The sequence below is a fragment of the Kitasatospora sp. NPDC094019 genome (genome assembly GCF_044764505.1).
Lineage (GTDB): Bacteria > Actinomycetota > Actinomycetes > Streptomycetales > Streptomycetaceae > Kitasatospora.
In genome coordinates, this window is record NZ_JBIWIF010000025.1 from 1 (window position 1) to 100040 (window position 100040).

A 100040-nucleotide genomic window follows, 5' to 3' on the forward strand; every position below is an offset into this window, starting at 1 on the left:
CGCTTCCTTCGTCCAACTCGCTGGTGTCTTCTGCGGCTTGACGCCCCGTCCGACGTTTCAAACTCTAGCCGATCCCCGCCCCGAAAAGCGAATCCGGCCGCAATCATCAAAAATGAGCACAACAAAACAAACCATCGCCGCAAAAGCCGAAAGGCATGGCGCGGCAAAGCCGGTTCTGGAAGTGGTGTTTCGAGGATTGGCCGCCCCGGGACCGTCCGCGCTGACGCGTGTCCGGTGCTCCATGTCGAGCGACCAGTGAACACTACGCCTGTTCGCGACCGAAGGCAAACGCCGGGCAAACTCCCGGGACAAGCCGCAGGCCGGCCCGCACGGGTGCGGGCCGGCCTGTCGAGCGGGACGGACTCGGAGCGGACGCGGGCGCGGGGCCCGCCCGGATCAGTCGTTGGTGGGGAAGCCCAGGTTGATGCCGCCGTGCGACGGGTCCAGCCAACGCTGGGTGACCGCCTTGCCGCGGGTGAAGAACTGGACGCCGTCCTGGCCGTAGGCGTGGGCGTCGCCGAACAGCGACGCCTTCCAGCCGCCGAAGGAGTAGTAGGCGACCGGGACCGGGATCGGCACGTTGATACCGACCATGCCGACCTCGACCTCGTACTGGAAGCGCCGGGCCGCGCCGCCGTCGTTGGTGAAGATGGCGGTGCCGTTGCCGTACGGGTTCGCGTTGATGAGGGCCAGGCCCTCCTCGTAGGAGGCGACCCGCACCACGGACAGGACCGGGCCGAAGATCTCGTCGTTGTAGACGGACATGCCGGGCTTGACGTGGTCGAACAGGGTGGGGCCGAGCCAGAAGCCGTCCGCGGTCGGCGAGCCGTTGCGGTCCTCGGCGGTGATCTCGTGCTTGCGACCGTCGACGGCCAGCTCGGCGCCGTCGGCGAGGCCGGACTCCACGTAGGAGGTGACCTTGTCCCGGTGCTGGCCGGTGACCAGCGGGCCCATCTCGGACTCGCCGTTGCAGCCGGGGCCGACGGTGAGGGTGGCGACCCGCTGCTTGATCTTCTCGACCAGCTCGTCGCCGATCGGGTCGACCGCGACCAGGACGGAGACCGCCATGCAGCGCTCGCCGGCCGCGCCGAAACCGGCGTTGACGGCGGCGTCGGCGCTCAGGTCGAGGTCGGCGTCCGGCAGGACCAGCATGTGGTTCTTGGCGCCGCCGAGGGCCTGGACGCGCTTGCCGTAGCGGGTGCCGGTCTCGTAGACGTAGCGGGCGATCGGAGTGGAGCCCACAAAGCTGACCGACTTGATGTCGGGGTGCTCCAGCAGCCGGTCCACGGCGACCTTGTCACCGTGCACGACGTTGAAGACGCCGTCCGGGAGGCCGGCCTCCTTCCACAGCTCGGCCAGGAAGTTGGCGGCGGACGGGTCCTTCTCCGACGGCTTGAGCACCACGGTGTTGCCGGCCGCTACGGCGATCGGGAAGAACCACATCGGCACCATGGCCGGGAAGTTGAACGGCGAGATGATCGCGACCGGGCCGAGCGGCTGGCGGATCGAGTAGACATCGATACCGGTGGACGCCTGCTCGGTGAAGCCACCCTTGAGCAGCTGCGGAATGCCACAGGCGTACTCGACGACCTCCAGGCCGCGGGCGATCTCGCCGAGCGCGTCCGAGTGCACCTTGCCGTGCTCGGCGACGATGATCGACGCCAGCTCGTCCTTGCGGGCGTTGAGCAGCTCGCGGAAGGCGAAGAGCACCGTGGTGCGCTTGGCGATCGAGGCGGTGCGCCACTCGGTGAAGGCCGAGGCGGCGGCGGCCACGGCCTGGTCGACGTCCGCGACGTCCGCGAAGTCGACGTGGCCCGTGACCTGGCCGGTGGCCGGGTCGAAGATGTCACCGCGGCGGGGCGCGGCACCGGCGGTGGCGACCGGGCGGCCGCCGATCCAGTGGGTGATGTGCTTGCTCAAGGTCCGTCTGCCTCCGAAGTCCGGGCGGCCTTGCGCCACCGGTCCCTTGTGTGACGCCGCCCGCACGGGACGGGGCGGCGAGGTCACGGGGCTACCGCGCTCACTCGTCCAGTCTGCTGGGCGGTCGGGGCGGCCTCAACGAACAGGCTGACGGGGATTGGGGATTCAGCCTTACAGGTCGTACCGCCGGCCCGCTCCTCCGGTCCCGTCCCCGTGCTCCCCCGGCTGCTCTCGACCCGCCGGACCGGCGTGATCGGCCAGCTCCTCGTGGGCTTCCACGTCCTCCAGGTACGGATCGTGCAGACCGTCCGCGGCCTCCTGGGTCTCCAGGAGGTCCAGCCTGAGGTCCTGGGCCCAGGCCAGCGCCCACCGCTTCAGCGCGGCGACGTCGCCGACGGGCAGGCCGCGGGCGCGGAACCGCCCGTCGGCGGCCTCGGCCAGGGTCTCCAGCCGGTCGGCGAGCGCGGTGGGCTGGAAGTCGGCGTCCAGCGCGGTGGCGAGCGCGAGCAGTTCGCCCTCCCGGTACCAGGCGGTGAGCGCGTGCACGTCGATCAGGTCCCGGGGCAGGGCCCGGTCGACGAGCAGCGCGGTGGTCAGGGCGGCGGCGTCCTCCAGCGCGACGGTGTCCAGCGGGAACGGGGCGCCGGGAGCGCGGTCGGGGTCGCCGTCGGGGCCGGGATCGGGGCCGCCCAGATCGAGGCGGACCGGACGGTGGCCCAACGGTTCCTTGCGCAGTTCGACCGTGTGCGCGCGCCCGCCCAGGGTGAGCCGGACGGAGAGCTGTTCCAGCCGGGGCGTGCCGGGGCGCTCCGCGGCCACGCCGCCCGCCGTCCGGTACGCCCGTGCCAGCTCGGCCGCGACCCGGGGCAGGTCGGTGGTCCCGGCCGCCACCAGGGTGATCCCGTCCTGCTCGCAGGCCGGGACGCCGTGGGCGCGCAGGGCGTGGCCGCCGGCGAGGGCGAGGCCGTGCCGCTCGCCCACGGGCCGGGCGAGGCCGAGGAGGCGCAGCTGGGCCGGGCCCGGGTGGAGGTCGGGGTCGACGGCGTCCGCGGCTGTGGTCACCTCTCCAGTCTGGCGCGCCGGCCGGTCCGGCGCGCCCGAGGAGGGGAGACCGGGCGGATCCTCGCGGTCACCAGTTGCCGAGCCCGGCCGCCGCCTCGTGCAGGGCGAGCTCCAGCAGCACGGGGTCGTTGAGCCGTCCGGACCCGTCGGGTGGGACGAGCCAGCGCACGCCCCTTCCCCGCCGGTCGGGGTGGGGGACGACGATCCAGGTGCCCTCACCGGCGCAGCGCACGCCGGTGCCGACCCAGCGGGCGGCGGTGCCGACGGGCACCAGGAAGCCGATGTGTTCGTCCCCGAAGTCGGCCAGGACGGGCCCGCAGGTGCCGGTGCCGAGGAGGTCGACGACCGGGCGGCCGAGTCGGCCGGGTACCGAGAGGACGTCCCAGTGCCGCCCGGCCGGGAGGAGGACCAGGCCGAGCCCGGTGCGTTCCCACTGGGCCCGGAAGGCCCGCGGGTCCGGTGCGGCCTGGGCCAGCCAGTCGAGTGCCGTGGTCTCCATGGTGCTGTCCCCGCTTTCGATGGCGCGGCGGGGCATGCGAGACCCGCCGTCACCAACGAGAGGCGGACGGCGGGTCTCTCTTACACGGGTCCGGTCCCGGAGAGCTCCGGAGCACAGGTTCTGCACAAGTCCGGAGCGGGCGGGAGCGGGTCCGGAGTACGCGTCCGAACCACGGGTCCGGCCGGGACCGGCGCGATTCCTTCCCGCGTCCCGGTCAGCTGTCGAAGCCGAGGCCCAGCTTGTCGAGGGTGCGCAGCCACAGGTTGCGTTCCCCGCCGGTGCGGTCGGCGCGCTCCAGCGAGCGGGTGGTGATCCCGATGCCGGCCCAGCGGACGGGCTCGGGCGGGAAGGGCAGCGGCTTGCGCCGCACCATCTCCAGCTCGGTGCGCTCGGTGCGCTCGCCCGCGAGCAGGTCGAGCATGACCTCGGCGCCGAACCGGGTGGCTCCGACGCCGAGGCCGGTGTAGCCGGCGGCGTAGGCGACCCGACCGCGGTAGGCGGTGTCGAAGATGGCGGAGAACCTGCTGCAGGTGTCGATCGCGCCGCCCCAGGCGTTGGTGAAGCGCACGCCCTCCAGCTGGGGGAAGCAGGTGAAGAAGTTCCGGGCCAGGGTGCGGAAGGTCTCCGGCCGCTGGTCGTACTCGTGCCGGACGTGGCCGCCGAAGTGGTAGACGGCGTCGTACCCGCCCCAGAGGATCCGGTTGTCGGCGGAAAGCCGGAAGTAGTGGAACTTGTTGGCGCTGTCGCTGAGGCCCTGGCGGCCCTGCCAGCCGATCGCGGCCAGCTGCTCGGGGCTGAGCGGCTCGGTCATCAGCGCGTAGTCGTACACCGGGACGATGAACGGACGGACGCGCTTGACGAGGGAGGGGAAGGCGTTGGTGCCGAGGGCGACCTTGCCGGCGAAGATCCGGCCGTAGGGGGTGCGGACGGCCATGCCGGCGCCGTGCTCGCGCAGGGCTTGGGCCGGGGTGTGCTCGAAGATCCGCACGCCCAGGCCGAGGCACGCCTGCTTGAGGCCCCAGGCCAGCTTGGCGGGGTGGACCATGGCCACGCCCTCCTTGTCCCAGATCCCGCCGAGGAAGGTCGGCGAGTCGACCTGGGCGCGCAGCTCGTCGCGGTCGAGCACGGTGACGTCGAGGCCGTACTGGGCGACGGCCTCGGCGACCTCGTGCAGTTCGTCGAGCTGGTGCGGCTGGGTGGCGATGTCGATCTCGCCGGTGCGCTCCCACTCGGCGTCGATGCCGTAGCGGGTGAGGGTGGCCTCGATGCCGTCGAGGTTCTCGGCGCCGAGGCGCTCCAGCCGGCCGAGCTCGGCCGGCCAGCGCTGCAGGCCGTTGCCGAAGCCGTGCGTCAGGCTGGCCGCGCAGAATCCGCCGTTGCGCCCGGACGCGGCCCAGCCCACCTCCTGGCCCTCGACCAGGACGACGTCGAGGGAGGGGTCGCGCTCCTTGGCGACGAGGGCGGTCCAGAGGCCGGAGTAGCCGCCGCCGACGACCAGGAGGTCGCAGTGGGTGTCGCCGACCAGGGCGGGCTGCGCCGTCGGCCGGCCCGGGTCCTCCAGCCAGAAGGGGGTGGGCCTGGCGTCACTGAGCGCGCGGGCGGAGTCCATGCATTATCAGCCACTTTCTGCACATTGATGGTGATGACCGGCGGCCGTCCCGACGGTACGCCGGGACGGCCGCCGGGGAGGTCAGGCGGTGGCCTTCCGGCGGTTCCCGAGCCACTGTCCGGTGACCGTGAGGGCGACGGCGGCGATGAACATCGCGGTGCCGATGACGTTCACCTGGACCGGGATGCCGCGCTGCGAGGCGCCCCAGACGAACATCGGGAAGGTGACCGTGGTCGGGCCCGAGTTGAACTGGGTGATGATGAAGTCGTCGAAGGAGAGCGCGAAGCTGAGCAGCGCGCCGGCCGCGATGCCGGGGGCGGCGAGGGGAAGGGTGACCCGCAGGAAGGTCTGGACCGGGGTGGCGTAGAGGTCCTGCGCGGCCTGTTCGAGCCTCGGGTCCATGCTCATCACGCGCGCCTTGACCGCCGTCACCACGAAGCTCAGGCAGAACATGATGTGCGCGATGAGGATGGTGGTGAAGCCGAACGGGATGCGCATGTTGAGGAAGAGCGTGCCGAGCGAGGCGGCCATGACCACCTCGGGCATGGCCATCGGCAGGAAGATCATCGCGGTGGTGGCGGAGCGGCCGCGGAAGCGGTAGCGGGCCAGCGCGAAGGCGACCATGGTGCCGAGCACGGTGGCGCCGATGGTGGCGAGCGTCGCGACCTGGAGGCTCAGCGAGAGCGACTGGCACATGTCGGCGACACCGCAGGGGTCGGTCCAGGCGTCGGTGGAGAACTCGTTCCACTCGTAGTTGAACTTGCCGACCGGCTTGTTGAACGAGAAGGCGAGCACCACCAGGTTGGGCAGGACCAGGTAGGCGAGGGCCAGCAGGCCCGCCAGCACCACCAGATGGGCGCGGATCCAGGTGAAGAATCGGGACATCAGACGAGTTCCTCCGTCCCGGCCTTGCGCATGTAGACCGTCACCATGCCCAGGATCAGGGCCATCAGGATGAAGCTGAGCGCGGCGGCCGTGGGGTAGTCGAGCACGTTCAGGAACTGCTTCTGGATGCCGTTGCCGACCATCTGCTCGCTCGGCGAGCCCAGCAGCTGGGCGTTGATGTAGTCGCCGGAGGCCGGGATGAAGGTGAGCAGGGTGCCCGCGACCACGCCGGGGAGCGAGATCGGGAAGGTGACCTTGCGGAAGGTCGTGAACGGGCGGGCGTAGAGGTCGCCGGCGGCCTCGTGCAGGCGCGGGTCGATCCGCTCCAGCGAGGTGTACAGCGGCAGGATCATGAACGGCAGGAAGTTGTAGGTGAGTCCGCAGACCACGGCGAGCGGGGTGGCCAGCACGCGGTCGCCGGAGGTGAGGCCGATCGCGCTGGTGACGTCCAGGACGTGCAGGGTGTTCAGCAGGCCGACCACCGGGCCGCCGTCCGAGAGGATGGTCTTCCAGGCCAGGGTGCGGATCAGGAAGCTGGTGAAGAACGGCGCGATGACCAGGATCAGCAGCACGCTTCGCCAGCGCTTGCTCGCCTTGAAGGCGATCGTGTAGGCGAGCGGGTAGCCGATGGCGAGGCACAGCAGGGTGGCGGTGGCGGCGTAGCCGAAGGAGCGGACGAAGTGCCACTTGTACTCGACCAGGGCGTCCCAGTACGTGGCGAGGTGCCAGGTGACGCGGAAGCCGTCCTCCAGCGAGCCGGTCTGCAGCGAGGTCGAGCCCTGGTAGAGCATCGGCACCGCGAAGAAGACGACCAGCCAGGCGATGCCGGGCAGCAGCAGCCAGTACGGGGTGAGCCGCCGCCTCGCCTTCGGGGCCGGCCCCGGGAGGGCGCCGCCGTCGGGGGGTACGGCCTGCGGCGGAGCCGCCGCGGTGGTGCTGGTCATGCCGCCGCCTCCCCGGTGCCCGCGTCGATCGCCTGCGCGGCGTCGAGGGCGAAGGAGTGGGCCGGGTTCCAGTGCAGGAGGACCGGGGCGCCGGGGACTATTCGGGCGTCGCGCTCCATGTTCTGCTCGAAGACGGTGACCTCCTGGCCGCCGTCGGTGCGCACCAGGTACTGGGTGGAGACGCCGATGAAGCTGGAGTCGACGACGGTGCCGGCCAGCCGGTTGCGGCCCTCGGCGACCTGGGCGGAGCCGTGCTCGATGGTGATCTTCTCCGGGCGGACGCCGAGGTGGACCCGCTTGGCCTCGGTGGCGCAACGGGCCCGGGGCACGGTGAGCCGGGCACCGGCCGCGGTGAGCAGCAGGTCCTCGCCGGCGCCGCCGGTGACGTCGGCGGGCAGCAGGTTGGACTGGCCGAGGAAGTTGGCCACGAAGGTGGTGGCGGGGTTCTCGTAGAGGTCGGCGGGCGCGCCGAGCTGCTCGACCCGGCCGCCGTTCATCACCGCGATGGTGTCGGCCATGGTCATGGCCTCCTCCTGGTCGTGGGTGACGTGCACGAAGGTGATCCCGACCTCGGTCTGGATCCGCTTGAGCTCCAGCTGCATCTGGCGGCGGAGCTTGAGGTCGAGGGCGCCGAGCGGCTCGTCGAGGAGCAGGACCTGCGGGTGGTTGATGAGCGCGCGGGCGACGGCGACGCGCTGCTGCTGACCGCCGGAGAGCTGGTGCGGCTTGCGCCGGGCGTACTGGCCGAGCTCGACGAGTTCGAGCATGTCCTCGACCTGCTTCTTGACGTCCTTGCGGCCGCGCCGGCGCAGCCCGAAGGCGACGTTCTCGAAGATGTCGAGGTGCGGGAAGAGCGCGTAGCTCTGGAAGACGGTGTTCACCGGCCGCTTGTACGGGGGCAGGACGGTCACGTCCTGGCCGCCGATCAGGACGGTGCCGCTGGTGGGCTCCTCCAGACCGGCGATCATCCGCAGGGTGGTGGTCTTGCCGCAGCCGGAGGCGCCGAGCAGGGCGAAGAAGGAGCCCTGGGGAACGGTCAGGTCCAGTGGGTGGACGGCGGTGAAGGCGCCGTAGGTCTTGCCGATGCCGGTCAGCCGGACGTCGCCGCCGACGGCCGCGGGGCTCTGCTGCTCTGTCATGGATGGTGTCTCTCTGGTTCTCTGCCGTCAGTGGGGGTCAGGCGCCGATGAGCTTGGAGAACTTCTCCTCGAAGTCGCTCTCCTCGGTCTCGGTGAGGGTCCGGAAGACGTGCGCCCTGGCCGCCATCTCGGGAGTGGGGACGACCAGCGGGTTGGCCGCGCTGTCCGGGGCGATGGCGGCCAGTTCCTCCCGCACCCCGGTGACGGCGGAGACGTAGCCGATGCCTGCGGTCAGCTGCGCCGCGATCTTCGGCTGGTAGTAGAAGTCGATCAGCTTCTCGGCGTTCGTCTTGTGCTGCGCCCTGGCGGGGACCAGCAGGTTGTCGGTGCTGGTCACGAAGCCCTTCTCGGGGATGACGAACTCGATGTCCGGGTTGTCGGCCCGCAGCTGGATCAGGTCGCCGCCCCAGGCGACGCAGGCGGCGATGTCCCCCGAGGAGAGCTCCTGGCCGTAGTCGTTGCCGGTGAAGCGGCGGATCTGCTTGTTGTCGACCGCCTTCTGCAGCCGGGCGACCGCGGCGGCGTAGTCGTCGGCGGTGAACTTCGCCGGGTCCTTGCCCATGTCCAGGAGGGTGATGCCGATGCTGTCGCGCATCTCGGAGAGGAAGGTCACCCGGCCCTTGAGGTCGGGATCCTCCAGCAGCTGGGCGACGCTGGTGACCTCCTTCCCCTTGGTGGCCCTGCGGTTGTAGGCGATGACGACCTGGATGCCGGCCCACGGGTAGCTGTACAGCCGGCCCGGGTCCCAGTCGGGGGCCCGGAAGCGGGACTCGATGGTGGTGATGGCGGTGGTGACGTTGGCCGGGTTGAGCTTCTGCGCCCAGCCGAGGCGGATCAGCCGGGCGGCCATCCAGTCGGTGAGCACCATCAGGTCGCGGCCGGTGTCCTGGCCGGCGGCGAGCTGCGGCTTGACCTTGCCGAAGAACTCGACGTTGTCGTTGATGTCCTCGGTGTACTTGACCTTGACCCCGGTGGCGGCGGTGAAGGCTTCCAGGGTGCCGTGCTTCTCCTTGTCGTTCTCGTCGGTGTCGACGTAGAGCGGCCAGTTGGAGAAGTTCACCTCCTTCTCGCTGTCCGAGAGGTCCTTGGCGGCGTTCGCGGTGGAGTCACCCGTCCCGCCGGTGTTCCCGGCCGGCGGGATGCCGCAGGCGGCGAGCGCGCCCGCGCCGGCGGTGAGGGCGGCGGCGCGCAGCACGGTGCGCCGGCCGAGAGCGGCCCGGCCACTGGTCAGACTGCGTTCCCATGCCTTGCGGACGGGTTCCGACAGTCCGTCGGTGAGCTCGTTGAACACCATGGGACGGGCCTCCTGGGGGGCGAGGGGGTGTGGGGGACCACCCCGGTCCGGTTATCTGTCTCCGAAGACGGTGCGGTGCCAGTCCTTGCGGGCGACCGCGGTGGTGTCGAACATGACGTGCTTGACCTGGGTGTACTCGTCCAGCGAGTACTGCGACATGTCCTTGCCGTAGCCGGAGGACTTGTAGCCGCCGTGCGGCATCTCGCTGATGATCGGGATGTGGTCGTTGACCCAGACGCAGCCGGCCGCGAGCTCGCGGGTGGCTCGCAGCGAGCGGTGGACGTTGCCGGTCCACGCGGAGGCGGCCAGGCCGTAGGGGGTGTCGTTGGCCAGCCGCAGGCCCTCGTCGTCGCTGTCGAACGGGAGCACCACCAGCACCGGGCCGAAGATCTCGCCCTGGACGACCTCGCTGTCCTGGGCGGCGCCGGTGATCAGGGTGGGGCGGTAGTAGGCGCCGCGGGTGAGGTCGGTGCCGTCGTGGCCCCGCGCGGGGGCGGCCCCGCCGGTGACCACGGTCGCGTAGCCGCGGGCGCGCTCGACGAAGCCGGCCACCCGGTCGCGGTGGGTGAAGGAGACCAGCGGGCCGAGGTCGGTGCGCGGGTCCAGCGGGTCGCCCAGCCGGATCCCCTCGTACAGCTCGGCCACGCCGGCCACGAAGGCGTCGTAGAGCGGCCGCTGGACGTAGGCGCGGGTGGCCGCGGTGCAGTCCTGGCCGCTGTTGATCAGGGAGGCGGCGACGGCGCCGTGCACCGCGGCGTCGAGGTCGGCGTCGTCGAAGACCACGAACGGGGCCTTGCCGCCGAGCTCCAGATGGGTGCGCTTGACGGTCGCGGTGGCGAGTTCGGCGACCCGCCGGCCGACCGGGGTGGAGCCGGTGAAGGAGACCATCGCGACGTCCGGGTGCGACACCAGGTGCTCGCCCGCGACCCGGCCCGCGCCGGTGACGACGTTGACCACACCGTCCGGGATGCCCGCCAGGGTGCAGGCCCGGGCGAACATCAGCGAGGTCAGCGGGGTCAGCTCGGCCGGCTTGAGGACGATGGTGTTGCCGGCCGCGATGGCCGGGAGGACCTTCCAGGCGGCCATCTGGAGCGGGTAGTTCCACGGCGAGATCGAACCGACCACGCCGATCGCCTCGCGCCGCACGTACGAGGTGTGGTCGCCGGAGTACTCGCCGGCCGCCTTGCCCTCCAGGTTGCGGGCGGCCCCGGCGAAGAAGGAGGCGTTGTCGATGGTGCCGGGGACGTCGAACTCGGTGGAGAGCTTGATCGGCTTGCCGGTCTGCGCGGTCTCCACCCGGGCGAGGTCGGCGGCGGCGTCGGTGAGGACGGCGGCCAGCCGGGTGAGCGCCTCGGAGCGGGCGCCGGGGGTGGCGCCGGCCCACTCGGGCAGCGCGGCCCGGGCGGCGGCCACGGCCTCGTCGACCTGTCCGGTGGAGGCCAGGGAGAACTCCTCGACGACGCTGCCGTCGGCCGGGTTGACGACCTGGAAGGCGTCACCGCTCCCCCGGCTCTGCCGGCCCGCGATGTACTGCGCGCCCGCGCCGAAGTCGGTCAGGTCCATCTGGTTCCTCCAGGTTCCGGTGGTGCGACCGTCCGGACGACGCTCCCGGCCCGTCCCACCGCCGCCGTGGGGGCGGGGCGAGGGGCGGGGCAGGGCGTGGCCGGCCGGCCGGTCGTCGCGCTCGTGGCGACGGGTTCCGGCCACAGGGCCGGATCCGTCGCGGTCGACCCGCTGACCATGCCTGCTGGCGCCGGGGCGTGACAAGGACCACTGCGACAACCTCGACGGAAAGCGCCTTACAAGGTGCAAGGCTTCGGGCAGGGCAACAGGTCGTCGCCGCGATGGATGATTTCCCTGACACTCTGAACCCTGGAGGCCCCGCGATGCTCCCCACCGTCGCCCGCGTGCTCGACCTGGAGGTGATGCGCCGCGGCCTCCCCCAGGTGGTGGCCGGAGCCGACCACCTGGAACGCCCGGTCCGCTGGGTCCACGTCAGCGAGCTGCCCGACGTCGCCGGCATGCTGCAGGGCGGCGAACTGGTGCTGAGCACCGGCATCGCCCTGCCCGAGGACCGCGAGGGCCTGGCGCGGTACGTGCGCGAGCTCGCCGACATCGGCGTGGCCGGACTGGTCATCGAGTACGGCCGGCGCTACTTCGACAGCCTGCCGCGCGCCCTGGTGCACGCCGCCGAGCAGCGCGGACTGCCGCTGATCGCGCTCCGCCGCGAACTGCGCTTCGTCTCCGTCACCGAGGCCGTGCACGCCCTGGTGGTCAACGCCCAGCTGGAGCAGCTGCGCACCTCCGAGGCGATCCACCAGGTCTTCAACGAGCTCGTGGTGGAGGGCGCCGAACCGGCCGAGGTGGTCCGCCAGGTGTCCCGGATAGCGGGAGCCCCGGTCGTCCTGGAGAACCTCGCCCACCAGGTGCTCACCCACGAGTCCGCCGGCCGGTCCGAGGCCGAGCTGCTGGAGGACTGGGAGCGCCGCTCGCGCGGGGTCCGCCCGCCCGGGCGCACCGGGTACGACCCGCGCAGCGGCTGGCTGGTCACCGCCGTGGGCGCCCGAGGGCAGGACTGGGGGCGGCTGGTGCTGATGCAGGAGCCCGGACCGCAGCCGGAGGGCGGCCCGCACCCGTACACGATGCTGCTGGAGCGCGGCGCCTCCGCGCTGGCCCTCAACCGGCTGGTGGTGCGCGACCGGGAGAGCCTGGAACGGCAGACCCACCGCACGCTGCTCTCCGGGATCCTCACCCATGCGCTGACCGTCTCCGAGGTGGCCCTGCGCGCCCAGGCGCTCGGCGTCCCGCTGGAGGGCCGACGGCTGGTCGGCGCGGTGCTGCGGCAGCGGCGCGGCCCGATCCCGGCCGCGCTGGAGGCACAGGCCCGGCTGCGCGACTTCACCGAACTCGCGGCCAGCGCCGTCCGCGCCTGCCGGCTGTCCGCCCTGGTCGGGGCGCTGGACGACGAGGGCGTCGGCGTGCTGATCACGCTCGGCCCGCAGCAGGACGAGCACGCCGCGCTGGACGCCTTCGCCGCGGCGCTGCGCCGGCTGGCCGCCGAGGCGGCCCGGGACGCCGCCGCGCCGGAGCCGGTGGTCGCGGTCGGCTCCTCCGTCGGCTCGGTCCGTGACGCCCGGCGCACCCTGCTGGAGGCCACCCAGGTCGCCGACGCGGCGCTGCACGACGCGCCCGGCGGCCGGGGCGCGTCCTACTACCGGCTGCCCGACGTGCGGCTGCGCGGACTGCTGCACCTGCTCCGGGACGACGCCCGGCTGCAGACCTACGTCGAACGGGAGCTGGGGCCGCTGCTCGCCTTCGACGCCGAGCACAACGGCCAGCTGGTGCAGATGCTGCGGATCTACCTGGAGCAGGGCCGGAACAAGTCCGCCGCGGCGGACGCCGCGCACCTGTCCCGGCCGTCCTTCTACGACCGGCTGCACAAGGTCGAGCGGATCCTCGGGGTCGACCTCGACCAGGTGGAGTCCTGCCTCTCGCTGCACGTCGCCCTGCTCGCGCTGGACGCCGTCCGCCGCTGAGCTCCTCCGTCGTCCCGCCCGCGCGGGCGGCGGGACGGCGGAGGAGCCGGAGGTCAGACGCCGGTGATCCGGGTCCAGACCTTGTGCAGGCCGGGCCGCTCGGCGGAGCCGACGTCGCGCATGGTGTGCAGCCGGGCCCGCATCTCCTCGGTCGGGAAGAGCAGCGGGTGCTCCGCCAGCTCCGCCTTCTCCCGGTCCCCGCTGGCCGCCAGCACCTCACGGGCGGCCGGAACGGGGCAGATGTACTGCACCGCGGCCGCCAGTTCGGCGGCCACCTCCGGCTGGTAGTAGTGGTCGATCAGCAGTTCGGCGTTGCGCTTGTGCCCGGCCCGGTTGGGGATCATCAGGCTCTCGGCCCACAGCTCGCCGCCCTCCTCGGGCACCACGAACGCGATGTCCGGGTTCTCGGCGGTGAGCTGCACGGCGTCGCCGGAGTACGCCTGGCAGGCCAGCGCCGCGCCGGAGGCAAGGTCGCTGGTGTAGTCGTTGCCGGTGAACCGGCGCACGTGCCGGGTGTCGACCATCCGCTGCACCAGGTCCATCGCCTGCCGGGCCTGGTCCTCGGTGAAGGCCGAGATGTCGGCGCCCTGGGCGAGCATCAGCAGGCCGAGCGCCTCGTCCAGCCCGGCGAACAGGGTGACCCGGCCCTTCAGGTCGGGCGCCCAGAGGTCGGCGACGGACTTGATCTCCCGGCCGAGCTCCTTGCGGTTGTAGGCGATGCCGGTGATCCCGGACTGCCAGGGCACGCTGCGGCGGCGCCCGGGGTCGAAGGCCGGGTCGGCGAGCTGCGGGTCCAGCTGCGCCGTGACATTGGGCAGGTTGGCCCGGTCCATCGCCTGCACCCAGCCGAGCGAGACGTACCGGCCGGCCATCCAGTCGCTGACCACCATCAGGTCGCGGCCCGGGTCGGTGCCCTGGGTGAGCACCGGGCCCATCTTGCCGAAGAACTCGTCGTTGTCGTTGATGTCCTCGGTGTAGGTGACCTTGATGCCGGTCCGCTCGGTGAAGGCGTCCAGGGTCGGACGCCCGCCGTCGTCGTCGGTGTCGATGTACTGGGTCCAGTTGGAGAAGCCCAGCCGCTTCTCGCTCTCCGAGCGGTCGGGGGCGGAGCGGCGGTCCTCGTCCACGTAGGCCGACCGGATGCCGCAGCCGGTCAGGGCGGCGGCCCCGAACAGTCCGGCGCCGGTGCCGAGCACCCGGCGGCGGGTCGGACGGCGCCGGGTCGGACTCTGGAGGTCGCTCGGGCGGCGGGTCGGGGTGGTGCTGGGCATGGTGGAGCCTCCGGAGCGGGAGACGGCCCCGGACGCGCGGGCGCCCGGGGCCGTCCTGTCGGTGAGAGTCAGACGGTGTGCGCGTCGGCGAGCGACAGCACCTCGTCGAGGACGGCGAGACCGGCCTTCGCCTCCTCCTCCGTCACCGTGCACGGCGGCACGACGTGGAAGCGGTTCATGTTGACGAACGGCCAGAGCCCCCGCTGCTTGCACGCGGCGGCCAGCTCGGCGATCGGCGCGTTGGCGGCGCCGGCCGCGTTGTACGGCACCAGCGGCTCACGGGTGGCACGGTCCTTCACCAGGTCGAGCGCCCAGAAGACGCCCAGCCCGCGCACCTCGCCGATGGACGGGTGCCGCTCCGCCAGCTCGCGCAGGCCGGGACCGATCACGGTCTCGCCGATGTGCTTGGCGTTCTCGACGATGCCCTCCTCCGCCATGGCGTTGAGGGTGGCGACGGCCGAGGCGCAGGCCAGCGGGTGGCCGGAGTAGGTGAGCCCGCCGGGGAACGGCCGCTCCGCGAAGGTGGCGGCGATCTCGGCGCTGATCGCCACGCCGCCCAGCGGGACGTAGCCCGAGTTGACGCCCTTGGCGAAGGTCAGCAGGTCCGGGGTGACGCCCCAGTGGTCGGCGGCGAACCACTCGCCGGTGCGGCCGAAGCCGGCCATCACCTCGTCGAGGATGAAGACGATGCCGTAGCGGTCGCAGATCTCCCGGACCCCGGCCAGGTAGCCGGGCGGCGGGATCAGGATGCCGGCGGTGCCGACCACGGTCTCCAGGATCACGGCCGCGACGGTGCCGGGGCCCTCGAAGGCGATGACCTGCTCCAGGTGGGCCAGCGCGCGCTCGCACTCCTGCGCCTCGTTCTCGGCGTGGAAGTTGGAGCGGTAGGCGTACGGGCCCCAGAAGTGCACGATGCCGGAGACGCCGGTCTCGTTGGCCCAGCGGCGCGGGTCGCCGGTGAGGGCGATCGCGTTGGCGGTGGCGCCGTGGTAGGAGCGGTAGGTGGAGAGCACCTTCTGCCGGCCGGTGTGCAGCCTGGCCATCCGGATGGCGTTCTCGTTGGCCTCGGCGCCGCCGTTGGTGAAGAAGATCTTGTCCAGGTCGCCGGGGGTGCGCTCGGCGATCAGCCGGGCCGCCTCGCTGCGCGACTCGACCGCGAAACCGGGGGCGATGGTGCAGAGCTTCGCCGCCTGCTCCTGGATGGCCGCGACCACCTTCGGGTGCTGGTGCCCGATGTTGGTGTTGACCAGCTGGGAGGAGAAGTCCAGGTAGCGGTTGCCGTCGTAGTCCCAGAAGTACGAGCCCTCGGCGCCGGCCACCGCGAGGGGGTCGATCAGCGCCTGGGCGGACCACGAGTGGAAGACGTGCGCGCGGTCGGCGGCCTTGACGGCCTGGCCGGCGGCCGCGTCGGCGGTGGGGATGCTCATGCGGCAAGGCTAGGGACTCGCCGTACCGAAGTGGAGAGCCATCCTGTCAGCCGGTCGGCGCAACGGCCGACAGGGTGCAAAGGCACAGGGCCCGGGTCGCGGGGACCCGGGCCCATGGTCGGATCACACGATCGTCGTCCGATCGGACCGTGTTCCGCGGGCGGTGCTCGCTCAGATGGCGGTCATCACGTGCTTGACCCGGGTGTAGTCCTCGAAGCCGTAGGAGGAGAGGTCCTTGCCGTAGCCGGACTTCTTGAAGCCGCCGTGCGGCATCTCCGCGACCAGCGGGATGTGGGTGTTGATCCAGACGCAGCCGAAGTCCAGCCGACGGGACATCCGCATGGCGCGGGCGTGGTCCTTGGTCCACACCGAGGAGGCCAGCGCGAACTCCACGCCGTTGGCGTAGTCGACGGCCTGCTCCTCGTCCGAGAACCGCTGCACGGTGATGACCGGGCCGAAGACCTCGTTCTGGATGATCTCGTCGTCCTGCTTCAGGCCGGAGACGACGGTCGGGGCGTAGAAGTAGCCCTTGTCGCCGACCCGGTGACCGCCGGCCTCGACCTTGGCGTGGGCCGGCAGGCGCTCGATGAAACCGGAGACCTGCTTCAGCTGGTTGGCGTTGTTCAGCGGGCCGTAGAGCACGTCCTCGTCGTCCACACCGCCGGTCCTGGTCTCGGCGGCGGCCTTGGCCAGCGCCTCGACGAAGGCGTCGTGGATCGACTCGTGCACCAGCACCCGGGTGGCGGCGGTGCAGTCCTGGCCGGCGTTGAAGAAGCCCGCCACCGAGATGCCCTCGACGGCCTCGGCGATGTCGGCGTCCTCGAAGACCACGACCGGGGCCTTGCCGCCCAGCTCCAGGTGGACGCGCTTGACGTCCTTGGAGGCCGACTCGGCGACCTGGATCCCGGCGCGCACCGAGCCGGTGATGGAGGCCATCGCCGGGGTGCGGTGCTCGACCATCAGACGGCCGGTCTCCCGGTCGCCGCAGATCACGTTGAAGACACCGGCCGGGAGCTCCAGGTCCTTGAGGATGTCGCCGATGATCCCGGCCAGCAGCACGGTGGAGGCCGGGGTGGTGTCGGAGGGCTTCAGCACCACGGTGTTGCCGGCGGCGATGGCCGGGGCGAACTTCCAGACGGCCATCATCATCGGGTAGTTCCACGGCGCCACCTGGGCGCAGACACCGACCGGCTCGCGGCGGACGATCGAGGTCATGCCGTCCATGTACTCACCGGCGGACTTGCCCTCCAGCAGGCGGGCGGCACCGGCGAAGAAGCGGATCTGGTCCACCATCGGACCGATCTCCTCGGAGAGGGTCAGCCCGCGCGGCTTGCCGGTGTTGCGGACCTCGGCGTCGACGATCTCGTCGGCACGGGCCTCGACCGCGTCCGCGATCTTCAGCAGCAGCTTCTGCCGGGTGCTCGGGGTCGAGTCCCGCCAGGCCGGGAACGCGGCCGCCGCGGCGTCCATGGCGGCGTCCACATCGGAGGCACCGGACAGCGGGGAGGTCGCGTAGACCTCGCCGGTGGTGGGGTCGACGATGTCCAGCGTGCGGCCGTCGGCCGCATCGACGAACTCACCGTTGATGTAGTTGCGCAGCGTGCGAAGGTCGCTCACGGGTGTCTCCTCGGTCTCGGCCTGCGGCATTGCAGAATCCGGCGCCATGGTACGTCGGCCGCGGGGGCCGGCGGAGGGCGCCGAGTGGCCGCGCCGGTCGCGCCGCGGTCCACTGGTTGGCGGAATGCGCACGGCACAGCGGAGCCGCGCGCGTACCGTAGCCAGGGTAGCCGTACCACTGCTGTTATCGACAGGCCGACCGCGCATCAACGATGAAATCCGCATGCGTTTTCCACGATCTCGACGAAATCAGCAGCTGCCGCGCTTGCGAACACGCGGCCGATCGGGCACAGTGGCGGCGTGGCCAACCGCGACCGGAACGCCAGCGTTCCCCTCGACGCCGCCTCCAAGGCGATCATCGAGCAGCTCCAGGAGGACGGGCGCCGCCCGTACGCCGCCATCGGCAAGGCCGTCGGCCTGTCCGAGGCGGCCGTACGACAGCGCGTCCAGAAGCTGCTCGACCAGGGCGTGATGCAGATCGTCGCCGTCACGGACCCGCTCACCGTCGGCTTCACCCGCCAGGCGATGGTCGGAATCCGGGTCGAAGGAGACATCGATCCCGTCGCCGACGCGCTGGCCGCCCTCGACGAGGTCGACTACGTCGTCTGCACCGCCGGCTCGTTCGACCTCCTGGCCGAACTGGTCTGCGAGGACGACGAGCACCTGCTCGAAATGATCAACAAGCGCATCCGCGCGCTTCCCGGCGTGCGGAGCACCGAGAGCTTCGTTTACCTGAAGCTCCGGAAACAGACCTACACCTGGGGCACCCGATGACAGCCGACCCGGCGCAGAAGGACCTTTCCAAGACCGCCTACGACCACCTGTGGATGCACTTCACCCGCATGTCGTCGTACGAGAACTCCCCCGTGCCGACGATCGTCAAGGGCGAGGGCACCTACGTCTGGGACGACAAGGGACGCAAGTACCTCGACGGCCTCGCCGGCCTGTTCGTCGTCCAGGCCGGCCACGGCCGTGAGGAGCTCGCCGAGGCCGCCGCCAAGCAGGCCAAGGAGCTCGCCTTCTTCCCGGTGTGGAGCTACGCCCACCCGAAGGCCGTCGAGCTGGCCGAGCGCCTGGCCAACTACGCCCCGGGCGACCTGAACAAGGTTTTCTTCTCCACCGGTGGCGGCGAGGCCGTCGAGACCGCCTGGAAGCTTGCCAAGCAGTACTTCAAGCTGACCGGCAAGCCGACCAAGTACAAGGTCATCTCGCGGGCCGTCGCCTACCACGGCACCCCGCAGGGCGCCCTGTCCATCACCGGCCTGCCGGGCCTGAAGGCCCCGTTCGAGCCGCTGGTGCCGGGCACCCACAAGGCCCCGAACACCAACATCTACCGCGCCCCGGCCTTCCTGGCCGGCCCCGACGGCACGGTCGACCCCGAGGCGTACGGCCGCTGGTGCGCCGACGAGATCGAGGTCGCGATCCTCAACGAGGGCGCCGAGACCGTCGCCGCCGTCTTCGTCGAGCCGGTGCAGAACGCCGGTGGCTGCTTCCCGCCGCCGCCCGGGTACTTCCAGCGCCTGCGCGAGATCTGCGACCGCCACGACGTGCTGCTGGTCTCGGACGAGGTCATCTGCGCCTTCGGCCGCCTCGGCACCATGTTCGGCGCCGACAAGTTCGGCTACCAGCCCGACATGATCACCTGCGCCAAGGGCATGACCTCGGGCTACTCCCCGATCGGCGCCACGATCATCTCGGACCGCCTCGCGGAGCCGTTCTACAAGGGTGACAACACCTTCCTGCACGGCTACACCTTCGGCGGCCACCCGGTCTCCTCCGCGGTGGCGCTGGCCAACCTCGACATCTTCGAGCGCGAGGGCCTGAACCAGCACGTCCTCGACAACGAGGCCAACTTCCTCGGCACCCTGGACAAGCTGCGCGACCTGCCGATCGTCGGCGACGTCCGCGGCAACGGGTACTTCTACGGCATCGAGCTGGTGAAGGACAAGGTCACCAAGGAGTCGTTCAACGACGACGAGGTCGAGCGCGTGCTCTACGGCTTCCTGTCGAAGGCGCTCTTCGACAACGGCCTGTACTGCCGTGCCGACGACCGTGGGGACCCGGTCATCCAGCTGGCGCCGCCGCTGATCTCGAACCAGTCGACCTTCGACGAGATCGAGCAGATCCTGCGGACCAGCCTCACCGACGCGTGGGCGAAGATCTGACCTCTCGGACTTTCCTTCCCACCCTCCGTCACAGGGCGGTCCCGCTTCGGCGGGGCCGCCCTGCGGCGTTCCCGCGCCGGCTCCCGGCGGCGGGTCCGACGGCGGGTCCGACGGCCGCTCCCGGCGACCGCTCCCGCCATCGGGTCCCGATCCCGGGTCCCGATGGCGCGTCCCGACGGCGGTTCCCGGCCGTTCCGTCATCGACCCCTCGATCAAACACGCCTGATTGCGGGCGATTTGCCCTGGATGGGCCAGTGTGCCGCAACCGCGCCCAGGCCCGATCGTTCTAATCTGACGACTGTCATATCCCTGCGGCCACCCAGGATGGAACCTCATGTCAGCGGCCCCTCCTGACAACGACGTGCTGTGGGCCCGGGGGATCGTCAAGTCCCACCAGGGCACCCCCGCGCTGCGCGGCGTCTCGCTCGGGGTCCGGGAGGGCGAGGTCCTCGCCGTCACCGGCCCGCGCGGCTCCGGCAAGAGCACCCTGCTCGGCTGCCTCTCCGCCCTGCTCCCGGTCGACGAGGGCGAGGTCTGGTTCAACAGCTCCCCCGTGCACACCCTCGGCCGGGCCGGCCGCGAACGGCTGCGCCGCGACCGCTTCGGCTTCGTCGGTTCCGAACCGCACCTGGTCCCCGAACTGACGGCCCGGGAGAACGTCGCCCTGCCCCTGCTGCTGGCCGGCGCCGGCGGCAAGGCCGCCCACACCGCCGCCGACGAGTGGCTGGAGCGCCTGGACATCGGCGACCTCGCCAAGCTCCGGCCGGAACGGCTGGTCCAGGGCCAGCGCCAGCGGATCGCCGTCGCCCGGGCCCTCGCACCGCTCCCGCCGGTCGTCTTCGCCGACGACCCCACCGCCCCGCTGCACCGCGAGACCGCCGAACAGGTCCTGCGGATACTGACCAGCGCGGCCCGCTCCCACCAGCTCACCCTCGTGCTGGCCACCCACGACCCCGAGCTCGTCCGGTACGCGGACCGCGCCGTCGCCCTCCTCGACGGTCGCCTGACCGGCCCCGCCACCCCCGTGCCGCGCGGCCTCACCGCCCCCGGCACGGCCGGGGCCACCGCCGTCCCGGCCGCCGGCCGCTGAAAGAGTCGACGCCGTGTTCTATCTCCGCCTGGCCCGGGGCTACCGGGTCCCCGACCTCGGCCGCTGGCTGCTGACCGCCCTGGCCGGCGCGGTCGTCGCCGCCTTCCTGCTGCGCGCCCTCGGCCGGGCGATGAGCGGCCCCGCCGACGGCCACGACGCGCTCGTCCGGCTGCTCTGGTGCCTTCCCCCGCTGGCCGCCGTCGCCTGGTTCGCGGCCGTCGCCGCCCGCGCCGTACCCGCCCGGCGGGCCGACCGGATCGCCGGACTCACCACCGCCGGTGCCGGGGCAGGCCGGATCCGCGCCCTGATCGCCGGCGAGGTCGCGCTCGCCTGCGGGGCCGGCGCCGGACTCACCCTGCTGGTCTTCCTGGTCCTGCGCAACGACATCGCCGGACCGACCCTCGCCGACGAACTGGGCATGGGCGTCGCCCTCCCGGCCGCCGCACCGGTCACCCTGCTCGCCCTCGTCCCGCTCACCGCCGGACTCGCCGCGGCCGGGGCCGTCCGGCCCGCCGAGACCCTGCCCGGACGCTCCGGCGCCGAACCGACCGGCTTCGGCCCGTGGCGGCTCGCCCTGCCGATCGGCCTCGCCGTCATCGGCCTCGCCCTGGAACTGATCGCGCTCCGCCCCGGCGCCGCCGCCGACGGCCGCCCGATCCACCTGCCGGCCGGACTCGGCAGCACCAGCACCGCCGCGCTGGGCGGGTGGACCGCCTCCGCGGTCGGCCTCGCGCTGCTCACCGGCCCGCTGCTCGGCTGGGCCGGGCGGCTGCTGGCGCTCGGACGGCCCACCCCGCTGCGGCTGCTCGCCGGCCGGGGCCTCACCGCGCAGGCCCGCCGGCTCGGGGCGCCGCTGGCCGTCCTCGCCCTGGCGCTCGCGGTGGTGCTCACCACCGTTCGCTACTGGCTGGGCGAGCCCGGCAGCGCGGACGTCCTGCCCGCGATCGAGGCCGGGCTGGTGCTGGGCTGCGCGGCCGGGGCGGTGGTGGTCCGGCTGGCCGAGCTGCGCACCGCCCGCCGGGGCGTCGCCGAGGCGCTGCTGCGGCTCGGGGCGTCGCCGCGGCTGCTGTTCGGCGCCGTCGTGCTGCGGACCCTGATGACCGGCACCGTCCTGCTGGTCACGGGCGGGGCCACCGCGGCCCTGGCCGCCGCCGGACTGCGCTGAGCCCGAGCGGGTCCCCGGCCCCGGTACCCGACGGCCTCGCAGGCGGACGGCCCGGGCCGTCCGGGACGAGTCACCGGTCGGCCCGGGCCGCGACGGGTCACCGGTCGGGTCGGACGGTCAGCCGGCCGCCGCGAGCTGGCCGCAGGCGCCGTCGATCTCCTGACCGCGGGTGTCGCGGACGGTCGTCGGCACGCCGTGCGCCTGGAGCCGCCGGACGAACTCCCGCTCGTCCTCGGGGCGCGAGGCCGTCCACTTGGAGCCCGGAGTGGGGTTCAGCGGGATCAGGTTGACGTGCACCCGCTGGTTCTTGATCAGCCGGCCGAGCAGGTCCGCCCGCCACGCCTGGTCGTTGATGTCCTTGATCAGCGCGTACTCGATGGAGATCCGACGGCCGGACTTCTCGGCGTAGTTCCACGCCGCGTCCAGCACCTCGGCGACCTTCCAGCGGGTGTTGACCGGCACCAGCTCGTCGCGGAGCTCGTCGTCCGGAGCGTGCAGCGACAGCGCCAGGCGGCAGCTGAGCTCCTCGTCGGCGAACCGGTACATGGCCGGGACCAGGCCGACGGTCGAGACCGTGATACCGCGCTGGGACAGGCCGAAGCCGTCCGGCGCCGGGTCGGTCAGCCGACGGATCGAGGCCAGAACCCGCTTGTAGTTGGCCAGCGGCTCTCCCATGCCCATGAAGACCACGTTGGACAAGCGGGCCTCGCCACCAGGGATCTCCCCGCTGCGCAGCGAGCGCATCCCGGCGGCGATCTGCTCCACGATCTCGGCCGTCGACAGGTTGCGGGTCAGCCCCGCCTGGCCGGTGGCGCAGAAGGGGCAGTTCATGCCGCAGCCCGCCTGCGAGCTGATGCACATGGTCACCCGGTCCGGGTAGCGCATCAGCACCGACTCGACGAGCGTGCCGTCGAACAGCTTCCAGAGCGTCTTGCGGGTGGTGTCGTCGTCGCAGGAGACGTGCCGCAGCACCGACATCAGCTCCGGCAGCAGGCTGTCGGTGAGCTTCTCCCGGCTGGCGGCGGGGATGTCCGTCCAGCTCGCCGGGTCGTTCGACATCCGGCCGAAGTAGTGGTTGGAGAGCTGCTTCGCGCGGAACGGCTGCTCGCCCAGCTCGGCGACGGCCTCCTTGCGCTCGGCGGGGCTCAGGTCGGCGAGGTGTCGCGGGGGCTTGGCGCCGCGCGGCGCGACAAAAGTGAGTTCTCCGGGCTTAGGCATGGTTCATCCAGTGTCGCAGACGCGCGGGGGCCCCGGACGCCGTGCGTCCGGGGCCCGGGGTCGGGCGGGTGGGCCCGGTGGCCCTGGTGGCCTCAGCTGCCGACGAAGGCCGCCAGCAGCAGCCAGACCACCGGGGCGGTCGGCAGCAACGAGTCCAGCCGGTCCATGATGCCGCCGTGGCCGGGCAGCAGGGTGCCCATGTCCTTGATGCCGAGATCGCGCTTGATCATCGACTCGCCCAGGTCGCCCAGGGTCGCGGTGACCGCCGCGCAGCCGCCCAGGACCAGGCCCTGCCACCAACTGCCGCCGTCGATGATCAGCTCCATCAGCAGCGCGCCCGCCAACATCGACAGGCCGATGCCGCCGGCCAGGCCCTCGCGGGTCTTGCCCGGGCTGATCGTCGGCGCCAGCTTGGTCCGGCCGAACTTGTAGCCCACCGCGTAGGCACCGGTGTCGCTGCAGACCGTGACGATGAGGAACAGCACGATCCGCTGCGGACCGTCGTCGGCCGCCAGCATCATCGCCACGAAGGTGGCGAGGAAGGGGACGTAGAAGGCGGTGAAGATGCCCGCCGTTATGTCCCGCAGGTAGTTCTCCGGCGGCTCGGCCATCCGCCGGACCATCACCGCGAGACCGGTGAGCGCGAGCGAGGCCGCCGCCCACTGGATCCCCGACCAGTAGCCGGTGGCGACCATGGCGATGCCGCCCGCGACCAGCGGGACCAGCGGCGCCTTGATCTCCTTGCGCTCGGCCAGCCGACTGGTCAGCTCCCAGACGCCGACCGACACCGCCGCGATCACCACGACCAGGAACAGGGCCTTGACGACGAAGAGCGAGGCGATGATGACCGCGCCGAGGCCGACGCCCACGCCTATCGCGGCCTGGAGGTTGCGGCCACCGCGCTGCTTGCGCTGCGCCGGCTGAGGCTGCGGATCGGGCTGGGCCACGGGTGTCTCCTGCCCTGGGTGGGACGACGGCACGAGGAAGGGCTGCCCCACCGCCGGTCCGCCCGGCACACCGGGGTGACCCGCCGGGGCCGGCGGCGCCTGCGGCACCGACGGCCCCGGGTACGCCACGGCGCCCGGGTACGGCCCGCCGACCGGAGCGGGCCCGGCGTCGTCGGTGATCGCGCGCAGCACGACCGTCTCCGACGCGCCCGGCTCCACCGCCCCGGGCTGCTCGTCGCGGAACAGCGGTCCGCTCAGCCGGCCCGTCTCCCGGGACGGCCCCTCGACGGGGTCGGGCCCGGACGGGGCTGCGGGCCGAGGCCCCGGGTCGGCCGGTACGGGAGGCATGACCTGAGTCTCCTCCGCGTCGGGGTCCCAGTACACCGGAGGCTGCTGGGAGTGACCCGTTCGGTGGCCGGGGTCACCCGGGCCGTACTGACCGGGTCGGTCGTACGGCCCGCCCGGCGGCTGCGCCGGGTACCCGCCGGCGGCGGGTGCGCCGGGCGGGCCGGACATGCCGACGGGCGCGGTGCCGGGGGCACCGGGAGCGACGGGCGGGCCCGGGGCCTGCGCAGGCGCACCGGGGGCCTGCGCAGGCTCGTACGGACGGTACGGCTGGTACTGCTGGTCGGACGTGCCCCAATAGCCAGGGGCGTCAGGGGCGTCGTTCATCAGACCTCGAGCAGCTCGGCTTCCTTGTGCTTCAGCAGCTCGTCGACGGAGGCCACGTACTTGGCCGTGGTGTCGTCGAGCTCCTTCTCGGCGCGACGGCCGTCGTCCTCGCCGATCTCGCCGTCCTTGACCAGCTTGTCGATGGCGTCCTTGGCCTTGCGGCGGACGGCGCGGATCGACACCTTGGCGTCCTCGCCCTTGCCGCGGGCGACCTTGATGAACTCCCGGCGGCGCTCCTCGGTGAGCTCGGGGAGCACGACCCGGATGATGGAGCCGTCGTTCGACGGGTTGACACCCAGGTCGGAGTCGCGGATCGCCTGCTCGATCGCCTTCAGCGCGGTCTTGTCGAACGGCGAGACGACGGCCATCCGGGGCTCCGGCACGGAGAAGGAAGCCAGCTGGTTGATCGGCGTCACGGCGCCGTAGTACTCCGCGACGATCTTGGCGAACATCGCCGGGTGCGCGCGGCCGGTGCGGATGGCGGCGAAGTCGTCCTTGGCGTGGCCGACGGCCTTCTCCATCTTCTCCTCGGCGTCGAGGAGGGTCTCTTCGATCACTGTGATCTCCCTGTCCGGTTCATCTGCTGGTGTCCCGACCGGTGTCGGGCGCCGGAGCCTCTCGGCGGCGGCGCCGTCCGGTGCGGCTGGTTACTGCTCAGGCCCGGACGGAATCCTGGCTGATGAGTGTGCCGATCTTCTCACTCTTCACCGCACGCGCGATATTGCCCTCCGCAAGCAGCTCGAAGACCAGCATCGGAAGGTTGTTGTCCTTGCACAGCGTGATCGCGGTGAGGTCGGCCACCTTGAGGTCGCGCGCGATGACCTCGGAGTACTCCAGCGCGTCGAACTTGACCGCGTCCGGGTTGGTACGGGGGTCGGAGTCGTAGACGCCGTCCACGCCGTTCTTGCCCATCAGCAGCACATCGGCGTGGATCTCCAGCGCCCGCTGGACGGCCGTGGTGTCGGTGGAGAAGTACGGCATGCCCATACCGGCGCCGAAGATCACCACGCGGCCCTTCTCCAGGTGCCGGACGGCGCGCAGCGGCAGGTACGGCTCGGCGACCTGGCCCATCGTGATGGCGGTCTGCACCCGCGTCTCGATGCCCTCCTTGACCAGGAAGTCCTGGAGCGCCAGGCAGTTCATGACCGTGCCGAGCATGCCCATGTAGTCCGAGCGGGCCCGGTCCATTCCGCGGACCTGGAGTTCGGCGCCGCGGAAGAAGTTGCCGCCACCGATCACCACGGCGACCTCGGTGCCCGCGCGGACGACCGTGGCGATCTCACGGGCGATCGCGTGCACGACGTCCGGATCGACGCCGAGCCCGCCGCCGCCGGCGAATGCCTCACCGGACAGCTTCAGCATTACCCGGCGGCGCGTGCCGTCCTGGATCTCCCGCGCGGTCTCCTGCGTCTCCTGCATGGACTTCTCCTTCTGCACCTACTGGTTCACAGGCGCGGGTGTGCGGGTGCCCGGCCTGCGCGTACACGCGAGGAGGCCACTGCCGCGGGAACCGGTTCGGTGTCCTGCACGGCAATGGCCTCCTCTTCGTTCATGCCGCCGACGCGGCTCGCCCATGAACGGATGGCGCTGGGTGAGCCCGTACGGCGCGTTCCCGTCGCCCTGGTCAGCGGGCGGGGACGGTTCCCAGCCTACGGCCGGGGAACCGGTGGAACGTTGCTCAGGCGCCGACGCGGAAGCGGGCGAAGCGCTTGAGGGCGACGCCGTTCTCCTCGAGGACCTTGGCGACGGTCTTCTTGTTGTCCTTCGCGAAAGCCTGCTCCAGGACGGAGTTCTCCTTCACGAAGCCGGTGACGCGACCCTCGACGATCTTCGGCAGGGCGGCCTCCGGCTTGCCCTCCTCGCGAGCGGTGGCCTCGGCGACGCGGCGCTCGTTCTCGATGTCCTCGGCCGGGATGTCCTCGCGGGACAGGTACTTCGGCGCGAAGGCGGCGATGTGCTGCGCGACGTCCTTGGCGACCTCGGCGTTCTCCTTGTCCAGCTCGACCAGGACGCCGACGGCCGGCGGGAGGTCGGGGCTGGTCTTGTGCAGGTAGACCGCGACGAAGCCGTCGCCGTCGAACTGCGCGAAGCGGCGGAAGACGATCTTCTCGCCCAGGGTCGCGTTGGCCTCGTCCACGAACTGCTGGACGGTCTTGCCGGCCTCGATCTCGGAAGCCAGGGCGGCGTCCAGGTCGGCCGGGGCGCTCTTCGCGACGTGGGCGGCGATCGCGTCGGCGACCTTGACGAAGTTGTCACCCTTGGCGACGAAGTCGGTCTCGCAGTTCAGCTCGACCAGGACGCCGGACTTCTTGTCCTCGGCGATCAGCGCGGCGACGGCACCGTTGGAGGCGTCGCGGCCCTCACGCTTGGCAACGCCCTTCTGGCCCTTGATGCGCAGAAGCTCGACGGCCTTCTCGACGTTGCCCTCGGCCTCGTCCAGGGCCTTCTTGCAGTCCATCATGCCGGCGCCGGTGAGCTCACGGAGCTTCTTGACGTCCGCGGCGGTGAAGTTCGCCATGGTGTGAATCTCTTCTCGCGTCTCGCGTGTCTGCGTGGAGTAGTGCCGGGACCGATGATTCGGCCCCGGCACGGGAGAGAGGGGCACCGACCGGTGTCGTACCGGCGAGTGCCCCTCACCCTTGGTACGTCAGGCCTGCTCGGCCGGAGCCTCGGTGGCCTCGGCGACGGGGGCCTCCTCGACGGGCGCCTCGGTGGCCTCGGCAGCGGGGGCCTCGGCGACCGGAGCGGCCTCGACGGCGACGGGGGCCTCGTCAGCCTTCTTCTCGCCCTCCAGGATGTCCTTCTCCCAGTCGGCGAGCGGCTGGTCGGCACCCGGCTCGGCCTTGACGTCGCCCTTGGCGACACCCGCGCGGGACTTGAGGCCCTCGGCGACGGCGTCGGCGATCACGCGGGTCAGCAGGGTGACGGAGCGGATCGCGTCGTCGTTGCCCGGGATCTTGTAGTCGACCTCGTCGGGGTCACAGTTGGTGTCGAGGATGGCGACGACCGGGATGTTGAGCTTCCGGGCCTCGCCGACCGCGATGTGCTCCTTCTTGGTGTCCACGATCCAGACAGCGCTGGGAACGCGCTGCATGTCACGGATACCGCCGAGGGTCTTCTCCAGCTTGTCGTGCTCGCGCTGGAGGACCAGGAGCTCCTTCTTGGTGAGACCGGAACCGGCCACATCCGCGAAGTCCAGCTCGCCCAGCTCCTTGAGACGCTGCAGGCGCTTGTAGACGGTCGAGAAGTTGGTCAGCATGCCGCCGAGCCAGCGCTGGTTCACGTAGGGCATGCCCACGCGGGTGGCCTGCTCGGCGATGGCCTCCTGGGCCTGCTTCTTCGTGCCGACGAAGAGGACGCTGCCGCCGTGGGCAACGGTCTCCCGGATGAACTCGAAGGCGCGGTCGATGTAGTTCAGCGACTGCAGGAGGTCGATGATGTAGATGCCGTTGCGCTCGGTGATGATGAAGCGCTTCATCTTCGGGTTCCAGCGGCGGGTCTGGTGACCGAAGTGGACGCCGCTCTCAAGCAGCTCCCGCATCGTGACGACGGCCATAGCCGTGCTCCTCAGGTGTTACGCCCGGCGCCGACGCAGCGGCGTCGCAGGAGGCGCGGTGGCGCTTCCCGCTCGGCTGGTGCGAACTGCCGGGTCAGGCTCGGTTTTGTCCGTGGCGGCCAGGTGACAGCCACGCCTGACGCCCCGAACGTGCCGAGCCGCTTCCCCCGGCGGTCCTGGGACCGGTCGGGCTCGGCGGACCGAGCGGCACTCGCACCTGGCGGGGGCGGCGGCTGAGCCGCTGTACGACCACCGGTGGCGGGGCGTGCGAAGTCGACCCGGCGGACCGGGTCGCGTGTGAAGTGTACGGGAAGCGCCGAGCGCCGAGCGACTCCGCGGAAGGCGGGCGGGCGGGGACCGGCCAGGTCCGGGGCGCCGGGGCGCCGCGTTGGGGTCCCGTGAACCTGCCGGGGCCCACTCGTTGGAGGGACGGCCATTGTCCACAGGGCCCGGTTGTCCACAGGGATCAGGGCCGGGGTGGCCGGGCCGGGCCGCTTCGGGGAGTCTCGGCGGCATGGCTGTGGGTGGCGCGGGCGCGAGTACGACGGTGAGGGCGGGTGCGGGTGCGGGTGTTGGCGTGGGAGTGGGAGTGGGGCGGCGGGTGTTGTCACCGCTCCTGTCGGTGGCGCTCGTCCTCCTGCTGACCGGTGGCTGGCCCGGGACACTCGGGCACGCCGCCGGGGCGGTCGGAGCGGAACGGGCGGTCGGGGCGGAACGGGCAGTCGGGGCGGCGAGAGCCGCGGTCGGCGGCACGGGGGAGGCCGGTCCCGGGGCCGGCGTTCATGGGGCGGGCGGGGTGCGCGAGGGCGGGGCGGGCGAGGGCGGGGTGCGCGAGGGCGGGCAGTGGTGGCCGGTGGACGGTCCGGACGGGGGACCGGGTGTCGTGATCGGCCGCTTCGAGCCGCCCTCGCGACCGTGGGACGCGGGCCACCGGGGTATCGACCTGGCCGCCACCACCGGTGCGGAGGTCCGCGCGGCGGCGGCGGGAGTGGTGACGTTCGCCGGACCGGTGGCCGGGCGACCGGTCGTCACGGTCACCCACGCGATGACGGGAGCCTCGGCGGCCGCGGCTTCGTCGGTCCCCCCGCCTCGGAGCACCTACCTACCGGTGGAGGGGACCCTCCCGGTCGGCACCGCCGTGGCGGCCGGACAGGTGGTCGGACGGCTCGCTCGCGGGGGCGGCCACTGCGCCGACACCCCCTGCCTGCACTGGGGCCTGCTGCGCGGGAAGCGCTACCTCGACCCGCCGGCCCTGCTCGGGAGCGGACGGGCCCGGCTGCTCCCGCTCGACCGACGGAGGGACCAGGTCACCGCCGCGCCGGTCCCCCCGGCCGGGCCGCGCGCCGTCCTCGGAGCACGGCGGCTCAGCTCGGGCCGAGGCCGTGCAGGGCGAGGGCGACCGCGGCGTCCGCGATCACCTCGGGACTCTCCGCCCGGCCGCCCGCGGCCCGGTGCTCCGCCTGCCGCACCGCCGCTTCGACGATGCCCTGGAGCAGCGCGGCGGCCAGCCGGGGCTGCTCGTGCCCGAGGTCCTCCAGCGCCTGGACCACCAACCCGACCAGCGTCCCGTGCGCGGCCCGGATGCGGTCACGGGCCTCGTCGTCCAGCTCCAGTGCGGAGATCGCCGCGACCGCCCGGTGGCGCGGGTCGGCGGCCAGCACCAGCTGGCTCCGGACATACGCCTCGATCCGCTCGGCGGCGGTGTCCCGGCTCGCCATGGCGGCCTCGATCTCGGCGGCCCACAGCGGGAAGTCCACCTCGCAGAGCGCCTCCACCACCGCCCCGCGGGATCGGAAGTACTCGTACACCGAGGAGCGCGCGAGACCGGTGCGCAGCGCGAGCGCTGGGAAGGTCAAGGCGTCCATGCCTCCCTCGGTGAGGAGACTGCGGGCAGCATCGAGGAGGGCTGCCCGCTGCATCAGGCGATGCTCGGCCACACTGGCTGCTCGGATCTTCGGCACGCCCTCCACTGTACGGAGCCCTACATCCCGCCGGTACGGTGCCGCGTACCGCGATGGATACGGAGGGATGCGTTCCGGGGCGCGGAGTGCGGCCCCGGCGTACGCGGCGCACCGGCCGGTCCGCGTGGACGCCCGACCGGGGGCGTTCGGACGGGGGCCTTCCGGTGGGGGCTTTTCGGCCAGGGAGGTCGGCCAGGGGCTTCGGCCGGGGACTTGGACCAGGGGGGCTTGGGCCGGAGCGAACGGTGAGGTCCGCTACCGGATGTCTGACAGTTTGGCGCGCAGCTGGAGCACCGACTTGGTGTGGATCTGGCTGACCCTGCTCTCGGTCACCCCGAGGACCTGTCCGATCTCGGCGAGCGTCAGCCCCTCGTAGTAGTAGAGCGTCACCACGGTCTTCTCCCGTTCGGGCAGGGTGTTGACCGCCTGCGCCAGCAGCCGGCGCAGCTCCCGGTCCTCGGCCACCTCGACCGGGTCGTCCGCCCCGTGGTCCTCCAGCGTCTCCATCAGGCTCAGCCGGTCGCCACCGTCACCGACGGGGTGGAGCAGCTCGTCGAGCGCCACCACGTTGGCGAGCGAGAGCTGGCTGAAGATGGCGTGCAGGTCCTCGATCGCGATGCCCATCTCGGCCGCGACCTCCGGCTCGGTCGGCGTCCGCCGCAGGCGGGCCTCCAGGGTCGCGTACGTTCGCTCGACCGCCTTCGCCTTCTGCCGCACCGAGCGCGGGATCCAGTCCAGCGCGCGCAGCTCGTCGATGATCGCGCCGCGGATCCGGCTGATGGCGTAGGTCTCGAACTTGATGGCGCGCTCGATGTCGAACTTCTCGATCGCGTCGATCAGCCCGAAGACACCGGAGGAGACGAAGTCGGCCTGCTCGACGTTGGACGGCAGGCCGACCCCGACCCGGCCCGCCACGTACTTGACGAGCGGCGAGTAGTGCAGGATCAACTGCTCCCGCAGCCGCTGATCGGCCGTCTCCTTGTAGGCGCGCCAGAGCTCTTCGAGCGCCGTGCGCTCCCGGCCGCCCGCCTCCCGGCGGGGAGCCGGCGCCTCGACGGACACGGGGGCGGCCGTGTCGGCGGGAGCGCCGGGTGCGTCCTGGCGGTCGTCGTGCGCCCCGGTGAGCGCCGGACGTCCGCCCTGCCGCGCCAGGGCCCCCATCGCACCCGTGGACTTGGACGGGTACTCGGTCGCGGTCCGCCGCTCGGTGCGCGGCCCTCCCGAGGACCGGGCGCCACCGGTCACTCGGTGTCCGGGAATGTGTGTGGGCATACGTTGGTCTGCGCCGTTCTGCCGAGTCATGTGCTGATAGGGAAGACATGGCGAGCGTAGCGTGACCGACTCGCTGCGGAGTGCTACCGCCACTCGGTCGTCCCCCGATCCGGTGGCGTTCGTGTCGCCCCGGCCGGGCACCGGAGGTGGACGAACCGGATGCCGAACCCGCCCGGCCGCTCCGCCCCGTCAACCCCGCGCCCTTCTCCGTCCTCCTCCCGGTCGCTCCTCCGGCGCGCGTCCTCCTGACGCTCCGCCCCCGTGCCTCCCCCTCACTCCCCCTCGGTGCTCCAGCGCCCTTCCCCGGACGGGCTGTCACCTCCTCCGCACCAGGCGCCAGTGCGCGCCGTGGCGCTCGACATGACCGAGCGAGCCCAACTCGTAGAGCCGCTGGAGCACCTCGTCCGGCGGAAGCCCCGACTGCCGGGCCAGCCGCTCCACCGGCGCGCCCTCCGCGGTGGCCGGCACGGCTTCCAGGACCTGTGCGGCCTCCGGGTCCAGGAGGTCGCGGGGCAGCACCGGCCCGCTGCGCTGCGGCGCGAGGTCATCGCCGATCGCCCCGATCAGCTCGACGACCTCGGCCGCGTCGGTCACCACGGTGGCGCCGCCGCGGATCAGCGCGTGCACCCCGGCGGAGAGTTCCGAGGTCACCGGCCCGGGCACGCCCATGGTGTGCCGGTTGAGGTCCCGGGCGCGTCTGGCGGTGCTCAGCGCCCCGCTGCGCAGCGCCGCCTCGACCACCACGGTGCCGCGGGTCAGCGCCGCGATCACCCGGTTGCGCAGCACGAACCGGAACCTGGTCGGGTGCTCCCCCGGCGGAAGCTCGCTCACCAGCAGCCCCCGTTCGGCGATCCGGCGGATCAACGTGGTGTTGCCCCGCGGATAGGCCACGTCCACCCCGCAGGCGAGGACACCGACCGTCGGGCCCCCGACCGCCAGCGCGCCCCGGTGGGCGGCGGCGTCGATCCCGTAGGCGCCGCCGGACACGACCACCCAGCCGCGCTCGGCGAGCTGGGCGGCGAGGTCCCCGGCGACGTGCGCGCCGTACGCCGTACAGGCCCGGGCCCCGACCACCGCGACCGAGCGCAGGGCGAGCAGGCGCAGCGAACCCGTTCCGACCACCCAGAGTCCGGTGGGCCGGCCCTCCCCGAGATCGTCCAGCTGGCTCGGCCACTCGGTGTCGCCCGGAATGATGAAGCGCCCGCCGGCCGCCCGTACCCGCTCCAGATCGGCGGCCGGGTCGAGGCCGGCCGTCCGGGCCCGGTAGGCCGCCAGCCTCGCGGTGCTCACGCCCAGTTGCTCGGCCGAGGTGTCGCCCCGGATCGCCCGTACGACGTCCAGCGCGTCGAGGCGGGCGAGCAAGCGGCCGAGCGCGGCGTCCCCGGGTTCGCCGAGTCGGCTGAGCGCGGCCCTGGCGAGGCGCTCCGGCTCTGGCACGGGCCGGGCCTCCGGTCCGGGGGCCCTGGGTGCCGCCGGACCGGACTGTTCGGCGGCACGGGGTCGGGCCCGCGCCCCGGGCTCCGGGGACGTCCCCGGATCGGTGGGCCGGTGCGGGGAAAGGTCGTCCGCGGTGGGGCTCATGTGCCGGTCTCCTCGGGCGTCTCGGTGGGGGTGGGATCGGTCGGGCGACGGGCGGACCGGCTGCGCACGGGACGACGTCCGGCCCCGGGGTCCGGCAGTTCCCCGGACCGCTCGCCCGACCCGTCCCCGGTGCGATCGGCGGCGCGGTCCGGGGCGCGGTCCGAGCTGCGGTCCGGGGCGCGGTCCGGGCGGCGGAAGAACTGCTCCGTCAGCGGGAGCCCCTGGTCCGCACCGGTACGCAGCACGAGGGCCGTCCGGATGTCGCGCTGTTCGGGACGGTCCCGGCCGGCGAGGTCGGCGACGGTCCAGGCGACCCGCAACACCCGGTCCAGGCCCCGGGCGGTCAGCAGGCCCCGCTCCAGTTGGCGCGCGGCGTCGTTCAGCGCGCCCGACGCCAGCTGCCAACGGGTGCGCAGCTCGTGTCCGGGGACCTCGGCGTTGGTCCGCCACGGTGTGCCCGCGAGCCGGGCCGCCGCGCGTTCCCGGGCCGCCAGTACCCGGGCCGCGACGATCTCGGTGGTCTCGGCCGAGGTGTCGCGCTGCATCAGCTCGGCCCTGGTCACGGGGGCGACCTGGACCTGGAGGTCGACCCGGTCGAGCAGCGGACCGGACAGCCTGCCCTGGTACCGGCTGACCATGGCGGGCGTGCACTCGCATCCCTCGCCCCGCCGTGAGTGACGCCCGCACGGGCAGGGGTTGGCCGCCAGACAGAGCAGGAAGCGGGCGGGCAGCCGGAGCGATCCGGCGGACCGCGCGATGACCACCTCGCCGGCTTCGAGCGGTTGGCGCAGCGCGTCCAGGACCCGGACCGGGAACTCGGGCGCCTCGTCGAGGAACAGGACCCCGCGGTGGGCCAGCGAGACCGCACCCGGTCTCGGCAGACCGCTGCCGCCGCCGACGATGGCGGGCATGGTGGTCGAGTGGTGCGGGGAGCAGTAGGGCGCGTGGTCGATCAGTGGCCGACCGGCCGGGAGCAGCCCCGCCACGGAGTGGACCGCCGTAACCTCCAGTGCTTCCTGCTGGGTCAGCCTCGGAAGCAGCGACGGCAACCGCTCCGCCAGCATCGTCTTGCCCGCGCCCGGCGGCCCCTTGAGGTAGAGGTGGTGTCCGCCGGCGGCGGCGATCTCCAGGGCCCGGCGGGCCTCGTACTGTCCGGCCACGTCGGCCAGGTCCATCCGGGCTGCCGCCGCGTCGGGCAGGCCGCGCACCCCGGCGGTGGGGAGCATGAGGCCCGCCATCAGCGGGTCGGGGCGCCCGGCGAGCCGGTCGGCGGGCTCCTCCGGCTCGGGGGCGCCGGTGAGCACGGCGATCAGCTGGCGCAGGCTTCTCACGCCGATGACGCTCACTCCGGGGACCAGCGCGGCCTCGGCGGCCGTCTGATCGGCCACCACCACCCGTTCGTAACCGGCGTCGGCGGCCGCCAGCACCGAGGGGAGCACCCCGCGGACCGGGCGCACCCGCCCGTCCAGTCCCAGCTCCCCGATGAGCAGCAGGTCGGCGATCGCGGACGGGTCGAGCCGCTCGGCCGCGGCCAGGACGGCGCAGGCCACCGCGAGGTCGAAGCCGCTGCCACTCTTGGGCACGGACGCCGGGCTCAGCCCCACCGTCAGTTTGCGCTGCGGCCACGCCTCACCGCTGTTCACGACCGCCGCTCGGACCCGGTCGCGGGCTTCGGAGAGCGCCTTGTCGGGCAGGCCGACCAGGGTGAACGCCGCCACCCCGGGCTCCAGATCGGCCTGGACCTCGACGATGACCCCGTCGACACCGACCAGGGCCACGGAACACGTCCGGGCGAAGGCCATCTAGACCACCCCCCGCAGGTGGTCGACCGTCGCCGCGCCGCGGACCCGGTTGATGACGGCGACGAGGTCGATCCGGACGCCGCCAGGCGGGACCGGCGCCCAGGGCGGGTCAGTGGAGCCGGGTCGGTACTCGGGGCCGGCCAGCCGGGCGAAGTGGCCGGGCCAGCGCTCGGACATCCACCGCTCGGCCAGGCGGCGCAGCCGGTCCGCCTTGATCGGGTCGATGGCCTCACTGGGCTGCTGGAAGCTCCGCTCGGAGCGGGTCTTGACCTCGCAGACCGCCACCGTGTCACCGTCGAGGGCGACGATGTCCAGCTCGCCCTCCACGCACCGCCAGTTGCGGTCGAGGATGCGCAGGCCCTCCTCGGCGAGCCGGCGGGCGGCCACCCGTTCGCCGTAGCGGCCGAGACCGGTGTTGCTCAGCCGTCCCGGTCCGGCCCCGCCCGGCGCGGGCGGGGCCGACACGGGCGGAACGTGTTCGACGGGGGCGTGGCGGAGCCCGGTTCGGCCGACGGGGGCGGGCCTCCCGCCGGGGCGCGTGCCGCCCGTCGGCGTGGCTGCCCGTCCCGCCGGGCCTTCGCGGTCTGCTGGCGCGTGGCGCGCTCGATCTCCTGCACGGTGACCACCTCCGACGAGGAGGCTGCCGTGCGATCCGGAAGCGGACCGGAGAGTTGTTATTTCCTGTGGAAAACCCGGGCCTGTGGATAACTCATGTCACCCGCCGGGGTGAGAATTCCGGAATATCCGAAATTCCCCTGGACATCCGGGGACCGGGCGGTCCAACGTCAGTTCCCGAAGCCGGGCTCGTCCGAGGGCAGCTCCAGATCGCTCTTCGCGAGCTCCTCGATGTTCACGTCCTTGAAGGTCAGCACCCGGACCTTGCGGACGAACCGGGCCGGCCGGTACATGTCCCAGACCCACGCATCCGCCATCGACACCTCGAAGAAGACCTCGCCCTGCACCGAGTGCACCTGCAGCTCGTAGTCATTGGTGAGGTAGAACCGTCGCTCGGTCTCGATCACGTACTTGAACAGGCCGACGACGTCCCGGTACTCCCGGTAGAGCTTGAGCTCCATCTCGGTCTCGTACTTTTCGAGATCTTCGGCACTCATCCAGGCGTCCCCTCAACTTGTCACGTCCACCCATTGTGGACCACCGCACTCACCCTCAGAGCCGGACCGGGTCGACCGGCGGCCCCTCGGTCAACAGCCGCTCCAGAAAGTCCACCAGTCCGACCGGATAGACCGTCTCGGAGGTGGACCGCAATTCCTCGACCGTCCACCAGCGCGCCGCCAGCAACTGGGCGTGTTCGTCCTCGCCCATGCCCGAGTGGTCCAGCACCGTCCGCGTCGTCCGGGCGAGGTGGAACCACTGTTCCTGCTCGAAGCGCCGTCCTTGATAGGAGAACGAAGCATTGCCGTACGCAACTACCGGTCCCAGCTCCACGCCCCGCAACCCGGTCTCCTCGACGAGCTCCCGCTCGGCGGCGTCCCGGGCGCTCTCCCCCGGCTCCAGCCCTCCGCCGGGGGTGAACCACCAGGTGACGCCGGGCGCCGCCGGATCCGAGCCGTGGAAGAGCAGGAGTCGGTCCCGCCCGTCGAGCAGCAGGATCCGCGAGGCCCTGCGCCGCTGTGCCGCCATGACGAGCCTCCACGCTCCTTCCGTCCGCCCCGGGCGTTTCCCCGATCCTGCCACCCGGCGTGGTCGTCCGGGGCGAGGTTCGGCAGAGCGGTCCCGGCGCGGGCGGCACCGGCCGGGGTCAGGCTGCGCGTCCACGGCGGCGCGCCAGGCCCGCCGCACCACCCACCGCCGAGGTCCCGACGATCGTCGCCGCGCCTGCGACGCTCGCCCAGAACGCGGGCTCCAGCGGTCCCGGGCCCGCCGGCCGGTGCCCGGTGACCGCCTCGAAGGCCGAGGTGGCGCCCAGCAGCGACGCCCGGCCGAGCGGCAGCACGGTCGCCTCCACCCTGGCCTGCACCTCGGTGGCCGGGACGGTCCCGCCGTCCGTCTCCAGGTGGACCCGGGAGTCGAGCGAGCCGAGCCGGTTGTCGCCGAGCAGGAAGAGACGACCGGCCGGCACCTCCACGCTGAAAGTGGCCCCCTGCGCACCCTCCCCGGCGAGGTAGGGCTCGTCCACCGGCTTGCCGTTCACCGTCAGCCGCCGGTCCCCCTCGCCGACCGCGACGGTGTCCCCTCCGACCGCGACCACACGCTTGACCATGAGCTCGCCGCCCCATGCCTGGTCGCGGAAGACCACCACGTCGCCCCGCCCGATGTCCGATCCGTCGGACTTCCTGGCCAGGACCGTGTCCTGGGCCTGGAGAGTGGGCGCCATCGAGGCGGTCGGAATGCTGTAGGGCCGGTAGCTCACGGCGATCACCGCGAAGCCGCCGATCAGCAGGACCAGCCCGAGGCCGAGCAGCACACCCTGGACCACGGCCGCAGGCCCGCGCCGACGGCGGGCGGCGGCCTGCGGATCGTCGGCCGCCCGTTCCACGACACTGCTCATCGACACCGTCCAACCCCTGACCGATCCGGAAACGCCCAAAGCGACACGCCTGGGCCATGGGCCGAAAGCCCGGCGGGCCGTGGCACGTCCGAGCAGATTACTCGTCGGTACCACGGCCCGCGCAAGACCCGGGCGCCCCCGGTCGTCGTCAGGACCGGTCGTCGCGGTCCGTCCCGTTCCACCGCCGGCGGACCAGCGGGAGCAGGGCGACGGCGCCCACCGCACCGGCCGCGGCCGGAACGGCGGGCAGGGCCGCCGCCGCGAGCCCCTTCTGGTCGAAGGTGTCCGGCACCGGCAGCGTCGACCAGCGGTTGATCGGCCACGCCACCACGAAGGCACGCCCGATGACGTCGTCCACCGGGACGGTGCCTCCGCCCGGCTGGTCCATGTGGAAGCGGGAGTCGAGCGAGTCCGCGCGGTGGTCGCCCATCACCCAGATCCGACCGTCCGGCACCTTCACCGGACCGAAGGGCTTGGTCCCGCAGGGGGTGTTGCCGGCATAGACGTAGGGCTCGTTGAGCGCGATCCCGTTGACCTTCACCGGGCCCTCGCCCTCGCACTCCACGGTGTCCCCGCCGACCGCGATGACGCGCTTGATGAGGTCCTTCTCGTTGTCGGACGGCATCAGGCCGACGAAGCTCAGCACGTTCTGGACGCCACGCACGAAGGAGTTGCTGCTCTCGTTGGTGGGCTCGTCCGCCAGCCAGCCGCCCGGGTCGTGGAACACGACGACCTCGCCGCGCTCCGGCTCGGCGCCGAACCACGGGGTGAGCTTGTCCACCAGGACCCGGTCACCGACCTGAAGCGTGTTCTGCATCGACTCCGACGGAATGGAGAACGCCTGGACGAAGAACGTCTTGATCACGAGAGCCAGCACAAGGGCGATGCCGATGAGGATCGGCAGTTCCTTCCAGAACGACCGCGGCTTGCGCTCGTTCCGCTCCGGACGCTCCTCGGTGCTGCCCGCCGGCTCCGCGCTGTCCGACGTGGGCTTCGAGGCGTCGTCGGTGCCGTCACCGTGTTCGTCCGCGGACCGGTCCGCCGCTTCCTCGGCCGAGGCCGAAGGCGCCGCGGCCTCCGCGGACCGGTCCACCCGGCCGCCGGAGCCCTCGGGCTCTCCGGCGCCCGAGCGGGCGCCGATCACCAAATCCCCCACAACGTCTCCTCCCTGCTGTGCGGACGCCTGCGCGTCCGCGCTCACAGTGCCGCACAGCGGGCACCACGTTCCATCGAGGGCCGCGCTCGGCGGGAATGCCCCTGCGGGGGTCCGACACCGGTACAGCCCTCGGGCGCGGCTCGTCGAAACGGCCGCACCCAGCACTTCTCTATCACTCCCGGACATCCGGCTCGCGGTCCCACGCGCGCGTCCCGACCGTCCACCGGCCCGGTCGGGCCTACGAGCCGGGTCGTCCCACCCGGCGGCCGACGAGCGGAAGGATGCCCAACACACCCATAACGAGCGGAGGTTCCTCAGGGATCGGGTCAACACCCACCGGGTTCGGCGCAGTTCCGGGGCCCGTCGGGCCGCGCGCCACCGAGGAGAGTGAAACCGGCACATCAAGTTGATGAACCCGGCCGACCGGCCAAGCGATCATGAACGCCCGCCCCAGCACCCCGCTCACCGGAATCGTGCCCTGACCCGGATTCCCCATATGGAAACGGGAGTCGGCCGAGACGTCCCGGTGGTCGCCCATCACCCAGAGCCGCCCCGGCGGCACCTTCACCTTGAACGGCTGTCGCGACGGCGGATTGCCCACCGCGAGGTAGGGCTCGTCCAGGGGCTTGCCGTTGAGAAGGATCCGGCCCTGCTCGTCGCAGCACTCGACCGTGTCGCCAGCGACCCCGATCACCCGCTTGATGAGGTCCTGCTCGCTGTCGGAGGGCAGCAGTCCGACGAAGGTCAGCACCTGCTTGGCCCCCCGCAGGAGCACACCGTCCGTGGACGCCCCGTGCTGGTTCTCCAGCCAGCCGCCCGGGTCCTTGAACACCACGACCTCGCCGCGCTCCGGCTCGGCGCCGAACCAGGGAGTGAGCTTGTCGACCAGTACCCGGTCCCCGATCAGGATCGTCTGCTCCATCGATCCCGAGGGGATCACGAAGACCTGCACCAGAAAGGTCTTCAGCACCAGCGCGACGATCAACGCGACCACGACGACCAGCGGAATCTCCCGCAGATGGGAGCGCCTGCGGCGCCGGGCCGCCCTGCGGGCGGTGCGGCGGCGCTCGGCGCGGCCCCGCACCACCGGGCCGTCGGCCCTCCCGGCCGGATCCACCGGTCCGACGGCTTCCCCCGCCCCGCCCCCGGCCGCGGCGCCGGTCCCGTTCTCGGCCCCCTTCTCGGCCCAGGCCCCGGCCGAGGGCTCGGAGCCGAGCGAGGGCTCGGGGCCGGCGTCCGGACGGTCGGCGAGCCGCCCCCTACCCCTGCTCCCCATGGCCGCCCGTCCTTTCCGCAGCGGCGTACGCGTCCGGCCGGTCCAGGTCGCTCCAGTGTCCGACCGGGTAGACCACCCAGGCGGCCCGCCCGATCACCTTGGACTCCGGAACGAAGCCGCCCCCCGGTTCGCCGAGGTGGTCGCGGGAATCGCGGGAGTCGCCGCGGTGGTCGCCCATCACCCAGAGCTTGCCGGGCGGCACCACCACGTCGAAGGCCACGCCGGACGCCTCGTCCCCCGGGAAGAGGTGGCCGGACTCGTCGACCGGCACTCCGTTGACGGTGATCGGGTGCCCCGGTCCGACGCTGGTGACGCGATCGCCACCGATGCCGACGACCCGCTTCACGTAGACGGAGTCACCGGCCGGGACCAGTCCGACCTCCCGGCCGAAGGAGCGCAGCGAGGTCAGGATCCCGGGGGGTTCGAGGGGCTTGCGCACGAAGGAGCCGGTGCCGTCGAAAACGATCACGTCGCCGCGGCGCGGGTGGCCGCCGAAGGCGTAGGACAGCTTGTTCACGATCAGACGGTCACCCGGGCGCAGGGTGTTCTCCATCGACCCGGAGGGCACCGAGAACGGGCGCGCCACGAAAGCGTTCACCAGCAGCAGCACGAACAGACAGGTACCGGTGAGCAGCAACAGTTCGCGCGAACGCGAGCGCCCGCGCTCTCCCACTCCCGGGGCGACCTCCGAAGCCCCGGGGCCGTCCGCACCGCCCCCATCGTTCGCACCGTTCGCACCGTCAACGCCGTCCCCACCGGCGAAGCCGTCAACACCGTCGACGCCACCCGAGAGTTCCGACGGCCCCGCGGTGTCCGAGCCGCCCCGCGCGCCCCGGTCGGCCGTCTCCCCCGCCCTGGACGCGGAAACGACCGCGGACCGCGTCGGCGAGTCCGCACCGGTGGGTGCGGGACAGCCGTCGCGGTCCGCGGGTGGTTCGTGCGTGCTCATCGGGGGCTGAGCCTACCGTGCGGCAGCCCGGCCCCCCAGAGCGATCCGATCCCCGGCAGTGCCGGGGCCGGTGGATCAGCGGTCGCGCTTCTCCTTGATCTTCGCGGCCTTGCCGCGGAGGTCACGCAGGTAGTACAGCTTGGCGCGGCGAACCGCACCGCGGGTCACGACCTCGATCTTCTCGACGATCGGGGTGTGCACCGGGAAGGTGCGCTCGACGCCGACGTTGAAGCTGACCTTGCGAACGGTGAAGGTCTCACCGATGCCGGCGCCGTGGCGGCGGATGACGACGCCCTGGAAGACCTGGACACGGGAGCGGTTGCCCTCGATGACCCGGACGTGGACCTTCAGGGTGTCACCGGCGCGGAAGGCCGGAATGTCGCTACGCAGCGAGGCCGCGTCGACAGCAGCGAGCTTGTTGCTCATGTTGCTCTCCATCGCAGGCGCCACGGGCCGCCCACGGAAGTCGTCACAAATGGGGTTCGCTGCGGGCCGCACCGGTTGCCGACGAGCCCCCCGTGGCGGGGGCGCCGGACCACGTGACTCCTACGGGAGGAGCCCAGCGACAGACAGCAGCGGCCTATTCTTCCACACCATCGGCCACGGACCGAAATCGGCCGAGCCGCTCGTCCCAGGCCAGGCCGAGCACGCTGAGCGCCTCGCGGTCCTTCTTGTCGAAGTCCGCGTGCCGCCACCGCGCCACCAGGTCCGAGCGGTTCGCCAGCGTGCGGGCGAACGCCTGCTCGCGGCGCCAGCGGGCGATCCTGCCGTGGTTGCCGCTCAGCAGGATGTCCGGCACCGTGCGGCCGCGCCACTCGGCGGGCTTGGTGTAGACGGGCCCCTCCAGCAGGTCGGCCATCGCCCCGGGGGCGAAGGAGTCGTCCCGGTGGGACTCGGCATTGCCGAGCACGCCCGGCAGCAGCCGGGCGATCGCCTCGACCATGACCAGCACCGCGACCTCGCCGCCGGCCAGTACGTAGTCACCGATCGACGCCTCGACCACCGGCATCCGGGTGGCCGCCTCCTCGATGACCCGCCGGTCGATGCCCTCGTACCGGGCCGGGGTGAACGCCAGCCAGGGCCGCCCGGCCAGCTCCTGCGCGAGCTCCTGGGTGAACGGCCGACCGCTGGGGGTGGGCACGACCAGAGTCGGCACCTCGCCCTCCGGACCCTGGCCGAGCACGGCGTCCAGGGCCTCGCCCCACGGCTCGGGCTTCATCACCATGCCGGGGCCGCCGCCGTACGGGCTGTCGTCGACGGTCCGGTGGACGTCGTGCGTCCAGCCCCGCAGATCGTGGACGTGCACGTCGAGCTGACCACGGGCGCGGGCCTTGCCGACCAGCGAGATGTTCAGTGGCTCCAGGTACTCGGGGAAGATCGACACGACGTCGATCCGCATCCCGTGCCGCACGGACGCCTCCCCGGACGACCCGGCGGACGCCTGCGCCGACGCCTCCCCGGACGACCCGGCGGGCTCCGCCGCGGACGCCGTCACGGCCGCCGCGGCTTCCTCCGCGCTCACCGCGACTCCTCCGCGCCACCCGCGTCAGCACCGTCGCCGTCGCCGGCACCGTCAGCGCCATCGCTCCCGGCCACGTCGCCACCGTCGGCCCCGGCCGCGACCTCGGCCTGCGCCAGGTCGATCAGCCCGACCGGCGGGTCGATCACCGCGCGCTGGTTCTCCAGGTCGATGGTCGGCACGATCCGGGTGACGAAGGGCACCAGGACGTCCGTCCCGTCCGCCTTCCGCACCGTGAGCAGGTCCTGGTACGGCAGATGGATCACCTCGGTGAGCTCACCGACCGGGGTGCCGTCGAGCAGGACCACGTCCAGGCCGATCAGCTGGTGGTCGTAGTACTCCTCCGGGTCGTCCGGACGCTCCTCCGGGTCCACCTCGGCGATCAGCAGTGTGCCCCGCAGTTCCTCGGCGGCGTTGCGGTCCTTGACGCCGGCGAACCGCAGCAGCAGCCGCCCGCTGTGGACCTTGCCGGACTCGACGGTCAGCGGGCCCGCCGAGGCGGGGTCGGTGAACAGGACGGCACCGGGCCCGAGCCGGAGCTCGGGTTCGTCGGTGCGGACCTCGACGCTGACGTCCCCCTTGATGCCGTGGGCGCGGCCGATCTTGCCGACGACGAGCTGCACGGTGATCGATCTCCTGGATGAGTGCTGCGGAGTTGCGGAGTTGCGGAACTGCCGCCGGAACGGCGAAGGCCGGCCGGGACGACATGCGTCCCGGCCGGCCTCGAAACCCTGACGGCTGAACGAGCAGCCGGATCAGCGAATGTTGTCCACGTCGACCAGGTCGACCCGGACGTTGCGACCGCCGAGGGCGCCGACGACCGTGCGCAGAGCACGAGCCGTACGACCGCCCCGGCCGATCACCTTGCCGAGGTCATCGGGGTGCACCCGCACCTCGATGGTGTTGCCCCGACGCAGGTTGCGCGAGCGCACCTGCACTTCGTCGGGGTGCTCGACGATGCCCTTCACCAAGTGGTCGAGGGCGTCCTCGATCACGCTCAGACCTCGGCGTCGGCGTCGGCCTCGGCCTTGTCCGACTTCTTGGCCTTCGGGGTGATGGCGACACCGGTGGTGGCGTCCTCGAAGCCGGCGACGGCCTTCGCGAACAGGTGCGAGAAGTCCTCGACCTTGGGCTCGGCGACCAGGAGCGGCGCCGGGGCCGGGAGGCCCTTGAACTTCTGCCAGTCGCCGGTCAGCTTCAGGATCGCGAGCACGGGCTCGGTCGGCTGGGCGCCGACGGACAGCCAGTACTGGGCGCGGTCGCTGTCGACCTCGATCTTCGAGGGGTTGTAGGTCGGCTGGTAGAGGCCGATCTCCTCGATCGCACGGCCGTCACGCTTGGTGCGGGCGTCGGCGACGATGATGCGGTAGTGCGGGGAGCGAATCTTGCCGAGACGCTTCAGCTTGATCTTGACTGCCACGGGAGTGGATTCTCCAGGTGTTGACGTGGGTGAGCGGCCCTGCCCTCGCGTGGGGTTGCGTGGTGGGCCGTCCAAGGGACACGCCAGCCGTAGGAGAGAGGGGTCCTGCCCGGCTGCCGGGTACTCAGCGGTCCATTCTGCCACAAGGGCGCCCAACCCCCGAAAACAGGTCGACCGGGAGCCCCCGCTCCCGGTCAGCCCAACACGTGCGCCTTCGCGGCGCACCTCCCTGGCGGATCACGGCGCACCGTCTCCGGACCACCCGCCGATCCTCGGCCGATCGTCCGTAGACATCCGCAGACCCCCTGCGGATCCCCGACGGCCACCTTCCGTCATCACGGCCGGACCACTGCCCGCACAGTCGCCGGCCGACTCTCCCGGTTCCCCGGCCCCCGGGTCTCCCCGAGCACCGGAACTTCCCGGATCACTTGATCCGGATCACGCGACCCGAGCCGCACGGCCCGGGCTTTTGCGACCTGGGCTTTGCGATCCGAGCTCTGCGACCCGAGCTACGCGATCTTGAACGGCTGCTGGCACGCGCCGCAGACGATGGACGCCTGGGCGAGCACCGAAGGAACGACCCGGACGTTGCGCCCGCAGCCGCAGACCGCCTTCACCCGGACGCCGCCCCCGGAGGAGCCGTGCCGGGCCGCCGGGCCGCGGAAGGCGCGCGAGGCACCCTCGCCGGCCACCGCCTCCTGGTGCGCGCCGAGGGCGCGATCCAGGCGTTCGATGGTCTCGGCGTACCGCTCCCGGGTCTCCTTGAGCATGGTCACCTGGGAGAAGCCGCTACTGGCGTGCGGTTCGACCGGGTGCGCCAGGCCCAGCTCGGAGGCCAGGAGCAGGAAGCGCCGGTTGTGGTAGCGGCCGGCGCGCGAGGTGTCCCGGATGTCCCGGGCCGCGGCCAGACCGTGGGCAGCCTCGTGGAGCAGCCGCTCGAAACCGAGCCGGGTGCCACAGGCCGAGGAGGACTCGCCGATCAGCGCCTCGGGCGAGGCGAGGTCGGGGAGGTCCTGGTGATGGGCCTGGATGTCACTCCAGGCGGCGGCCAGTTCGGCCGCGAGAACGAGGGGCTGTGTCGTGCTCACGCTAGACCAACGATGGAGTAGGAGCTGATGTTCCGCGTGTTCCCGTTCCCCGGGATTTCCCAGGAAACTCTCAGGAATGTGCGACCTCGCGCGAAATGCGCGTTCCGGATCTGACGCAAGACCAACCCCCTACAGGTTCCGACCCGTCGGGCTCGACGGGCGCCTCGTCAATTCCGTCCAGGGGCGGGCTGTCGCCCCCAGGACGTACGGCCCGCGGTCCTGTCGAGTTGACAGGGCCACGGGCCGTACACCGTACCGCTATTCCGTTAATACCGGCAGTTGACCGACCAGTAGGGATGTCGACAGGTGAGACGTCCGTGGAACAACACCGCTCATCGGACGTTCGAATTTCCTGTCGGCCGGGTCGAGAACCGTCAGAACGCGTCGTCTGCCATCGTTTTACGGCAGCATCCTTCGCGCACGGGAAGACACCCCGTAAGCCGCGCCGGAAGCCACCGCGGACAGCGCCGCGGAAGCCGCTCCGGAAACCACCGAACGGTCAGTAGGCGCGCGCGACGATCGCGATGTTGCCGTCCTGGTCGTCCGTCTGCGGCACCGAACCGTCGGCGGCCACGATGCAGCGCACCGAGACGCCCTGCTCGGCCAGCTTGGCCTCGCCCTCCGGACCCAGCTCGGCCCAGGAGATGCGGCCCCAGCCGGTGGCGGCGGCCTCGACGGCCTCGTCCAGGTTCTTCACGTCCACCGTGCGGGACTCGCGGCGCTCGCGCGACTGACGCAGCAGCAGCGCCTGGTCCTCCTCCAGGACAGCGGGGAGGGTGGCCGCCAGCGAGTCGATCGAGACCGGCTCCTTGCCGCCCGGGATCCGGCGGGCCAGCATGGCCGTACCGTTCTCCAGGTCGCGCGGGCCGACCTCGATCCGCACCGGAACGCCCTTGAGCTCCCAGTCGACCGCGCGGCGGCCGAACGGGGTGTCGGTGCGGTCGTCGACGACCACGCGGATGCCGGCGGCCTCCAGCGCGGCGCCGATCTCACGGACCTTGGCGATCACCGCGTCGTCGCCCTTGATGGCGAGCACGACGGCCTGGACGGCGGCGAGCCGCGGCGGTACGCGCAGACCGTTGTCGTCACCGTGGGACATGATCAGACCGCCGACCATGCGGGTCGAGACGCCCCAGGACGTCTGCCAGACGTGCTCGCGCTCCGCGCCCTGCAGCTGGTACGTGGTGTTGAACGCCTTGGCGAAGTTCTGGCCCAGCTCGTGGCTGGTACCCATCTGCAGCGCCTTGCCGTCGCCCATCATGCCTTCGAGCGTGAGGGTGTTGATGGCGCCCGCGAAGCGCTCCTTGGCGGTCTTGCGGCCGAGCACGACGTCGATGCCGAGCACGTTGGTCATGAAGTCGCCGTAGACCTGGGTGTGGATCATCGAGGCGTACTCGCGCGCGTCCTCGTAGGTGGCGTGGGCGGTGTGGCCCTCCTGCCAGAGGAACTCGGTGGTGCGCAGGAAGACGCGCGGCCGCAGCTCCCAACGGACCACGTTGGCCCACTGGTTGATCAGCAGGGGGAGGTCCCGGTGGCTCTGCACCCACTTCGAGAAGTACTCGTTGATGATGGTCTCGGAGGTCGGCCGGACCACGACCGGCTCGTCCAGCTGCTTGCCGCCGCCGTGCGTGACCACCGCGAGCTCGGGGGCGAAGCCCTCGACGTGCTCGGCCTCCTTGGTCAGGTAGGACTGCGGGATGAACATCGGGAAGTAGGCGTTCTGGGCACCCGCCTTCTTGATCCGGGCGTCCATCTCCTGCTGCATCCGCTCCCACAGGCCGTAGCCGTACGGTCGGATGACCATGGTGCCGCGCACCGGACCGTTGTCGGCCAGCTCGGCCTTGTTGATGAGGTCCTGGTACCAGCGCGGGAAGTCTTCCGCCTGGGGGGTGAGAACGGGTGCCTTAGCCATGGGCGAATCGTACGGGGAGCGGGCCCCCGACTTCGAATCCGTTCCGGGCCGCCGTCCGGAACCCGCCCTCGGTCTCCCGCACCGGGGCGCACGCCCCCGACACGCGCGCACCACCCCGCACCCCTCTGGACGCCGCGCCCGAGCCGCTGTTCGCTGGAGTGGGGCGGGACGTCGAGGGGGGTTCGGAGCAGCACGTCGAGGGACCGGATGGGAGGCCGCGATGGCTTCAGCTGGGTTGACCGGCACGACCGCACGACCCGCCGGCACCGGGCAGGCCAACGCCCGGGCCAGGGACTGGGCGGAGATCCAGGAGCGGATGCTGGTACCGCTCTACGAGGCCGTCCACGACCGGCTGGAGGTGGGTCCGGCGACCAGCGTGCTCGGGCTGGGCTGCCGCTCCGGCCTGGCCCTGCTGCTGGCGGCCGGCCGGGGCGCCCAGGTGGCCGGGCTGGAGCGGGACGGCGAGCTGCGCGCGCTGGCCGGCGGACGCGGCCTGCGGGTCGGCGCGGGCCACCGGCCGGCCCCGGACGTCGCCCGCTCGGCCTATTCGCTGGTCACCGTTTTCGAGCAGCCGCCGCCGGCGGGCGAACCCCGCCGGACGGTCGCGGCGGCGGCCCGGCTGGTCCTGCCCGGCGGGCACGTGGTGCTGGCCGCCTGGGGGCCGCGGGAACGCTGCGAGAGCGCGGCCGTCCTGGACGTCGCCCGGCGGATGGCCCGGCGCAGCGGGGCGCGCGACCCGTTCGAGCTGAGCCCGCCCGGGGCACTGGAGGACCTGCTGGCCGGAACGGGCCTGCGCCCGGTCGGCGGCGGCCGGGTCGGCTGCCCGTTCGCCTACCCGGACCTGGACAGCGCCGTGCGCGGGTTGCTCTCCACCGGGCTGTACGAGGCGGCGGCGGAGTTCTCCGGGGCGCCGCTGGTCGCGAAGGAGCTGGAGGAGGCGCTGCAGCCGTACCTGCGGCCGGACGGGACGGTGCGGATGGCGAACGTCTTCCGCTACCTGATCGCCGAACGCCCCCGCTGACGGCGACCACGACCGTGACCGTGCGGCAACGGCGCCGGCGACGCCCGACAGGGCCCGGTGGCCCCGCCGACCGAAGCGCGGCAACGACGGAGGGGCGCGCGTCGCACTGACGCACGCCCCTCCGCACCCGGTGCCGACGCGGGCACCCGACCCGGCACCCGACCCGGCACCCGCCCGGCGTTTCCGGGGCCGACCGTCGGCTCAGACCTGGTCGAGCGTCTTCCGGGGCACCCCCGCCGCCCGGTAGGCCGCCTCCTCGTCCAGCGTCTCGGCCTCCAGCAGCGCGGCCGCCAGCGCGTCCAGCCGCTCCCGCTGCTCGGTCAGCAGCCGCAACGCGTCCTCGTAGCACTCCGCGACGATCCGCCGGGCCTCCTCGTCCACCGCGTCCAGCGTGGTCGGCGCGGCGGAGAGCCCGTACGCCCCCTGCGGGTCGGACGGCACCGCGGTGAGCCGGCCGACCCGCTCGCTCATGCCCCACCGGCCGGCCATGCCGCGGGCGATCGAGGTGACCTGCTCCAGGTCGCTCTCCGCCCCGGTGGTGATGACCCCGTAGACCACCTGCTCGGCCGCCATCCCACCGAGCGCGCCGATGATCCGGCCGCGCAGGTAGGGCTCGGTGTAGGAGTACCGGTCGGTCTCCGGGGTGGACAGGGTGACCCCGAGGGCGCGGCCGCGCGGCACGATGGTGATCTTGCGGACCGGGTCCGCGCCCGGCTGGAGCATGCCGAGCAGGGCGTGGCCGCTCTCGTGGTACGCCGTCCGCTCGCGTTCGCTCTGCGGCATCACCAGCGGCCGGACGGCACCCAGCTGGACCTTCTCCAGCGCGTCCGAGAGGTCGCGCCCGTTCACCGCGTCCTGGCGGCGCTTGACCGCCAGCAGCGCGGCCTCGTTCACCAGGTTGGCCAGTTCGGCGCCGGTCATGCCGGGGGTCGCCTTGGCCAGTTGGACGAGGTCGGCGTCCCCGGCCAGCGGGACGTGCCGGGAGTGGATCCGCAGGATCGCCGCGCGGCCGTCGCGGTCCGGCGGGCTGACGGTGATCCGCCGGTCGAACCGGCCGGGGCGCAGCAGGGCCGGGTCGAGCACGTCCGCCCGGTTGGTGGCGGCGATGACGATGACGCCCTCGGAGCCGCTGAAGCCGTCCATCTCGGTGAGGATCTGGTTGAGCGTCTGCTCGCGCTCGTCGTGGCCGCCCATCCCGCCGCCGCTTCCGCGCTGCCGGCCGATGGTGTCGATCTCGTCGATGAAGACGATCGCCGGGGCGACCTTGCGGGCCTCGGCGAAGAGTTCGCGCACCCGGCTGGCGCCGACACCGACGATCATCTCGATGAACTCGGAGGCGGAGGCCGAGAAGAACGGCACGTCCGCCTCGCCCGCGACGGCCCGGGCGAGCAGGGTCTTGCCGGTGCCGGGCGGGCCGCTGAGCAGGACGCCGCGCGGCATCTTGGCGCCGAGCCGGCGGTACTGCTGCGGGTTCTTCAGGAAGTCGACCACCTCGCTGAGTTCGGCCTCGACCTCGTCGATGCCGGCCACGTCGGCGAAGGTGGTGCGCCGGCCGGCCTCGGCGGTGACCGGCTTGGGCGGGGCCTTGCGGCCGAGGGGGCCGCCGCCGAGGCCGCCGGCGGCCATCCGGCGGGCGAGCAGCACCCAGACCAGGATCAGCAGCAGCATCGGGGCCAGCGAGATCAGCAGGTTGGCGAGGAAGCTGCGCTGCTGGACGACCGGCGACGCGGTGACCTCGACGCCCTGCTGCTGGAGGGTGGTCCAGAGGTTGTCCCCGGCGAAGACCGGCCGCTGGGTGTCGAACTCGGTGTACGTCCCCTTGCCGCCGTCCGGCTTCGGCTCGGCGTTCTTGAGGGTGCCCTCGATCGCGTCGCCCTTGGAGTAGATCTTGGTGATGTTGCCCTTGTTGAGCTGGTTGTTGAACTCGGTGTAGGAGATCGTGGTGGCGCCGCCGGGGCCGAAGAAGGACAGCAGCAGATCGCTGATCAGGAACACCACGAGCGCGGTCAGGACGAGGCCCATCCAGCCGCCGGGCATCTTGCGGCGCGGCGGTGGCGGGGGCGGGGCCCCCTCGGAACGCCATGGCTGGTCGGGGGTCTGGCGCGGCGGCACGGGATCGGTCACCTGTCGGACAATACGGACATCTGCTCGGCGCCTCCAACCGCAACGCCGCGCCCCACCGTCAACGCCGCGCGGCCCCGCCCGACCCGACCCCGACGCCCGACCCGCCGCCCAGCGCCCGCCGGCCAGTACCCGCCGTCAGCCGTCAGCCCCGTTCGTCCGCCGCGGCCGACCCGGGCCACTCCTCGGCGGTCAGCGCGAACCGCTCGTGGTCCCGCCAGGCCCCCTGGAGGAACAGCATCCGCGGTGTGAACCCCTCGTGCCGGAAGCCCAGCCGCTTGGCGAGCGCGATCGACCGCCCGTTGTCCGGCTGGACGTTGATCTCCAGCCGGTGCAGCCCCAGCCCGGCCTCCGGGTGCCCGGCGAAGCAGGTGTCCAGCACCAGCCGCAGGCCCTCGGTCATCCGCCCGGTGCCGGCGAACGGCAGGTACGAGTCGTAGCCCAGCGAGCCGTTGCAGAAGCGGCCCATCACGATGTTGGCGACATTGACCTTGCCGACCAGTCCCCCGGTCTCCAGGTCGACGATCAGGAAGGTCCGCAGACCCGGCCCCTGCCGCTCCAGCAGGTCCGGCAGCGCGTCCGGCTCGACCGGGTTCCACCGGCCGATGTGCTCGGCGGACCGACGGACCGCCTCGGCGTACGCCACCTCGTCCCCGGCCCGCGGGGCCCTGATCGTCACTCGCATCGGACCATCATCTCGGATGACCATCGGGCATGCGAACGGCCCACCGCCCGGGAGGACCGGGCGGTGGGCCGTTCGGCCCGGGACCCGCGGACAGCGGGACCGGGGACAGGACCGGGGCAGGACTACAGCAGGTCCTTGAACTCCTTGGGCAGTTCGAAGTCGGCCGGACCCTTGCCCGCGCCGAGGCCGAACGCGCCGCCCTGGGCGGGCGCCTGGTCGGCACCGGGGCCGAGCGCGCGGCGCTCGGCGGCCGCGGCCTCCTCCTGCGCCCGCTTCAGCGGGTTGCCGCTCTTGCGCTTGCCCTTGGCGGCCGGGGCCTTCTTGGTGCTCTTCTTGCCGCCGCCGCCCATGCCCGGGATACCCGGCATACCGGGCATGCCCTTGCCGGAGGCCATCGCCGACATCATCTTGCGGGCCTCGAAGAACCGCTCGACCAGGTTCTTCACCTCGCCGACCTGGACGCCCGAACCCTTGGCGATGCGGGCCCGGCGCGAGCCGTTGATCAGCTCCGGCTCGGCCCGCTCGGTCGGGGTCATCGACTTGATGATGGCGCCGACGCGGTTGACGTCCTTGTCGTCGATGTTGTTGATCTGGTCGCGGATCTGACCCATCCCGGGCAGCATGCCCAGCAGCTTGGAGATCGAGCCCATCTTCTGGACCTGCTCCAGCTGCGACAGGAAGTCGTCCAGCGTGAACGCCTTCGGGCCGCCGCGCAGCTTGGCGGCGATCTTCTCGGCCTCGGCCTGCGAGAAGGTCTGCTCGGCCTTCTCGATCAGCGAGAGGACGTCACCCATGCCCAGGATGCGCGAGGCCATCCGGTCCGGGTGGAAGGCGTCGAACTCGTCGACCTTCTCGCCGTTGGAGGCGAACATGATCTGGCGGCCGGTGACGTGCGCGACCGAGAGCGCGGCACCGCCGCGGGCGTCGCCGTCGAGCTTGGAGAGCACCACGCCGGTGAAGTCGACACCGTCGAGGAACGCCTGCGCGGTGGTGACCGCGTCCTGGCCGATCATGGCGTCGACGACGAACAGGACCTCGTCCGGGTTCACCGCGGCCCGGATGTCGGCGGCCTGCCGCATCAGCTCGGCGTCGATCCCGAGGCGGCCGGCGGTGTCGACGATGACGACGTCGTACTGCTTCTGCTTGGCGTACTCGATCGAGTCCCGGGCCACCTGGACCGGGTCGCCGACGCCGTTGCCCGGCTGCGGCCCGTAGAACGCGACGCCCGCGCGCTCGGCGACGACCTGCAGCTGGTTGACGGCGTTGGGGCGCTGGAGGTCGCAGGCGACCAGCAGCGGGGTGTGCTTCTGCTGCTTCAGCCAGTGGCCGAGCTTGCCCGCGAGGGTGGTCTTACCGGCACCCTGGAGGCCGGCCAGCATGATCACCGTCGGGCCGCTCTTGGCGAACCGCACCCGGCGGGTCTCGCCGCCGAGAATGGCGACGAGCTCCTCGTTGACGATCTTGATGATCTGCTGGGCGGGGTTCAGCGCGCCGGAGACCTCGGAGCCGAGCGCGCGATCCTTCACCTGCTTGATGAAGGCCCGGACGACCGGCAGCGCGACATCCGCCTCCAACAGCGCGATGCGGATCTCGCGGGCGGTGGCGTCGATGTCCGCCTCGCTCAGGCGGCCCTTGCCCCGGAGGTTCTTGAACGTCGCTGCGAGGCGATCGGAAAGGGTGTCGAACACGTCGTCGCGGGTCCTCTACGGCATCGGTCTGAGTACGGTCGTCGTCCCCAAGGGTATCCGGCCGGTCCACGGACGGTCTCCACCCGGGTTCGAGGAAGTCCGGCGGCCCCCGGGACGGTGCCGCTCAGCCCAGGGCCGCGCGCACCGCCGCCGCCACCTCCCCGGCCCGCGGGGCGGACAGCGGACGGCCCTCCGCGTCGGTCAGGTAGAAGGCGTCGACGGCGTCCGCGCCCAGGGTGGAGACGTGCGCCGTCCGCACCCGCACCCCCGTGCCGTCCAGCGCCCGGCCGATCCGGTGCAGCAGGCCGGGGGCGTCGTGGGCGCGCACCTCCAGCACCGTCGCGGTCGCCGAGGCGACCGGGGGCGCCACCGCGACCACCGGCGGCGGGGTCGGGATCCCCCGCCGCCGCGGGGCCGCCGCGTCCCGCTCGGCCAGTCGGCGCGCGACGTCCAGCGAGCCGTCCAGGGCCCGGCGCAGGTCGGCCCGCAGCCGCGCCGCCTCCGGCAGCTCGCCGAACTCCGCCGCCACCGTCCAGGACAGCAGCAGCACCGGCCCCGCGCCGATCGGATCCAGCTCCCGCAGCCCCGCCGACCGGACCGTCAGCCGGTGCAGGGCCAGCACCCCGGCGACGGTGCCGAGCAACCCCGGCCGGTCCGGGACGGCCAGCAGCAGCCGCACGCCCATCGGCTCGGCGCCGTCCGGGTCCGCCCCGGCCTGGGCCAGCAGGGAGAGCGCCGGTCCGCCGGTCCGGGCGGCCTCCACCGCCAGCCGCTCCTGCTCGGCGGTCGGCGCGGCGGCCGGTTCCGGGCCCGCGGCGGCGTCCCCGGTCAGCCGGGCGGCGGCCCGCGCGGTCAGGCCGTCCACCAGCGAGGCCCGCCAGCCGCTCCACGCGGCCGGGCCGGTGGCCAGCGCGTCCGCCTCGGTCAGCGCCCGCAGCAGCTCCAGCCGGGGCAGCGTGGTGACCACCTTGGTGACGGCCTGCACGGTGGCCGGGTCGTCCGGGTCGCGCCGGGTCGCGGTCTCCACCAGGGTCAGGTGGTGGCGCACCAGTACGGCGAGGGTCTCCACCGACTCCGGGTCGAAGCCCATCCGGGCGGCCAGGTCGCGGACGATCACCTCACCCGCCTCGCTGTGGTCGCCGGGCCAGCCCTTGCCGATGTCGTGCAGCAGCGCGGCGACCAGCAGCAGGTCCGGCCGGGCCACCCGGCGGGTCATCGCGGCGGCCCGCACCGCGGTCTCCACCAGGTGCCGGTCCACCGTCCAGCGGTGCACCGCGTTGCGCTGCGGCCGGCAGCGGACCCGCTCCCAGTCCGGCAGCAGCCGGGTGATCAGCCCCTCCGCCTCCAGCGCCTCCCAGACCGGCAGACAGGTCTCACCGGCGCCGAGCAGGGTGACCAACTGTTCGCGCGCCTCGTCCGGCCAGGGCACCGGCAACGGACGGCACTCGGCGGCCAGTCGGCGCACCGTCGCGTGGGAGACGGTGAGCCCGTTCTGCGCGGCGGCCGCCGCCGCGCGCAGCGGCAGCACCGGGTCCGCGGCCGGGCGGGCACCCTGGGCGAGCACCGCCTCGCCGTCCTGCTCGACGACGCCCTCGGCGAGCGGCCGGCGCTCCACCGCGCCCCGGACCACCGCGCCCCGGGCCGCGGCGGAGGCCCCGCCGGACCGGCCTCCGAACGGACCTCCGAACGAGCCGGTGAACGGGAACCCGCGCCGGTGCGGACGGCGGCCCCGGCCCGAGCGGGCGGCCAGCACCCGGTCCACCGCCCGCCAGGTGACGTCCGCGGCGTAGGCGACGGTCCGGGCCGCCTCGTAGACCTGCCGCAGCAGGGTGTCCGCGTCCAGCACACCGAGCCGCTCGGCCACCTGGTCCTGGTCCTGGAGCGCGAGCCGTTCGGTGGCCCGGCCGGTGACCAGGTGGAGCGCGTCGCGGACGTCGGCCAGCCGGAGCGCGGCCGCGTCCAGGCCCTCCCGGGGCGCGTCGGCCAGCCAGCTCGCGGCGATCGCGTCCAGCGCGACCACGTCCCGCAGACCGCCCTTCGCCTCCTTGAGGTCGGGCTCCAGCAGGAAGGACAGCTCGCCGTGCCGCTCGGCCCGCTCCCGGCCCAGCTCGCGCAGCTCCGGCAGCCGCTCCGCCGCGCCCGCCCGCCAGTCGGCGAGCACGGTGGAGCGCAGGGCGGCGGTGAGCGCCGGATCGCCCGCCACGTGCCGGGCGTCCAGCAGGCCGAGCTGGGCCTTGAGGTCGGCGGCCGCCACCGCCCGCGCCTCGGCCGGGGTGCGGACGGCGTGGTCCAGGGCGGCGCCGGAGTCCCAGACCGGGTACCAGAGGCGCTCGGGCAGGGCCGGGTCCAGCCGGCCCTCGTGCAGCAGCAGCACGTCGAGGTCGCTGCGCGGGGAGAGCTCGCCGCGCCCGTAGCCGCCGACCGCGACCACGGCGGTCCCGGCGGGGGCGCCGGCCGCGGCGAACAGGCCGGCCAGCCAGTCGTCGGTGCGCGCGGACAGTTCGGCGCGGCGGGCCCGGCCGCCGGGGCCGGGGGCGGTGAGCAGCAGGGCCCGGGCGGCGGCGGGGTCGGCCGGTCCGGCCGGGCCCGGGTGGGAGTCGTCGGTGTGGGAAGCCATGCGAAGTCCCCGTCCGTGGTCGTGCGGGTCGGTCGAGCGGGCGCCGGAACGCCGTCGGCGGACCTGCGACCGTGGGGGGTCGCAGGCCCGCGGGGAGGGGCAGTCGGGTGCCGGTTCCGGCCGGGGCCGGGTGGACGGCGGGGGCGGGTGGACGGCGGGGCCGGTGCCTACAGGGCGTCGGGGCCGCGTTCGCCGGTGCGGACGCGGACGGCGGTGTCGACCGGGATCGTCCACACCTTGCCGTCGCCGATCTTCCCGGTCCTGGCCGCCTCGACCAGGACCTCGATCAGCTGCTCGGCGTCCTCGTCCTCGACCAGGACCTCGACCCTGACCTTGGGCACCAGGTCCACGGTGTACTCCGCACCTCGGTAGACCTCGGTGTGACCGCGCTGACGGCCGTAGCCGCTCGCCTCGGAGACGGTCAGGCCGTGCACGCCGAAGGACTGCAGGGCGGCCTTCACCTCGTCCAGGCGATGGGGCTTGATGACGGCGGTGATGAGCTTCATCGGGCGTCCACCTCGGTCTTCTCGGTGCTCTTCGCGGCGACGGCGACGCCGGTGGCGGGTTCGGCGGGTTCGGCGGGTTCGGCCGGCACGGCGGCGGGCGCCGGGGCCGGGGCGGCGAAGGACCTGCCCAGGCCCGAGCCGAGGGCGCTGAAGTCGTACGCGGACTCGGCGTGCTCGGCCTGGTCGATCCCGGCCACCTCGACCTCCTCGGAGACCCGGAACCCGATCGTCACGTCGATCGCCTTGGCCAGCAGCCAGGAGAGCACGAAGGAGTAGACGGCGACGACCGCCACGCCCATCGCCTGCTTGCCCAACTGCGCGAACCCGCCGCCGTAGAAGAGCCCCTCGGCGGTCTGGCCGACCGTCCCGGTGGCGAACAGGCCGACCAGCAGCGAGCCGATCGCCCCGCCGACCGCGTGCACGCCGACCACGTCGAGCGAGTCGTCGAAGCCGAAGCGGTACTTGAGGCTGATCGCGGCCGCGCAGGCGGCGCCGGCGACCAGGCCGATCGCCACCGCGCCGAGCGGGGAGACCGAGCCGCAGGCCGGGGTGATGGCGACCAGACCGGCCACCGCGCCGGAGGCGGCGCCCAGGGTGGTGAAGGCGCCGTGCCGCAGCTTCTCGTAGACCAGCCAGCCGATCAGCGCGGCACCGGTGGCGACCTGGGTGTTGATCAGGGCCATCGCCGCGACGCCGTTGGCGGCCAGCGCCGAGCCCGCGTTGAAGCCGAACCAGCCGAACCAGAGCAGCCCGGAGCCGAGCATCACCAGCGGCAGCGAGTGCGGGCGCATCGGGTCCTTGCGGAAGCCGATCCGCCGACCGAGCACCAGGCACAGCGCCAGGCCCGCGACACCGGCGTTGATGTGGACGGCCGTCCCCCCGGCGAAGTCGATCACGCCGTTGCGGTCGCCGAGCCAGCCGCCGTTGCCGCCGTCGAAGAAGAACACCCAGTGCGCGACCGGGAAGTAGACCACGGTGACCCAGAGCGCCACGAACAGGCCCCAGGCGGTGAACTTCGCGCGGTCCGCGACCGCCCCGCTGATCAGCGCCGGGGTGATAATCGCGAACATCAGCTGGAAGGCGGAGAACGCCGTCACCGGGATCGTCCCGGCCAGGTCGGTGAGGCCGACGCCGTGCATCCCCAGGAAGTCCAGGTTGCCGATCAGACCGGCGCCCGCGTCGGGTCCGAAGCTGAGCGAGTAGCCGTAGAGGACCCACAGCACACTGACGATGCCGAGCGAGAGGAAGCTCATCGCCAGCATGTTCAACGTGCTCTTGGCCCGGACCATCCCGCCGTAGAAGAAGGCCAGCCCCGGGGTCATCACCATGACCAGGGCCGCACTGACGAGTACGAAGGCGGTGTCACCCGCGCTGAAGCCGTCCGGCATCGGCGTACCTCCTGACTGGAGCCGATCCGCACCCGGGTTCCTGTCCCGTGCACCGGGGCGTCGGCGATGAGGAGGAGCGTGCCGAAGGCTGGTTTCGGCCGATGCGGCCGGTTGTTTCACCGCCGTGACGAGGGCGACGGCGGGGTTACGCGCGCGTGAACCCCGGCCGTGCCACCGGCCGGGACGGGTCCCCGGACGGCCGCCCCGCACGGGCCGTGTCCGCGGCGGCACGGAACGGCGCCGAGCGGTGGCGAACGACGACGAGCGAACGACGAGCGGCGGCGGAGCGGCGGACGGGTACCGATCGGCGGCGAACGGCGGGCGAGGGGTACCGAACGGCATCGACCGCGCCGTCGGCGGACGGCACGGTCGATGGGTCGGGGCCGGGCCTGAGCCGGGGCCGGAACCCGGGGTCGGGCCCCGGAGGCAGGGTCGGGCCGGCTCAGACCACCGAGACGTACTCCGGGATGTCCTGCACCACCCGCTCCTTGAGCCGGCTGACCGCGTCCACGCCCCGGTAGCGGGACGAGGCGGCCTCGGTGGTCTTGCGCACCCGGGAGTTGAGCCGCTCGGAGCGGACCTTGGTGGCGATGTCCACCGCCTGCTCGGCGAAGACCGCCGCCTGCTCCGGCTCGTTCTGGAGCAGGTGCACGCTGGCCATGCCGACCAGGTTGAAGGCGTACGAGCGGACGTGGTCGCCGTCCTGCCGGAACAGGTCGACCGCGCGCTCCATCACCGGCGCGGACATCGAGGCGTAGAGGCCGGCGTTGTCGGAGTGGTAGGCGAGGTCGCGGAAGGAGTGCGCGTTCTCGGCGTTCAGCTCGGCCGGGGAGAAGAACTTCAGCCAGTCCGGGTCGCCGTCGCCCTCGCGGATGTCGGTGAAGGTGTCCTCGGCCAGCCTGACCGCCCGGGCGCAGCGGTTCACCTCGCCGATCGTGGCGTACGCGCGGGCCTCCATCGCGTACAGCAGCGACTGCTGGCGCGGGGTGGCGGTGTCCCGGCTGCCGTACTGGGCGAGGTGGATCAGCTCCAGCGCGTCCTCGCCCCGGTTGAGGTGGATCATCTGCCGGCTCATGTCGGTGAGGATCAGGGCGCCGAACGGGCGGTCCCCGGCCTCCTTGGCGGCGTGCAGCGCCAGCACGTAGTACTTCTGCGCGCTCGGGTGCATGCCGACGTCGTAGGACATCCAGCCCGCCAGGTGGGCGAGCTCGGCGGTGAGCCGGAACAGCCGCCGGGTGGTCTGCTCCGGGTAGGTCTCCTGGAGCAGGTCGGTGACCTCGTGGAGCTGGCCGACCACGGCCTTGCGGCGCAGGCCGCCGCCGTTCTGCGCGTCCCACTGGCGGAACATGACCGTGGTCTGCTCCAGCAGTTCCAGCTCGGGCTCGGAGAGCCGGCCGGTGAACGGCTCGCCGCCGTTGGCCGCGGCCAGGATCGGGGTGGGGGCACCGTTCGGGCCCGGGGCCAGCCAGCGCTGCATCGGCTCGATCAGCGCGGCGCCGGCGGTCAGGGCGAGCGAGGTGCCCAGGAAGCCCCGCCGGTTGAGCATGAGGTCGCTGCGGGAGTAGTCACTGATCAGCTGGACGGTCTGCGGGGCGCTCCACGGCAGGTCGACGCCGCCGCCCACGGTGGAGACCGGCACGGCGGCGCGCAGGCCGAGGTCCTCGATGGAGACCACCGAGCCGAACCGCTCGGAGAACAGCTCCGACATGATCTTGGGGATGGGCTCGCGGGGCTGCTCGCCGTCCAGCCAGCGGCGCACCCGCGAGGTGTCGGTGGAGACGTGGTGGGCGCCGATCTGCCGGGCCCGGCGGTTGACCTGGCGGGCCAACTCCCCCTTGGACCAGCCGCTGCGGGCGAACCACGTGGTCAGCTTCTCATTGGGTTGCTTCTCTGCCATGGGTCCCCATCCCGCCCGGCCCCCGCGGGGCCCCGATCGTGATCGCCCGACGGTTGCGGGCTCTTGCCGGCCGTGCCGTGACCGAACTGCGGCGCTGCCGTCGCAGACGAACCGTCAGTTCCCCAACTCCCGGACCCCCGGCGCCCGGAGCGGCCCCCTGACGAGGTCCGTGTGCTGAACGTAACGCCCCGCGCACTGCCCCGGGGAGCGGCCCTGGCGAAACGCCACCTTTCGCCACCCCCAGGAGTGAACCGAAGCGTGTGGACAGACGGTTCACTAGGAGGTCCCGACGGCCCGGCATATGCGGGCCGCCAAGTCCCCACGGATATCCGGTCCTTCGGGCGAACTGCCGCCGTCACAGGGGATTTCGCCACCCGCACCGATCACCGGCCGCCCCGCGAACACGACGATCCGGCATCCGTACCGCCCGCCACAAGGCGGCGCCCGAGGCACACCACCGCAACTGGCGCACACCCGGCGCTGCGCGCCGTCACCGCACCACGCACCACGCAACGGACAATCAACACAAAGTCACCGTCCCGTAACCATCGGCAACCAGAACCTGTTGGGGGAGGCATGGACAACCTGTTCGGCGAACTTCGACTGGGGAGCCTGCGGCTGGCACCGCTGGGCGCGCGCCGTCGCACCCGCGTCACCGCGAGCCAGGCGGCCGCGGAGTACACCGGCCGGTGGGGCTGGGCCGTCGTCGTCGGCGAGCCGGCCCGCGCCGCCGGCGCCCCGGAGAGCTGCCACTGCGGCACCCCGCGCTGCGCCGCCCCCGGTCTGCACCCCTTCCCCGGTACCGGACCGGCCGCCGGCCCCGGACCGGACGCCTCGGTGCTGTTCCCCACCGGTCGCGCCTTCGACGTCCTGGACGTCCCCGAGCAGGCCGGCCTCCAGGCGCTGGTCCGGCTGGAGCGGATGGGCACCCAGGTCGGCCCGGTGCTCGCCGCGCCCACCGGGCGGCTGCAGTTCCTGGTCGCGGCCGGCACCGCGCTGCGGCTGCCGGACCTGCTCTACCGGATGGGCTGGGACGACGCCGCGCTCGACCTCGCCTGCCACGGCGAGGGCAGCTTCGTCGCCGCCCCGCCCACCGTGCTGGCCGGCCTCGGCCCGGTCCGCTGGCTGCGCCGGCCGACCCGGGACAACGCGGGCTGCCCGCCCGAGGCCCGGCTGCTGCTGGGCACCCTCGCCTATGCCTGCCACCGCGGCCGGGAGCGCCGCTCCGAACCGGCCTGGATCGCCTGAAGCCCGGTCCGGAAGAGCCTCCGACCCACCCCGGCCGGGCCCGGGGACGAGCCGGGCCGGGCGCGGGAACGCCGAAGGGTCCGCCCCTCGCGGGAGCGGACCCTTCACCGGTGGACCGTCGGTCCTCAGTCCCCGATCAGCGCGTCCACGAACGCGCCCGGCTCGAACGGCGCCAGGTCGTCGGCGCCCTCGCCCAGGCCGATCAGCTTGACCGGCACGCCCAGCTCCCGCTGGACCGCGATCACGATGCCGCCCTTGGCGGTGCCGTCCAGCTTGGTCAGCACGATGCCGGTGATGTCGACCACCTCGGCGAAGACCCGGGCCTGGACCAGCCCGTTCTGACCGGTGGTAGCGTCCAGCACCAGCAGCACCTCGTCCACCGGGCCGTGCTTCTCCACGACCCGCTTGACCTTGCCCAGCTCGTCCATCAGGCCGGTCTTGGTGTGCAGTCGCCCGGCGGTGTCCACCAGCACGGTGTCCACGCCCTCGGCGATGCCCTCCTTGACCGCGTCGAACGCGACCGAGGCCGGGTCGCCGCCCTCGGGGCCGCGCACCGTGCGGGCGCCGACGCGCTCGCCCCAGGTCTGCAGCTGGTCGGCGGCGGCGGCGCGGAAGGTGTCGGCCGCGCCGAGCACCACGCTGCGGCCGTCGGCGACCAGCACCCGGGCCAGCTTGCCGGTGGTGGTGGTCTTGCCGACGCCGTTGACGCCGACCACCAGGACGACCGCGGGGCCCTCCTCGTGCTTGGTGGACCGGACGGTGCGGTCGGCGTCCTTGCCGATCAGCTCGACCAGTTCCTCGCGCAGCAGGGCGCGCAGCTCGTCCGGGGTGCGGGTGCCGAGCACCTTGACCCGGGTGCGCAGCCGCTCGACCAGCTCCTGGGTGGGAGCCACGCCGACGTCGGCGGTCAGCAGGGTGTCCTCGATCTCCTCCCAGGTGTCCTCGTCCAGGTGCTCGCGGGAGAGCAGCGAGAGCAGCCCCTTGCCCAGCGAGTTCTGCGAGCGGGAGAGCCGCGAGCGCAGCCGGACCAGGCGGCCGGCGGTGGGCTCGGGGACGTCGAGGGCGGGGGCCGCCGGTTCGGCGGGCGCCGCCGCCTCCTCCTCGGGGGCGGCCGGGAGCTCCACCTCCTCGACGGTGCGGCGCGGTTCCTCGGTGGGCGGCGCGGCCTCCTCGCCGACGGCGGGCTCGCGCGGGGTCGGGGGCGCCGTGATGACCGGCGCCTGCGACTTCGGGGGCAGCTGCTGGCGTCGTCTGCCGGAAACGACGAGTCCGGCGATCGCGCCGACGGCGACCACCGCGATGACTACGGCAAGAATCACGTATTCCATAACCCCCCCAGTATCCGTGACGCCGGTCCGCGCGGACCGCAGGCGACGGACCGGATCGGGAACGGATCGGGAACGGAACGGGAACCGTCCCGGGAGCGCGCGCCCGCCGGAACGGGCCCGGACCGCGGCGGGCTCAGGCCCGGACCGCGGCCGGCTCCGCCGCCGGAACCGGCGCGGCGCGGGTCCGCCGCTCCCTCCGGTCGTCCCGCAGCCGCTGGCTGATCACCTGCGAGATGCCGTCGCCCTTCATGGTCACCCCGTACAGCGCGTCGGCCGACTCCATGGTCAGCTTCTGGTGGGTGATCACGATGAGCTGGGAACTCTCCCGCAGCTCCTCCATGAGCCCGATCAGCCGGCGCAGGTTGGTCTCGTCCAGCGCCGCCTCGACCTCGTCCATCACGTAGAACGGGCTGGGCCTGGCCTTGAAGATCGAGACCAGCAGCGCCACCGCGGTGAGCGAGCGCTCCCCGCCGGAGAGCAGGGACAGCCGCTTCACCTTCTTGCCGGGCGGGCGGGCCTCCACCTCGACGCCGGTGGTGAGCATGGAGTCCGGGTCGGTCAGCACCAGCCGGCCCTCACCGCCCGGGAACAGCCGGGAGAACACGCCCTGGAACTGCGCGGCGGTGTCGTGGTACGCGGAGGTGAACAACTCCTCGACCCGCTGGTCGACGTCCTTGACGATGTCGAGCAGGTCGCGCCGCCCGCGCTTGAGGTCGTCCAGCTGTTCGCCGAGGAACCGGTGGCGCTCCTCCAGGGCGGAGAACTCCTCCAGCGCCAGCGGGTTGACCTTGCCCAGCTGCTGGTACGCCCGTTCGGCCGCGCGCAGCCGCTTCTCCTGTTCGGCCCGGACGTACGGACGCGGCTCGCCCGGCTCCTGCCCCTCCTCCGGGGTCGAGGGCGGGACCGGCCGGTCGGGACCGTAGCCGTCCAGCAGTTCGCCGCCCTCGATGCCGAACTCCTCCAGCGCGCGGCTCTCCAACTGCTCGATCCGCAGCCGCTTCTCCGCCCGCAGCACCTCGTCGCGGTGCCCCGCGTCGACCAGCTTGTCCAGCTCGTCCTTGAGTTCGCGCCCGTGTTCACGGTGCTCCCGCAACTCCGCCTCCCGGGACGCCCGGGCCTGCTCGATCGCGGCCCGTTCGGCGTCCGCGCGGGCCAGCGACACCTCCAGGCAGGCGAGCAACTGCCGGGCCCCCTCGGCGACCGCGACGGCCACGGCGGCGTCGTGCTCGGCCCGCCGGCGGCGCTCGGCCGCCCGGGCGCGCGCCTCGCGCTCGGCCCGGGCGGCCCGGTCCAGCTGGTCGGCCCGCCCGGCCAGGGCGCGGACCCGCTCCTCGTGGGTGCGCACGGCGAGCCGGGCCTCCAGTTCGGTCGCCCGGGCCGCGGTGGCGGCGGCGGCCAGCCGCTGCTGCTCGGCGGCGTCCGGCTCGTCCTCCCCGTCGGCGGCCGTCTCCTCGGCCACCACCAGCCGTTCGGCCAGTTCCTCGGCGGTGGTCCGCAGCCGGTCCAGGCCCTCCTCCGCGCGGTCGGCGGCGGCGGTCAGCCGTTCGGCCTCGCCGGCGGCGGCCCTGGACTGCCCGCCGAGGCGGCCGAGGGTGCCCGCCACCGAGGCCCGTTCCCGCTCCAGTTGCCGCCGCCGGGTGGCGAGTTGTTCCAGGGCGGCGGCCGACTCACGGCGCCGCTCGGTGAGTTCGGCCAGCCGTTCGGCCGACTCGGCACAGCGGACGTCGAGTTCGGCGATGGTCCGGGCGGCCTCGTCCACCGCCGCCCGGGTCTCCAGCAGGCTGGGCGCGGCGTCGGAGCCGCCGTGCGCGAAGGCCGCGCCGAGCCGGTCGCCCTCGGCGGTGACGGCGCTCAGGCCGGGGTGCGCGGCGACCAGCCGGAGCGCTTGGTCGAGCGTGTCGACCACGGCGGTCCCGGCCAGCAGCCGGCCGACGGCGGGCAGCAGCGCGGGCGGGCCGTCCACCAGCTCCGCGGCCCAGCGGGCGCCGGGCGGCAGCTCCCCGGCCGGGGCCCCGGGCCGGGGGGCGCCGGCGATCAGCAGCGCGGCCCGGCCGGCGTCCCGTTCGCGCAGCAGTCGCAGTGCCTCGGCGGCGGCGGCGGGCGAGTCGACGGCCACCGCGTCGGCGGCGGCGCCGAGCGCGGCGGCGACGGCGGTCTCGTGGCCGGGGGTGATCCGCAGCAGTGCGGCGGCCGAGCCGAGCAGTCCGGCGAGCCGGTCCCCGGCGTCGAGCAGCGCGCCGCTGCCGTCCTTGTGGCGCAGGCCGAGCGCGAGCGCGTCGTGCCGGGCGGTCAGCGCGGCCCGCTCGCGCTCGGCGGTGGCTGCCTCCTCCCGGGCGGCGGCGAGCTCCCGCTCGACGGCGGCGAGCCGTTCCCGGGCGCCCTCGTGCGCGGTGTCGGCCCGTTCGCCGTCCTCGGCCTCGGCCTCGACCCTGGCCCTGAGCTCCTCGTACTCCTCCCGGGCCGCCCCGGCGCGTTGCAGCGCCTCGTCCCGGGCCTCGGCGAGCCGACCGATCTCGGCCTCGGCGGCGGCGGCCCTGGACCGGGCGGCGGCGGCCTGTCCCTGGAGCCGGGCCAGGCCCTCGCGGCGGTCGGCGATGGCCCGGGCGGCGTCCTTGAGCCGGCGTTCCTCGGCGGCCAGGGCGTGTTCCAGCCCGGCCTTGGTGTCGACCGCCTCGTCCAGCGCCTCCTGGGCCTGTTCCAGGGCCTCGGTCAGGGCGGCTTCCTCCTCCCGGACCCGCCCCGCCTCGCGCTCCAGCTCCTCCGGGTCCCGGCCGCGCCGCTCCTCGCCCTGCCCGTCGGCGGCCGCGTGCCGGGCCTTAGCTCCGGCCAGTCCGACGGTGCCGCGGGTGCGTTCGGCGAGGGCGGAGAGCCGGTACCAGGTCTGCCGGGCCGCTTCCAGGCCGGGACCGAGCTGCTGCACCTGCGCCTCCAGCACGGCCTCGCGCTGGATCGCCCGGCCGAGTTCCTGCTCGACGGTGGAGCGGCGCAGCCGCAGGGCCAGTTCGTCGGCGATCTCCGCCTCGACGGCCCGGCGCAGGGCGAGCAGGTCGTCGGCGAGCAGCCGCAGCCGGGCGTCGCGCAGGTCGGCCTGGATCCCGGCGGCCCGGCGGGCGATCCGGGCCTGCCGGCCGAGCGGGCCGAGCTGGCGCCGGAGTTCGGCCACCAGGTCCTGGACCCGGTTGAGGTTGACCTGCATCGCGTCGAGCTTCCGCAGCGCCTTCTCCTTGCGCTTGCGGTGCTTGAGGACGCCCGCGGCCTCCTCGATGAAGGCGCGCCGGCCCATCGGGTCGGCCTGGAGCACGGAGTCGAGCCGGCCCTGCCCGACGATGACGTGCATCTCGCGGCCGATGCCGGAGTCGGAGAGCAGTTCCTGGATGTCCAGCAGCCGACAGGTGTCGCCGTTGAGCGCGTACTCGCTGCCGCCGTTGCGGAACATCGTCCGGGTGATGGTCACTTCGGCGTACTCGATCGGCAGGGCGCCGTCGGTGTTGTCGATGGTGAGGCTGACCTCGGCCCGGCCGAGCGGGGCGCGCCCGCTGGTGCCGGCGAAGATGACGTCCTCCATCTTGCCGCCGCGCAGCGACTTGGCGCCCTGCTCGCCCATCACCCAGGAGAGCGCGTCGACGACGTTGGACTTGCCGGAGCCGTTCGGGCCGACCACGCAGGTGATGCCGGGTTCGAAGCGCAGGGTGGTGGCGGAGGCGAAGGACTTGAACCCGCGCAGCGTCAGACTCTTCAGGTGCACGCGCCGCTCTCCTCGCCTCGCCCGCCGGGCCCCGGCCGGCCCTGCCGCGACTGTATCCGCCCGCCCCGCCGCGACCGGCGGGGATCGGGGCCGGACACGACGAAGGGACGCCACACGGGGCGTCCCTTGCAAGCTGCGTCCCTTACGGGGCGGCTCGGTGCACAGCGGCGTCGATCGGGATCGGGCGGGACTCAGGTGAGAGCCGGCTCCCGCTGGTCCAGATCGATGCTGTTGAGCAACGAGTGCTCGTCGGCGACAGCGGTGAGTGCGTCGTTCACAGCCTGCATCCTGATGAGCTCGGCTTCGAGATCCTGGACGCGCTGCTGCAGCCGTCGCATCTCGGAGAGCATTCGCGGGTCGGGGCCGCCGACGTACCCGAGAAGCGCCTTTGCCATGATGAATGGTCCTCCACGCTGAGTGACCGAACCGGAACGGTCCAGGTCTAGGGGGAAGGGGGACGCACGCGCGGCGTGCACCGGCAGTGCTGGCTGGGCACTGCGGCACAACCACCGTGAGCTGGGCTCACGGGGGCATGCGCCTACCGGATAAACGCGGTCGTGTGCGCGGGTTTCCAGCGTCTCACCAAAGACGGTACGGGTCAACACGATCACCGCACGCTACCGCGCCCCTGTCACCTGCCTGGCGGTGTCATCACGCCCGGCGGCTCCGGAGGGGGGTCCACCAACTGCTCGTGGATCATCGTTCGATGCGGAGTCAACCACGAGTCTGCCCGGATGGCAACCGTACGACACCGCCGGTTGACGATCGTTTTCGACCGACCCTCCCCAGCCCCGGCCGAGGGGGGTGTTCAGCGGATCTCGAAGCTCCCGTACCCGGGCCCGACGGCGGTCCAGATCTCGGTCACCCCGCTGACCCGGCCGGGCGTGTCCGGGCCCCTGAGCAGCGCGAGCAGTCGCTCGCACTCCGGGGCGAGGCCCTCGGCCACCACCTGCACCCGGCCGTCGCCGAGGTTGCTCGCGTAACCGGTCAGTCCGATCTCCAGCGCCCGCGCCCTGGTCCACCAGCGGAAGCCGACCTGCTGCACCTTGCCGCGCACCCAGGCGGTGACGCGGACCGGCTCGTCACTGTGGGCGTCGCGACCGTGCATGCCCCCGACCCTATCCGCCGCGCCGACGGCCCGCGCCACGGGGAAGCCGGGACGGCGCGAGGCCCCCGGCCGGTCGTGGGACCGGGTCGGGGGCCTCGCCGCGCGGCCGGAGTGCGGCACCGGGCCGGGGGCCGACGGGGTCAGAAGCCCCCGCCGAAGTCCCCGCCGCCACCCCCGAAGTCGCCGCCACCGCCGAAGTCCCCGCCACCGCCGCCGAAGCCGCCGCCGAAGTCGGAGGAGTCGAAGTCGGCCCCGGACTGGTCCCCGCCCTCGTAGCCGGAGCCGGCGTCCGCCGGTCCGTACGCGTACGCGGGGGTGGCCATCATCGAGCCGAGCATGGTGCCGACCAGCAGCCCCGGCAGCAGACCGCCGCCGCCGAAACCGCCGAAGTAGCCGCCGGCCCAGGGCCCGTAGGCCGGGCCCGCGTTCCAGTACGGCTGCGGGCCGTGCTCGGTCGGCACGGTCCGGATGTCCGGGTCCTGCCCGGCCGCCAAGCGGTCCCCGTCCGCCCGGCAGACCGGGACCGAGCGGGCGGCGCCGCCCGCCGGCGCCCAGTCGGCGTCCCGCACCGACGGGCCGTGCCGGGGGTCGAAGAAGCACGGGGGACGCCGCTCGGGCAGCGGGTGCCCGTCCCGCCGGGCGGCCAGGGTGGCCAGCGCGAACCGGCCGTCCTCCAGCGCCTCGGAGACCGGCTTGGCGTCCTCCGGCCCCTTGGCCCCGTCCATCAGCAGCTTGGCCCGCTCGTAGGAGTCCAGGGCGTGGGTGTAGTCGCCGCGCTGGGTGTCGTCGGCGTCCGGCGCGGACGGGACGAAGTCGAGCCGGTCGAGCTCCTCGCCGTAGGCGGTGATGTCCTCGTCCACAACCCGGCGCACCTGGGCGAGTTCGGCCTGCCGCTGCTCCTCCTTGCGCCGCTTGGAGCGGCGGAAGAGCAGGAACACCCCGGTGCCGGCCAGCGCCAGCAGGGCCAGCGGGACGGCGATCGCGGCGACGGAGACACCGCCGGCGGCGCTGTTCACGCCGTGCCCCTTGACCTGCGGGGCGGCGGTGTCCACGAAGTCGCCGAGGGTGGCGCCGATGTCGCCGGGGTGGGCGCGGAAGGCCGCGCCGGCGATCCGCTGGGCGCTCGCGCTGGCCAGCGCGGCCTTGTCCGAGCGGGCCTGGAACTGGTCGCCGCGCCAGATCGCGTAGGTGCCGGTGACACCGACCTTGGTGCGCAGGTCGTCGAAGACGGTCGAGGCGCCGTACGGGTCGGCCGCCGGGACCACCGCCACGAAGATCGGCTTGTCCGCCTTGCGGATCTTCTCGGTCAGCGCGTCGGCCTGGCCCGGGCCGAACCGGCCGGCCATCGCCGGGTCGACGTAGACCCGGCCCTGCTTGAGCGCGGCGGCCGCGTCGTCGAGGCCGCCCGCCGCCGAGGCGGCCGGCGCCAGCAGGAGCAGCAGCCCCAGCAGCGCCGCCACCAGGGCCAGCGGCCCGGCGCCCCGGGAACGTCGTCGAGCAAGGGTTCTCATGCCACCGACGCTACCGCGACCGGTCCCCCCGCCGGGCACACCGGCCGGGTACGGAACGGACCGGCACCCCCACCGTCCGCCGGGGTGGGGCCCCTTCCACGGGATGATCTTTCCTCCGACCGCCCCGGATCCCCGCTCCGGGCGGGAACCCGGCCGTCGGCCCGGTCGTACCACCCGGCGTGTCCCGGCGGACGCGGAGCCCGTCCCGGGCGTCCCGGCCGCACCGCGCGACCAGGCATAGTGGTGGCCGAACGGTCGCCCCATGACCACCTCCCGACCGTCCTGCCCCCTCCCTCCTGATCGGAGCACGTGTGATCATCGGCCTCGTCACCGCCGTGGCGGCCTCCGCCTGCTACGGCACCGGTTCGGTCCTCCAGGCCGTGGGATCCCGGCGCTCCGCCCGCGAGGAGGCCGCCAAGGGAGGCGACTCCGCCGGTACCACCGCGCACGGCGGGCCGAGCCTCTCGTCCACCGCCAAAGCCGCCGTGACCTGGGAGTTCATCCTCGGCACGGTGCTGGACTTCATCGGCTTCGGGCTCGGCGCGCTGGCCGCCCGGCTGCTCCCGCTGTTCCTCTCCCAGACCATCATCAGCGCCAACCTGGTGATCACCGCGGTGCTGTCGATCAAGCTGCTCGGGATCCGGCTCAAGCAGCTGGAGTGGGCCTCGATCGGCGTGCTCTGCTCGGCGCTGGTGCTGCTCGCCGTCTCGGCCGGCCCGGAGGGCGGGCACCACACCGAGATGTCGTTCCACTGGTGGCTGCTGGCGATCACCACCGTGCTGCTGGTGGGCGGCGCCCTGCTGGTGCGGCGGATGGGGGCCAACGGCGCGATCGTCGCCGGCCTGCTCTCCGGCCTCGGCTTCGGCGCGCTCGGCGTGGGCGTGCGGATCCTCAACGGCGTCGAGCCGTTCGACCTCGGCAGTCTGCTCTCCGACCCGGCGCTGTACGCGATCCTGGTCGGCGGCATCGGCGGCATGTACGTGCACACCGTGGCCCTGCAGATCGGCTCGGTGAACGGCGCCACAGCCGCCCTGGTGGTCGGTGAGACGGTGCTGCCGGGCGCGGTCGGCGTGCTCTGGCTCGGCGACTCCTCCAAGGCCGGGCTGGGCTGGCTCGGTGTGGCCGGCTTCGTGCTGGCGGTGGTCTCGGCGGTCGGTGTCGCCTACTTCGGCCAGGACACCCACGGTGGCCTGCCCGACGGCGAACCGACCCGGCCGGAACTCGCCGAACGCTGAGGCCGGGCGCCGGAGGACCGGTGACGGGGGGCCGTCGGGGCGGTCCCCCGCGGCCCCCGTCGGCCCCTCCCCCGGTCAGCCCCCGTCGCGCACCCGCGGAACGCGCTGGCAGCGGGGGCAGAAGTAGCTGGACCGGTTCATCCAGGAGGCCCGCCGGATCGCGGTACCGCAGCGCCGGCAGGGCTCGTCCTCCCGGCCGTAGGCGTCCAGGTCCCGGGAGAAGTAACCGCTCTCGCCGTTCACATTGACGTACAGGCTGTCGAAGCTGGTACCGCCGACCGCCAGCGCCGCCGCCATGACCTCGCGGGAGTTCGCCAGCAGCAGCGCCGCCTGCGGCCGGGTGAGCGTCGCGGCCGGCCGGTCGTAGTGCAGCCGGGAGCGCCACAGCGCCTCGTCCGCGTAGATGTTGCCGACCCCGCTGATCAGCGTCTGGTCCAGCAGCGCCCGCTTGACCGTGGTGCGCCGGGCGCGCAGCGCCGCGACGAAGGCCGCGTCGTCGAACCGGGCGTCGAGCGGGTCGCGGGCGATGTGCGCGATGGAGACCGGGGTGCCCTCGGGATCGCCGTCCTCGGCCTCCTCGACCGCCAGGCCGCCGAAGGTCCGCTGGTCGACGAAGCGCAGCTCGCGCCCGCCGTCGGTGAAGCGCAGCCGGACCCGCAGATGCGTCTCGTCCGGCACGGTCGGGTCCTGGACGAGGAGTTGGCCGCTCATCCCGAGGTGGCCGATCAGCGAGAATTCCCCGCCCGCCGCCGGCCTGCCCGGGCCGGCCAGCGGCACCCAGAGGTACTTGCCGCGGCGCTGCGCGGTGCCGAGGGTGGTGCCGGTGAGCCGGGCCGCGAAGTCCGCCGCACCGGCCGGCTGACGGCGGACCGCGCGCGGGTGCAGCACCTCGACGTCGGCCACCGTCCGCCCGGCGACCCAGTTCGCCAGACCTCGGCGGACGACCTCGACCTCGGGAAGTTCGGGCACGGGAACACGCCTCCTGCGGAACGGACTCGGCTCTGCAGGAGGAAGGCTACTGCGTGCTCAGGCGCCGCTCGGCAGCCGGTCGGCGTGCTTCTCCTTGATCGCCCGCCAGGCGCTCTCGGCGGCCTTCTGCTCGGCTTCCTTCTTCGAGCGGCCGACGCCGCTGCCGAAGTCCTCGCCGGCCACCCGGGCCGCCGCGGTGAAAGTCTTCTCGTGGTCCGGACCGGACTCCTCGACCACGTACTCGGGCACTCCGATGCCCACCGAGGCGGTGAGCTCCTGGAGGCTGGTCTTCCAGTCCAGGCCCGCGCCCAGCTGAGAGGACTCCTCGATCAGCGGGTCGAACAGGCGGTGGACGAACTCGGTCGCGGCGTCCAGACCCTGGTCCAGGTAGACCGCGCCGATGACCGCCTCGACGGTGTCGGCGAGGATCGACGACTTGTCGCGGCCGCCGGTACCCTCCTCGCCCTTGCCCAGCCGGATGAACACACCGAGGTCCAGACCCCGGCCGACATCGGCGAGCGCGCGCGAGTTGACCACCGCGGCGCGCAGCTTGGCGAGCGTGCCCTCGGGAACGTCCGGGTGGACGCGGTAGAGGGTGTCGGTCACCACCAGGCCCAGCACCGAGTCGCCGAGGAACTCCAGGCGCTCGTTGGTGGGCAGGCCACCGTTCTCGTACGCGTACGAGCGGTGGGTCAGGGCACGCACCAGAAGGGCGCGCTCGAGCGTGTACCCGAGGCGCCCTTCCAGGACGTCGTATTCGGTCGAAGCCGGCCCGCCGGCCTTCCCACCGCCCGAAGGAGACTTCGGTGCGCTGGTCGCCTTGCGGGAAGAGTTACCGTCCGACATCGATCCGTACACCCGCCGATCAGACCGAGAGGACCTGGCGACGGTTGTACGTGCCGCAGCTGGGGCACGCGATGTGGCCCAGCTTCGGCTCGTGGCAGCGGTCGCACGCCACGAGGGCCGGGACAACGGCCTTCCAGTTGGAACGGCGGTGGCGCGTGTTGCTGCGCGACATCTTCCGCTTCGGAACAGCCACGGCTACTTCTCCTGGTTCTCGGCGAGACCCTCACGGGTACCGCTGTTCTTGGTTCCGTCACCCTCGTCGCCGGGGGCGGCGGAGAGTCCCTGCAGAGCCGCCCACCGGGGGTCGGCGGCATCGTGGTGGTGCGCCGGGTCGTCACTCAGGCGCGCCCCGCATTCGGAGCACAGGCCCAGGCAGTCTTCCTGGCACACCGGCTGCAGCGGCAGTGCGAGCACCACCGCGTCACGCAGCACCGGCCGGAGGTCGAAGAAATCGCCCTCCAGGCGGTAAGTCTCGTCTTCCGAGTCCTCGTCGAGATCCTCGGTCCCGGAGGTCCGGGCGCGGTGGCGCTCGTCGGACTCCGGGTAGTAGTACAGCTCCTGGAAGTCCACGTCGAGGTCGAACTCGACGGGCTCCAGGCACCGGACGCACTCGCCCTCGACCTCGGTCGCGGCGGTGCCGGTGACCAGCACGCCCTCGACCACGGACTCCAGGCGGAGGTCCAGCTCGATCCCGCTCTTCTCCGGGACGCCGATCACGTCGATGATCCCCAGGCCCTCGGGGGCCTCCAGGGTGCGGGACACCTTGCGCAGCGCACCCGGACGACGGCCCAGCTCGTGCGTGTCGAACACGAGGGGGTCGCGGTGGTCGAGGCGGTTCAAGATGTCCTGACTTCCTGAGGGGGATCTGGTGCGCGGCGCTGCTCGTCGGGCGGTTCGCGGGCAGACCTGCGGCCCGACACGGAGAGGCCGGAGTGGTCAGACTACCCGAGTCTCCCGTCAGGCCCAACTCCGCTCCCGGCCGCGGGGGCCGGGAGCCGGGGACGCGCTCCGCTACCGGCCGCCGAGCTCCCGCAGCCGGGTCATGTCGATCATGCTGGTGTCGAAGAAGCTGGTCTCGTCCAGTCCGGCCTGGTTCTGCTGCGGCACCGGCGCCGGCGGACTGCCCGGCTGCTGCGGGTAGTCGTAGCCGCCACCGCCGTACTGCTGCTGCTCGTAGCCCTGCTGCTGGGCCGGGTAGGCGTAGCCGGCCTGCTGGCCGTCCGGGTAGCCCTGGTGCTGCTGCTGGTACCCGCCGGCCTCCTGGCCCTGCTGGTGGCCCCACTGGCCGCCGTACGGGTCCGCGCCCTGGCCGGCGGCCGGGTCGTAGCCGCCGCCGTACACGTCGGCGTACTGGGCGCCGCCCTGCTGGGCCACCGCGTACTGGTCCGCGCCGGGCGCCTGCCAGCCGGCCGCGGCCGGGGTCTGCTCCGGCCAGGTCTGCTGCTGCGGCACCTCCTCGCGGTACCAGGCCAGCTCGCTGCCGTCCGGGTCCCCGGCGAAGCCGGCCGCGACCGCCTCCGCCCGCTCCTTGGCCTGCTGCGCCTCGTCGGCGGCGGCCAGGTAGGCGCCGAGGTCGTCGATCGGGCGCTTTCCGGTCAGCTTGTCGCGGCCCTTGCCGACCGCCTCCAGGGTCGCGCTGAGCACGTTCTCCAGGGTGGCGAGCTTCACATCGACGTACTCGTCGACCTCGGGACTCGGGCTGATCCGCTGCGGCCGGAACTCCTCGCCGTCGGTCTCGCCGTCGTACTCGACCTCGAAGACGCTGTTGTCGCCGCGCAGCTTGGTGCGGCCGCGGCCGACCGCGCCCAGCGTCTTGGTGAGCACGACCTCGAAGTTGGCCAGCTTGCTGTCCACGTAGTCGTCGGCCTCGGTGCGCTTGGTCTCGACCTCGGCGCGGGCCTCGGCGAGGATCCGGTCCGCCTCGGCCTGGGCGCGCCGGACCACCTCGGTGTCGGAGATCAGCGAACCGCGCTCGGCGTGCGCGCCCTGGATGATCAGGTCGGCCTCGGCCTGGGCTCCGGCGACCATCGAGTCGTGGTCGGCCATCACCGACTGTGCCTGGGCCAGCTCGGTCGGCAGGGCCGACCTGAGGTCCTGGAGCAGGCTGATCAGCTCGGCGCGGTTCACCACGCAGGAGGCCGACATGGGCATCGAGCGGGCGCTCTCGACGGCCGCCACGATCTCGTCGACCTTGTTCTGCACGTCCACGGGGATTCGTCTTTCCGTGTGCCGCCGAGGTCCGGCGGAGGCAGCGCCCGGCGCGGTGGACGTCACCGCAGGGCTGGAACACAGACTGTACGGCCAGCGCCGGGCGAGCTCACAACGCCTGGACCGGGCCGCTCCGCCACCTGCCCGACATACCGTGACGAACCGGCAGAAACGGACGGCCGGTCACCCCGGGCCGGTCCCCGCCGGGCGACCGCCGTCCGCCGGGCCGCCCGCTACTGCTGGGCGCGCCGCTCGGCGATCCGCTCGACCAGCCGGCGGTGCACCGTCTCCGGCAGCAGGTGCGAGACGTCGCCGCCGTAGGAGGCGACCTCCTTCACCAGGGTCGAGGAAAGGAAGCTGTACGTCGGCGAGGTCGGTACGAAGAGCGTCTCGACGCCGGTCAGGCCGTGGTTCATCTGGGCCATCTGCAACTCGTAGTCGAAGTCGCTGACCGCGCGCAGGCCCTTGACGATCGCCGGGATGTCCCGCTCCCGGCAGAAGTCCACCAGCAGGCCGAGGTGCGACTCGACCACGATGTTCCCGTACTGGGCGGTGGTCTCCTCGATGAGGGCGATCCGCTCCTCGATGCTGAACATGCCCTGCTTGTTGCGATTGATCGCGACCGCGACGTGCACCACGTCGTACAGCTTCGAGGCCCGCTCGATGATGTCGAGGTGACCGTTGGTGATCGGGTCGAAGGACCCGGGGCAGACGGCGCGGCGCATGGCGTGTGTGCTCCCTCGTGGGGTGACGGGAATGCTGCGGGCCCGGGCCCGCCAGCGGTGGTCCGACGACCGCTAGGAGTGGTCGCGGGTCTCGTCGGCGGCGCGACCGTACCAGAGCGTGCCCTCGCCGTAGCGACGGGAGCGCAGCTCCTCGAAACCCTCCGGCCAGCCGAACGCGCCACCGCGGGTGCTGCGCTCCACGGTGACGAGCACGTCCTCCGCGAGCCAGCCCCCGGCCGACAGTGTGACCAGCATCTCCCGGACCTCGTCGTCCGTCATCACGTACGGCGGGTCGAGGAAGACCAGGTCGTACGGCGCCTCCGGGGCCGGCCCGGCGACGACCTTCTCGGCCCTGGCCGCCTGCACCAGCGCACCCGGCAGACCGACCGTCCGGACGTTCTCCCGGATCACCCGGGCCGCCTGGGCGTCCGCCTCGACCAGCAGCACGTGCGCCGCCCCGCGCGAGAGCGCCTCCAGGCCGACCGCGCCCGATCCGCCGAACAGGTCCAGCATCCGGGCGCCGTGCAGGGTGCCGCGCAGCGCCTCCAGGGTGGAGAACATCGCCTCCCGGGCCTTGTCGGAGGTCGGCCGGGTGCCCCGGCCGGGCGGTACGGCCAGTCGGCGGCCGCCGGCCGCCCCGGCGATCACGCGGGTCATGGTGGTGGGGGGTCCTTTCGTCGCTGCCCGACCACGCTATCCCGATCACCGCCCTCCGCTCACGCCGGAGGGGCGCCCGCGCGGGACGCCCCTCCGGTGGTGCCCCGGTCGGGTCAGCTCGCCTCGGAGCCGGCCGCCCGGTCCGGGGCCGCCGCGCCGAGCAGCGAGGGCGAGGCGTAGCGGGACCAGGACAGGCAGCCGTCGGGCGGGCAGTACTCGGGACGGCGCGGGTCGTGGCCGAGCTCGCGCAGCTTGGTGCGGACGGAGTCCGGCGTGCGGCCGAAGCGGGCGGCGATCCGGGCGACGGTCTCGCTCTCGTGGAAGCGCCGGACCAGCTCCTCCTCGTGCTGCGGCACCCAGGGGGCGCCGTGGCCGGGGTAGAGCTCGCGCAGCACGTCGCGGTCGGGGATGGGCTCGGAGACGTCGGCGACGATCGCCAGGGCCCGGAGCGCGCGGTTGAGCGCGATCCGCAGCGAGGCGACGTCCTCGACCGGGAGTCGCAGCTTGCCGGAGGCGAGCGGGGTGGCGGCGGCGCCCTCGCGCCAGCCGGCCAGGGTGAGGGTGACCTCGCGGTCGTCGTCGCTGGCGAGTTCGATCCGGAAGACCTTGTCGCCGAGCGGGAGCTCGTTGAGATGACGGAATGCCATGGCTAAACCCCCAAGTGTGGTGTCAGGAGCGCACCTTGGGGGTGCGTCCCGAACACCTTCATTCTCTCCCGGGGGTCTGACAATCGGGCCCGGCGGCGGGCCCGGCGGACGGGCCGGTCAGCCCTTCTCCATGTAGGCCGCGCGGTCCTCGTCCAGCAGGCTCTCCAGGGCCGTGCGCAGGTCCGGATGGGCGGTGAGGTCCGGGTCCTCGGCGACCAGCCGGGTGGCCTCGGCCCGGGCGGTCACGATGACCTCCTCGTCCTCCAGCACCGAGAGCACCTTGAGCGAGGACTTCACCCCGGACTGCGCCTGGCCCAGCACATCGCCCTCGCGGCGCTGTTCGAGGTCGATCCGGGACAGCCGGAAGCCGTCCAGGGTCTCCGCCACCGCGTCCAGCCGGGCCCGGGCGGGACTGGCCGCCGGCATGTCGGTGACCAGCAGGCAGAGCCCCGGGGCGGAGCCGCGCCCGACCCGGCCCCGCAGCTGGTGCAGCTGGGAGACGCCGAACCGGTCCGCGTCCATGATCACCATCGCGGTGGAGTTCGGCACGTTCACCCCGACCTCGATCACCGTGGTGGCGACCAGGACGTCCACCTCACCTGCGGCGAACCGGCGCATCACCTCGTCCTTGGCCTCCGGCGCCAGGCGGCCGTGCAGGATCTCCACCCGCAGCCCGGCCAGCGGACCCGCCACCAGCTTCGCGGTCGTCTCCACCACGGACAGCGGGGGCCGCCGGTCGCCCTCGGCCGCCGCCCCCTGGTCCGGCGCGTCGTCGAGCAGCTCCTCCAAGTCCTCCGCCGGACGCCGCTTGCGCTTCGCGCCCTTCGCCGGCTCCGGCTCCTCGTCCCCGATCCGGGGGCAGACCACGTACGCCTGATGGCCCTTGGCCACCTCCTCGCGGACCCGCTCCCAGGCCCGGGTCAGGAAGTTCGGCTTCTCCACCGCCGGCACCACATGGGTGGAGATCGGCGAGCGCCCGGCCGGGAGCTGGTCCAGCACCGAGGTCTCCAGGTCCCCGAAGACGGTCATCGCGACCGTGCGCGGGATCGGGGTCGCCGTCATCACCAGCAGGTGCGGCGGCTGCTCGCCCTTGGCCCGCAGCGCGTCCCGCTGCTCGACGCCGAACCGGTGCTGCTCGTCGACCACGACCAGGCCGAGGTCCTGGAACTGCACCTTGTCCTCGATCAGGGCATGGGTGCCGATCGCGATACCGGCGTCCCCGCAGGCCATGTCGAGCAGCACCTGCCGCCGGGCGGGCACGCCCATCGACCCGGTCAGCAGCACCACCCGGGTGCCCAGGTCGGAGCCGCCGAGCAGGCCGCCCTCGGCGAGGTCGCCCATCATCTCCACGATCGACCGGTGGTGCTGCTGGGCCAGCACCTCGGTGGGCGCGAGCAGCGCCGCCTGCCCGCCCGCGTCGACCACGGCCAGCATGGCCCGCAGCGCCACCAGGGTCTTCCCGGAGCCGACCTCGCCCTGGAGCAGCCGGTGCATGGGGTGCTCGCTCGCCAGGTCGGCGGCGATCTCGGCGGAGACCGTGCGCTGGCCCTCGGTGAGGGTGAACGGCAGCCGGGCGTCGAAGGCGTCCAGCAGGCCGCCGGGGCGGGCCTCGCGCGGCTTGGCGGGCAGGGCGGCGTCGGCGGCCCGGCGCTGGGCGAGGGCGACCTGGAGGACGAACGCCTCGTCCCAGCGGAGCCGGTCCTGGGCGCGTTCCCGGTCGGCCTGGCTCTGCGGGCGGTGGATCAGTTCGAGCGCCTCGGGCAGCGGGATCAGCCCGTGCCGGTCGCGGAGTTCGAGCGGCAGCGGCTCGCCGACGTCGGAAACGTGCTTGGTGAGCGCCGTCTCCACGCAGAGCGAGAGCTTCCAGCTGGGCATCTGGGCGCTGGCCGGGTAGACCGGGATCAGCCGGCCGGCGAACCGGGCGGCGGCGCCGTCGCCGTCCGTGTCGTCGAGCAGCTGGTAGTCGGGGGAGGCCAGCTGACGGGCCCGGTTGAACACCCCGACCTTGCCCGCGAACAGGCCCTGAAGGCCCGGTCGCAGCTCCTTCTGCCGCCAGCCCTGGTTGAAGAAGACCAGCGTGAGCCGGCCCCGGCCGTCGGTGACCACCACCTCCAGCCGGTCGCCCTTGCGGCCGCGGAAGGGGATCAGCGTGACCTTCTCGATCCGGGCCAGCACGGTGACGTGCTCGTCGACCTCCAGCTCGTCCAGACTGGTGAGCTGGCCCCGCTCGACGTAGCGGCGCGGATAGTGGTGCAGCAGGTCCCCGACCGTGCGCAGCTTGAGGCTGTCGGCGAGCACCTTGGCGGTCCGGTCGCCGACGAGCTTGGTCAGTGGTTCATCGAGAGCGCCCATCAGGCCCCTGTTTACACCACCGGACCGACAACGCGGCCCGCACCCGGCCAGGTCGGTCGGCTCACTCGACGCCGATGAGCAGCGGCGCCGACTCCTGGCCGCCGTGGAAGACCACCGCGTCCACCTCGGGGCGGCTGTGCCGGGCGTGGGCGACCAGCCGTTCGGCGAGGCCCTCGGGGGCGCCCTCGCCGAGGACCAGGGTGACCAGTTCGCCGCCGCCGCCGAGCATCCGGTCCAGCACGCTCGTGCCGACCTCGGCCAGCCCGGTGCCGATCACCGCGACGTCCCCGTCGATCAGCCCCAGCACGTCGCCGGCCTGGCAGACCCCGGCCATGGTCCAGGACTCGCCCTCGGCGACGGCCAGTTCGGCGTACCGGGTGGCGCCGGCCGCCGAGGTCATCGCGACCACGTCCTCGTCGAAGCGCCGGCCGGCCTCGTGCACGGCCAGCGCGGCCAGCCCCTGGACCGGCGAGCGGGTGGGCAGCACCGCGATCCGCACCCCCTCCTCGCGCAGCTGGTCGGCGGCGGCCCCGGCGGCGGCCCGCAGTTCGGGGTCGTTGAGCAGCAGCACCACCTCGCGGGCGGCGGCCCGGCGCACCGCGGCGGTGAGTTCGGCGCTGGCCGGCGGGCGGCCGGGTTCGGCGTGCAGCACGACCGCGCCGGCCTGTTCGCAGAGTTCGGCGAGACCGGCGCCGGAGACCACCGAGAGCACCGCGCGGGCCCGCCGCTCGGGCTCGCCCCTGCCGTCGGCGGCGCCGGACCGGGCGGCGGCCTCGGCGAAATGGGTGATCCGGATCTGGTGCGGGCGCCCGGCCCCGACCCCGGCCTCGACGGCGGCGCCCGCGTCGTCGACGTGGACGTGCACGTTCCACAGGCCGTCGCCGCCGCCGACCACCAGTGAGTCCCCGAGCCCGGCGAGCCGTTCGCGCAGCGCGGGCAGCGCCTCGTCGGGCGCGTCCAGCAGGTAGATCACCTCGAAGGCGGGGTGGCCGGGGCCCGGCGGGCGCACGTGGACCCCGCAGCTCTCCACCGGCCGGAGGTCGTCGCGGAGCGCGACCGGCCCCATCGGCTGGTGTCCGGCGACCGCGTCGGCGAGCGCCCCGAGGACGGCGACCAGGCCGCGGCCACCGGCGTCCACGACCCCGTTCTCGGCGAGGACGGCGAGCTGCTCCGGGGTGTGCCGCAGGGCCTCCCTGGCAGCTCGGTGGGCGGCCTCGGCGACCTGGCCGAGACCGTCGCCGGCCCGGGCGGCCTCCCTGGCGGCGATCCGGGCGACGGTCAGCAGGGTGCCCTCGACCGGTTCGGCGACCGCCTGGTAGGCGGAGTCGGCGGCCCGTTGGAGGGCGGCCCGCAACTGGTCGGCGCCGCCGCCGGCGGCGAGGGTCTCGGCGGTGCCGCGCAGCCACTGGGCGAGGATGACCCCGGAGTTGCCGCGGGCGCCGACGAGCGCGCCGCGGGCCATCGCCCGGGCGGTCTCGGCCAGGCCGGGCGCGGGGCCGGGGCCCGGTTCGGCGAAGCGGCTCTCGACGGCGGCGGCCGCCGACTCGACGGTCAGGTACAGATTGGTGCCGGTGTCGCCGTCCGGGACGGGGTAGACGTTGAGTGCGTCGATCTCCTCGCGGGCCTGGCCGAGCGCCCGCAGCGCCAGCTGGCACCAGCTGCGCACGGCCGGGGCGTCGAGCGTGTGCAGCACCAGGTCTCCTCCGGAGTGGGACGCCGTGATGGCCTGAGGGTGAACGGCGAGGGGTGGTACGGGCAGGTTATCGGGGCCCGGACGACGGCGGCGGACACGGCGGCCGGAGCGATCAACCCCCCGGTCATGGTAGTTTCGTCGAACGGAAGCAAGCGTTGTATGCTCTTCCGGTTGCCTGGAACAGGTTCAGGCTCACCCTTCGGCCCGGTTCGGTTCACGCGAGTGCTCCGCTGGTCCAGCGGGGTTTTCGAACGTAAATGATCTGAAGTCTTGGAGTGACTCCTGTGGCTGCCAACTGCGACGTCTGCGGCAAGGGGCCGGGCTTCGGCAACAGCATCTCCCACTCTCACCGCCGTACCCCCCGTCGTTGGAACCCCAACATCCAGACGGTGCGCGCTGTGATTGGGCGGACGCCGAAGCGGCTCAACGTCTGCACCTCGTGCATCAAGGCCGGTAAGGTCTCGCGCTGACGCGCAGACCGGTACGCCGGTCCTCCAGCAAGCCGGTTCATCCTCGGATGGGCCGGCTTCCTGTTTGCCCGGCGGCTCCGCCGACCGTTCCGCCGATGGGCGGGCCCCACCCGGGCCCGCCCATCGGTCTTTCCGGCCGTGCTCAGCGCCAGCGCCAGGCGTGGTCCACCGGGCCGATGCCGGCGCCGAGCGCGAAGCCGCCGGCGATCGCGCCGGTGATGTACTCCTTGGCCGAGGCCACCGCCGCCGGCAGCTCCTCGCCCTTGGCCAGGCCCGAGGCGATCGCGCTGGCCAGGGTGCAGCCGGTGCCGTGGGTGTGCCGGTTGTCGTAGCGCGGCGCCCGGTACCAGTACTCCTCCCCCGCGCCCCCGTACAGCAGGTCGGCCGCCTCGCCGGCCAGGTGCCCGCCCTTCACCAGCACCCAGCGCGGCCCGAGGTCGAGCAACGCCTTGGCCGCGTCCAGCATCCGGTCCTCGCCCTCGACCGTCCGGCCGGTGAGCTGGGTCACCTCGTGCAGGTTGGGGGTGGCCAGGGTGGCGACCGGCAGCAGCCGCTCCCGGACCGTGGCGACGGCCTCGGCGGCGAGCAGCGCGTCGCCGTGCTTGGAGACGCCGACCGGGTCCACCACGACCGGGGCGCCGACGCCCGCCAGCAGCTCGGAGACGGTCTCGACCAGCTCGATCGAGGCGAGCATGCCGGTCTTCACGGCCTGGACGCCGATGTCGTCGACCACGCTGCGGAACTGGGCGCGGACGGCCTCGGCGGGCAGCTCCCAGTAGCCCTGGACGCCGAGCGAGTTCTGCGCGGTGACGGCGGTGACGACGCTCATGCCGTGGACGCCGAGGGCGAGCATCGCCTTGAGGTCGGCCTGGATGCCGGCGCCGCCGCCGGAGTCGGAGCCGGCGACGGTGAGCACGCGGGGAGGTGCGGTGGAGGACATGGCCCCCAACCTACGCGGTCAGAGCACGGCCTCGGACTCGGCCCAGCGCACCTCGGGGACGGTCTTGAGCCGGGTCACCGCGTCGGCGATCGGCACCAGCCGGATGTCGCCCCGGCGCAGCGCGGTGAAGTGACCGAACTCGCCCCGGTGGACGGCCTCCACGGCGTGCCAGCCGAAGCGGGTGGCGAGGACGCGGTCGCGGGCGGTCGGGATGCCGCCGCGCTGGACGTGGCCGAGGATGACCGGGCGGGCCTCCTTGCCGAGCAGGTTCTCCAGCTCGTGGGCGAGCCGGTTGCCGATCCCGCCGAAGGTGCGGTGCCCGAACCGGTCGAGTTCGCCGTGGTCGAAGCGCATGGTGCCGGGCATCGGGGAGGCGCCTTCGGCGACCGCGATGATGGCGAACTTCTTGCCCCGGGCGAAGCGGTCCTCGACCATCCGGGCCACTCCCTCGATGTCGAACGGCCGCTCGGGGATCAGGATTCCGTGCGCGCCGCCCGCCATGCCGGCGGTGAGGGTGATCCACCCGGTGTGGCGGCCCATGAGTTCGACGACCATCACCCGCTGGTGCGATTCGGCGGTGGTCTTGAGCCGGTCGATCGCCTCGGTGGCGACGTGCACGGCGGTGTCGAAGCCGAAGGTGACGTCGGTGGCGTCGATGTCGTTGTCGATGGTCTTCGGAACGCCGACCACCGGCAGTCCGGCCTCGCTGAACAGCCGGGCGGCGGTGAGGGTGCCCTCGCCGCCGATCGCGATCAGCGCGTCGATGCCGATGTCCCGGGCGAGGGTCTTGGCGTTCTCGACCGCCCAGGCGATCCGCTCGCGCTGCACCCGGGCCGAGCCGAGGACGGTGCCGCCGAGGGTGAGCAGACCGGTGACGTCGTCGTGCGAGACCGGGCGGGTGCGGCCCTCGATCAGCCCGAGGAAGCCGTCCTCGATGCCGACGATCTCGTCGCCGTGCACATCGGTGCCGCGGTGCACCACGGAGCGGATCACCGCGTTCAGGCCGGGGCAGTCGCCGCCGCTGGTCAGGACTCCGATGCGCATGCCGGTGGCTCTCCCGCTCCAAGTGGTTCAGACCACAGTGGTCCAGACCACTCATCCGGAAGGCGGGTGGCCGGGCTGTGGGTCCAGCCTACGCACACACCTCGCCGGGGGCCGGTTCGCACGAGCGCCCGGGAGCGTCGCGCGCCCCCGTCGTACGCCCCCGCCCGGCCCCCGGGCCGCCCCGGCCGGGCGCCAACCGCCGGACCCGGCCGTCCCGTTGTCCCCCGTGGGGGGGTCGGGCCGGTCACTCCGAGAAGTGGTCCCAGCCGCCGACCCGGTCCCAGGCCGCGCCGTCCACCGTCACCCGGCCGCCCCTGGCCGCCCGCGAGCGGCCGACGACCTCGCCCACCACCCGCCAGCGGGCGGGCAGTTGGACCCCGCGCGGGAAGGTCGCCACGATCGCGTGGTCCTCGCCCCCGGACAGCACCCACACCAGCGGGTCGACCCCGACCGCCTGGCCGATGTCCGCCATCTGCGCGGGCACGTCGAAGTCGGCCGCCCGCAGGTCGATGTCCACCCCGCTCGCCAGCGCCACGTGCCCGAGGTCGGCCACCAGCCCGTCGCTCACGTCGATCATCGCGGTGGCGCCCAGCTCCGCGCCGGACGGCCCGGCGTGGTACGGCGGCTCGGGGCGGCGGTGGGCCTCGACGAAGGCCCGCGGCGAGCGGAAACCGCGCTGCAGCACCGTCAGGCCCGCCGCCGACCAGCCGAGCCAGCCGGTGACCGCGACCACGTCGCCCACCTGGGCACCGGCGCGCGTCACCGGCGCGCGCCCCTGGAGATCCCCGAGCGCCGTGATCGCGAGCGTGATGGTGTCCCCGCGCACCACGTCACCCCCGACCACCGTCGCGCCCGCCACCTGGCACTCGTCGCGCAGCCCGTCCATCAGTTCGGTGGCCCAGGTGGTCGGCAGGTCCGCCGGCGCGACCAGGCCGAGCAGGATCGCGGTCGGCACCGCGCCCATCGCGGCCACGTCGGCGAGGTTCTGCGCGGCTGCCTTGCGGCCGACGTCGTACGCGGTGGACCAGTCCCGGCGGAAGTGCCGGTTCTCGATCAGCACATCCGTGGTCGCCACCACCCGGCCGTCCGGGGCCTTCACCACGGCGGCGTCGTCGCCCGGGCCGAGGTCGACCGCGTCGGTGAGCGGCACCCGGGCGGTCAGCTCCCTGATGAGTCCGAACTCGCCGAGCTCGCCCACGGTCCCCTGCATCTGCCGTCCTCCCGGTCACGCCCTGCCGGGCGCCTACGTCCTGCGGCCACGCCGCCTCCGCGCGCAGCGTACGCCCTCCGACAGCGCAGAGGTCTCCCCTCCCCGGCCCACCGGGAGGTAGCGTGGTGATCAGTCTGCCGTTGAGCCCGTTCGCCACCCGACACCCGACCGGGCGAGCACGGCCGCGATCCCCGTATCCAGCCGCCCGGAGGTCCCCGTGGTACAGGCATACATCCTGATTCAGACCGAGGTCGGCAAGGCCAGCGCCGTCGCCGTGACCATCGCCGGGATCCCCGGCGTCCTCCAGGCCGAGGACGTCACCGGGCCGTACGACGTGATCGTCCGCGCCGAGGCCGACACCGTCGACGACCTCGGCCGTCTGGTCGTCGCCAAGGTCCAGCAGGTCGAGGGCATCACCCGGACCCTGACCTGTCCCGTGGTCCACCTGTAAGAGCCGCTTACCATCGGCGGGTGACCAGAGAACTCCGCGCCCCCCGCTTCCTGGCGGCACTGCCGGCCCCCGTCCGGTGGCTGGCGGTGCCGACCGCGCTCACGTGCACCGTCGTGGTACTGATCGGCAGCTGGAGCACGCCCGAGAAGATCGAGACGCCGAACCCGGCCCCCAAGGCGGCCGGCTACTGCCGGGCCCTCGCCGACGCCCTCCCCCAGGAGCTGTACGGCCACCCCCGCAAGGACCCGACCCCCGCCTCGCCGTTCCTGGCCGCCTGGGCCAGCTCGCCGAAGGTGGTGCTGCGCTGCGGCGTGGACCGGCCGGAGGCGCTGAACGGCCCGGCCGCCACGGACGTCGCGCCGATGATCGACGATGTGACCTGGTGGCCGCAGGAGCTGGGGGACGGCGGCTACCGCTACACCGTCACGATGCGCAAGGCGTACGTGGAGCTCACCGTGCCCAAGGGCTCCTTCGCCAACCCGATGGACGTGGTCGCCGCGCTCTCCCCCGTGGTCGCCGCCACCATCCCCTGACCGGACGCGACCCGACCGGCGCGCGGGGGGCGGCCCCGGAACCCCGGGACCGCCCCCGCGTGCCGTCGGCGCGGACTACCGCAGACCGGTCGAGCGGCGCATCGCCGCCTGCAGCAGCCGGTCCACCAGCTCCGGGTACGACATCCCGCTGGCCTCCCACATCTTCGGGTAGGCCGAGATCGGGGTGAAGCCGGGCATGGTGTTGACCTCGTTGACCATCCAGCTGCCGTCGTCCAGCAGGAAGAAGTCCACCCGGGCCAGACCCTCGCAGCCGAGTGCCTCGAACGCCTCGATCGCCTGCCGGCGGATCTCGGCGGTCTCCCCGGCGGTGAGCTCGGCCGGGATCCGGACCTCGGAGGAGTCGATGTACTTGGCCTCGAAGTCGTAGAACTCGTAGCCGCCGCCGACCAGCACCTCGGCCGGGACGCTCGCCCGGGGGCCGTCCTCGAACTCCAGTACCGCGCACTCCAGCTCGCGGCCGGAGACCCCCGCCTCGATGATCAGCTTGGGGTCGTGGCGGCGCGCCTCCTCGATCGCGGCATCGAGGTCGGAGAGGTCCTTGACCTTGCTGATGCCGATGCTGGAGCCGGCCCGGCAGGGCTTCACGAACAGCGGCAGGCCGAGGCCGGCCACGCGCTCGCGGACCGCGGCCCGGCCCTCCTCGGTCTCCCACTCGCGCGGCCGGACCACGGTGTACCGCCCGACGCCGAGGCCGTGCGAGGCCAGCAGGCGCTTGGTGAACTCCTTGTCCATGCCCGCCGCGCTGGCCAGCACGCCGTTGCCGACGTACGGCACCCCGGAGAGCTCCAGCAGGCCCTGCAGCGTGCCGTCCTCGCCCCACGGGCCGTGCAGCAGCGGGAAGACCACGTCCACCTCGCCGAGCGCCTTGGGGGTGGCACCGGGCTCGCTCCAGACCACCTCGCGGCTGCCGGGGTCGACCGGCAGCGCGACCCGGCCCTCGGTGGACTCGGCGACGTGCTCGACGTCCGGCAGCCGGCCGTCGGTGATCGCCATCCGGGCCGGCTCGTCGCTGGCCAGCGCCCAGCGGCCCTCGTGGGTGATGCCGATCGGCAGCACCTCGTACTTGTCGCGGTCGATCGCCCTCAGCACGCTGCCCGCGGTGGAGACCGAGATGGCGTGCTCGGAGCTGCGGCCGCCGAACACGACGGCGACCCGCGGCTTCGCGGACGGGTTCTGGGAGGTCTGTTCGATGCTCATATCGCGACAGAGGGTACCCCGAGGCGGGTTTCGGGACAGTGACCGACCCGGCCGGGCAGCGGCGCCCGGGCCGGAACGGCCCGCCCGGCCGACCCGACCGGCACCGGGGCCGTCAGCGCCGTTCGGGCTTGGCCGAGCGGGACATCAGCGCCCGCAGCGCCTCCTGGGTGGGCCTCCCGTTGTGCACGACGTCCACCACCGCCTCGACGATCGGCATGTCGACACCGTTGCGCCGGGCCAGGTCGAGCACCGATTCGCAGGACTTGACGCCCTCCGCGGTCTGCCGGGTCGCCGCGATGGTCTCGGCCAGCGACATGCCCCGGCCCAGGTTGGTGCCGAAGGTGTGGTTGCGGGAGAGCGGCGAGGAGCAGGTGGCCACCAGGTCGCCCATGCCGGCCAGGCCCGCGAAGGTGTACGGGTCGGCGCCGAGCGCCAGCCCGAGCCGGGTGGTCTCGGCCAGCCCCCGGGTGATCAGGGTCGCCTTGGTGTTGTCGCCGAGCCCCATGCCGTCGGCCATGCCGACCGCCAGGCCGATCACGTTCTTGACCGCCCCGCCGAGCTCGCAGCCGATCACGTCGGTGTTGGTGTACGGCCGGAAGTACGGCGTGTGGCAGGCCGCCTGGAGCCGCTTGGCGACCGCCTCGTCGGTGCAGGCGACCACACTGGCGGCGGGCTGCCGGTTGGCGATCTCCCTGGCCAGGTTCGGCCCGCTGACCACGGCGATCCGCTCCCGGCCGACCCCGGCGACCTCGGTGACGACCTCGCTCATCCGCTTGGCGGTGCCGAGTTCGATGCCCTTCATCAGGCTGACCAGGACGGTCTGCGGCTCCAGCAGCGGCGCCCAGGCGGCGAGGTTCTCGCGCAGCGTCTGCGAGGGCACCACCAGCACCGCGAAGTCCGCGCCGGCCAGCGCCTCGGCCGGGTCGGTGGTGGCCCGGACGGTGTCCGGCAGCCGTACCCCGGGCAGGTAGTCCGGGTTGGTGTGGGTGGCGTTCACGGCCTCCGCCAGCTCGCGGCGGCGGCCCCAGAGGGCCACCTCGCAGCCGGCGTCGGCGAGCACCATCGCGAACGCGGTGCCCCAGGATCCGGTGCCGAACACGGCGCAGCGGGTCACTTGGCTTCCTTCCCGTCCTCGTCGGTGCCACGACCGCTGCCGCGGCGGGCCGCGGCAGCGGCCCGCTGCCGGGCCGCCTCCCGCATGTCGTACCGCTCCGCGGGCGGTTCCTCGCCGCGGATGTCGGCCAGCACGGCGGTGATCGCCGTCATGATGTCCTCGGTGGCGTCCCGGAGGACCTGTGCGGTGAGTTCCTGGCCCTGGTACTTGCTCAGGTCGACGGCCGGCCCGGCCGCCACGACCACCCGGTGGCGCGGGAACAGGTTGAACCTGCTCCTCCCGCCGCCGCCCCGGCCGTACGGCGGGATGATCTCGTGCGCGCCCCAGTGGGCCACCGGGATGACCGGCGCGCCCGTCATGAGCGCCACCCGGGCGACCCCGCTCTTGCCGGTCATCGGCCACAGGTCCGGGTCCCGGGTGAGCGTTCCCTCCGGGTAGAACTGCACGCACTGGCCGCCGTTGACCGCGTCGATGGCCGAACGGAAAGCCTGCGCCGCGTCGGTCGACTCCCGGAACACCGGGATCTGGCCGGTCTTGCGGAGCATGAATCCGATGAACGGGATCGAGAACAACGAGGACTTGCCGAGGATCCGGGGCGGCCGCCCGCTGTTGTACTGCCAGTGCGCGTAGACCACCGGGTCGATGACCGAGTTGTGGTTGACCGCGGCGATGAACCCGCCCCGCTCGGGCAGGTGCTCCCAGCCCCGCCAGTCGGGCTTGACCAGGGCGGTGTTCACCGGCTTCACCAGCACGGCCGCAAAGCGGTACCAGAAGCCGTAGTCGGCGTTGCCGAAGCTGGCGTTCGAGCGGCGGGCCACCCCAGGTCCTCCTCATTCGTGCGGCACGTGGGGTGCCGCGGTCGATCTCGCTTCCGCCGCCCTCTCGGGGCGCGGGCGCGGAACAGTGTCGCCCGACCGCTCGCCGACTGTCGAGCAACCCGGCCCGGACGTCCGCCGGGCGTGATCAAACGCACGTCCGCACAGCTCGGACGGCCTGGCGAGGGCTCCGGGACCGGCGTCACAATGACGCCGATGACCCAGGACACCGTACGCCCCGGCAGGCCCGTCGCGCCCGCCGCACCCGCCGCCGACTGGTCGCTGGTACTGCCGCTCAAGCGGCTCGCCGGGGCCAAGTCCCGGCTGGCCCCGTTCGCCGGCCGGCACCGCCCCGACCTCGCACTCTCGTTCGCCCTGGACACCGTCGCGGCCGCGCTCGCCACGCCGGGGACCGGCCGGGTCCTGGTGGTCACCCGGGACTCCGGGGCCGGGGCGCGGCTGGCCGCGCTCGGCGCCCTGGTGGTCGACGACGAGCCCGGCGGCGGCCTCAACGAGGCCCTGGCGCACGGCGCGGCGGCCGCGCTCGCGCTCGCCCCGGGCGCGCCGCTGGCCGCGCTCTCGGCGGACCTGCCCGCACTGCGCCCGGCCGAGCTGGGCCGGGTACTGGCCGCCGTCCCGGCGACCGGCCGGGCCTTCCTGCCGGACGCGCCGGGCCTGGGCACCACCTTGCTGGCCTGCGCCCCGGGCAGTCCGCTCGACCCCGCGTTCGGGGACGGCTCGCGCGCCCGGCACGCGGCCGGCGGTGCCCGCGAACTGCGGCTGGCCGGCGTGGAGTCGGTCCGCCGGGACGTCGACACCGGTGAGGACCTGGCCGAGGCACTGGCGCTCGGCGTCGGACCGCACACCCGCGCGCTGGCCACCCGGCTCGGGTACCTGCCGCGACAGTGGCCGTCCGCCGGGCCGACGGACGGCTGAGACACCACCGGGGACTGTCGGTGCCCCTCGCTATGCTGCTGGCATGCAGGCCACCGCGTTCACCTTCGACCCCGCCACCCGGGCCGGCTCCGTGCTGCTCGACGACGGGACCCCGGTGCCGTTCGACGCGGCCGCCTTCGACGCCGGCGGGCTGCGGCTGCTGCGCCCGGGCCAGCGGGTGCGGATCCGCACCGAGGGCGGCGGTGACGCCCGGCGGGTGGTCTTCGTGACGCTGCAGACCTTCCCGGACCCGGCCGAGGGCTGACCGGGGCGGCGGCGCGCTCGGGAACCGCGTCACCGGGAGGAAATCCCGGAAAAGCGATAAGCCGTGGCACCACCCCGCCGGGAATTCCCGGAGGGGGGCGGCGCCACGGCTCGCGAAGGCCGTCCGACGACGACGCGCACCGACTACTTGGCGGTGGTCTTGCGCGCGGTGGTCTTGCGGGTGGTGGTCTTCTTCGCCGGCGCCGTCTTCTTGGCCGTGGCGGTCGCCTTCTTGGCGGTCGCGGTGGTCTTCTTCGCGGCGGCGGTGGTGGTCGCCTTCTTGGCGGCGGTGGTGGTCGCCTTCTTGGTCGCGGTCGCGGTGGTCTTCTTCGCGGCGGCGGTGGTGGTCGCCTTCTTGGCGGCGGCCGTCTTCTTGGTCGCGGCCGTCTTGGTGGCGGCGGCCTTGGTCGCGGTCGCCTTGGTGGCGGTCGCCTTGGTGGCCGTCTTCTTGGCGGCGGCCTTCTTCGCCGGGGTGGCGGCAGCGGCGGCGGCAGCGGCCGTGGCGGCGCGCTTGGTGGCGGCGCGCTTGGCGGCCGGAGTGGCGGCGACACCGCTCTTGCCCGGGGTGAGGGAGCCCTTGGGCGCCTTCTTCACCGAGGGGCCTTCCTTCGGCAGCTTCTTGGCGCCGCTGACCAGGTCCTTGAAACCCTGGCCGGGACGGAAGCGGGGCACCGAGGTCTTCTTGACCTTGACCTTCTCGCCGGTCTGCGGGTTGCGGGCGAAGCGCGCGGAGCGCTCCACCTTCTCAAAGGTGCCGAAACCGGTGACCGAAACACGGTCACCGGCCACGACGGCGCGCACCATGGTGTCGAGCACTGCGTCGACGGCCTCTGCGGCAGCCTTGCGACCGCCCAGCTGCTCGGCCACCGCTTCGACAAGCTGAGCCTTGTTCACGTCTTCCCCTTCGGAAACGGGCGCCGGATGATTCCATCCGTTCATTTCGCACGTTAGGTATGTATCTGCGGACTTTCAATTACCAAACGCGCGAATCACCCTAGTGTCGCAATGGATTTGCGCGTCGGCGACCTCAGACGACGGGCGGGCGCCCCTCGTCGAGGTCCTGCACAAAGCGACTCAACCGCCGCGCCGCCCCCGGAAGATCGCGCTTGGCGGTCTCGGTGACGATGAGCAGTTGACGGGTGAGAGCGGTCTTTGCATCGGCAGACACGTTCAGCGCATGCACGCGGTCGTGAGCTTGCTTCAACCGCTCGGCCACAAGCGCGAAGAGCGCTGCGACTTCCGGGTCGTCCGGCTCCTCAGCAGCTGAGGTGGCGGCGTCCGGCCGATCGTCAATTCGGCGTTCGGATCCCCGGCCCGTGGACTCCGGTGACGCGGGTTCGCCGCCCGCGTACGGAGGTTCATGGTGCCGGTGCATGCACTGATTGTGCCATCTACGCGCAGTTGTGCATGCGCGGGGCCCTCCGACGCAAAACCGAATCGTCAATCCGGGGCCCGCGGGAGGGCACAACTCCGGTCCCGGAACGCCGGATGGCCCGCCCCCCCGAGGGGGGAGGCGGGCCATCCGGCGGATCGTCAGAATGCTTGTCCGGAACGGGCGGTCAGGCCGCCGGCAGGGTGCGCGGCTTGAACGAGGGCCGGGCCGCCTCGAAGGCCGCGATGTCGGCCTCGTTCCGCAGCGTGATGCTGATGTCGTCCAGTCCGTTGAGCAGCCGCCAACGGAGATTGTCGTCCAGTTCGAACGGCGCGGTGATGCCTTCGGCGCGCACCTCGCGGGCCTCCAGGTCGACGGTGACGGGGGCCGTCGGGTCCGCCTCGGTGAGCTCCCAGAGCCGTTCCACGGTCTCCTGCGGAAGGACCACGGTGAGCAGGCCGTTCTTCAGCGAGTTGCCGCGGAAGATGTCGGCGAAGCGCGAGGAGATCACGGCGTGGAAGCCGTAGTTCTGCAGGGCCCAGACGGCGTGCTCGCGGGAGGAACCGGTACCGAACTCGGGACCGGCCACCAGGACCGTGGCACCCTGCCGCTCGGGCCGGTTGAGGATGAACGACTCGTCCCGGCGCCACGCCTCGAACAGGCCGCCTTCGAAACCGGAACGGGTGACCTTCTTCAGCCAATGGGCGGGGATGATCTGGTCCGTGTCGACGTTGCTGCGGCGCAGCGGCACGGCCCGCCCGGTGTGGGTGGTGAACTTCTCCATGCTGCTCAGACCTCCACGGCGGCGCTGGACGCCAGATCGGCGGGGGCCGCGAGGCGGCCCAGGACGGCGGTCGCGGCGGCGACCTGGGGCGAGACCAGGTGGGTGCGGCCGCCCTTGCCCTGGCGGCCCTCGAAGTTGCGGTTCGAGGTCGAGGCGCAGCGCTCGCCGGGGGCGAGCTGGTCCGGGTTCATCCCCAGGCACATCGAGCAGCCCGCGTGCCGCCATTCGGCGCCGGCCGCGGTGAACACCTTGTCCAGGCCCTCCTCGACGGCCTGGAGGGCGACCCGGACCGAGCCCGGGACGACCAGCATCCGCACGCCGTCGGCGATCCGGCGGCCGCGCAGCAGGTCGGCGGCGGCGCGCAGGTCCTCGATCCGGCCGTTGGTGCAGGAGCCGACGAAGACCGCGTCGACCGCGACCTCGCGCAGCGGGGTGCCGGCCTCCAGGCCCATGTAGGCCAGGGCGTTCTCGGCGGCGATCCGCTCCTGCGGGTCGGCGAAGGAGGCCGGGTCCGGCACGTTCGCGCCGAGCGGGGCGCCCTGGCCCGGGTTGGTGCCCCAGGTGACGAACGGGGTCAGCTCGGTGGCGTCGATGAAGATCTCGTGGTCGAAGACCGCGTCCTCGTCGGTGGCCAGGGTCCGCCAGTACTCGACGGCGGCGTCCCAGTCCTCGCCCCGCGGGGCGTGCGGGCGGCCCTCCAGGTAGGCGAAGGTGGTCTCGTCCGGGGCGATCATGCCGGCCCGGGCGCCCGCCTCGATGGACATGTTGCAGATGGTCATCCGGGCCTCCATGGAGAGGCCGCGGATCGCCGAACCCCGGTACTCCAGGACGTAGCCCTGGCCGCCGCCGGTGCCGATCCGGGTGATGATCGCCAGGATGAGGTCCTTGGCGGTGACGCCGTCGGGCAGCTCGCCCTCGACGGTGATCGCCATGGTCCGGAACGGGGCCAGCGGCAGCGTCTGGGTGGCCAGCACGTGCTCGACCTGGCTGGTGCCGATGCCGAACGCCAGCGCGCCGAAGGCGCCGTGGGTGGAGGTGTGGGAATCGCCGCAGACCACGGTCGTGCCGGGCTGGGTGAGGCCCAGCTGCGGGCCGACGACGTGCACGACGCCCTGCTCGACGTCGCCGAGGGAGTGGATCCGGACGCCGAACTCGGCCGCGTTCTTGCGCAGGGTCTCCAGCTGGACCCTGGAGACCGGGTCGGCGATCGGCTTGTCGATGTCCACGGTCGGGGTGTTGTGGTCCTCGGTGGCGATCGTGAGATCGGTGCGGCGGACCGGGCGCCCGGCCAGCCGGAGGCCGTCGAACGCCTGCGGGCTGGTCACCTCGTGGAGCAGGTGCAGGTCGATGAAGAGCAGGTCGGGCTCGCCCTCCGCGCGCCGGACGACGTGGTCGTCCCAGACCTTCTCTGCGAGTGTCCGTCCCATCGGATTCCCTCCAGCCGGCCGCGTTGCCGGCCTTCTCGTGTCGTCGAGGTCGAAGCTGTCGCGGCCCGGTGCGGCACACGACGAGCGACCTGCACACCGGATCGGTGTCCACGATGCGGACACCTCGGCGGGGTCGCATCCTGGATGTCTCCCGGGCTGCTGCATCCAGAGTGGCGCTTTTCGCAGAAGATTGAACTTGCGTCTCGCGGAATGAGACTGCAGTCTTAGCGCATGGACAACTCTAGCGGCGTCGGCGTGCTCGACAAGGCCGCTCTGGTGCTGAGCGCACTGGAGTCGGGCCCCGCCACGTTGGCGGGGCTGGTCGCCGCCACCGGTCTGGCGCGCCCCACGGCCCACAGACTCGCCGTCGCACTCGAACACCACCGTCTGGTCACCAGGGACATGCAGGGCCGGTTCATCCTCGGCCCGCGCCTGTCCGAACTCTCCGCCGCGGCGGGCGAGGACCGGCTGCTCGCCACCGCGGGCCCGGTCCTGACCCACCTGCGCGACGTCACCGGCGAGAGCGCACAGCTCTACCGCCGGCAGGGCGAGATGCGGATCTGCGTCGCGGCCGCCGAGCGGCTCTCCGGTCTGCGGGACACCGTCCCGGTCGGCAGCACCCTGCCGATGAAGGCCGGCTCGGCCGCCCAGGTCCTGCTGGCCTGGGAGGAGCCCGAGCGGCTGCACCGGGGCCTCCAGGGCGCCCGGTTCACCGCCACCGCGCTGAGCGGTGTCCGGCGGCGGGGCTGGGCCCAGTCGATCGGCGAGCGGGAGCCGGGCGTCGCGTCCGTCTCCGCGCCGGTCCGCGGCCCCTCCAACCGCGTCGTGGCCGCCGTCTCGGTCTCCGGGCCGATCGAGCGCCTCACCCGCCACCCGGGGCGGCTGCACGCGCAGGCCATCATCGAGGCCGCCAACCGGCTCACCGAGGCCCTGCGCCGCAGCTGACCCGCCCGTCCCCCACCCGCCCCCACGCCCCTCCCCCGCTTCCCCACCCCCACCGATGAACCACGAAGGGCCCCGCTCACTGTCGAGCGGGGCCCTTCCGGCGCGGATCCCCCGGCGTCCGGGAACGCGGCCCGGGAAAGAGAGCCCGGGAAAGAAAGCCCGGGAAGTCGTCCGGGAAATCAAAAAAGACCCCGGGAACCGGGGCCTTTCTTTTCTGGCTGGGGTACCAGGACTCGAACCTAGACTAAATGAACCAGAATCACTCGTGCTGCCAATTACACCATACCCCAATACAAAGCAATCAGCCGATGAGCAACCTCACCGGCTTCCTGCTTCAGTACCCCCGACCGGATTCGAACCGGCGCTACTGCCGTGAGAGGGCAGCGTGCTAGGCCGCTACACAACGGGGGCATCCTGGCGGTTCCTCGCGGAACCAGTACCCCCGACCGGATTCGAACCGGCGCTACTGCCGTGAGAGGGCAGCGTGCTAGGCCGCTACACAACGGGGGCTTTCCAGGCGGTCCCTTGCGGGACCAGTACCCCCGACCGGATTCGAACCGGCGCTACTGCCGTGAGAGGGCAGCGTGCTAGGCCGCTACACAACGGGGGCTTGTCTTCACTTGTCGCGGCGTGGACCGCGGGTACTGCGCTGGGGTACCAGGACTCGAACCTAGACTAAATGAACCAGAATCACTCGTGCTGCCAATTACACCATACCCCACCAGAGTTGAACCCCTGTCGGGGATCCTCTCGGGCTTGCGCCTCCCGCTCGGCTCCGGCGGGGGCTTTGACTCCCTCGTCGTTGCCCTCCCGGGCGGCGCAGAAAGAACATTACCCGACGTCCGCCCCGGCTCCAAAATCGATAACCCCAGGCAGCGGGAAGGGGGCCGTCCGGTGACCCCCGGGGGCGCCGCGGGCCCGGCGCGAAGGCCGGGCCCGCAGGGCGTTCCACCCCTGTCCGGCGGCCGGTCACGGGCCTGCCCGTGGGCAGGCCCGCCGGGACCGCGTCCCGGGCCGGGGCCTCGCTAGCCGCGCTTGACCACCTTGTTGGCAAGGGTGCCGATGCCCTCGACGGTGACGGCGACCTCGTCGCCGACCTGGATCGGGCCCACCCCGGCGGGGGTGCCGGTGAGCACGACGTCGCCGGGCAGCAGCGTCATGGCCTCGGAGATGTGGACGATCAGCTCGGCGACCGAGCGGACCATCAAGGAGGTGCGGCCGGTCTGCCGGAGCTCGCCGTTGACCGTGCAGGTGACGGCGAGGTCGGAGGGGTCGAGGTCGGTCTCGATCCACGGGCCGAGCGGGCAGGCCGTGTCGAAGCCCTTGGCGCGGGCCCACTGGCCCTCGCGCTGCTGGACGTCGCGGGCGGTCACGTCATTGGCGCAGGTGTAACCGAGGATCACCTCGGGGACCCGCTCCAGCGGCACCTCGCGGCACATCCGGCCGATCACCACGGCCAGCTCCGCCTCGTGCTGGACGTCCGAGGAGAACGGCGGGTAGGCGATGTTCTCGGTCGGGCCGATCACCGAGGTGGAGGGCTTGAAGAAGGTGAGCGGCACGTCCGGGACGGTGTTGCCCAGTTCGGCGGCGTGGGCGGCGTAGTTGCGGCCGACCGCGACGATCTTGTTGGGCAGGATCGGGCTCAGCAGCCGGACGTCCTGGAAGCGGTGGCTCTCACCGCTCGGCCGGGGCTGGCCGAACGGGTGGCCCGCCAGCGCGTGGACCACCAGCGACTCGGGCCGCGCCGGGTCCCCCTCGACCACACCGAAGGAGACGCTGCCGGCGGCAGGACTCCCCTCCCGGACGGAAAACCTGGCAATGCGCACGGCTCGGGCACCCCTCGCGTCGTCGGCCGCCCGGGGCGCGCCCGGGCGCTGGTGGAGGCCGGTCCCCCTTCGGGCCCGGCCCCGCTCAATCGCCGCCCAGGCTATCGCGCGGGCCCCGGACCGGCCCGTCCACGGGCCCGGACATCCGGACGCCGGCCGGGCGCCCGGGTACGCGAAGGGCCCCGCCACCGGGGGTGGCGGGGCCCTTCAGGGCGTATGCGGAACGCTTCAGTCCTGCGGAACGTTCACCACCGGAGCGACCATCAGCCGGGTGCGGCGCGGGTTGGCGGTGGAGGTCGGCAGGTCGGTCGAGTAGGTCACGGCCCCCTCGGGCCGGCGGGCTCCGGGGATCTGGCCGAAGTCCTCGACCGAGGCCAGCGTCGTCCGGCGCGGGTTCGCGGTGGACGTGGCGGGCAGCGTGGACTCGGCGGCCTTGTTCGCCTGGGACATCTCGTCAGCACCTCATGGTCGTGGCCGGGCGGCCGACCGCGATCGGCCCCGGCCTGAGTGATTCGGGAGGATTCTGGGCAGGCTGATCGGGGCCGTGCTCCGGATACCGCAAGGTTACGGATCTCTTTCCACAGGCACCGTGACCAAAGCTACACATTCATCTGTGATTTTCGTCACAAATCACGGAACATAATGCCTATATCCGACATGTCGCTGCATCAGTTTTTACCGGCATATCGGATATATCGGGCATACCCGAAGCGCCGTGCATCAGGTTGATCTCGGCTCCCGTTGGCATGTATCTGACGAGTGTCCGAAAAAGGCGGTATTCAGGTCCGGTTGCCGTACAGACCGTGAGATTCCGCGCGCGGTGGGTAGTGCCGTCCGACCCGCCCCGCTCGCCCTTGTTGGGATTCCCCGGCTGTGCTGGAATGCCACGGACCGTGGGTAGGGAGTAGTCCACCCCGGTGCCCGCTCTCCCGGACCGGCCGGGGTGCGGATGGAAACTCCACACCGTCCAGGCTGCGGCGACGCGGCGGGACGCCCGGTCCAGAGGTTGCGACGCCAGTGCAGGGACGTTTCAAAAGGGGTAGCGGCGGCGCGGGTGACCCTGAGTCGCGTGAGCCCGTGGCAGCCCCCCAGCCGACGGCGGCCCCCGGCGGTCCGGCCGAACCGACACCCGACGTGATAGGCCGCCCCGAGGACGAGGGCGCGGAGCGGACCTCGGCCAGGGGCAAGCTCCGCTCCTCCCTGACCCGGCGCCGGGCCAAGGGCATGAGCCGGCTCGCCATGCGCAACTGGCGGATCCGCAGCAAGCTGATCGCCCTGCTCGCGCTCCCGGTCATGGTCGCGCTGGTCCTCGGTGGCCTGCGCATCCAGACCTCGCTCGAAACCTCGCAGCAGCTGGCCCAGATGGCCAACCTCTCCGACCTGGCCAAGAAGGCGACCGACCTCGCCAACGCCCTGCAGAGCGAGCGGGACGTCAGCGCCGGGCCGATGACCAACAAGCCCAACGCGCCGCTGGACGACGACATCGTCGCCGCCCGCAAGGTCACCGACGACCTCAGCCGCACCTTCACCGCGTCCGCGGACAAGTTCGAGAACCTCGAACTCTCCGGCGGCAAGGCCCTGCTCTTCCAGATCCGCAAGGACCTGAACTCGGTCTCCGACGCGCGTGGCAACCCGTACCAGAACAACCAGAACATCCAGGCGACGATCACCGCCTACGACGTGATCATCCGCGACCTGCTGTCGATCACCCAGGACATCGCGCTCGCGTCCAACAACCGCGAGCTGGTCCGCGCGACCCGCGCCCTGCAGCAGTTCTCGCTGGCCAAGAACTCCACCTCGCAGCAGCGCGCGCTGATCAGCGCCGCGCTCGCCAACCCGGGCGGCCCGGACCTCAGCCTGAGCGACGAGTCCTTCGGCATCCGGTTGAAGTCGTCCTACGACAACGCGCTGACCGGCTTCAACAACATCTACACCTCGCACGACCTGGACAACCTGCGCGGCCAGCTGAGCTACAACTCGGTCGTCGCCGCGGCCGACCGCTACGCGCGCTCGATCCTGCAGCAGAGCGGTATCCACCAGAGCGAGGTCGTCAGCTACAAGGACTGGTACGAGCAGTCCACCGCCAAGATCGCGGCCGAGCGCCGGATCGAGTCCAAGCTCATCGAGGACCTCGACGGAAAGGCCCAGGAACTCCAGTCCCAGGCCGACACCGAGGCCCTGATCATCGGTGCCGCCGTCGCGCTCGTGCTGCTCGTCGCCCTCGGTGGCGCCGGTCTGATCGCCCGCTCGATGGTGCGCTCGCTGACCCGGCTCCAGTCCGCGGCCGAGGACGTCGCCGAGCGGCGACTGCCCGAGCTGGTCAAGACGCTCTCCGAGACCGACCCGCACGACGTCGACGTCACCGTCGAACCGGTCGGCGTCGACTCCGCGGACGAGATCGGCCACGTGGCCCACGCCTTCGACATGGTGCACAGCGAGGCCGTCCGCCTCGCCGCCGAGCAGGCCCTCCTCCGCGGCAACATCAACGCGATGTTCACCAACCTCTCCCGCCGCAGCCAGGGCCTCATCCAGCGCCAGCTGTCGCTCATCTCCGAGTTGGAGAGCCGCGAGGCGGACCCGGACCAGCTGGCCAACCTCTTCAAGCTGGACCACCTCGCGACCCGTATGCGCCGCAACGGCGAAAACCTCCTCGTCCTCGCCGGTGAGGACCCGGGCCGCCGCTGGACCCGCCCCGTCCCGCTGGTCGACGTGCTCCGCGCCGCCGCCTCCGAGGTGGAGCAGTACGAGCGGATCGAACTCGCCGCCGTGCCGTCGGCCGAGGTCGCCGGCCGCGTCGTCAACGACCTCGTCCACCTGCTCGCCGAGCTGCTGGAGAACGCCACCTCGTTCTCCAGCCCGCAGACCAGGGTCCGGGTCACCGGCCACGCGCTGCCGGACGGCCGGGTGCTGGTCGAGATCCACGACACCGGTATCGGCCTGAGCCCGGACGACCTCGCCGAGATCAACGAGCGCCTCGCCAACCCGCCGACGGTGGACGTCTCCGTCTCCCGCCGCATGGGCCTCTTCGTGGTCGGCCGCCTGTCCCTGCGACACGGCATCCGGATCCAGCTGCGTCCCAGCGACTCCGGCGGTACCACCGCGCTGGTCATGCTCCCGGTGGACGTCACCAACTCCGCCGACCGCCGTGGCGCCGCCCGCCCCGGCGGCGGCCAGCAGCCCAAGCAGCAGCGCGGGGTCGCCCCGACGCCGCGCCAGCAGCGCCAGATGCCGGCCGGCCAGGGCGGCGGCCGCGCGGCCGCGCTCGGCCAGGGTCCGGCGGGCGGTGCCCCGCAGGGCCGGCCGCAGCTCGGCCAGGGCGGTCCCGGCCCGTCCGGCGGCCCGGGTGCCCAGGGCGCCCCCGCCGGCGGTCTGCCGACCCGCCAGATCGGCCAGTCGCTGCGGGAGAACCTGCCGCAGGCCGGCCGCCCCGGTGCGCCGAACCAGCAGACGCCGAACCAGCAGGGCGCGAACCAGCAGGGTCCCAATCAGCAGGGCGGTCAGGGCCGACCCGGTCAGGGCCGACCGGCCCCGCAGCAGCAGGGCGCCCCGAACCAGCAGGGCGGCCTCCCGCAGCGCTCCCCCGGCCGGCCGGGCCCGGCGCAGAACGCCCCCGGCGGTCTGCCCCGGCGCGACCGGCAGCCCGGCGGTGCCCAGGGTGCTCCGCAGGGTCCCCAGGGTCCGCAGCAGAACGGCCCCCAGCAGGGCGGTCCGGGAGCACGCCGCCCCGGCCAGGAGCGTCCGCAGGGCGCCGGCGCCCCCGCCGCCCGCGGCGGCGATCAGCCGCAGCACGGCTGGGCCGACCAGGCGGGCCGTCCCGGCGCGCCGGCACCGCAGGCCGCCCGCCCGGGCGAGCGTCCGCAGGACGGTCTGCCGCAGCGCCAGCGCCCCGGCCAGGGCCGTCCCGGTCCGCAGGGCCGACCGCCGCAGGGCCCCCAGGGTCCGCAGCAGGGCCAGGGCGGCCGTCCGCAGCAGCCCGCCCAGGGCAACCGTCCGCAGCCGGGCCGGCAGCAGCCGCTGCCGCAGGCTCCGCAGCCCCAGCCGCTCCCGGCGGCCGACGCCTCCTCGATGGAGAGCACCCAGCAGCTCGCCCGGCCCCGGTTCGAGGCCAGTGACATCGACCCGCGCGACCCGCTGGGCCTCGGCCTGGTCGAGCCGGTGCTGCCGAGCGTGCCGAACCCGGTCCGACCGGAGCGGAACACCCAGCAGCCGCAGGCCCCGCAGCAGCAGAGCCCGCAGCCGCCCGCGCGGCAGGAGCCGATGGCGCTGCCGTCCGGCCCGTCCGAGGGCGGGGCACCGGCCGAGCAGGGCTGGTACCGCGAGGAGGGCCGCCCCGGCGAGCAGGCGTACCAGCCCCGCCGTCCCGGCACCACGGCCCCCGGCTTCCCGCAGCAGGAGGGCCAGCGGCAGCCCGCCCCGGGCCGACCGCAGGGCCCGCAGCAGCAGGCACCGCAGCAGCGGCAGCCCCAGCCGCAGGGTCAGGCTCCGCAGCAGGGCCAGGCACCGCAGCAGCAGCGGGCCCCGCAGGGTCAGCAGCAGCCCCAGCGGCCGCAGGCCCAGCAGCAGGCACCGCAGCAGGCGCCCCAGCAGGCGCCGGGCCAGCCGGAGCAGGGCGACGCCCCGTGGCGCCCGTCCGCCAACGACGAGCGCTGGCGCCGGGCCGAGCAGGTCCGCGAGCCCTCGACCAGCGGGGTCACCATGTCGGGCCTCCCCCGGCGCACCCCGCAGGCCAACCTGGTCTCCGGGACCGCCGAGTCGGCCCCGCTGACCGGTCCGCAGGTGTCCCGCGCGCCCGAGGAGGTCCGCGGCCGACTCACCAACCTGCGCCGCGGCATCCAGCAGGGCCGCCGGGCCGGTGCCGAACAGGCCGCGGGCCAGCCGCCGGCCAATCCGGCCGGATCCGACCATGGTGCCCAGCAGCCCGGGTTCGATAGCTTCGGGGGCCGGAACGACGGCAACGCCGCAGATCATCAGGAGCGTTGAGTTGAATCAGATGAGCCAGGCCGCACAGAACCTGAACTGGCTGATCACCAATTTCGTGGACAACACCCCTGGGGTGTCGCACACGGTGGTGGTCTCCGCGGACGGCCTCCTGCTGTGCATGTCCGAGGGTTTCCCCCGCGACCGCGCCGACCAGCTCGCCGCCGTCGCTTCCGGCCTCACCTCCCTCACCACCGGCGCCAGCCGGATCTTCGAGGGCGGCGAGGTCAACCAGACCGTGGTCGAGATGGAGCGGGGCTTCCTCTTCCTCATGGCCGTCAGCGACGGCTCCGCCCTCGCCGTCCTCGCCGCCCCCGACTCCGACATCGGCCTGGTCGGCTACGAGATGGCCCTCCTCGTCGACCGCGCCGGAGCCGTCCTCACCCCCGCACTCCGCGCAGAACTCCAGGGCAGTCTCCTGCACTGAGTCGCCCTGAGCGGTACTCCCACCAGTCCCACCTCCCCGCCGGGTCCGACCCGACCGGACCCGGCGTTCCACCCTCAGCTACCCTCAGGCAGCTGATTTCGCCTCAGCTGGCATCGCCCCAGCTGGAACCGGCTGCCCCAGGCTGCAGCACAAGGAGGACCCATGACCCCGCCTTCGAATCCCGGCGGCTCGTACGGCAACGGGTACGGCAGCGGCTACGGCGGGCAGCAGTCCGACGGCTACGAGCAGCAGCCGCTGGTCCGCCCGTACGCGATGACCGGTGGCCGCACCCGGCCGCGCTACCAGCTCGCCATCGAGGCCCTGATCTCGACCACCGGCTCCGCCGAGCGGACCGGTGGCCTGCTGCCCGAGCACTCCCGGATCGTCAACCTCTGCCGGGAGGTCAAGTCCATCGCGGAGATCTCCGCGCTGGCCGGTGTTCCGCTCGGTGTCGCCCGGATCCTCGTGGCCGACCTGGCCGAGGCCGGTCTCGTCGCCATCCACCAGCCCGCCGCCGCGGGCGAGTCGGGCGGAACGCCCGACGTCACGCTGCTCGAAAGGGTCCTCAGTGGACTTCGCAAGCTCTAACGCGGCCGCCCCCACCCGCGCCACCACCTCCGCGAAGATCGTC

88 protein-coding genes, 5 tRNA genes and 1 pseudogene are annotated in these 100040 nt (G+C 73.0%); 19 read left to right on the plus strand and 75 right to left on the minus strand.

The genetic code is table 11. The features are described from left to right. Positions 1-259 (plus strand): hypothetical protein (locus tag ACIQ9P_RS35195; RefSeq protein ID WP_402365545.1); only part of this gene is annotated, 259 nt, incomplete at its 5' end. A 137-nt stretch (positions 260-396) separates the two neighbouring features. On the opposite strand, the gene ACIQ9P_RS35200 is transcribed toward ACIQ9P_RS35195, so the two are convergent. The 9 genes from ACIQ9P_RS35200 to ACIQ9P_RS35240 all read right to left on the minus strand — a co-directional run bounded on the left by ACIQ9P_RS35200 (position 397) and on the right by ACIQ9P_RS35240 (position 10915). Continuing rightward, positions 397-1920 (minus strand): CoA-acylating methylmalonate-semialdehyde dehydrogenase, encoded by a 1524-nt coding sequence (locus ACIQ9P_RS35200; RefSeq protein WP_093860354.1) that lies wholly within the window; start codon positions 1918-1920, stop codon positions 397-399. Positions 1921-2091: 171 nt separating this feature from the next. Then, complete coding sequence (locus tag ACIQ9P_RS35205; protein WP_402365547.1) at positions 2092-2982, minus strand: hypothetical protein; 891 nt, start codon at positions 2980-2982, stop codon at positions 2092-2094. A gap of 67 nt (positions 2983-3049) precedes the next feature. Then, positions 3050-3481: a hypothetical protein gene (locus tag ACIQ9P_RS35210; RefSeq protein WP_402365549.1), complete on the minus strand. Its 432-nt coding sequence runs from the start codon at positions 3479-3481 to the stop codon at positions 3050-3052. A 214-nt stretch (positions 3482-3695) separates the two neighbouring features. Next, on the minus strand, positions 3696-5090 hold the full coding sequence (locus tag ACIQ9P_RS35215) for an NAD(P)/FAD-dependent oxidoreductase (protein ID WP_402365551.1): 1395 nt from the start codon (positions 5088-5090) through the stop codon (positions 3696-3698). 81 nt (positions 5091-5171) lie between these two features. After that, on the minus strand, positions 5172-5975 hold the full coding sequence (locus tag ACIQ9P_RS35220) for an ABC transporter permease (protein ID WP_402365553.1): 804 nt from the start codon (positions 5973-5975) through the stop codon (positions 5172-5174). Continuing rightward, complete coding sequence (locus ACIQ9P_RS35225) at positions 5975-6919, minus strand: ABC transporter permease (RefSeq protein WP_402365555.1); 945 nt, start codon at positions 6917-6919, stop codon at positions 5975-5977. The genes ACIQ9P_RS35220 and ACIQ9P_RS35225 overlap by 1 nt, the downstream gene beginning before the upstream one ends. After that, positions 6916-8058 carry an ABC transporter ATP-binding protein gene (locus tag ACIQ9P_RS35230; protein WP_402365556.1) on the minus strand — a complete coding sequence of 381 codons (1143 nt, stop codon included), beginning with the start codon at positions 8056-8058 and terminating at the stop codon, positions 6916-6918. The genes ACIQ9P_RS35225 and ACIQ9P_RS35230 overlap by 4 nt, the downstream gene beginning before the upstream one ends. Before the next feature lie 37 nt (positions 8059-8095). Next, positions 8096-9352, minus strand: coding sequence for a spermidine/putrescine ABC transporter substrate-binding protein (locus ACIQ9P_RS35235; RefSeq protein WP_402365558.1), 1257 nt, complete (start codon positions 9350-9352; stop codon positions 8096-8098). Between the two features lie 51 nt (positions 9353-9403). Beyond that, positions 9404-10915, minus strand: a complete 1512-nt coding sequence (locus ACIQ9P_RS35240) for a gamma-aminobutyraldehyde dehydrogenase (protein WP_402365560.1) — start codon at positions 10913-10915, stop codon at positions 9404-9406. Between the two features lie 323 nt (positions 10916-11238). Between ACIQ9P_RS35240 and ACIQ9P_RS35245 the strand changes: the two genes are divergently transcribed. Then, entirely contained in the window at positions 11239-12888 is a 1650-nt protein-coding gene (locus tag ACIQ9P_RS35245; RefSeq protein WP_402365562.1) for a PucR family transcriptional regulator, read from the plus strand. A 53-nt stretch (positions 12889-12941) separates the two neighbouring features. On the opposite strand, the gene ACIQ9P_RS35250 is transcribed toward ACIQ9P_RS35245, so the two are convergent. From ACIQ9P_RS35250 to ACIQ9P_RS35260, 3 genes are all read right to left on the minus strand, one after another. Beyond that, positions 12942-14159, minus strand: a complete 1218-nt coding sequence (locus ACIQ9P_RS35250; RefSeq protein ID WP_402365564.1) for a spermidine/putrescine ABC transporter substrate-binding protein — start codon at positions 14157-14159, stop codon at positions 12942-12944. 68 nt (positions 14160-14227) lie between these two features. Beyond that, on the minus strand, positions 14228-15586 hold the full coding sequence (locus ACIQ9P_RS35255; protein WP_402365566.1) for an aspartate aminotransferase family protein: 1359 nt from the start codon (positions 15584-15586) through the stop codon (positions 14228-14230). Between the two features lie 171 nt (positions 15587-15757). Beyond that, positions 15758-17203 (minus strand): gamma-aminobutyraldehyde dehydrogenase, encoded by a 1446-nt coding sequence (locus ACIQ9P_RS35260; RefSeq protein WP_402365568.1) that lies wholly within the window; start codon positions 17201-17203, stop codon positions 15758-15760. A gap of 300 nt (positions 17204-17503) precedes the next feature. On the opposite strand from ACIQ9P_RS35260, the gene ACIQ9P_RS35265 reads away from it, so the two are divergent. The 4 genes from ACIQ9P_RS35265 (at position 17504) to ACIQ9P_RS35280 (ending at position 21623) form a co-directional block, all read left to right on the plus strand. Beyond that, a complete protein-coding gene (locus ACIQ9P_RS35265; RefSeq protein ID WP_030396761.1) occupies positions 17504-17977 on the plus strand; it encodes an Lrp/AsnC family transcriptional regulator in 474 nt (157 codons plus the stop codon). Next, entirely contained in the window at positions 17974-19368 is a 1395-nt protein-coding gene (locus ACIQ9P_RS35270) for an aspartate aminotransferase family protein (RefSeq protein ID WP_402365570.1), read from the plus strand. Before ACIQ9P_RS35265 ends, ACIQ9P_RS35270 begins: the two co-directional genes overlap by 4 nt. A 334-nt stretch (positions 19369-19702) precedes the next feature. Beyond that, on the plus strand, positions 19703-20458 hold the full coding sequence (locus tag ACIQ9P_RS35275) for an ABC transporter ATP-binding protein (protein WP_402365572.1): 756 nt from the start codon (positions 19703-19705) through the stop codon (positions 20456-20458). Positions 20459-20471: 13 nt separating this feature from the next. Next, on the plus strand, positions 20472-21623 hold the full coding sequence (locus tag ACIQ9P_RS35280) for a hypothetical protein (RefSeq protein WP_402365574.1): 1152 nt from the start codon (positions 20472-20474) through the stop codon (positions 21621-21623). A 117-nt stretch (positions 21624-21740) separates the two neighbouring features. On the opposite strand, the gene rlmN is transcribed toward ACIQ9P_RS35280, so the two are convergent. From rlmN to rpsB, 6 genes are all read right to left on the minus strand, one after another. Beyond that, positions 21741-22841: a 23S rRNA (adenine(2503)-C(2))-methyltransferase RlmN gene (gene rlmN, locus ACIQ9P_RS35285; RefSeq protein ID WP_402365576.1), complete on the minus strand. Its 1101-nt coding sequence runs from the start codon at positions 22839-22841 to the stop codon at positions 21741-21743. A gap of 92 nt (positions 22842-22933) precedes the next feature. After that, on the minus strand, positions 22934-24136 hold the full coding sequence (locus tag ACIQ9P_RS35290; RefSeq protein WP_402365578.1) for a phosphatidate cytidylyltransferase: 1203 nt from the start codon (positions 24134-24136) through the stop codon (positions 22934-22936). Between the two features lie 323 nt (positions 24137-24459). Then, complete coding sequence (gene frr, locus ACIQ9P_RS35295) at positions 24460-25017, minus strand: ribosome recycling factor (RefSeq protein WP_402365580.1); 558 nt, start codon at positions 25015-25017, stop codon at positions 24460-24462. Positions 25018-25114: 97 nt separating this feature from the next. Further along, on the minus strand, positions 25115-25879 hold the full coding sequence (gene pyrH / locus ACIQ9P_RS35300) for a UMP kinase (protein ID WP_030396754.1): 765 nt from the start codon (positions 25877-25879) through the stop codon (positions 25115-25117). A gap of 259 nt (positions 25880-26138) precedes the next feature. Further along, complete coding sequence (gene tsf / locus ACIQ9P_RS35305) at positions 26139-26978, minus strand: translation elongation factor Ts (protein ID WP_402365582.1); 840 nt, start codon at positions 26976-26978, stop codon at positions 26139-26141. Between the two features lie 129 nt (positions 26979-27107). Further along, positions 27108-28016: a 30S ribosomal protein S2 gene (rpsB, locus tag ACIQ9P_RS35310; protein ID WP_402365584.1), complete on the minus strand. Its 909-nt coding sequence runs from the start codon at positions 28014-28016 to the stop codon at positions 27108-27110. Between the two features lie 514 nt (positions 28017-28530). Here rpsB and ACIQ9P_RS35315 point away from each other — a divergent pair. Next, a pseudogene (locus tag ACIQ9P_RS35315) lies at positions 28531-29202 on the plus strand (peptidoglycan DD-metalloendopeptidase family protein); the annotation flags it as partial. A gap of 178 nt (positions 29203-29380) precedes the next feature. On the opposite strand, the gene ACIQ9P_RS35320 reads toward ACIQ9P_RS35315, so the two are convergent. From ACIQ9P_RS35320 to proS, 18 genes are all read right to left on the minus strand, one after another. Then, complete coding sequence (locus ACIQ9P_RS35320) at positions 29381-29953, minus strand: TetR/AcrR family transcriptional regulator (protein WP_402365683.1); 573 nt, start codon at positions 29951-29953, stop codon at positions 29381-29383. Positions 29954-30232: 279 nt separating this feature from the next. Beyond that, entirely contained in the window at positions 30233-31222 is a 990-nt protein-coding gene (whiG, locus tag ACIQ9P_RS35325) for an RNA polymerase sigma factor WhiG (RefSeq protein WP_402365586.1), read from the minus strand. 342 nt (positions 31223-31564) lie between these two features. Further along, complete coding sequence (gene dprA / locus ACIQ9P_RS35330) at positions 31565-32830, minus strand: DNA-processing protein DprA (RefSeq protein ID WP_402365588.1); 1266 nt, start codon at positions 32828-32830, stop codon at positions 31565-31567. Further along, positions 32827-34632: a YifB family Mg chelatase-like AAA ATPase gene (locus tag ACIQ9P_RS35335; RefSeq protein WP_402365590.1), complete on the minus strand. Its 1806-nt coding sequence runs from the start codon at positions 34630-34632 to the stop codon at positions 32827-32829. Before ACIQ9P_RS35335 ends, dprA begins: the two co-directional genes overlap by 4 nt. Next, complete coding sequence (locus ACIQ9P_RS35340) at positions 34633-35097, minus strand: YraN family protein (RefSeq protein WP_402365592.1); 465 nt, start codon at positions 35095-35097, stop codon at positions 34633-34635. Positions 35098-35417: 320 nt separating this feature from the next. Then, positions 35418-35744, minus strand: coding sequence for a DUF2469 domain-containing protein (locus ACIQ9P_RS35345; RefSeq protein ID WP_030306725.1), 327 nt, complete (start codon positions 35742-35744; stop codon positions 35418-35420). Between the two features lie 55 nt (positions 35745-35799). Beyond that, positions 35800-36273, minus strand: coding sequence for an NUDIX hydrolase (locus tag ACIQ9P_RS35350; RefSeq protein WP_402365594.1), 474 nt, complete (start codon positions 36271-36273; stop codon positions 35800-35802). 118 nt (positions 36274-36391) lie between these two features. After that, a complete protein-coding gene (lepB, locus tag ACIQ9P_RS35355) occupies positions 36392-37141 on the minus strand; it encodes a signal peptidase I (protein WP_402365595.1) in 750 nt (249 codons plus the stop codon). Positions 37142-37289: 148 nt separating this feature from the next. Then, positions 37290-38297 carry a signal peptidase I gene (lepB, locus tag ACIQ9P_RS35360; RefSeq protein ID WP_402365597.1) on the minus strand — a complete coding sequence of 336 codons (1008 nt, stop codon included), beginning with the start codon at positions 38295-38297 and terminating at the stop codon, positions 37290-37292. Between the two features lie 238 nt (positions 38298-38535). After that, complete coding sequence (lepB, locus tag ACIQ9P_RS35365) at positions 38536-39414, minus strand: signal peptidase I (RefSeq protein ID WP_402365599.1); 879 nt, start codon at positions 39412-39414, stop codon at positions 38536-38538. Positions 39415-39556: 142 nt separating this feature from the next. Beyond that, the gene (lepB, locus tag ACIQ9P_RS35370) at positions 39557-40246 is read right to left on the minus strand and encodes a signal peptidase I (RefSeq protein ID WP_402365601.1); all 690 of its coding nucleotides are present in this window, start codon (positions 40244-40246) and stop codon (positions 39557-39559) included. Positions 40247-40597: 351 nt separating this feature from the next. Further along, positions 40598-40948, minus strand: coding sequence for a 50S ribosomal protein L19 (rplS, locus tag ACIQ9P_RS35375; RefSeq protein WP_030396741.1), 351 nt, complete (start codon positions 40946-40948; stop codon positions 40598-40600). Positions 40949-41102: 154 nt separating this feature from the next. Beyond that, a complete protein-coding gene (trmD, locus tag ACIQ9P_RS35380; protein ID WP_402365685.1) occupies positions 41103-41921 on the minus strand; it encodes a tRNA (guanosine(37)-N1)-methyltransferase TrmD in 819 nt (272 codons plus the stop codon). A gap of 119 nt (positions 41922-42040) precedes the next feature. Further along, positions 42041-42664, minus strand: a complete 624-nt coding sequence (gene rimM, locus ACIQ9P_RS35385; protein ID WP_402365603.1) for a ribosome maturation factor RimM — start codon at positions 42662-42664, stop codon at positions 42041-42043. Between the two features lie 132 nt (positions 42665-42796). After that, entirely contained in the window at positions 42797-43036 is a 240-nt protein-coding gene (locus ACIQ9P_RS35390; protein WP_030056773.1) for an RNA-binding protein, read from the minus strand. 2 nt (positions 43037-43038) lie between these two features. Next, positions 43039-43461 carry a 30S ribosomal protein S16 gene (gene rpsP, locus ACIQ9P_RS35395; RefSeq protein WP_328955012.1) on the minus strand — a complete coding sequence of 141 codons (423 nt, stop codon included), beginning with the start codon at positions 43459-43461 and terminating at the stop codon, positions 43039-43041. A 509-nt stretch (positions 43462-43970) separates the two neighbouring features. Then, positions 43971-44549: a hypothetical protein gene (locus ACIQ9P_RS35400; RefSeq protein WP_376150643.1), complete on the minus strand. Its 579-nt coding sequence runs from the start codon at positions 44547-44549 to the stop codon at positions 43971-43973. Between the two features lie 499 nt (positions 44550-45048). Next, positions 45049-46461: a proline--tRNA ligase gene (proS, locus tag ACIQ9P_RS35405; protein ID WP_402365606.1), complete on the minus strand. Its 1413-nt coding sequence runs from the start codon at positions 46459-46461 to the stop codon at positions 45049-45051. Between the two features lie 220 nt (positions 46462-46681). On the opposite strand from proS, the gene ACIQ9P_RS35410 reads away from it, so the two are divergent. Next, positions 46682-47482 (plus strand): class I SAM-dependent methyltransferase, encoded by an 801-nt coding sequence (locus tag ACIQ9P_RS35410; RefSeq protein WP_402365608.1) that lies wholly within the window; start codon positions 46682-46684, stop codon positions 47480-47482. Positions 47483-47683: 201 nt separating this feature from the next. Here the strand turns inward: ACIQ9P_RS35410 and ftsH are convergent, their stop codons facing one another. The 7 genes from ftsH to ACIQ9P_RS35445 form a co-directional block, all read right to left on the minus strand. Next, the gene (gene ftsH / locus ACIQ9P_RS35415) at positions 47684-49606 is read right to left on the minus strand and encodes an ATP-dependent zinc metalloprotease FtsH (RefSeq protein ID WP_402365610.1); all 1923 of its coding nucleotides are present in this window, start codon (positions 49604-49606) and stop codon (positions 47684-47686) included. 142 nt (positions 49607-49748) lie between these two features. Then, on the minus strand, positions 49749-50288 hold the full coding sequence (locus tag ACIQ9P_RS35420) for a GNAT family N-acetyltransferase (RefSeq protein WP_402365612.1): 540 nt from the start codon (positions 50286-50288) through the stop codon (positions 49749-49751). Between the two features lie 122 nt (positions 50289-50410). Then, positions 50411-51976, minus strand: coding sequence for a signal recognition particle protein (ffh, locus tag ACIQ9P_RS35425; RefSeq protein WP_402365614.1), 1566 nt, complete (start codon positions 51974-51976; stop codon positions 50411-50413). Positions 51977-52100: 124 nt separating this feature from the next. After that, the gene (locus ACIQ9P_RS35430; protein WP_402365616.1) at positions 52101-54593 is read right to left on the minus strand and encodes a [protein-PII] uridylyltransferase; all 2493 of its coding nucleotides are present in this window, start codon (positions 54591-54593) and stop codon (positions 52101-52103) included. Positions 54594-54760: 167 nt separating this feature from the next. Further along, positions 54761-55099 carry a P-II family nitrogen regulator gene (locus ACIQ9P_RS35435; RefSeq protein WP_402365618.1) on the minus strand — a complete coding sequence of 113 codons (339 nt, stop codon included), beginning with the start codon at positions 55097-55099 and terminating at the stop codon, positions 54761-54763. Next, positions 55096-56487 (minus strand): ammonium transporter, encoded by a 1392-nt coding sequence (locus ACIQ9P_RS35440; RefSeq protein ID WP_402365620.1) that lies wholly within the window; start codon positions 56485-56487, stop codon positions 55096-55098. The genes ACIQ9P_RS35435 and ACIQ9P_RS35440 overlap by 4 nt, the downstream gene beginning before the upstream one ends. A gap of 442 nt (positions 56488-56929) precedes the next feature. Further along, on the minus strand, positions 56930-58384 hold the full coding sequence (locus ACIQ9P_RS35445; protein ID WP_402365621.1) for a hypothetical protein: 1455 nt from the start codon (positions 58382-58384) through the stop codon (positions 56930-56932). Between the two features lie 576 nt (positions 58385-58960). Between ACIQ9P_RS35445 and ACIQ9P_RS35450 the strand changes: the two genes are divergently transcribed. Beyond that, a complete protein-coding gene (locus tag ACIQ9P_RS35450) occupies positions 58961-59632 on the plus strand; it encodes a bifunctional DNA primase/polymerase (protein ID WP_402365623.1) in 672 nt (223 codons plus the stop codon). A gap of 125 nt (positions 59633-59757) precedes the next feature. Here the strand turns inward: ACIQ9P_RS35450 and ftsY are convergent, their stop codons facing one another. The 5 genes from ftsY to ACIQ9P_RS35475 form a co-directional block, all read right to left on the minus strand. After that, positions 59758-60960: a signal recognition particle-docking protein FtsY gene (gene ftsY, locus ACIQ9P_RS35455; RefSeq protein WP_402365625.1), complete on the minus strand. Its 1203-nt coding sequence runs from the start codon at positions 60958-60960 to the stop codon at positions 59758-59760. Positions 60961-61093: 133 nt separating this feature from the next. Beyond that, positions 61094-64705 (minus strand): chromosome segregation protein SMC, encoded by a 3612-nt coding sequence (gene smc / locus ACIQ9P_RS35460; RefSeq protein WP_402365627.1) that lies wholly within the window; start codon positions 64703-64705, stop codon positions 61094-61096. Positions 64706-64896: 191 nt separating this feature from the next. Continuing rightward, on the minus strand, positions 64897-65100 hold the full coding sequence (locus tag ACIQ9P_RS35465) for a hypothetical protein (protein ID WP_030396724.1): 204 nt from the start codon (positions 65098-65100) through the stop codon (positions 64897-64899). A gap of 413 nt (positions 65101-65513) precedes the next feature. Continuing rightward, positions 65514-65813 carry an acylphosphatase gene (locus ACIQ9P_RS35470; protein ID WP_402365629.1) on the minus strand — a complete coding sequence of 100 codons (300 nt, stop codon included), beginning with the start codon at positions 65811-65813 and terminating at the stop codon, positions 65514-65516. A gap of 140 nt (positions 65814-65953) precedes the next feature. After that, positions 65954-67324 carry a hypothetical protein gene (locus tag ACIQ9P_RS35475; RefSeq protein ID WP_402365631.1) on the minus strand — a complete coding sequence of 457 codons (1371 nt, stop codon included), beginning with the start codon at positions 67322-67324 and terminating at the stop codon, positions 65954-65956. Between the two features lie 311 nt (positions 67325-67635). Here ACIQ9P_RS35475 and ACIQ9P_RS35480 point away from each other — a divergent pair, with 311 nt between their 5' ends. Further along, positions 67636-68559 carry a hypothetical protein gene (locus ACIQ9P_RS35480; RefSeq protein WP_402365633.1) on the plus strand — a complete coding sequence of 308 codons (924 nt, stop codon included), beginning with the start codon at positions 67636-67638 and terminating at the stop codon, positions 68557-68559. A 75-nt stretch (positions 68560-68634) separates the two neighbouring features. On the opposite strand, the gene mutM is transcribed toward ACIQ9P_RS35480, so the two are convergent. The 10 genes from mutM to ACIQ9P_RS35530 form a co-directional block, all read right to left on the minus strand. After that, positions 68635-69528 (minus strand): bifunctional DNA-formamidopyrimidine glycosylase/DNA-(apurinic or apyrimidinic site) lyase, encoded by an 894-nt coding sequence (gene mutM / locus ACIQ9P_RS35485; protein ID WP_402365635.1) that lies wholly within the window; start codon positions 69526-69528, stop codon positions 68635-68637. Between the two features lie 57 nt (positions 69529-69585). Beyond that, complete coding sequence (rnc, locus tag ACIQ9P_RS35490) at positions 69586-70374, minus strand: ribonuclease III (protein WP_093860396.1); 789 nt, start codon at positions 70372-70374, stop codon at positions 69586-69588. A gap of 19 nt (positions 70375-70393) precedes the next feature. After that, entirely contained in the window at positions 70394-70567 is a 174-nt protein-coding gene (gene rpmF / locus ACIQ9P_RS35495; protein WP_030056747.1) for a 50S ribosomal protein L32, read from the minus strand. A 2-nt stretch (positions 70568-70569) separates the two neighbouring features. Beyond that, positions 70570-71214, minus strand: a complete 645-nt coding sequence (locus tag ACIQ9P_RS35500; protein WP_402365637.1) for a YceD family protein — start codon at positions 71212-71214, stop codon at positions 70570-70572. A 171-nt stretch (positions 71215-71385) separates the two neighbouring features. After that, complete coding sequence (locus tag ACIQ9P_RS35505; RefSeq protein WP_402365639.1) at positions 71386-72582, minus strand: ATP synthase F0 subunit B; 1197 nt, start codon at positions 72580-72582, stop codon at positions 71386-71388. Between the two features lie 233 nt (positions 72583-72815). Next, a complete protein-coding gene (gene coaD, locus ACIQ9P_RS35510) occupies positions 72816-73307 on the minus strand; it encodes a pantetheine-phosphate adenylyltransferase (protein WP_375927063.1) in 492 nt (163 codons plus the stop codon). Positions 73308-73379: 72 nt separating this feature from the next. Beyond that, entirely contained in the window at positions 73380-73964 is a 585-nt protein-coding gene (gene rsmD / locus ACIQ9P_RS35515) for a 16S rRNA (guanine(966)-N(2))-methyltransferase RsmD (protein WP_402365641.1), read from the minus strand. A gap of 113 nt (positions 73965-74077) precedes the next feature. Continuing rightward, entirely contained in the window at positions 74078-74611 is a 534-nt protein-coding gene (locus ACIQ9P_RS35520) for a hypothetical protein (protein ID WP_030396714.1), read from the minus strand. Positions 74612-74728: 117 nt separating this feature from the next. Then, positions 74729-76963, minus strand: a complete 2235-nt coding sequence (gene recG / locus ACIQ9P_RS35525) for an ATP-dependent DNA helicase RecG (RefSeq protein ID WP_402365643.1) — start codon at positions 76961-76963, stop codon at positions 74729-74731. Positions 76964-77024: 61 nt separating this feature from the next. Next, the gene (locus ACIQ9P_RS35530) at positions 77025-78656 is read right to left on the minus strand and encodes a DAK2 domain-containing protein (RefSeq protein WP_402365645.1); all 1632 of its coding nucleotides are present in this window, start codon (positions 78654-78656) and stop codon (positions 77025-77027) included. Positions 78657-78940: 284 nt separating this feature from the next. Between ACIQ9P_RS35530 and rpmB the strand changes: the two genes are divergently transcribed. After that, positions 78941-79126, plus strand: coding sequence for a 50S ribosomal protein L28 (gene rpmB / locus ACIQ9P_RS35535; protein WP_014138233.1), 186 nt, complete (start codon positions 78941-78943; stop codon positions 79124-79126). Between the two features lie 142 nt (positions 79127-79268). On the opposite strand, the gene thiD is transcribed toward rpmB, so the two are convergent. The 3 genes from thiD to ACIQ9P_RS35550 form a co-directional block, all read right to left on the minus strand. Continuing rightward, positions 79269-80066, minus strand: a complete 798-nt coding sequence (thiD, locus tag ACIQ9P_RS35540; RefSeq protein ID WP_402365647.1) for a bifunctional hydroxymethylpyrimidine kinase/phosphomethylpyrimidine kinase — start codon at positions 80064-80066, stop codon at positions 79269-79271. Between the two features lie 18 nt (positions 80067-80084). Further along, the gene (locus ACIQ9P_RS35545) at positions 80085-81110 is read right to left on the minus strand and encodes a 6-phosphofructokinase (protein WP_402365649.1); all 1026 of its coding nucleotides are present in this window, start codon (positions 81108-81110) and stop codon (positions 80085-80087) included. Positions 81111-81354: 244 nt separating this feature from the next. Then, positions 81355-82320, minus strand: a complete 966-nt coding sequence (locus ACIQ9P_RS35550) for a thiamine-phosphate kinase (RefSeq protein WP_402365651.1) — start codon at positions 82318-82320, stop codon at positions 81355-81357. A 217-nt stretch (positions 82321-82537) separates the two neighbouring features. Between ACIQ9P_RS35550 and ACIQ9P_RS35555 the strand changes: the two genes are divergently transcribed. Continuing rightward, entirely contained in the window at positions 82538-82771 is a 234-nt protein-coding gene (locus ACIQ9P_RS35555; protein ID WP_402365652.1) for an Lrp/AsnC family transcriptional regulator, read from the plus strand. A 20-nt stretch (positions 82772-82791) separates the two neighbouring features. Beyond that, positions 82792-83304, plus strand: coding sequence for a DUF3515 domain-containing protein (locus ACIQ9P_RS35560; protein ID WP_402365654.1), 513 nt, complete (start codon positions 82792-82794; stop codon positions 83302-83304). A 75-nt stretch (positions 83305-83379) separates the two neighbouring features. Here the strand turns inward: ACIQ9P_RS35560 and ACIQ9P_RS35565 are convergent, their stop codons facing one another. The 3 genes from ACIQ9P_RS35565 to ACIQ9P_RS35575 form a co-directional block, all read right to left on the minus strand. After that, positions 83380-84522, minus strand: coding sequence for a D-alanine--D-alanine ligase family protein (locus tag ACIQ9P_RS35565; RefSeq protein ID WP_402365656.1), 1143 nt, complete (start codon positions 84520-84522; stop codon positions 83380-83382). 112 nt (positions 84523-84634) lie between these two features. After that, on the minus strand, positions 84635-85636 hold the full coding sequence (locus ACIQ9P_RS35570; protein ID WP_402365658.1) for an NAD(P)H-dependent glycerol-3-phosphate dehydrogenase: 1002 nt from the start codon (positions 85634-85636) through the stop codon (positions 84635-84637). Beyond that, on the minus strand, positions 85633-86454 hold the full coding sequence (locus ACIQ9P_RS35575; RefSeq protein ID WP_402365660.1) for a lysophospholipid acyltransferase family protein: 822 nt from the start codon (positions 86452-86454) through the stop codon (positions 85633-85635). Before ACIQ9P_RS35575 ends, ACIQ9P_RS35570 begins: the two co-directional genes overlap by 4 nt. Before the next feature lie 213 nt (positions 86455-86667). Here ACIQ9P_RS35575 and cofC point away from each other — a divergent pair, with 213 nt between their 5' ends. Continuing rightward, the gene (cofC, locus tag ACIQ9P_RS35580) at positions 86668-87387 is read left to right on the plus strand and encodes a 2-phospho-L-lactate guanylyltransferase (RefSeq protein WP_402365662.1); all 720 of its coding nucleotides are present in this window, start codon (positions 86668-86670) and stop codon (positions 87385-87387) included. 43 nt (positions 87388-87430) lie between these two features. Then, on the plus strand, positions 87431-87652 hold the full coding sequence (locus ACIQ9P_RS35585) for a hypothetical protein (protein WP_402365664.1): 222 nt from the start codon (positions 87431-87433) through the stop codon (positions 87650-87652). Between the two features lie 143 nt (positions 87653-87795). Here the strand turns inward: ACIQ9P_RS35585 and ACIQ9P_RS35590 are convergent, their stop codons facing one another. From ACIQ9P_RS35590 to leuC, 4 genes are all read right to left on the minus strand, one after another. Further along, positions 87796-88545, minus strand: coding sequence for an HU family DNA-binding protein (locus ACIQ9P_RS35590; protein WP_402365666.1), 750 nt, complete (start codon positions 88543-88545; stop codon positions 87796-87798). 133 nt (positions 88546-88678) lie between these two features. Next, entirely contained in the window at positions 88679-89026 is a 348-nt protein-coding gene (locus ACIQ9P_RS35595) for a hypothetical protein (RefSeq protein ID WP_402365668.1), read from the minus strand. Between the two features lie 184 nt (positions 89027-89210). Next, positions 89211-89807, minus strand: a complete 597-nt coding sequence (leuD, locus tag ACIQ9P_RS35600; protein WP_402365670.1) for a 3-isopropylmalate dehydratase small subunit — start codon at positions 89805-89807, stop codon at positions 89211-89213. Between the two features lie 5 nt (positions 89808-89812). Continuing rightward, positions 89813-91234 carry a 3-isopropylmalate dehydratase large subunit gene (gene leuC, locus ACIQ9P_RS35605; protein WP_402365672.1) on the minus strand — a complete coding sequence of 474 codons (1422 nt, stop codon included), beginning with the start codon at positions 91232-91234 and terminating at the stop codon, positions 89813-89815. Positions 91235-91465: 231 nt separating this feature from the next. Between leuC and ACIQ9P_RS35610 the strand changes: the two genes are divergently transcribed. After that, complete coding sequence (locus ACIQ9P_RS35610) at positions 91466-92179, plus strand: IclR family transcriptional regulator (RefSeq protein ID WP_030306825.1); 714 nt, start codon at positions 91466-91468, stop codon at positions 92177-92179. 215 nt (positions 92180-92394) lie between these two features. Here ACIQ9P_RS35610 and ACIQ9P_RS35615 read toward each other — a convergent pair. The 7 genes from ACIQ9P_RS35615 to ACIQ9P_RS35645 all read right to left on the minus strand — a co-directional run bounded on the left by ACIQ9P_RS35615 (position 92395) and on the right by ACIQ9P_RS35645 (position 94455). Then, positions 92395-92469, minus strand: a tRNA-Gln gene (locus ACIQ9P_RS35615). A 48-nt stretch (positions 92470-92517) separates the two neighbouring features. Then, positions 92518-92590: transfer RNA gene (locus ACIQ9P_RS35620), tRNA-Glu, on the minus strand. Positions 92591-92616: 26 nt separating this feature from the next. Next, positions 92617-92689 (minus strand) — tRNA-Glu (locus tag ACIQ9P_RS35625). 27 nt (positions 92690-92716) lie between these two features. Continuing rightward, positions 92717-92789, minus strand: a tRNA-Glu gene (locus tag ACIQ9P_RS35630). A 39-nt stretch (positions 92790-92828) separates the two neighbouring features. Continuing rightward, positions 92829-92900: transfer RNA gene (locus tag ACIQ9P_RS35635), tRNA-Gln, on the minus strand. 304 nt (positions 92901-93204) lie between these two features. Next, positions 93205-94005 (minus strand): fumarylacetoacetate hydrolase family protein, encoded by an 801-nt coding sequence (locus tag ACIQ9P_RS35640; RefSeq protein ID WP_402365674.1) that lies wholly within the window; start codon positions 94003-94005, stop codon positions 93205-93207. Positions 94006-94233: 228 nt separating this feature from the next. Next, positions 94234-94455 carry a hypothetical protein gene (locus ACIQ9P_RS35645; protein WP_402365676.1) on the minus strand — a complete coding sequence of 74 codons (222 nt, stop codon included), beginning with the start codon at positions 94453-94455 and terminating at the stop codon, positions 94234-94236. Positions 94456-95082: 627 nt separating this feature from the next. On the opposite strand from ACIQ9P_RS35645, the gene ACIQ9P_RS35650 reads away from it, so the two are divergent. The 3 genes from ACIQ9P_RS35650 to ACIQ9P_RS35660 all read left to right on the plus strand — a co-directional run bounded on the left by ACIQ9P_RS35650 (position 95083) and on the right by ACIQ9P_RS35660 (position 99997). Next, positions 95083-98985, plus strand: a complete 3903-nt coding sequence (locus ACIQ9P_RS35650) for a nitrate- and nitrite sensing domain-containing protein (protein ID WP_402365678.1) — start codon at positions 95083-95085, stop codon at positions 98983-98985. A 10-nt stretch (positions 98986-98995) separates the two neighbouring features. Beyond that, positions 98996-99409 (plus strand): roadblock/LC7 domain-containing protein, encoded by a 414-nt coding sequence (locus ACIQ9P_RS35655; protein ID WP_043468791.1) that lies wholly within the window; start codon positions 98996-98998, stop codon positions 99407-99409. A gap of 162 nt (positions 99410-99571) precedes the next feature. Beyond that, positions 99572-99997: a DUF742 domain-containing protein gene (locus tag ACIQ9P_RS35660; RefSeq protein ID WP_402365681.1), complete on the plus strand. Its 426-nt coding sequence runs from the start codon at positions 99572-99574 to the stop codon at positions 99995-99997. Positions 99998-100040: the final 43 nt, after the last annotated feature.

Excerpts from the sequence above, each read along its gene's own strand:
- ACIQ9P_RS35210 (WP_402365549.1), bottom strand. The coding sequence starts at position 3,481 with ATGGAGACCACGGCACTCGACTGGCTGGCCCAGGCCGCACCGGACCCG.
- ACIQ9P_RS35215 (WP_402365551.1), bottom strand. The coding sequence starts at position 5,090 with ATGGACTCCGCCCGCGCGCTCAGTGACGCCAGGCCCACCCCCTTCTGG.
- ACIQ9P_RS35220 (WP_402365553.1), bottom strand. The coding sequence starts at position 5,975 with ATGTCCCGATTCTTCACCTGGATCCGCGCCCATCTGGTGGTGCTGGCG.
- ACIQ9P_RS35225 (WP_402365555.1), bottom strand. The coding sequence starts at position 6,919 with ATGACCAGCACCACCGCGGCGGCTCCGCCGCAGGCCGTACCCCCCGAC.
- ACIQ9P_RS35230 (WP_402365556.1), bottom strand. The coding sequence starts at position 8,058 with ATGACAGAGCAGCAGAGCCCCGCGGCCGTCGGCGGCGACGTCCGGCTG.
- ACIQ9P_RS35235 (WP_402365558.1), bottom strand. The coding sequence starts at position 9,352 with ATGGTGTTCAACGAGCTCACCGACGGACTGTCGGAACCCGTCCGCAAG.
- ACIQ9P_RS35240 (WP_402365560.1), bottom strand. The coding sequence starts at position 10,915 with ATGGACCTGACCGACTTCGGCGCGGGCGCGCAGTACATCGCGGGCCGG.
- ACIQ9P_RS35245 (WP_402365562.1), top strand. The coding sequence starts at position 11,239 with ATGCTCCCCACCGTCGCCCGCGTGCTCGACCTGGAGGTGATGCGCCGC.
- ACIQ9P_RS35250 (WP_402365564.1), bottom strand. The coding sequence starts at position 14,159 with ATGCCCAGCACCACCCCGACCCGCCGCCCGAGCGACCTCCAGAGTCCG.
- ACIQ9P_RS35255 (WP_402365566.1), bottom strand. The coding sequence starts at position 15,586 with ATGAGCATCCCCACCGCCGACGCGGCCGCCGGCCAGGCCGTCAAGGCC.
- ACIQ9P_RS35270 (WP_402365570.1), top strand. The coding sequence starts at position 17,974 with ATGACAGCCGACCCGGCGCAGAAGGACCTTTCCAAGACCGCCTACGAC.
- ACIQ9P_RS35275 (WP_402365572.1), top strand. The coding sequence starts at position 19,703 with ATGTCAGCGGCCCCTCCTGACAACGACGTGCTGTGGGCCCGGGGGATC.
- rlmN (WP_402365576.1), bottom strand. The coding sequence starts at position 22,841 with ATGCCTAAGCCCGGAGAACTCACTTTTGTCGCGCCGCGCGGCGCCAAG.
- ACIQ9P_RS35290 (WP_402365578.1), bottom strand. The coding sequence starts at position 24,136 with ATGCCTCCCGTACCGGCCGACCCGGGGCCTCGGCCCGCAGCCCCGTCC.
- pyrH (WP_030396754.1), bottom strand. The coding sequence starts at position 25,879 with ATGCAGGAGACGCAGGAGACCGCGCGGGAGATCCAGGACGGCACGCGC.
- tsf (WP_402365582.1), bottom strand. The coding sequence starts at position 26,978 with ATGGCGAACTTCACCGCCGCGGACGTCAAGAAGCTCCGTGAGCTCACC.
- rpsB (WP_402365584.1), bottom strand. The coding sequence starts at position 28,016 with ATGGCCGTCGTCACGATGCGGGAGCTGCTTGAGAGCGGCGTCCACTTC.
- dprA (WP_402365588.1), bottom strand. The coding sequence starts at position 32,830 with ATGAGCCCCACCGCGGACGACCTTTCCCCGCACCGGCCCACCGATCCG.
- ACIQ9P_RS35335 (WP_402365590.1), bottom strand. The coding sequence starts at position 34,632 with ATGGCCTTCGCCCGGACGTGTTCCGTGGCCCTGGTCGGTGTCGACGGG.
- ACIQ9P_RS35345 (WP_030306725.1), bottom strand. The coding sequence starts at position 35,744 with ATGAGTGCCGAAGATCTCGAAAAGTACGAGACCGAGATGGAGCTCAAG.
- ACIQ9P_RS35350 (WP_402365594.1), bottom strand. The coding sequence starts at position 36,273 with ATGGCGGCACAGCGGCGCAGGGCCTCGCGGATCCTGCTGCTCGACGGG.
- lepB (WP_402365595.1), bottom strand. The coding sequence starts at position 37,141 with ATGAGCAGTGTCGTGGAACGGGCGGCCGACGATCCGCAGGCCGCCGCC.
- rplS (WP_030396741.1), bottom strand. The coding sequence starts at position 40,948 with ATGAGCAACAAGCTCGCTGCTGTCGACGCGGCCTCGCTGCGTAGCGAC.
- trmD (WP_402365685.1), bottom strand. The coding sequence starts at position 41,921 with ATGCGGATCGACGTCGTGTCGATCTTCCCCGAGTACCTGGAGCCACTG.
- proS (WP_402365606.1), bottom strand. The coding sequence starts at position 46,461 with ATGGCTAAGGCACCCGTTCTCACCCCCCAGGCGGAAGACTTCCCGCGC.
- ACIQ9P_RS35410 (WP_402365608.1), top strand. The coding sequence starts at position 46,682 with ATGGCTTCAGCTGGGTTGACCGGCACGACCGCACGACCCGCCGGCACC.
- ACIQ9P_RS35420 (WP_402365612.1), bottom strand. The coding sequence starts at position 50,288 with ATGCGAGTGACGATCAGGGCCCCGCGGGCCGGGGACGAGGTGGCGTAC.
- ACIQ9P_RS35430 (WP_402365616.1), bottom strand. The coding sequence starts at position 54,593 with ATGGCTTCCCACACCGACGACTCCCACCCGGGCCCGGCCGGACCGGCC.
- ACIQ9P_RS35435 (WP_402365618.1), bottom strand. The coding sequence starts at position 55,099 with ATGAAGCTCATCACCGCCGTCATCAAGCCCCATCGCCTGGACGAGGTG.
- ACIQ9P_RS35440 (WP_402365620.1), bottom strand. The coding sequence starts at position 56,487 with ATGCCGGACGGCTTCAGCGCGGGTGACACCGCCTTCGTACTCGTCAGT.
- ACIQ9P_RS35445 (WP_402365621.1), bottom strand. The coding sequence starts at position 58,384 with ATGGCAGAGAAGCAACCCAATGAGAAGCTGACCACGTGGTTCGCCCGC.
- ACIQ9P_RS35450 (WP_402365623.1), top strand. The coding sequence starts at position 58,961 with ATGGACAACCTGTTCGGCGAACTTCGACTGGGGAGCCTGCGGCTGGCA.
- ftsY (WP_402365625.1), bottom strand. The coding sequence starts at position 60,960 with ATGGAATACGTGATTCTTGCCGTAGTCATCGCGGTGGTCGCCGTCGGC.
- ACIQ9P_RS35465 (WP_030396724.1), bottom strand. The coding sequence starts at position 65,100 with ATGGCAAAGGCGCTTCTCGGGTACGTCGGCGGCCCCGACCCGCGAATG.
- ACIQ9P_RS35470 (WP_402365629.1), bottom strand. The coding sequence starts at position 65,813 with ATGCACGGTCGCGACGCCCACAGTGACGAGCCGGTCCGCGTCACCGCC.
- ACIQ9P_RS35475 (WP_402365631.1), bottom strand. The coding sequence starts at position 67,324 with ATGAGAACCCTTGCTCGACGACGTTCCCGGGGCGCCGGGCCGCTGGCC.
- rnc (WP_093860396.1), bottom strand. The coding sequence starts at position 70,374 with ATGTCGGACGGTAACTCTTCCCGCAAGGCGACCAGCGCACCGAAGTCT.
- coaD (WP_375927063.1), bottom strand. The coding sequence starts at position 73,307 with ATGCGCCGCGCCGTCTGCCCCGGGTCCTTCGACCCGATCACCAACGGT.
- rsmD (WP_402365641.1), bottom strand. The coding sequence starts at position 73,964 with ATGACCCGCGTGATCGCCGGGGCGGCCGGCGGCCGCCGACTGGCCGTA.
- ACIQ9P_RS35520 (WP_030396714.1), bottom strand. The coding sequence starts at position 74,611 with ATGGCATTCCGTCATCTCAACGAGCTCCCGCTCGGCGACAAGGTCTTC.
- recG (WP_402365643.1), bottom strand. The coding sequence starts at position 76,963 with ATGGGCGCTCTCGATGAACCACTGACCAAGCTCGTCGGCGACCGGACC.
- thiD (WP_402365647.1), bottom strand. The coding sequence starts at position 80,066 with ATGTCCTCCACCGCACCTCCCCGCGTGCTCACCGTCGCCGGCTCCGAC.
- ACIQ9P_RS35545 (WP_402365649.1), bottom strand. The coding sequence starts at position 81,110 with ATGCGCATCGGAGTCCTGACCAGCGGCGGCGACTGCCCCGGCCTGAAC.
- ACIQ9P_RS35550 (WP_402365651.1), bottom strand. The coding sequence starts at position 82,320 with ATGCAGGGGACCGTGGGCGAGCTCGGCGAGTTCGGACTCATCAGGGAG.
- ACIQ9P_RS35565 (WP_402365656.1), bottom strand. The coding sequence starts at position 84,522 with ATGAGCATCGAACAGACCTCCCAGAACCCGTCCGCGAAGCCGCGGGTC.
- cofC (WP_402365662.1), top strand. The coding sequence starts at position 86,668 with ATGACCCAGGACACCGTACGCCCCGGCAGGCCCGTCGCGCCCGCCGCA.
- ACIQ9P_RS35585 (WP_402365664.1), top strand. The coding sequence starts at position 87,431 with ATGCAGGCCACCGCGTTCACCTTCGACCCCGCCACCCGGGCCGGCTCC.
- ACIQ9P_RS35595 (WP_402365668.1), bottom strand. The coding sequence starts at position 89,026 with ATGCACCGGCACCATGAACCTCCGTACGCGGGCGGCGAACCCGCGTCA.
- leuD (WP_402365670.1), bottom strand. The coding sequence starts at position 89,807 with ATGGAGAAGTTCACCACCCACACCGGGCGGGCCGTGCCGCTGCGCCGC.
- leuC (WP_402365672.1), bottom strand. The coding sequence starts at position 91,234 with ATGGGACGGACACTCGCAGAGAAGGTCTGGGACGACCACGTCGTCCGG.
- ACIQ9P_RS35610 (WP_030306825.1), top strand. The coding sequence starts at position 91,466 with ATGGACAACTCTAGCGGCGTCGGCGTGCTCGACAAGGCCGCTCTGGTG.
- ACIQ9P_RS35645 (WP_402365676.1), bottom strand. The coding sequence starts at position 94,455 with ATGTCCCAGGCGAACAAGGCCGCCGAGTCCACGCTGCCCGCCACGTCC.
- ACIQ9P_RS35655 (WP_043468791.1), top strand. The coding sequence starts at position 98,996 with ATGAGCCAGGCCGCACAGAACCTGAACTGGCTGATCACCAATTTCGTG.
- ACIQ9P_RS35660 (WP_402365681.1), top strand. The coding sequence starts at position 99,572 with ATGACCCCGCCTTCGAATCCCGGCGGCTCGTACGGCAACGGGTACGGC.